Annotated in this window: 100 protein-coding genes and 1 pseudogene (2 of these 101 cut by a window edge); 56 read left to right on the top strand and 45 right to left on the bottom strand. The window is 72.0% G+C overall.

Annotated elements, in window-relative coordinates; translation table 11 throughout:
• On the bottom strand, positions 1-74 hold the start of the coding sequence (locus ACFY93_RS01105) for an aldehyde dehydrogenase family protein (RefSeq protein ID WP_391352454.1). The gene continues 1,363 nt to the left of window position 1, outside the view; only the first 74 of its 1,437 coding nucleotides appear in the window; the start codon lies at positions 72-74; its stop codon lies beyond the left edge, outside the window.
• 5 nt (positions 75-79) lie between these two features.
• Positions 80-1,063: a deoxyribose-phosphate aldolase gene (deoC, locus tag ACFY93_RS01100; RefSeq protein WP_391352951.1), complete on the bottom strand. Its 984-nt coding sequence runs from the start codon at positions 1,061-1,063 to the stop codon at positions 80-82.
• Between the two features lie 251 nt (positions 1,064-1,314).
• Here deoC and ACFY93_RS01095 point away from each other — a divergent pair, with 251 nt between their 5' ends.
• Positions 1,315-1,950 (top strand): PH domain-containing protein, encoded by a 636-nt coding sequence (locus tag ACFY93_RS01095; protein WP_391352452.1) that lies wholly within the window; start codon positions 1,315-1,317, stop codon positions 1,948-1,950.
• Positions 1,951-2,033: 83 nt separating this feature from the next.
• On the opposite strand, the gene ACFY93_RS01090 is transcribed toward ACFY93_RS01095, so the two are convergent.
• The 3 genes from ACFY93_RS01090 to ACFY93_RS01080 all read right to left on the bottom strand — a co-directional run bounded on the left by ACFY93_RS01090 (position 2,034) and on the right by ACFY93_RS01080 (position 5,171).
• Positions 2,034-3,668, bottom strand: a complete 1,635-nt coding sequence (locus tag ACFY93_RS01090; RefSeq protein WP_391352451.1) for a phospho-sugar mutase — start codon at positions 3,666-3,668, stop codon at positions 2,034-2,036.
• 88 nt (positions 3,669-3,756) lie between these two features.
• Positions 3,757-4,581 (bottom strand): purine-nucleoside phosphorylase, encoded by an 825-nt coding sequence (locus ACFY93_RS01085; protein ID WP_391352449.1) that lies wholly within the window; start codon positions 4,579-4,581, stop codon positions 3,757-3,759.
• A gap of 152 nt (positions 4,582-4,733) precedes the next feature.
• Positions 4,734-5,171, bottom strand: a complete 438-nt coding sequence (locus ACFY93_RS01080) for a gamma-glutamylcyclotransferase (protein ID WP_391352447.1) — start codon at positions 5,169-5,171, stop codon at positions 4,734-4,736.
• Between the two features lie 141 nt (positions 5,172-5,312).
• Here ACFY93_RS01080 and ACFY93_RS01075 point away from each other — a divergent pair, with 141 nt between their 5' ends.
• Both ACFY93_RS01075 and ACFY93_RS01070 read left to right on the top strand, forming a co-directional pair.
• A complete protein-coding gene (locus ACFY93_RS01075) occupies positions 5,313-6,761 on the top strand; it encodes an NAD(P)H-quinone dehydrogenase (protein WP_391352445.1) in 1,449 nt (482 codons plus the stop codon).
• A gap of 166 nt (positions 6,762-6,927) precedes the next feature.
• Complete coding sequence (locus ACFY93_RS01070) at positions 6,928-7,896, top strand: DeoR family transcriptional regulator (RefSeq protein WP_391352444.1); 969 nt, start codon at positions 6,928-6,930, stop codon at positions 7,894-7,896.
• Positions 7,897-8,095: 199 nt separating this feature from the next.
• Here the strand turns inward: ACFY93_RS01070 and ACFY93_RS01065 are convergent, their stop codons facing one another.
• Positions 8,096-9,868 (bottom strand): biotin carboxylase N-terminal domain-containing protein, encoded by a 1,773-nt coding sequence (locus tag ACFY93_RS01065; RefSeq protein WP_391352443.1) that lies wholly within the window; start codon positions 9,866-9,868, stop codon positions 8,096-8,098.
• A 353-nt stretch (positions 9,869-10,221) separates the two neighbouring features.
• Between ACFY93_RS01065 and ACFY93_RS01060 the strand changes: the two genes are divergently transcribed.
• Positions 10,222-10,746: a hypothetical protein gene (locus ACFY93_RS01060; protein WP_391352442.1), complete on the top strand. Its 525-nt coding sequence runs from the start codon at positions 10,222-10,224 to the stop codon at positions 10,744-10,746.
• Positions 10,747-10,848: 102 nt separating this feature from the next.
• Here ACFY93_RS01060 and ACFY93_RS01055 read toward each other — a convergent pair whose 3' ends face one another.
• The 4 genes from ACFY93_RS01055 to ACFY93_RS01040 all read right to left on the bottom strand — a co-directional run bounded on the left by ACFY93_RS01055 (position 10,849) and on the right by ACFY93_RS01040 (position 13,640).
• Positions 10,849-11,469, bottom strand: coding sequence for a Maf family nucleotide pyrophosphatase (locus tag ACFY93_RS01055; protein ID WP_391352440.1), 621 nt, complete (start codon positions 11,467-11,469; stop codon positions 10,849-10,851).
• Positions 11,470-11,512: 43 nt separating this feature from the next.
• Positions 11,513-11,641, bottom strand: a complete 129-nt coding sequence (gene mmpB / locus ACFY93_RS01050) for a morphogenic membrane protein MmpB (protein ID WP_391352438.1) — start codon at positions 11,639-11,641, stop codon at positions 11,513-11,515.
• Positions 11,642-11,757: 116 nt separating this feature from the next.
• Positions 11,758-11,967 carry an acyl-CoA carboxylase epsilon subunit gene (locus ACFY93_RS01045; protein WP_391352437.1) on the bottom strand — a complete coding sequence of 70 codons (210 nt, stop codon included), beginning with the start codon at positions 11,965-11,967 and terminating at the stop codon, positions 11,758-11,760.
• A 65-nt stretch (positions 11,968-12,032) separates the two neighbouring features.
• Positions 12,033-13,640, bottom strand: coding sequence for a carboxyl transferase domain-containing protein (locus tag ACFY93_RS01040; protein ID WP_391352435.1), 1,608 nt, complete (start codon positions 13,638-13,640; stop codon positions 12,033-12,035).
• 169 nt (positions 13,641-13,809) lie between these two features.
• Between ACFY93_RS01040 and ACFY93_RS01035 the strand changes: the two genes are divergently transcribed.
• Positions 13,810-14,703: a biotin--[acetyl-CoA-carboxylase] ligase gene (locus ACFY93_RS01035; RefSeq protein WP_391352433.1), complete on the top strand. Its 894-nt coding sequence runs from the start codon at positions 13,810-13,812 to the stop codon at positions 14,701-14,703.
• Positions 14,704-15,329: 626 nt separating this feature from the next.
• Positions 15,330-16,412 (top strand): adenylate/guanylate cyclase domain-containing protein, encoded by a 1,083-nt coding sequence (locus ACFY93_RS01030; RefSeq protein ID WP_391352949.1) that lies wholly within the window; start codon positions 15,330-15,332, stop codon positions 16,410-16,412.
• A 22-nt stretch (positions 16,413-16,434) separates the two neighbouring features.
• On the opposite strand, the gene ACFY93_RS01025 is transcribed toward ACFY93_RS01030, so the two are convergent.
• The gene (locus ACFY93_RS01025) at positions 16,435-17,247 is read right to left on the bottom strand and encodes a hypothetical protein (protein WP_391352431.1); all 813 of its coding nucleotides are present in this window, start codon (positions 17,245-17,247) and stop codon (positions 16,435-16,437) included.
• Positions 17,248-17,450: 203 nt separating this feature from the next.
• On the opposite strand from ACFY93_RS01025, the gene ACFY93_RS01020 reads away from it, so the two are divergent.
• The 5 genes from ACFY93_RS01020 (at position 17,451) to ACFY93_RS01000 (ending at position 23,495) form a co-directional block, all read left to right on the top strand.
• Positions 17,451-18,281 (top strand): enoyl-CoA hydratase-related protein, encoded by an 831-nt coding sequence (locus tag ACFY93_RS01020; protein ID WP_391352429.1) that lies wholly within the window; start codon positions 17,451-17,453, stop codon positions 18,279-18,281.
• Positions 18,282-18,426: 145 nt separating this feature from the next.
• Entirely contained in the window at positions 18,427-19,578 is a 1,152-nt protein-coding gene (locus ACFY93_RS01015; protein ID WP_391352427.1) for a diguanylate cyclase domain-containing protein, read from the top strand.
• A 79-nt stretch (positions 19,579-19,657) separates the two neighbouring features.
• A complete protein-coding gene (gene hutH / locus ACFY93_RS01010) occupies positions 19,658-21,196 on the top strand; it encodes a histidine ammonia-lyase (RefSeq protein ID WP_391352947.1) in 1,539 nt (512 codons plus the stop codon).
• Between the two features lie 281 nt (positions 21,197-21,477).
• On the top strand, positions 21,478-21,681 hold the full coding sequence (locus ACFY93_RS01005; RefSeq protein ID WP_391352425.1) for a cold shock domain-containing protein: 204 nt from the start codon (positions 21,478-21,480) through the stop codon (positions 21,679-21,681).
• 113 nt (positions 21,682-21,794) lie between these two features.
• On the top strand, positions 21,795-23,495 hold the full coding sequence (locus ACFY93_RS01000; protein ID WP_391352423.1) for a DEAD/DEAH box helicase: 1,701 nt from the start codon (positions 21,795-21,797) through the stop codon (positions 23,493-23,495).
• Positions 23,496-23,582: 87 nt separating this feature from the next.
• Here the strand turns inward: ACFY93_RS01000 and ACFY93_RS00995 are convergent, their stop codons facing one another.
• Complete coding sequence (locus ACFY93_RS00995) at positions 23,583-24,311, bottom strand: DUF2625 family protein (protein WP_391352421.1); 729 nt, start codon at positions 24,309-24,311, stop codon at positions 23,583-23,585.
• Between the two features lie 49 nt (positions 24,312-24,360).
• Positions 24,361-24,762: a hypothetical protein gene (locus ACFY93_RS00990; protein WP_391352420.1), complete on the bottom strand. Its 402-nt coding sequence runs from the start codon at positions 24,760-24,762 to the stop codon at positions 24,361-24,363.
• Positions 24,763-24,872: 110 nt separating this feature from the next.
• Between ACFY93_RS00990 and ACFY93_RS00985 the strand changes: the two genes are divergently transcribed.
• Complete coding sequence (locus tag ACFY93_RS00985) at positions 24,873-25,217, top strand: hypothetical protein (RefSeq protein WP_391352418.1); 345 nt, start codon at positions 24,873-24,875, stop codon at positions 25,215-25,217.
• A 222-nt stretch (positions 25,218-25,439) separates the two neighbouring features.
• The gene (locus ACFY93_RS00980; protein WP_391352416.1) at positions 25,440-26,705 is read left to right on the top strand and encodes an Ig-like domain-containing protein; all 1,266 of its coding nucleotides are present in this window, start codon (positions 25,440-25,442) and stop codon (positions 26,703-26,705) included.
• A gap of 149 nt (positions 26,706-26,854) precedes the next feature.
• On the opposite strand, the gene ACFY93_RS00975 is transcribed toward ACFY93_RS00980, so the two are convergent.
• Positions 26,855-27,859, bottom strand: a complete 1,005-nt coding sequence (locus ACFY93_RS00975; RefSeq protein ID WP_391352414.1) for a helix-turn-helix domain-containing protein — start codon at positions 27,857-27,859, stop codon at positions 26,855-26,857.
• Between the two features lie 181 nt (positions 27,860-28,040).
• Here ACFY93_RS00975 and ACFY93_RS00970 point away from each other — a divergent pair, with 181 nt between their 5' ends.
• Positions 28,041-29,084, top strand: a complete 1,044-nt coding sequence (locus ACFY93_RS00970; RefSeq protein ID WP_391352412.1) for an alcohol dehydrogenase catalytic domain-containing protein — start codon at positions 28,041-28,043, stop codon at positions 29,082-29,084.
• A 62-nt stretch (positions 29,085-29,146) separates the two neighbouring features.
• Here the strand turns inward: ACFY93_RS00970 and msrA are convergent, their stop codons facing one another.
• Positions 29,147-29,830 carry a peptide-methionine (S)-S-oxide reductase MsrA gene (gene msrA / locus ACFY93_RS00965; protein ID WP_391352411.1) on the bottom strand — a complete coding sequence of 228 codons (684 nt, stop codon included), beginning with the start codon at positions 29,828-29,830 and terminating at the stop codon, positions 29,147-29,149.
• A gap of 228 nt (positions 29,831-30,058) precedes the next feature.
• A complete protein-coding gene (locus tag ACFY93_RS00960) occupies positions 30,059-31,177 on the bottom strand; it encodes a hypothetical protein (RefSeq protein ID WP_391352409.1) in 1,119 nt (372 codons plus the stop codon).
• Positions 31,178-31,333: 156 nt separating this feature from the next.
• Between ACFY93_RS00960 and ACFY93_RS00955 the strand changes: the two genes are divergently transcribed.
• Positions 31,334-32,488: a cystathionine gamma-synthase gene (locus ACFY93_RS00955; protein ID WP_391352407.1), complete on the top strand. Its 1,155-nt coding sequence runs from the start codon at positions 31,334-31,336 to the stop codon at positions 32,486-32,488.
• Positions 32,489-32,512: 24 nt separating this feature from the next.
• Here ACFY93_RS00955 and ACFY93_RS00950 read toward each other — a convergent pair whose 3' ends face one another.
• The 3 genes from ACFY93_RS00950 to ACFY93_RS00940 form a co-directional block, all read right to left on the bottom strand.
• Positions 32,513-32,761 (bottom strand): hypothetical protein, encoded by a 249-nt coding sequence (locus ACFY93_RS00950; RefSeq protein ID WP_391352405.1) that lies wholly within the window; start codon positions 32,759-32,761, stop codon positions 32,513-32,515.
• Positions 32,758-33,258 carry a sigma factor-like helix-turn-helix DNA-binding protein gene (locus ACFY93_RS00945; protein ID WP_391352404.1) on the bottom strand — a complete coding sequence of 167 codons (501 nt, stop codon included), beginning with the start codon at positions 33,256-33,258 and terminating at the stop codon, positions 32,758-32,760. Before ACFY93_RS00945 ends, ACFY93_RS00950 begins: the two co-directional genes overlap by 4 nt.
• A 130-nt stretch (positions 33,259-33,388) precedes the next feature.
• On the bottom strand, positions 33,389-33,895 hold the full coding sequence (locus tag ACFY93_RS00940) for a MarR family transcriptional regulator (RefSeq protein ID WP_391352402.1): 507 nt from the start codon (positions 33,893-33,895) through the stop codon (positions 33,389-33,391).
• 173 nt (positions 33,896-34,068) lie between these two features.
• On the opposite strand from ACFY93_RS00940, the gene ilvA reads away from it, so the two are divergent.
• From ilvA to ACFY93_RS00925, 3 genes and pseudogenes are all read left to right on the top strand, one after another.
• Entirely contained in the window at positions 34,069-35,298 is a 1,230-nt protein-coding gene (gene ilvA / locus ACFY93_RS00935; RefSeq protein WP_391352400.1) for a threonine ammonia-lyase, read from the top strand.
• 82 nt (positions 35,299-35,380) lie between these two features.
• Positions 35,381-36,409 (top strand): annotated as a pseudogene (locus ACFY93_RS00930) (ATP-binding cassette domain-containing protein); the annotation flags it as partial.
• A gap of 149 nt (positions 36,410-36,558) precedes the next feature.
• On the top strand, positions 36,559-37,416 hold the full coding sequence (locus ACFY93_RS00925; RefSeq protein WP_391352398.1) for an ABC transporter permease: 858 nt from the start codon (positions 36,559-36,561) through the stop codon (positions 37,414-37,416).
• 67 nt (positions 37,417-37,483) lie between these two features.
• Here ACFY93_RS00925 and greA read toward each other — a convergent pair whose 3' ends face one another.
• A complete protein-coding gene (gene greA / locus ACFY93_RS00920) occupies positions 37,484-37,981 on the bottom strand; it encodes a transcription elongation factor GreA (protein WP_391352396.1) in 498 nt (165 codons plus the stop codon).
• 142 nt (positions 37,982-38,123) lie between these two features.
• Complete coding sequence (locus ACFY93_RS00915) at positions 38,124-38,525, bottom strand: DUF4307 domain-containing protein (protein WP_391352394.1); 402 nt, start codon at positions 38,523-38,525, stop codon at positions 38,124-38,126.
• Between the two features lie 155 nt (positions 38,526-38,680).
• Here ACFY93_RS00915 and mca point away from each other — a divergent pair, with 155 nt between their 5' ends.
• A complete protein-coding gene (mca, locus tag ACFY93_RS00910; RefSeq protein WP_391352393.1) occupies positions 38,681-39,562 on the top strand; it encodes a mycothiol conjugate amidase Mca in 882 nt (293 codons plus the stop codon).
• A complete protein-coding gene (locus ACFY93_RS00905) occupies positions 39,555-39,791 on the top strand; it encodes a hypothetical protein (protein WP_391352391.1) in 237 nt (78 codons plus the stop codon). The genes mca and ACFY93_RS00905 overlap by 8 nt, the downstream gene beginning before the upstream one ends.
• A 117-nt stretch (positions 39,792-39,908) precedes the next feature.
• On the opposite strand, the gene ACFY93_RS00900 is transcribed toward ACFY93_RS00905, so the two are convergent.
• Positions 39,909-43,127: a tetratricopeptide repeat protein gene (locus ACFY93_RS00900; RefSeq protein WP_391352390.1), complete on the bottom strand. Its 3,219-nt coding sequence runs from the start codon at positions 43,125-43,127 to the stop codon at positions 39,909-39,911.
• Positions 43,128-43,256: 129 nt separating this feature from the next.
• Here ACFY93_RS00900 and ACFY93_RS00895 point away from each other — a divergent pair, with 129 nt between their 5' ends.
• From ACFY93_RS00895 to ACFY93_RS00875, 5 genes are all read left to right on the top strand, one after another.
• Positions 43,257-45,302, top strand: coding sequence for a DUF255 domain-containing protein (locus tag ACFY93_RS00895; RefSeq protein ID WP_391352388.1), 2,046 nt, complete (start codon positions 43,257-43,259; stop codon positions 45,300-45,302).
• A 380-nt stretch (positions 45,303-45,682) separates the two neighbouring features.
• Positions 45,683-46,975, top strand: coding sequence for a glycosyltransferase (locus ACFY93_RS00890; protein ID WP_391352387.1), 1,293 nt, complete (start codon positions 45,683-45,685; stop codon positions 46,973-46,975).
• Complete coding sequence (locus ACFY93_RS00885; protein WP_391352385.1) at positions 46,972-48,660, top strand: phospholipid carrier-dependent glycosyltransferase; 1,689 nt, start codon at positions 46,972-46,974, stop codon at positions 48,658-48,660. The genes ACFY93_RS00890 and ACFY93_RS00885 overlap by 4 nt, the downstream gene beginning before the upstream one ends.
• A complete protein-coding gene (locus ACFY93_RS00880; RefSeq protein WP_391352383.1) occupies positions 48,657-49,859 on the top strand; it encodes a glycosyltransferase in 1,203 nt (400 codons plus the stop codon). Before ACFY93_RS00885 ends, ACFY93_RS00880 begins: the two co-directional genes overlap by 4 nt.
• A gap of 59 nt (positions 49,860-49,918) precedes the next feature.
• Entirely contained in the window at positions 49,919-52,285 is a 2,367-nt protein-coding gene (locus ACFY93_RS00875) for a galactose oxidase-like domain-containing protein (protein ID WP_391352946.1), read from the top strand.
• Between the two features lie 19 nt (positions 52,286-52,304).
• Here the strand turns inward: ACFY93_RS00875 and ACFY93_RS00870 are convergent, their stop codons facing one another.
• Together ACFY93_RS00870 and ACFY93_RS00865 are read right to left on the bottom strand one after the other, a co-directional pair.
• On the bottom strand, positions 52,305-53,042 hold the full coding sequence (locus ACFY93_RS00870) for a Mut7-C RNAse domain-containing protein (protein WP_391352381.1): 738 nt from the start codon (positions 53,040-53,042) through the stop codon (positions 52,305-52,307).
• A gap of 52 nt (positions 53,043-53,094) precedes the next feature.
• Positions 53,095-53,808, bottom strand: coding sequence for a hemolysin III family protein (locus ACFY93_RS00865; protein ID WP_391352380.1), 714 nt, complete (start codon positions 53,806-53,808; stop codon positions 53,095-53,097).
• 294 nt (positions 53,809-54,102) lie between these two features.
• On the opposite strand from ACFY93_RS00865, the gene ACFY93_RS00860 reads away from it, so the two are divergent.
• Complete coding sequence (locus tag ACFY93_RS00860; RefSeq protein WP_391352379.1) at positions 54,103-56,010, top strand: phosphoenolpyruvate carboxykinase (GTP); 1,908 nt, start codon at positions 54,103-54,105, stop codon at positions 56,008-56,010.
• Between the two features lie 357 nt (positions 56,011-56,367).
• Positions 56,368-58,110, top strand: a complete 1,743-nt coding sequence (locus ACFY93_RS00855) for an Ig-like domain repeat protein (protein ID WP_391352378.1) — start codon at positions 56,368-56,370, stop codon at positions 58,108-58,110.
• Positions 58,111-58,261: 151 nt separating this feature from the next.
• On the opposite strand, the gene ACFY93_RS00850 is transcribed toward ACFY93_RS00855, so the two are convergent.
• Both ACFY93_RS00850 and ACFY93_RS00845 read right to left on the bottom strand, forming a co-directional pair.
• On the bottom strand, positions 58,262-58,678 hold the full coding sequence (locus ACFY93_RS00850) for a hypothetical protein (protein WP_391352377.1): 417 nt from the start codon (positions 58,676-58,678) through the stop codon (positions 58,262-58,264).
• Between the two features lie 92 nt (positions 58,679-58,770).
• A complete protein-coding gene (locus ACFY93_RS00845; protein ID WP_391352375.1) occupies positions 58,771-59,982 on the bottom strand; it encodes an aminotransferase class I/II-fold pyridoxal phosphate-dependent enzyme in 1,212 nt (403 codons plus the stop codon).
• Positions 59,983-60,107: 125 nt separating this feature from the next.
• Between ACFY93_RS00845 and ACFY93_RS00840 the strand changes: the two genes are divergently transcribed.
• Positions 60,108-60,758, top strand: coding sequence for a hypothetical protein (locus ACFY93_RS00840; RefSeq protein WP_391352374.1), 651 nt, complete (start codon positions 60,108-60,110; stop codon positions 60,756-60,758).
• A gap of 219 nt (positions 60,759-60,977) precedes the next feature.
• On the top strand, positions 60,978-61,826 hold the full coding sequence (locus ACFY93_RS00835; protein ID WP_391352372.1) for a trypsin-like peptidase domain-containing protein: 849 nt from the start codon (positions 60,978-60,980) through the stop codon (positions 61,824-61,826).
• 59 nt (positions 61,827-61,885) lie between these two features.
• Here ACFY93_RS00835 and ACFY93_RS00830 read toward each other — a convergent pair whose 3' ends face one another.
• Positions 61,886-63,493: an amidohydrolase family protein gene (locus ACFY93_RS00830; protein WP_391352371.1), complete on the bottom strand. Its 1,608-nt coding sequence runs from the start codon at positions 63,491-63,493 to the stop codon at positions 61,886-61,888.
• A gap of 43 nt (positions 63,494-63,536) precedes the next feature.
• A complete protein-coding gene (locus ACFY93_RS00825; RefSeq protein ID WP_391352369.1) occupies positions 63,537-64,934 on the bottom strand; it encodes an alanine racemase in 1,398 nt (465 codons plus the stop codon).
• A 344-nt stretch (positions 64,935-65,278) separates the two neighbouring features.
• Between ACFY93_RS00825 and ACFY93_RS00820 the strand changes: the two genes are divergently transcribed.
• From ACFY93_RS00820 to ACFY93_RS00795, 6 genes are all read left to right on the top strand, one after another.
• Positions 65,279-66,322, top strand: coding sequence for a PfkB family carbohydrate kinase (locus tag ACFY93_RS00820; RefSeq protein WP_391352945.1), 1,044 nt, complete (start codon positions 65,279-65,281; stop codon positions 66,320-66,322).
• Positions 66,319-67,080, top strand: a complete 762-nt coding sequence (locus ACFY93_RS00815) for an IclR family transcriptional regulator C-terminal domain-containing protein (protein WP_391352367.1) — start codon at positions 66,319-66,321, stop codon at positions 67,078-67,080. The genes ACFY93_RS00820 and ACFY93_RS00815 overlap by 4 nt, the downstream gene beginning before the upstream one ends.
• The gene (locus tag ACFY93_RS00810; protein ID WP_391352365.1) at positions 67,077-67,493 is read left to right on the top strand and encodes a Rid family hydrolase; all 417 of its coding nucleotides are present in this window, start codon (positions 67,077-67,079) and stop codon (positions 67,491-67,493) included. Before ACFY93_RS00815 ends, ACFY93_RS00810 begins: the two co-directional genes overlap by 4 nt.
• A gap of 178 nt (positions 67,494-67,671) precedes the next feature.
• Positions 67,672-69,165, top strand: a complete 1,494-nt coding sequence (locus tag ACFY93_RS00805) for a gluconate:H+ symporter (protein WP_391352363.1) — start codon at positions 67,672-67,674, stop codon at positions 69,163-69,165.
• Between the two features lie 100 nt (positions 69,166-69,265).
• Complete coding sequence (locus ACFY93_RS00800) at positions 69,266-69,883, top strand: hypothetical protein (RefSeq protein WP_391352361.1); 618 nt, start codon at positions 69,266-69,268, stop codon at positions 69,881-69,883.
• Between the two features lie 99 nt (positions 69,884-69,982).
• A complete protein-coding gene (locus tag ACFY93_RS00795; RefSeq protein WP_391352359.1) occupies positions 69,983-71,362 on the top strand; it encodes an Nramp family divalent metal transporter in 1,380 nt (459 codons plus the stop codon).
• 11 nt (positions 71,363-71,373) lie between these two features.
• On the opposite strand, the gene ACFY93_RS00790 is transcribed toward ACFY93_RS00795, so the two are convergent.
• Both ACFY93_RS00790 and ACFY93_RS00785 read right to left on the bottom strand, forming a co-directional pair.
• On the bottom strand, positions 71,374-71,565 hold the full coding sequence (locus tag ACFY93_RS00790; RefSeq protein WP_391352358.1) for a hypothetical protein: 192 nt from the start codon (positions 71,563-71,565) through the stop codon (positions 71,374-71,376).
• Positions 71,566-71,575: 10 nt separating this feature from the next.
• Positions 71,576-72,427, bottom strand: a complete 852-nt coding sequence (locus tag ACFY93_RS00785) for a Scr1 family TA system antitoxin-like transcriptional regulator (RefSeq protein ID WP_391352357.1) — start codon at positions 72,425-72,427, stop codon at positions 71,576-71,578.
• A 262-nt stretch (positions 72,428-72,689) separates the two neighbouring features.
• On the opposite strand from ACFY93_RS00785, the gene ACFY93_RS00780 reads away from it, so the two are divergent.
• Positions 72,690-73,151, top strand: a complete 462-nt coding sequence (locus ACFY93_RS00780) for an ATP-binding protein (protein ID WP_391352356.1) — start codon at positions 72,690-72,692, stop codon at positions 73,149-73,151.
• 110 nt (positions 73,152-73,261) lie between these two features.
• Here ACFY93_RS00780 and ACFY93_RS00775 read toward each other — a convergent pair whose 3' ends face one another.
• From ACFY93_RS00775 to ACFY93_RS00755, 5 genes are all read right to left on the bottom strand, one after another.
• Positions 73,262-74,419, bottom strand: a complete 1,158-nt coding sequence (locus ACFY93_RS00775) for a DUF1266 domain-containing protein (protein ID WP_391352353.1) — start codon at positions 74,417-74,419, stop codon at positions 73,262-73,264.
• A 552-nt stretch (positions 74,420-74,971) separates the two neighbouring features.
• A complete protein-coding gene (locus ACFY93_RS00770) occupies positions 74,972-79,450 on the bottom strand; it encodes a DUF6531 domain-containing protein (protein ID WP_391352352.1) in 4,479 nt (1,492 codons plus the stop codon).
• A gap of 12 nt (positions 79,451-79,462) precedes the next feature.
• Entirely contained in the window at positions 79,463-79,954 is a 492-nt protein-coding gene (locus ACFY93_RS00765; RefSeq protein WP_391352351.1) for a hypothetical protein, read from the bottom strand.
• On the bottom strand, positions 79,951-80,445 hold the full coding sequence (locus tag ACFY93_RS00760; protein WP_391352349.1) for an SseB family protein: 495 nt from the start codon (positions 80,443-80,445) through the stop codon (positions 79,951-79,953). Before ACFY93_RS00760 ends, ACFY93_RS00765 begins: the two co-directional genes overlap by 4 nt.
• A gap of 103 nt (positions 80,446-80,548) precedes the next feature.
• Complete coding sequence (locus ACFY93_RS00755; RefSeq protein ID WP_391352348.1) at positions 80,549-82,306, bottom strand: glycosyl hydrolase family 18 protein; 1,758 nt, start codon at positions 82,304-82,306, stop codon at positions 80,549-80,551.
• 500 nt (positions 82,307-82,806) lie between these two features.
• On the opposite strand from ACFY93_RS00755, the gene ACFY93_RS00750 reads away from it, so the two are divergent.
• From ACFY93_RS00750 to ACFY93_RS00685, 14 genes are all read left to right on the top strand, one after another.
• Positions 82,807-83,700, top strand: coding sequence for a hypothetical protein (locus ACFY93_RS00750; protein ID WP_391352347.1), 894 nt, complete (start codon positions 82,807-82,809; stop codon positions 83,698-83,700).
• Between the two features lie 131 nt (positions 83,701-83,831).
• Positions 83,832-84,548 carry a Flp pilus assembly protein CpaB gene (gene cpaB / locus ACFY93_RS00745; RefSeq protein ID WP_391352346.1) on the top strand — a complete coding sequence of 239 codons (717 nt, stop codon included), beginning with the start codon at positions 83,832-83,834 and terminating at the stop codon, positions 84,546-84,548.
• A gap of 160 nt (positions 84,549-84,708) precedes the next feature.
• On the top strand, positions 84,709-86,331 hold the full coding sequence (locus ACFY93_RS00740; RefSeq protein WP_391352344.1) for an AAA family ATPase: 1,623 nt from the start codon (positions 84,709-84,711) through the stop codon (positions 86,329-86,331).
• Between the two features lie 191 nt (positions 86,332-86,522).
• On the top strand, positions 86,523-86,894 hold the full coding sequence (locus tag ACFY93_RS00735) for a TadE/TadG family type IV pilus assembly protein (RefSeq protein WP_391352342.1): 372 nt from the start codon (positions 86,523-86,525) through the stop codon (positions 86,892-86,894).
• Between the two features lie 38 nt (positions 86,895-86,932).
• Positions 86,933-88,273 (top strand): ATPase, T2SS/T4P/T4SS family, encoded by a 1,341-nt coding sequence (locus ACFY93_RS00730; RefSeq protein WP_391352341.1) that lies wholly within the window; start codon positions 86,933-86,935, stop codon positions 88,271-88,273.
• Positions 88,274-88,301: 28 nt separating this feature from the next.
• A complete protein-coding gene (locus ACFY93_RS00725) occupies positions 88,302-89,252 on the top strand; it encodes a type II secretion system F family protein (RefSeq protein ID WP_391352340.1) in 951 nt (316 codons plus the stop codon).
• Positions 89,253-89,265: 13 nt separating this feature from the next.
• A complete protein-coding gene (locus ACFY93_RS00720; RefSeq protein WP_391352339.1) occupies positions 89,266-90,171 on the top strand; it encodes a DUF5936 domain-containing protein in 906 nt (301 codons plus the stop codon).
• Between the two features lie 22 nt (positions 90,172-90,193).
• On the top strand, positions 90,194-91,666 hold the full coding sequence (locus ACFY93_RS00715; RefSeq protein WP_391352338.1) for a histidine kinase: 1,473 nt from the start codon (positions 90,194-90,196) through the stop codon (positions 91,664-91,666).
• Positions 91,659-92,420, top strand: a complete 762-nt coding sequence (locus ACFY93_RS00710) for a LuxR C-terminal-related transcriptional regulator (protein ID WP_391352337.1) — start codon at positions 91,659-91,661, stop codon at positions 92,418-92,420. Before ACFY93_RS00715 ends, ACFY93_RS00710 begins: the two co-directional genes overlap by 8 nt.
• A gap of 162 nt (positions 92,421-92,582) precedes the next feature.
• A complete protein-coding gene (locus ACFY93_RS00705) occupies positions 92,583-92,753 on the top strand; it encodes a hypothetical protein (protein ID WP_391352978.1) in 171 nt (56 codons plus the stop codon).
• A complete protein-coding gene (locus tag ACFY93_RS00700; RefSeq protein ID WP_391352943.1) occupies positions 92,750-93,355 on the top strand; it encodes a pilus assembly protein TadG-related protein in 606 nt (201 codons plus the stop codon). The genes ACFY93_RS00705 and ACFY93_RS00700 overlap by 4 nt, the downstream gene beginning before the upstream one ends.
• Before the next feature lie 15 nt (positions 93,356-93,370).
• Entirely contained in the window at positions 93,371-93,964 is a 594-nt protein-coding gene (locus tag ACFY93_RS00695) for a hypothetical protein (protein WP_391352336.1), read from the top strand.
• A gap of 2 nt (positions 93,965-93,966) precedes the next feature.
• Entirely contained in the window at positions 93,967-94,602 is a 636-nt protein-coding gene (locus ACFY93_RS00690; RefSeq protein WP_391352335.1) for an OmpA family protein, read from the top strand.
• 132 nt (positions 94,603-94,734) lie between these two features.
• The gene (locus ACFY93_RS00685; RefSeq protein WP_391352333.1) at positions 94,735-95,526 is read left to right on the top strand and encodes a methyltransferase domain-containing protein; all 792 of its coding nucleotides are present in this window, start codon (positions 94,735-94,737) and stop codon (positions 95,524-95,526) included.
• Between the two features lie 210 nt (positions 95,527-95,736).
• Here ACFY93_RS00685 and ACFY93_RS00680 read toward each other — a convergent pair whose 3' ends face one another.
• Positions 95,737-96,072 carry a DUF192 domain-containing protein gene (locus ACFY93_RS00680; RefSeq protein ID WP_391352331.1) on the bottom strand — a complete coding sequence of 112 codons (336 nt, stop codon included), beginning with the start codon at positions 96,070-96,072 and terminating at the stop codon, positions 95,737-95,739.
• Between the two features lie 570 nt (positions 96,073-96,642).
• Here ACFY93_RS00680 and ACFY93_RS00675 point away from each other — a divergent pair.
• The 4 genes from ACFY93_RS00675 (at position 96,643) to ACFY93_RS00660 (ending at position 101,885) form a co-directional block, all read left to right on the top strand.
• Positions 96,643-97,404, top strand: a complete 762-nt coding sequence (locus ACFY93_RS00675; protein ID WP_391352329.1) for an isoprenyl transferase — start codon at positions 96,643-96,645, stop codon at positions 97,402-97,404.
• Between the two features lie 380 nt (positions 97,405-97,784).
• Entirely contained in the window at positions 97,785-99,110 is a 1,326-nt protein-coding gene (locus ACFY93_RS00670; RefSeq protein ID WP_391352327.1) for a PhoH family protein, read from the top strand.
• A 451-nt stretch (positions 99,111-99,561) separates the two neighbouring features.
• Complete coding sequence (locus ACFY93_RS00665) at positions 99,562-100,278, top strand: transglycosylase SLT domain-containing protein (protein WP_391352326.1); 717 nt, start codon at positions 99,562-99,564, stop codon at positions 100,276-100,278.
• 137 nt (positions 100,279-100,415) lie between these two features.
• Positions 100,416-101,885 (top strand): AI-2E family transporter, encoded by a 1,470-nt coding sequence (locus tag ACFY93_RS00660; protein WP_391352324.1) that lies wholly within the window; start codon positions 100,416-100,418, stop codon positions 101,883-101,885.
• Between the two features lie 188 nt (positions 101,886-102,073).
• Here ACFY93_RS00660 and ACFY93_RS00655 read toward each other — a convergent pair whose 3' ends face one another.
• Both ACFY93_RS00655 and ACFY93_RS00650 read right to left on the bottom strand, forming a co-directional pair.
• The gene (locus ACFY93_RS00655; protein WP_391352323.1) at positions 102,074-102,610 is read right to left on the bottom strand and encodes a carboxymuconolactone decarboxylase family protein; all 537 of its coding nucleotides are present in this window, start codon (positions 102,608-102,610) and stop codon (positions 102,074-102,076) included.
• A 3-nt stretch (positions 102,611-102,613) separates the two neighbouring features.
• Complete coding sequence (locus ACFY93_RS00650; RefSeq protein WP_391352321.1) at positions 102,614-103,168, bottom strand: redoxin domain-containing protein; 555 nt, start codon at positions 103,166-103,168, stop codon at positions 102,614-102,616.
• A gap of 210 nt (positions 103,169-103,378) precedes the next feature.
• On the opposite strand from ACFY93_RS00650, the gene ACFY93_RS00645 reads away from it, so the two are divergent.
• Positions 103,379-104,350, top strand: coding sequence for a LysR substrate-binding domain-containing protein (locus ACFY93_RS00645; RefSeq protein ID WP_391352319.1), 972 nt, complete (start codon positions 103,379-103,381; stop codon positions 104,348-104,350).
• Positions 104,351-104,399: 49 nt separating this feature from the next.
• Here the strand turns inward: ACFY93_RS00645 and ACFY93_RS00640 are convergent, their stop codons facing one another.
• From ACFY93_RS00640 to ACFY93_RS00620, 5 genes are all read right to left on the bottom strand, one after another.
• A complete protein-coding gene (locus tag ACFY93_RS00640) occupies positions 104,400-106,727 on the bottom strand; it encodes an FtsX-like permease family protein (protein ID WP_391352317.1) in 2,328 nt (775 codons plus the stop codon).
• A complete protein-coding gene (locus ACFY93_RS00635; protein ID WP_391352316.1) occupies positions 106,724-107,413 on the bottom strand; it encodes an ATP-binding cassette domain-containing protein in 690 nt (229 codons plus the stop codon). Before ACFY93_RS00635 ends, ACFY93_RS00640 begins: the two co-directional genes overlap by 4 nt.
• A complete protein-coding gene (locus ACFY93_RS00630) occupies positions 107,410-107,934 on the bottom strand; it encodes a helix-turn-helix transcriptional regulator (protein ID WP_391352314.1) in 525 nt (174 codons plus the stop codon). Before ACFY93_RS00630 ends, ACFY93_RS00635 begins: the two co-directional genes overlap by 4 nt.
• 78 nt (positions 107,935-108,012) lie before the next feature.
• Positions 108,013-108,258, bottom strand: coding sequence for a hypothetical protein (locus ACFY93_RS00625; RefSeq protein WP_391352312.1), 246 nt, complete (start codon positions 108,256-108,258; stop codon positions 108,013-108,015).
• Positions 108,255-109,148, bottom strand: a complete 894-nt coding sequence (locus ACFY93_RS00620; protein WP_391352941.1) for an SPFH domain-containing protein — start codon at positions 109,146-109,148, stop codon at positions 108,255-108,257. The genes ACFY93_RS00625 and ACFY93_RS00620 overlap by 4 nt, the downstream gene beginning before the upstream one ends.
• Positions 109,149-109,556: 408 nt before the next feature.
• On the opposite strand from ACFY93_RS00620, the gene ACFY93_RS00615 reads away from it, so the two are divergent.
• Positions 109,557-111,956, top strand: coding sequence for a transglycosylase domain-containing protein (locus ACFY93_RS00615; protein WP_391352311.1), 2,400 nt, complete (start codon positions 109,557-109,559; stop codon positions 111,954-111,956).
• A gap of 125 nt (positions 111,957-112,081) precedes the next feature.
• Here ACFY93_RS00615 and ACFY93_RS00610 read toward each other — a convergent pair whose 3' ends face one another.
• Both ACFY93_RS00610 and ACFY93_RS00605 read right to left on the bottom strand, forming a co-directional pair.
• Positions 112,082-114,244, bottom strand: coding sequence for a SpoIIE family protein phosphatase (locus ACFY93_RS00610; RefSeq protein ID WP_391352309.1), 2,163 nt, complete (start codon positions 114,242-114,244; stop codon positions 112,082-112,084).
• A 474-nt stretch (positions 114,245-114,718) separates the two neighbouring features.
• On the bottom strand, positions 114,719-114,800 hold the final stretch of the coding sequence (locus ACFY93_RS00605) for a DUF402 domain-containing protein (protein ID WP_391352307.1). The gene runs 611 nt beyond the window's last position; only the last 82 of its 693 coding nucleotides appear in the window; the start codon falls outside the window, past its right edge; its stop codon occupies positions 114,719-114,721.

Genomic DNA, 114,800 nt, shown 5'->3' with positions numbered 1-114,800 from the left:
AGGCCGTACGAGGGCGCGATGTCGACGACGGAGCGGGACTCGGGCGCCGGAGCGTACTCGAAGGGGTTGGGCATGGTGATCAGTCCACCGTCACGTAGTCGGGGCCGGAGTAGCGGCCGGTGGCCAGCTTCTGCCGCTGCATCAGCAGGTCGTTCAGGAGGGAGGACGCGCCGAAGCGGAACCAGTGGTTGTCCAGCCAGTCCTCGCCCGCGGTCTCGTTGACCAGCACGAGGAACTTGATCGCGTCCTTGCTGGTGCGGATGCCGCCCGCCGGCTTCACCCCGACCTGTACCCCGGTCTGCGCGCGGAAGTCGCGGACCGCCTCCAGCATGAGCAGGGTGTTCGCGGGCGTCGCGTTGACGGCGACCTTGCCGGTGGACGTCTTGATGAAGTCGGCCCCGGCCAGCATCCCGAGCCAGGAGGCCCGCCGGATGTTGTCGTACGTCGACAGCTCACCGGTCTCGAAGATCACCTTCAGGCGCGCGGCGCCCGAGGCCTCCCGCACGGCGACGATCTCGTCGTACACCTTCATGTACCGGCCCGAGAGGAACGCCCCGCGGTCGATGACCATGTCGATCTCGTCGGCGCCGGCGGCGACCGCGTCCCGGACGTCGGCCAGCTTCACGTCGAGCGCGGCACGCCCGGCCGGGAAGGCGGTCGCGACGGAGGCGACCTTCACACCGGAACCGGCGACGGCCTCCTTCGCGGTGGCCACCATGTCCGGGTAGACGCAGACGGCCGCGGTGGACGGCGCGGTGCGGTCGGTCGGGTCGGGGCGGACGGCCTTCGCGCCGAGCGCCCGGACCTTGCCCGGGGTGTCCGCGCCTTCCAGCGTCGTCAGGTCGACCATCGAGATGGCGAGGTCGATGGCGTACGCCTTCGCGGTCGTCTTGATGGAACGCGTGCCGAGCGCGGAGGCCCGCGCCTCCAGGCCGACCGCGTCGACGCCGGGCAGCCCGTGCAGGAAGCGGCGCAGCGTGCTGTCGGACGCGGTCACGTCCCCGAGTGCGTGTGTACGGCTGCCCGCGCCGTCGGCGCCGGGCGTGGGTGCGGTAGTGGGCATGCTCACGAGACGAGCATATCTACGCGCGTAGCGGCTGTACAGCCCACGCCGCCGCCCCGATGCGCCGGGGTGACGGGCGTCTCCGCGCGGGGGACACGGGCGGCGGGGCAGAGGCGGCCACCGCCGCACAGTCGAGCCGAGGGCGGACACGGCCGCCGCCGCGTGCTCCCGTCGGGCCGGTGCGTCACGGGCCGGGCACGAGACGCCGGGGCCCGTCGGGGGCGCCGCGGAGGTCGGGCACAATCGGGGGCATGACGTCCCCCGACCACCAGTCGCCCGCGCCCGAGCCCGCGGAACCCGTGACCCGGGACCGGGTCTACCGGTCGCCCTCCGGCATCGCCGCCGGTGTCCTGCTGCTCTTCATCACGGGCTGGCTCGGCATCGACGCGCTGGTCGCCGGCACCGGCCGCACCCCCTGGCTGGCGCTCGCCACCCTCCTGCTCGTCGTCCCGCTCGTGGGCGCCTTCACGCTGCGCCCCGCCGTCTTCGCGAACGACGACCGGCTGCGCGTGCGCAACCCGCTGCGGGTGATCGTGCTGCCCTGGGCCTCGGTCGCCTCGCTGCGCTCCGGCTACTCGAACGAGGTCGTCGACACCTCGGGCACCAAGTACCAGCTGTGGGCCGTGCCCGTCTCCCTGCGGGCCCGCAAGAAGGCCGCCAAGCGGCAGACCCGCGGCAGCGCCCGCGGCGGCGACACCTCCACCGTGCTGACCGAGCCGGAGCGCGCCCAGACCGACCAGATCATGGGCGATCTGCGCGAGCTGGCCGAGACCCGCGGTCCGGCGGCACGCTCGCAGGGCGAGCCGAGCGTGCGCTGGGCGTACGAGATCCTGGCGCCGGCGCTCGCGGGAGCGGTGCTGCTGGGCATCCTGCTCGGCGTGGGCTGACACCGTCGCGTGCGGGACGGCCCGCCGGGACCGTCCCGCACGCGACGGTCGGTGGCCCCCCGTCCCGCACGTCCTGAGGGTGCTCAGATGCCGGCCGCCCGCGACAGGTCCGCCTTCATCCGGGCCAGCAGGTCCGCCGCCGTCGCGTGGGCCGCGGGGAGGCCGGCGTGGGAGGCGACCGGGACGACGACCTCCAGGTAGCACTTCAGCTTGGGTTCCGTGCCGCTGGGGCGGACGATGACGCGCGCGCCGTCCAGCGTGTAGCGCAGGCCGTCCGTCGGCGGCAGCCGGTCCGTGCCCCGCGTCAGGTCCTCCGCCGCCGTGATCGCCATGCCCGCCAGCGACGTGGGCGGCCGCTCACGCAGCCGGGTCATCGCGTCGGCGATCAGCGAGAGGTCCTCCACGCGGACCGACAGCTGGTCGGTGGCGTGCAGGCCGTGCTCCACGGCGAGGTCGTCGAGCAGGTCGGGCAGCGTGCGCCCCCGCTCCTTCAGCTCGGAGGCCAGCTCCGTGACCAGGAGCGCCGCGGTGATGCCGTCCTTGTCGCGCACGCCCTCGGGGTCGACGCAGTAACCGAGGGCCTCCTCGTACCCGTACCGCAGGCCCTCGACCCGGGCGATCCACTTGAAGCCGGTCAGCGTCTCCTCGTACGGCAGCCCCGCCTTCCCGGCGATCCGGCCGAGGAGGGAGGAGGAGACGATGGACTCGGCGAACGTGCCCACCGCGCCGCGCCCGACCAGGTGGGCGGCGAGCAGCGCGCCGACCTCGTCGCCGCGCAGCATGCGCCACCGCCCGCCGTCCTTCACGGCGACGGCGCAGCGGTCCGCGTCGGGGTCGTTCGCGATGATCAGGTCCGGGTCGTGCGCGCGGGCCGTGGCGAACGCGAGGTCCATCGCGCCCGGCTCCTCCGGGTTGGGGAACGCGACCGTCGGGAAGTCCGGGTCCGGGTCCGCCTGCTCGGCGACCAGCACGGGCTCCGGGAACCCGGCGCGGGCGAACGCCGCGAGCAGCGTCTCGGTGCCGACGCCGTGCATGGCCGTGTAGACCGTCCGGGCGGTGCGCGGGGAGCCGGGGGCGAGGACGGCGTCCGTACGGGCCAGGTAGGCGTCCAGGACGCTGTCGTCGAGGACGTCCCAGCCGTGGTCCGGGCGGGGTACGTCGTCGAGGCGCGCGACGGCGGCGATCTCGGCGGCGATCTCCGCGTCGGCGGGGGGCACGATCTGGGAGCCCTCGCCGAGGTACACCTTGTAGCCGTTGTCCCGGGGCGGGTTGTGGCTGGCGGTGACCTCGACGCCGGCCACCGCGCCGAGGTGCCTTATGGCGAACGCGAGGACGGGTGTGGGCAGCGGGCGCGGCAGCACGGCGGCGCGCAGGCCCGCGCCGGTCATGACGGCCGCGGTGTCCCGGGCGAAGTCCTCCGACTTGTGACGGGCGTCGTAGCCGATGACGACGGGGCCGTCGGTCGTGCCCTTCGCCTTCAGGTATGCGGCGAGGCCCGCGGCGGCGCGGATGACCACGGCGCGGTTCATCCGCATCGGGCCGGCGCCGAGCTCGCCGCGCAGGCCCGCGGTGCCGAACTGGAGGGTGCCGCCGAAGCGTGCGGCGAGCCCGGTCACGTCACCGGCGCCGATCATCCCGGCGAGTTCCTCGCGGGTCTCGGCGTCGGGGTCCTCGGCCAGCCACGCCTCGGCCCGTGCGATGAGTCCGTCGTCCTGCACGTCGGGTGCACCTCTCTTCGTTCGTACGCTGCTCTGTAACCCGGACACGCCCCGTGCCCCCTTTCCCTTCCCCGGGAGGAAGGGGTGCCTACAGGCGGTCCAGCACCTGGGCGAGCAGGGAGCCCATCCGGGTGGCGGAGTCGCGGCCGGCCTGGAGGACCTCCTCGTGGTTGAGGGGCTCGCCCGTCATGCCGGCGGCCAGGTTGGTCACCAGGGAGATGCCGAGGACCTCCGCACCGGCCTCACGGGCGGCGATGGCCTCGAGGACGGTCGACATGCCGACCAGGTCCGCGCCGAGCGTGCGGGCCATGCGGACCTCGGCGGGCGTCTCGTAGTGCGGGCCGGGGAACTGCGCGTACACGCCCTCCTCCAGCGTCGCGTCGACCTCCTTGCACAGCGCCCGCAGCCGGGGCGAGTACAGGTCGGTGAGGTCGACGAAGTTCGCGCCGAGGATCGGCGAGGTCGCCGTCAGGTTGATGTGGTCGCTGATCAGCACCGGCTGACCGGGGCGCATGCCCTCGCGCAGGCCGCCGCAGCCGTTGGTGAGCACGACGGTCTTGCAGCCGGCGGCGACGGCCGTACGGACGCCGTGCGCGACGGCGGCGACGCCCCGGCCCTCGTAGAAGTGGGTGCGGCCCAGGAACACCAGGGCGCGCTTGTCGCCGATCCGGTACGAGCGGATCTTGCCTCCGTGGCCCTCGACCGCCGGCGGGGGGAACCCGGGCAGCTCGGTGACCAGGAGCTCGGCCTCGGGGGCGCCCAGCGCGTCCACGGCCGGCGCCCAGCCGGAGCCCATCACGAGGGCGACGTCGTGGGTCTCGGCGCCCGTGAGCTCGCGCAGGCGCGAGGCGGCGGCGTCGGCGGCGGCGTGGGGATCGCCCTGGATGTCGTCCGGAAGAAGAGATGCGTTCACGCGCATGAGGGTAGCCGGTATCGGCCTACGCGCGTAGATGACAGAGCTCACGGTCCCGCGATCGTTGTCGTGTCGTTTCCAACGAATCTCAGAACGTGGTCACTCCGCGGTCGCTCCGTGGTCGCTCCGCGGCCCGTCCGGGCGGGCCACGGTCAGCAGGGGCGCTTGCGCAGCTCCATCACGTAGTCGTGCGGGGCGCCCGCCGATTCCGCCGCGTCCGCCAGTTCGCCCAGGTAGCGGGCGGAGGGCAGTCCCCCCTCGTACCCGTTCAGGACGTACACCCACGCGGGTTCCTCGCCGTCGAGCGTGTGCACCCGTACCCGCATGCGCCGGTATATGTCGAGCCCGACGCCCTCCCAGCGGTCCAGGGAGTCCTCGTCCAGCGACGCGATGTCGTACAGGGCGACGAACACCTGGGAGCGGGGGGCCTCGACGATCGTCGCGAGCGCGCCCTCCCAGCCCATGTGCTCACCGCCGAAGGTGAGCCGCCAGCCGGTCAGCCAGCCGGTGGCGCGCAGCGGCGAATACGGGGCGCGGCGCGTCATGAGCCGCGGGTCGAGATTGCCGGCGTACGCGGCGTAGAGCGACATGGGGTCGAGAGTACGGCAGCGACGACGCGCGTCACGGGTGCCACAGACGTCGCTTCCGCACCCGTCGTACGACAGTCCCTCGCACGACTGTCGCGCTCCTGGCCGCCCCCGGGGAGGAAGCACCCCGAGCCGTGCGGGACAATGGAGTACGTGACTCGGATCGTGATCATCGGTGGCGGACCCGGCGGATACGAGGCGGCCCTGGTGGCCGCCCAGCTCGGCGCGGAGGTGACCGTCGTCGACTGCGACGGACTGGGCGGGGCGTCGGTGCTGACCGACTGCGTCCCGTCCAAGACCCTCATCGCCACGGCCGAGGTGATGACGACCTTCGACTCCTCCTACGAGGAGCTGGGGATCATCGTCGCCGACGACACCCCTCCCGTCGACGCGCCCGCGCGCGTGGTCGGTGTCGACCTCGGCAAGGTCAACCGCCGTGTGAAGCGGCTCGCGCTCGCGCAGTCCCACGACATCACCGCGTCCGTGACCCGGGCCGGGGCGCGCGTGCTGCGCGGCCGGGGCCGGCTCGACGGGCAGCAGGCGATGGACGGCTCGCGGAAGGTGGTCGTGCGCGCGGCGGACGGTACCGAGGAGACCCTGGTCGCCGACGCCGTGCTGATCGCCACCGGAGGGCACCCGCGCGAGGTCCCCGACGCGCTGCCCGACGGCGAGCGCATCCTGAACTGGACCCAGGTCTACGACCTCGACGAGCTCCCCGAGGAGCTGATCGTGGTCGGTTCCGGTGTGACCGGTGCCGAGTTCGCCGGCGCCTACCAGGCGCTGGGCTCGCGGGTCACCCTCGTCTCCAGCCGGGACCGCGTGCTACCGGGCGAGGACCCGGACGCGGCGGCCGTGCTGGAGGACGTGTTCCGGCGCCGCGGGATGAACGTGATGGCACGCTCCCGCGCCGAGTCCGCCAAGCGGGTGGGCGACCGCGTCGAGGTCACCCTCTCCGACGGCCGGGTCATCAGCGGCTCGCACTGCCTGATGGCCGTCGGCGCCATCCCGAACACCAGGGGCATGGGCCTGGAGGAGGCCGGGGTCCAGGTCAAGGACTCCGGGCACATCCGGACCGACAAGGTCTCGCGCACCTCCGCCCCGGGCGTGTACGCGGCCGGTGACGTCACCGGTGTGTTCGCGCTCGCCTCGGTGGCCGCGATGCAGGGCCGCATCGCCATGTACCACTTCCTCGGGGACGCGGTGGCCCCGCTGAACCTGAAGACCGTCTCGTCGAACGTCTTCACCGACCCCGAGATCGCCACCGTCGGTTACTCGCAGGCCGACGTGGACGGCGGCAAGATCGACGCCCGTGTCGTGAAGCTGCCCCTGCTGCGCAACCCGCGCGCGAAGATGCAGGGCATCCGGGACGGCTTCGTGAAGATCTTCTGCCGTCCGGGGACCGGGATCGTCGTCGGCGGTGTGGTCGTCGCGCCGCGCGCCTCCGAGCTGATCCACCCCATCTCGATCGCGGTCGACAACAACCTGACCGTCGAACAGATCGCGAACGCCTTCACCGTCTACCCGTCCCTGTCGGGCTCGATCGCCGAGGTCGCGCGGCAGCTGCACAACCGCAAGACGGCGGACGGGGGCTGATCCCGGCCCGGCTCCCCGCTGGTCACGGGGGATCGCGGGGTCGCGCGCACGGCTCGGACGGGGCAGGTGGACATGTATACCACTTCACGTCCGGCCGTGCGAACAACTTCTGTTATTCGGCGCAAACTGCTGAAAGCAGACGGTCGTTGGGGTTACTGTCAGTTTCGTGTTCGCTGCAGAACGTCGCCAATTGATCCTCGAAATGGTGCGAGCGAACGGGGCCGTGTCGCTCCGTGAGCTCGCCCGCGTCGTCCAGACCTCCGAAGTGACCGTACGGCGGGACGTGCGCGCGCTGGAGGCAGAAGGACTCCTCGACCGCCGGCACGGCGGTGCGGTATTGCCGGGCGGTTTCACGCGGGAGTCCGGCTTTCCGCAGAAGTCTCATCTCGCGACCGCCGAGAAGACGGCCATCGCCGATCTCGCCGCGGGTCTCGTCGAAGAGGGCGAGGCCATCGTGGTGGGAGCGGGCACCACGACGCAGGAGCTGGCCCGCCGGCTCGCCCGGGTGCCCGGCCTTACCGTGGTCACCAACTCCCTGCTGGTGGCCCAGGCGCTCGCCCACGCCAACCGCGTGGAGGTCGTGATGACGGGCGGCACCCTGCGCGGCTCGAACTACGCCCTCGTCGGCAGCGGGGCCGAGCAGTCCCTCCACGGGCTGCGGGTCACCCGGGCCTTCCTCTCGGGCAGCGGGCTGACCGCCGAGCGCGGCCTGTCCACCTCCAACATGCTGTCGGCCAGCGTCGACCGGGCACTGGTGCAGGCGGCCGCGGAGGTGGTGGTGCTCGCCGACCACACCAAGCTCGGCACCGACACGATGTTCCAGACGGTGCCGACGGACGTGATCACGCGCCTGGTCACCGACGAGCCGCCCGCGCACGACGACCGCGCCCTGACCGAACTCCAGGCGCTCGCCGACCAGGGCGTGCAGATCGCGGTGGCCGGTGCGGCGGGCGGCGCGGGGAGCGCCGGCGCGGACGCGGTCCCGACGGGCCGTCAGTCCCGGCGGGACCTGCCGCTTCCGGGACCGAGACGCGGCCAGGTGCCCGGCGGGACACCGCAGTTGCGCAGCGCCACGGCGCTGGGGGAGCAGCCCACGGGCGAGCGCGCCCGGGTCGCCGACCTGCGGCGCCGGTAGACGCGGCACGCGGAGCCAGTGGCGTCCCCGGCGCCCGTGGCGTCCGTACGGAGGCACGCACCCGTACGGAGGCCGCAGCCGTCCGGACGTGGCAGTCCCCGGGGGCGCGCAAGCCCCCGCGAACGGCGAAGCGCCCGGTGGGCCGGATGTGCCGGTCCGCCGGGCGCCGTGTCTCGCACCGGGGGTGTTCAGCCCCGGGTCAGTCCTTGATCTCGCAGATCGCGGCGCCCGAGGTGATGGAAGCGCCCACCTCCGCGCTCAGCCCCTTGACGGTGCCGGAGCGGTGGGCGTTGAGCGGCTGCTCCATCTTCATGGCCTCCAGGACGACGACGAGGTCGCCCTCCTTGACCTCCTGGCCCTCCTCGACGGCGACCTTGACGATGGTGCCCTGCATCGGCGAGGCGAGCGTGTCGCCGGACGCGGCGGGACCGGACTTCTTCGCGGCCCGGCGCTTCGGCTTGGCGCCCGCCGCGAGCCCCGTACGGGCCAGCGACATGCCCAGCGACACCGGCAGCGAGACCTCCAGGCGCTTGCCGCCGACCTCGACGACGACCGTCTCGCGGCCCGGCTCGTCCTCGGCCTCCGTGTCCGCGGGCGCGGCGAACGGCTTGATCTCGTTGACGAACTCCGTCTCGATCCAGCGGGTGTGGACCGTGAACGGCTCGGCGGAGCCGGTCAGCTCGGGCCCGAACGCCGGGTCCTTGACGACCTCGCGGTGGAACGGGATCGCGGTCGCCATGCCCTCGACGGTGAACTCCTCCAGCGCGCGGGAGGCACGCTGCAGCGCCTGCTCACGCGTGGCGCCCGTGACGATCAGCTTGGCCAGCAGCGAGTCCCACGCCGGGCCGATGACCGAGCCGGACTCCACGCCCGCGTCCAGGCGCACGCCCGGACCGGACGGCGGGGCGAACGTGGTGACCGTGCCGGGCGCCGGCAGGAAGCCGCGGCCCGGGTCCTCGCCGTTGATGCGGAACTCGAACGAGTGACCGCGCAGCGGCGGGTCGTCGTAGCCGAGCTCCTCGCCGTCGGCGATGCGGAACATCTCGCGCACCAGGTCGATGCCGGAGACCTCCTCGGTCACCGGGTGCTCCACCTGGAGCCGGGTGTTGACCTCCAGGAAGGAGATCGTGCCGTCCGCGCCGACCAGGAACTCCACGGTGCCCGCGCCGACGTAACCGGCTTCCTTCAGGATCGCCTTCGACGAGGCGTACAGCTCGGCGACCTGAGCGTCCGACAGGAACGGCGCCGGGGCCTCCTCCACCAGCTTCTGGTGGCGGCGCTGCAGCGAGCAGTCACGGGTGGAGACGACCACCACGTTGCCGTGCGAGTCGGCCAGGCACTGGGTCTCCACGTGCCGGGGCTTGTCCAGGTAACGCTCGACGAAGCACTCGCCGCGGCCGAACGCGGCCACCGCCTCGCGCACCGCCGAGTCGTACAGCTCGGGCACCTCTTCGAGGGTGCGGGCGACCTTCAGGCCGCGGCCGCCACCGCCGAAGGCGGCCTTGATGGCGATCGGCAGGCCGTGCTCGCGGGCGAACGCGACGACCTCGTCGGCGCCGGACACCGGGTCGGGCGTACCGGCGACCAGCGGAGCGCCGGCGCGCTGCGCGATGTGCCGGGCGGCGACCTTGTCACCCAGATCGCGGATGGCCTGCGGCGGCGGGCCGATCCAGATCAGGTCCGCGTCCAGCACGGCCTGGGCGAACTCGGCGTTCTCGGAAAGGAATCCGTAGCCGGGGTGGATGGCGTCCGCACCGGAGTCCCTGGCGGCCTGCAGCACCTTGGCGATGTCCAGATAACTGGTGGCCGGGGTGTCACCGCCCAACGCGAACGCCTCGTCCGCCGCACGGACATGCAGAGCGTCCCGGTCCGGTTCCGCGTAAACGGCAACGCTCGCGATCCCGGCATCCCGGCACGCCCGGGCCACGCGGACAGCGATTTCGCCACGGTTGGCGATGAGCACCTTGCGCACGATGGCTCCCTCCTTGAAACAAGCCGAGTTTAGGGACAGCCGACACGACCTTTCGACCCATCCCCAATGGTGAGCTTGCCCACACGGAGCGTGAACCGAGGCTCGCTCGACCGCGAAATCCCTTGTCGCGCCATGGCACGCGGGCTTCCTCCCGAGAACCCTAGCCCCCGGATGTGGTCAAGGTCTCTGTGAGGCCACGCTGCGGCCGAACGGGTTTCTTTGTGGAGTCCCTACGAATGGCCCAACGATTCTTTGCCCTGGCCGAAACCCTTGTCCGAAGGTATACCCGTTAGTAGCGTTCGGCTGTCTCGAACATACTTGGGGTAACAGCAGCCGAAAGTGGGTGGGGACCGGTGGTGCGCAGACCGGTGGCATGGGTGACCGCGATCGTGCTCTTCATGGAGGCGGTCGGCATCGCGCTGGTCAACTGGTTCCTCGGCGTCGTCGTGGACCGGCAGGACATGTCCCTGGCCGGGCTCGACTCGGACATGATGGCCCTGTCCTCGAAGATCGGCGGACTGGTCTTCGGCCTCTACTTCCTGCTGTGCGGCGTCGCCGCCCTGCTGGTGGGCATCCGCGACCGGGCGCCGGGGCTGCCCGGCAGGGTCCTGCTGATCAGCGCCGCCGTGGTGCACGCGCTGCTGGGCGCCTTCGCGGTGGGCCTGGTGGGCTGGCCCGCGTTCGCGTTCATGATGGTGGTCCTGGGCCTGATCGTGCTGATGCTCGTGGCGTACGACCGCAAGGAGGGCCCGTCCGGCGCGGTGCCGACGTCCGGCACGGGCGGTGCTCCGGGCGACACGGCGGCCGCCCCGGACCGCGAGGGCGCCGGGAACACCGGCACCGCGCCGTTCACGGGACCGGAGCCGACCACACCCTGACGGGCCATCGCCCGGCCGGCGACCGCCCGGTCGCCTGCCACGCGGCAGCGGATCACGCGACCGGCGGGCCGGGTGGGCGTCGGACCCGCCGGACGCCGTCCGTCACCGTTCCCGGGGTGCCCACAACTCCGTGATGCCGACCCCCAGCCGGGCCAGCAGGCGGCGCACGGTCGGCAGCGAGATGCCGATGACGTTGCCGTGGTCGCCGTCGATGCCGTCGATGAAGGGCGCCGAACGGCCGTCCAGGGTGAAGGCGCCCGCCACGTGGAGCGGTTCGCCCGAGGCGACGTACGCGGCGATCTCGTCGTCGCTGGGCTCGCCGAAGCGGACCACCGTGGACGCGGTCGCCGACGCGTACCGCCCGGCCGCCGTGTCGTACACGCAGTGACCGGTCTGCAGGGTCCCCGCGCGGCCGCGCATGGCCTTCCAGCGGGCCGTGGCCTCCTCCGCGTCGGCGGGCTTGCCGAGCGGCTCTCCGTCGAGGTCGAGGACCGAGTCGCAGCCGATCACCAGGGCGCCCATGGCCTCGGGCCGCGCCGCCACGACGGAGGCCTTGGCCTCGGCGAGCGCGAGCGCGAGCTCGGCGGGGGTCGGTGCGGTGACGGCGTCCTCGTCGAACCCGCTCACGATCACCTCGGGTGCCAGCCCGGCCTGCCGCAGCAGACCGAGCCGGGCGGGGGACTGGGAGGCGAGCACGAGTCTGCGGCGCGGCTGATCAGTCATGCGCCCAGCGTATCGGCGCCTTGCGGCCCGCCGCCGTACGCGCTCACCTGACGCCGAGGACGATCATGGCGAGCACCATGGCGAGAGCCATGAGGACGCCCAGGCGCCGCAACATGTTCTGCATGTCGCGGAGTTCCTCGGGCGGCTCGTTCTCAGGGTCTGACCACAGCATGCCTTCGATCCTGCGCCGCACAGGCCCCGCGCACCTGAGTACGCGTACTCAACTTGCCCGCACACCGCCGGCCGGCCGGCACCGGCCGCCGGCCGGCGGTGAGCGGCGGTGACCCGTCAGTGGGGCCAGTACGTGCGCCCCCAGGCCCGCGGGCCCGGGGCCGGCAGCCGGCGGAGGGCCAGCCGGGCCGGGTCGGCCCACGCCTCGGGTGCGCGCGGCGCGCCGGACGGCGCGGCCCCGGCCGCCGCGGCGCGCGCCCTGACCACCGCCAGGGCGGCGGCCAGCTCCTCCGGGGTCGGATTGCCCCGTACGACCTTGATCGTCATCTCTCCTCCGTCACTTGCCGTCGTCCGACATGCCCTGGGGCCCGCTCGGCCCGGAACCGCGAGGCCTACAGGGGGATGTTGCCGTGCTTCTTCGGAGGCAGTGATTCCCGCTTCGTACGGAGCTGACGCAGCCCCCGTACGACGTGGGCGCGGGTGTCGGACGGCATGATGACGGCGTCGATGTAGCCGCGCTCGGCCGCCGTGTAGGGGTTCAGCAGCGTGTCCTCGTACTGCTGGATGAGCTTGTCGCGGACCGCGGCCCGCTCCACCTCGGGCGCCGCGGCGATGGTGCGCCGGTGCAGGATGTTCACCGCGCCCTGGGCGCCCATCACGGCGATCTGCGCGGTCGGCCAGGCCAGGTTGAGGTCGGCGCCCAGGTGCTTGGAGCCCATGACGTCGTAGGCGCCGCCGAAGGCCTTGCGGGTGATGACGGTGATCAGCGGGACGGTCGCCTCGGCGTACGCGAAGATCAGCTTGGCGCCGCGCCGGATGATGCCCGTGTGCTCCTGGTCCACGCCCGGCAGGAAGCCCGGCACGTCGACGAAGGTGAGGACCGGCACGTTGAAGGCGTCGCAGGTGCGCACGAACCGCGCGGCCTTCTCGCTCGCGTCGATGTCCAGGCAGCCGGCGAACTGCATCGGCTGGTTGGCGACGATGCCCACCGGGTGGCCCTCCACCCGGCCGAAGCCGGTGAGGATGTTCGGCGCGAACAGCGGCTGCGTCTCGAAGAACTCGGCGTCGTCCAGGACGTGTTCGATCACCGTGTGCATGTCGTACGGCTGGTTCGCGCTGTCCGGCACCAGCGTGTCGAGCTCGCGGTCCTCGTCCGTCGGGGCCAGGTCGGCCTCCTCGGGGAAGGCCGGCGGCTCGCTGAGGTTGTTCGACGGCAGGTACGACAGCAGCTGCTTGACGTACTCGATGGCGTCCTTCTCGTCGCCCGCCATGTGATGGGCCACGCCCGAGGTCGCGTTGTGGGTGCGGGCGCCGCCCAGCTCCTCGAAGCCGACGTCCTCACCGGTCACCGTCTTGATGACGTCCGGGCCGGTGATGAACATGTGCGACGTCTGGTCCACCATGACCGTGAAGTCGGTGATCGCGGGGGAGTACACCGCGCCGCCCGCACACGGCCCGACGACCAGGCTGATCTGCGGGATCACACCGGAGGCGTGGGTGTTGCGGCGGAAGATCTCGCCGTACATGCCGAGGGCGCTCACACCCTCCTGGATGCGGGCGCCGCCGGAGTCGTTGATGCCGATGACCGGGCAGCCGGTCTTCAGCGCGAAGTCCATCACCTTCATGATCTTCTGGCCGAACACCTCGCCCAGGGCGCCGCCGAACACGGTGAAGTCCTGCGAGAACACGGCGACCGGGCGGCCGTCGACCATGCCGTACCCCGTGACGACCCCGTCCCCGTACGGGCGGTTCTGCTCCATGCCGAAGTCCGTGGAGCGGTGCTGCGCGAACTCGTCCAGCTCGACGAACGACCCCTCGTCCATCAGCAGCGCGATCCGCTCACGTGCCGTCAACTTGCCCTTGGAGTGCTGCTTCTCGACGGCGCGCTGGGAGCCGGCGTGCGTCGCCTCCTCGATGCGGCGCTGCAGGTCCGCGAGCTTGCCCGCGGTCGTGTGGATGTCGATCTCTTCGATCGCCTGGCGCTCTTGCGGCTCGGACATCGGGATGCGGCTCCCTGCCTGCTCAAAGGGGACGTGAGGGTGACGTGGTGCGTGTGACCGCTGCGCGGCCTGTGGACGACGTGCTCCGGGGGCTTTGCTACTGACTCGTAGGGTAGTGGCGCCGATACGGTTCGGCAGTGCGGCGTTTACCACACCTAGGGTGGGTTGCATGACGCCGCGAGATGCCTCAGACGCGAACGACAGCCGCTGGTCCGACCTGGACCGCCCCCCTCTCAACGCCGCCGCCCTGCGCCGCGCGCTGGTGCGGGAAGGGGGACTGTGGCGCGAGATCGAGGTGGTCGCCCGGACCGGCTCCACCAACACCGACCTCGTCGCCCGCGCCGCCGACGGCACGGCGGACGAGGGCGCGGTGCTCGTCGCCGAGGAACAGCGGGCGGGCCGGGGGCGGCTGGACCGGCAGTGGACGGCACCGGCCCGCTCCGGCCTCTTCTTCTCCGTGCTGCTGCGGCCCGCCGAGGTCCCCGTCGCCCGCTGGGGCTGGCTGCCGCTGCTCACCGGCGTCGCGGTGGCGACCGGCCTGGCGCGCGCCGCGGGCGTGGACACGGCCCTCAAATGGCCCAACGACCTGCTGGTCACCGTCCCCGGTCCGGCCGGGGCTGCGGGCGCGGAACGCAAGGCCGGCGGCATCCTCGCCGAGCGCGCCGGAGCGGACGGCGTCGTCATCGGCATCGGCATCAACGTCACCCTCCGCGAGGACGAACTGCCCGTGCCCGCCGCCGGGTCGCTCGCCCTCGCCGGGGCCGCGACCACGGACCGCGACACCCTTCTGCGTGCCGTCCTGCGCTCCCTGGAGGAGTGGTACGGGAGGTGGCGGCGGGCCGGCGGCGACCCGGTCGCCAGCGGTCTCCAGGAGACGTACGCCGCCGGGTGCGCCACGCTGGGACGAGTGGTCCGGGCCGAACTGCCCGGCGACCGGTCGGTCACCGGTGAGGCGGTCGCCGTCGACGGCGACGGGCGGCTGATCCTGGCCACGGCCGACGGGGTGCGCGAACCGGTGGGCGCGGGCGACATCGTCCATCTGCGGCCGGCGGGAGAGGAGTGAGCGCGACGCCGGACGGTGCCCGGCGGGCGAGGTGAGACAACGGTCTGACCGGTACGTATGTACGGGCGTGGTCCGGGATCTCGGACCGTCCGGGGTGCCGCGGACCGGGTCCGGGCCGGGAGAGCGCCGGACGCGGGACAACAGGAGTGAGCCACAGCACACCTGCCGTAGAGTTGAGCGCGGTCGATACCTGACCGCGGCAGATCGGAAAGGCAGCAGGCGTGACCGTCGACGACACGGGCTCCGGCACGGGTGCACATCCCGCACCCGACGGTGAACCGGAGCGCACCGCCGGGCCTGCCGTCGACGCGACGCCCACCGGGGCCGGGACGCACGAGAGCGCGGGCGCCGGCGACGGCGCGAGCGGCGCCGCGCACACGGACGGCCGGGGACCGGACGGGGCAGCGGGCCCCGGGGACCGCGAGCACCCCGACGCTCACGCGGACGGCGACGCCCCGCGCGTCCGTGAGGACGGCGGAGGCCTGAACCCCCGCGACGCCGCAGCGGCCCGAGAGGGCCACGAGGAGACCGAAGGCCGCGTGGAGCCGGGTGCCCAGGACGGGCAGGCGGCGGCCCGCGGCGGTGCGCGGGAGGACGGCCGGGACGGGCAGGAGGGCGCGCAGACCCTGCTCGACGCGCAGGCCGCCGAGACCGGCGAGGACCCCCTCGCCCTCCGCCTCGAACAGCTGATCCTCGGCGCCGAGCGCCGCTACACGCCCTTCCAGGCCGCCCGCAGCGCCGGTGTCTCCATGGAGCTGGCGTCCCGTTTCTGGCGGGCCATGGGCTTCGCCGACATCGGGCAGGCCAGGGCGCTCACCGAGGCGGACGTACTGGCCCTGCGCCGCCTGGCCGGTCTCGTCGAGGCCGGGCTGCTGAGCGAGGCCATGGCGGTCCAGGTCGCCCGCTCCACCGGCCAGACCACGGCCCGCCTCGCCGAATGGCAGATCGACTCCTTCCTGGAGGGCCTCACCGAGCCCCCCGAGCCGGGGATGACCCGCACCGAGGTCACCTACCCCCTGGTGGAGCTGCTCCTCCCGGAGCTGGAGGAGTTCATCGTCTACGTGTGGCGGCGCCAGCTCGCCGCCGCGACCGGCCGGGTCGTGCAGGCCGCCGACGACGAGGAGATGGTCGACCGCCGTCTCGCCGTCGGCTTCGCCGACCTGGTCGGCTTCACCCGGCTGACGCGCCGCATGGAGGAGGAGGAACTCGGCGAACTCGTCGAGGCCTTCGAGACGACGGCGGCGGACCTGGTCGCCGCGCACGGGGGCCGCCTCATCAAGACACTGGGCGACGAGGTCCTGTACTCGGCGGACGACGCGGGAGTCGCCGCCGAGATCGCGCTGCGCCTCATCGAGACCATGGCGAACGACGAGACCATGCCCGAGCTGCGCGTCGGCATCGCCTTCGGCACGGTGACGACCCGGATGGGCGACGTGTTCGGCACCACGGTGAACCTGGCGAGCCGGCTGACCTCGATAGCCCCGCGCGACGCCGTCCTCGTCGACGGTGCCTTCGCGGAGGAGCTGACCCGCACCAAGGAGGCGCCCGCCTCCGAGGCGGAGGCCGCGGAGGCCGCCGCGGCGGCGGAGAAGGAGGGCGGGGCCCCGCCCGCCTACCGCTTCGCGCTCCAGCCGATGTGGCAGCGCCCGGTCCGCGGCCTGGGCGTCATCGAGCCCTGGCTGCTCGCCCGGCGCGACAGCGCGTCGTAGGCCCCGGCCCCGCGCGCCGCGGCTATCCCTGACGGCGGTCCGACGGGCCGGTGAGCCCGTCCACGCACAGGCCGATGACCGGTATGCACAGTCCCGGCGGACCGGGTTCCGGGTCCGGGGCGTGCGTGGTGGTCTCCGGGCCGGGCCGGGACGGGGTGCGCGGCGTCGGTGGAGAGGACGGGATGCCGGTCGCGCCCGCCTCGCCGGTGCTGCCGCCGGTGTCCGCGTCCGCCTCCCGGCTCCCGTCCGCGCGCCCGCTCCGCGGGGAGTCCGGCTCGGAGGGCGTCGCGGTCGCGGCCGCCGTCGGCGTCCGGGCCTCCTCGGGCGCCGGTCGCCCGCCTGCCGCGTCCGGGTCGTCCGTTCCGCCCGCCGCCGTGCCCGGCGCCCGGCCGCCCGTGCGTGACGGTGTCACGGTGGCCACCGCGACGCTCGCCGCGTCGGAGGCGCCCGCCCCCCTCCCGCCGGTGCCGGGCGCGCCGCCCGCGCTCAGCGACTCGGGCGCCAGCCGCGCCAGGCTCAGCGCCCCGGCCGCCAGGGCGAGTCCCCCGGCGGCGAGGAGCACCCGGCGCGGACGGGGCTTGCGGTGCCGCCCCCTGACCGGCGGCGCCCAGGTGTCCGCCGCCGGCCGCGGTGGCCGGGGCGCCTCGGGCGCTTCCGGCACCTCGGGCGCCTCGCGCGTCCCAAGCTTTTCAGAAGCCTCTGGCGCCTCCCGTGCCTCGCGAGTCCCGTGGGTTTCCGACGCCTCCTGTGCCTCGCGTGTCCCGGGCGCGTCCGACGCCTCGGGTGCCTCGGTCCGTATCCGCTCCGTCGTGGCCTTGGGCCGCGTGTTGGTCATGGCCGTCCCTCCCTGCCGGCGCCCCTCCCCGAAGGCGCCGTGGCGGAGCGCAGGCTATGCGCGGCCCGGGGGAGAGGGGCGGGAGTCGGGCGGGTTGTCACCCGAACGGGGAACCGTTTCCGCGGGGGTGGCTTTCGCCGGGCGCCCCGGAATGGGATGATCGGGGGGATCGGAAGTTAACCATCGTTAACCGGGAGGATGTCATGGCGGAACAGGGGCCGGAGCGAGAGGCGGCGCACGACGGCGAGCGGCGCTTCGGGGAGTACGTCGTCGTGCGGCGTCACGGCCACGTGGCGGAGCTCGCCCTGGACCGGCCGAAGGCCATGAACGCGGTCTCCACCGACATGGCCCGCTCCGTCGCCGCCGCCTGCGAGGCGCTCGCCGCCGACCGCGACGCGCGGGTGGTCGTCGTGACCTCCACCCATGAGCGCGCCTTCTGCGTCGGCGCCGACCTGAAGGAGCGCAACTCCTTCACGGACGCCGACCTGCTGCGCCAGCGCCCCGTCGCCCGCGCCGCGTACACCGGCGTACTGGAGCTGCCCATGCCCACCGTCGCCGCGGTGCACGGCTTCGCGCTGGGCGGCGGCTTCGAGCTGGCCCTCTCCTGCGACCTGATCGTCGCCGACCGTACGGCGGTCGTCGGGCTGCCCGAGGTGTCGGTCGGCGTCATCCCCGGCGGCGGCGGTACGCAGCTGCTGCCCCGCCGGGTGGGAGCCGCCCGCGCCGCCGAGCTGATCTTCTCCGCACGGCGCCTGGACGCGGCCGAGGCGCGGGAGCTGGGACTGGTCGACGAGCTGGTGGCCGAGGGCCGCGACCGCGAGGAGGCCCTCGCCCTGGCCGCCCGGATCGCGGGCAACTCGCCCGTGGGGCTGCGCGCCGCCAAGCGGGCCCTGCGGCTGGGCCACGGGCTCGACCTGCGCGCGGGTCTGGAGGTCGAGGACGCGGCCTGGCGCTCCGTCGCCTTCTCCGGCGACCGCGCGGAGGGCGTCGCCGCCTTCAACGAGAAGCGCCGTCCCGACTGGCCGGGCGAGTGACAGCCCGCTGCGCGGGGACGCCGGGACCGCCGGTGTCCCCGGCGCGCCCCTGAAGGGTCCGCCGTCCGCCCGTGCCCGGCCCGGTCGTCCCCCTGTTCGCCTCACCAATGTCCCTGATTGCCGGAAATTTACCTAGCCTGGAGTGATGGGTGAGGACGGACGGCTGAGGGCCGTGGTGGCGTTGGCGCAGGGCATGGCGGCGGCGCGTACCCCGCGGGAGTCGTGGCGCGCGGCGGCGCTCGGCGCCCGCGACGCGCTCGACGGGAGCTTCGCCGCGCTCTCCGTGTGGGAGCGGGAGCAGGGCCGGCTGCGCGTCCTCGCCAACGTGGGGGAGCGCGCGCCCGACGAGGAGGAGTTCCCCGAGGGCGAGGCGTACCCCGTGCACCAGTTCCCGGAGATCACCGAGTTCCTGCACGAACGCTGGGCCGGCGGCGGCGAGCCGAACGCCTGGGTGGAGACGGCGGAGGGGCCCGCCCAGGGTCCGGCCGAGTACTGCCACCAGCGCGTCGCCGCCCTGCGCAGACGCGGCCGGGGCTGCTGCGTCGTCGCCCCCGTCGTGCTGCACGGCAGGGCCTGGGGCGAGCTGTACGTGGCCCGCCGCATCGGGGCCCCGGTCTTCGGCCGCGGCGACGCCGACTTCGCCACCGTCCTGGCCTCCGTCGTCGCCGCCGGTATCGCCCAGACCGAGCGCCTGGAGGAGGCCCGCCGCCTCGCCTTCACGGACGCGCTGACCGGCCTCGCCAACCGCCGCGCCGTCGACATGCGCCTGGACGAGGCGATCGAGCGGCACCAGCGGGACGGCGAGGTGGTCAGCCTCGTCGTCTGCGACCTGAACGGGCTCAAGAAGGTCAACGACACCCGGGGGCACGCCGTCGGCGACCGTCTGCTGGAACGATTCGGCTCCGTGCTCTCGCTGTGCGGCGCCATGCTCCCCGGCGCTCTCGCCGCCCGCCTCGGCGGTGACGAGTTCTGCCTGCTCGCGGTGGGCCCCGCCGCCGACGAGGTCGTCCGCGCCGCCGACGAGCTCTGCCGCCGCGCGGCCGAGCTGGAGCTCGGCGAGGGGGTGGCCTGCGGGGTCGCCTCGACCGGGGACGACATCGGCCCGGTCCGCTCGGGGCGCCGGCTGTTCAGGCTGGCCGACGCGGCGCAGTACCGGGCCAAGGCGGAACGCGCCAGGAAGCCCGTGGTCGCCGGGCGTGAGGGCCCGGACGACCCGGTCGTCCGGCTGGCGGACGCGCCTCCCCCGGCGGCCGGGGAGCGCCGCCGCTTCCGCGGGCGGCACGACCCCCGGCGGTAAGGGGTCAACCGGTGACGCACTGGTGACACGACCGCTAGTGACATCCCGGATTTCAGTGCGTACGCTCCTGAATATGGATATGCACACTGTGGTGGTGGGGACGTCCGGGGTCACCGCGTCCGACGTCCTCGCCGTGGCGCGCGCCGGCGCCCGGATCGAGCTCTCCGGCGAGGCGGTGGCGGCCCTGGCCGCGGCCCGCGAGATCGTGGACGCCCTCGCCGCCGAGCCGGACCCCGTCTACGGCGTCTCCACCGGCTTCGGCGCCCTCGCGACCCGGCACATCAGCCCGGAACTCCGCGCCCAGTTGCAGCGCAACATCGTCCGCTCGCACGCCGCCGGCATGGGCCCGCGCGTCGAGCGCGAGGTCGTGCGCGCGCTGATGTTCCTGCGGCTGAAGACCGTCTGCTCGGGGCACACCGGCGTACGCCCCGAGGTCGCGCAGACCATGGCGGACATCCTGAACGCGGGCATCACCCCCGTCGTCCACGAGTACGGCTCGCTCGGCTGCTCCGGTGACCTCGCCCCGCTCTCCCACTGCGCGCTCACGCTGATGGGCGAAGGGGACGCGGAGGGTCCCGACGGCGTCGTACGGCCCGCCGGTGAACTCCTCGCCGCGCACGGCATCACGCCCGTCGAGCTGCGCGAGAAGGAGGGCCTGGCCCTGCTCAACGGCACCGACGGCATGCTCGGGATGCTGGTCATGGCCCTCGCCGACCTCGACACCCTCTACAAGTCGGCGGACGTCACGGCGGCCCTGTCCATGGAGGCGCTGCTCGGCACGGACAAGGTCCTCGCTCCCGAGCTGCACGCCATCCGCCCGCACCCCGGCCAGGCCGCCTCCGCCGCCAACATGCTCGCGGTCCTGAAGGGCTCCGGCCTCATCGGGCACCACCAGGACGACGCGCCGCGTGTCCAGGACGCGTACTCCGTGCGGTGCGCGCCGCAGGTGGCCGGCGCGGGCCGGGACACCCTCGCCCACGCCCGCACCGTCGCCGAGCGCGAACTCGCCGCCGCCGTGGACAACCCGGTCGTGCTGCCCGGGGGCCGGGTGGAGTCCAACGGCAACTTCCACGGTGCCCCGGTCGCGTACGTGCTCGACTTCCTCGCCATCGCGGCGGCCGACCTCGGCTCCATCGCCGAGCGCCGCACGGACCGGCTGCTCGACAAGAACCGCTCGCACGGCCTGCCGCCGTTCCTCGCCGACGACGCCGGAGTCGACTCCGGGCTGATGATCGCCCAGTACACCCAGGCCGCCCTGGTCAGCGAGATGAAGCGGCTCGCCGTCCCGGCGTCGGCCGACTCGATCCCGTCCTCCGCCATGCAGGAGGACCACGTCTCCATGGGCTGGTCGGCGGCGCGCAAGCTCCGTACGGCCGTCGACAACCTCACCCGGATCGTCGCGATCGAGCTCTACGCCGCCACCCGCGCGATCGAGCTGCGCGAGGGCCTCGTGCCCGCGCCGGCCTCCCGCGCCGTCATCGAGGCGGCCCGCGCGGCGGGTGTCCAGGGCCCCGGCCCCGACCGCTTCCTCGCCCCCGACCTCGCCGCGGCGGACGCCTTCGTGCGCGCCGGCGGTGTCGTCGAGGCGGTGGAAGGGGTCACGGGCCCGCTGGCCTGACCCGGAAGCACGCGTTCCCCGGCCGGGGCATCTGTTCCAGGTGTCCCGGCCGGGGTCCGGCGGGACGTCCGGCGGGGGTCGGCGGACCGGATCCGGCGGGGCCGTCCGGCTCGACGCTCGTGGGCCGGACACATGTGGTACTGTTCAATCGATACGTTTTTGGTACCCATTTACTTTGTGCGCCTGATCGGAATCCTCCCTCAGGCGCGTTTTGTTTTTCCGGCATCTCCGGTTCTCCGGTCATCGGCGGATGGGGCCACCCGCATTGCAGGAGAAAAGACATGGCAACCGGCACCGTTAAGTGGTTCAACTCGGAAAAGGGCTTCGGCTTCATCGAGCAGGACGGCGGCGGCCCCGACGTCTTCGCCCACTACTCGAACATCGCCTCCTCGGGCTTCCGTGAGCTCCAGGAAGGCCAGAAGGTCTCCTTCGACGTCGTGCAGGGCCAGAAGGGCCCGCAGGCGGAGAACATCGTCCCGGCCTGATCCGGAACAGCGCTCCGAGCCGGGGCCCGCACCTTCGGGTGCGGGCCCCGGCTCGCGCCGTCCGTGCGGCAGAGGGCCGTCCGTGAGGCCGAGGAAGGAAAAACAGATCCAGCATGACTCGATCCGAACGCCCCGCCCGTGAGCGGGCGGCTCACTCCCGTGGCAGGACCCAGCCGAAGGCCTCCACGAACGGCACGAGCCGCGAGAACGGCGGCCGCGACGACGCGGGCCGCACCACCGGCGGACGCGACGGAGCGGCCCGCGCGAACGGCGGCCGCACCACCGGCGGCCGTGCCAGGACCGCCGCCGGCTCCGGCCGGAACGCGGGCCGCGGCGCCGGCAAGGCTCCCGCCCGCAAGGTCACGCCCCCGCAGGAGTTCACCCTCCCCGAGACCGTCACGCCCGCGCTGCCCTCCGTCGAGTCCTTCGACGCGCTGGACATGCCCGCGGCGCTGACGAAGACCCTCGCCGCCCAGGGCGTCACCGAGCCCTTCCCGATCCAGGGCGCGACCCTTCCCAACTCCCTCGCCGGGCGCGACATCCTCGGCCGCGGACGCACCGGCTCCGGCAAGACGCTCGCCTTCGGCCTCGCGCTGCTCGCCCGCACCGCGGGCCGCCGCGCCGAGCCCCGGGCCCCGCTCGCGCTGGTCCTCGTGCCCACCCGCGAGCTCGCCCAGCAGGTCACCGACGCCCTCACGCCGTACGCCACCGCCGTGAACCTGCGGCTCGCCACGGTCGTCGGCGGGCTCTCGATCACCAAGCAGGCCGGCTCACTGCGCCGGGGCTCCGAGGTCGTCGTGGCGACGCCGGGCCGCCTCAAGGACCTCATAGACCGGGGCGACTGCGTCCTCGGCCAGGTGTCCATCACCGTCCTCGACGAGGCCGACCAGATGGCCGACATGGGGTTCATGCCGCAGGTCACCGCGCTGCTGAAGCAGGTCGAGCCGGACGGGCAGCGGATGCTGTTCTCGGCCACCCTGGACAAGAACATCGACCGGCTCGTCCGGATGTTCCTGACCGACCCCGTGGTGCACTCCGTCGACCCGTCCGCGGGCGCGGTGACCACCATGGAGCACCACCTGCTGCACGTCGCGGACGAGACCGACAAGAAGGCCGTCGCCCTGCGCATCGCCGCGCGCGACGGCCGCGTGATCCTCTTCGTGGACACCAAGCGGGGTGCCGACCGGTTCACCAAGCGGCTGCTGGCCAACGGCGTGCGGGCCTCCGCGCTGCACGGCGGCCGCAGCCAGCCGCAGCGCACCCGCACCCTGGACCAGTTCAAGACCGGCCAGGTCACCGCGCTGGTCGCGACCAACGTCGCGGCCCGCGGCATCCACGTCGACGACCTCGACCTCGTGGTGAACGTGGACCTGCCGACCGACCACAAGGACTATCTGCACCGCGGCGGGCGCACGGCGCGCGCGGGCGAGTCCGGCAGCGTCGTGACCCTCGTGCTGCCCGAGCAGAAGCGGGAGATGTCCCGGCTGATGTCGGACGCGGGCATCTCCCCGCGGATCACCAGCGTCCGCTCCAGCGACCCGGAGCTGACCCGCCTCACCGGTGCGCGGGAGCCGTCCGGCGTCCCCGTGGTCATCGAGGTCCCGCAGCCCGTCGAACAGCCCAAGCAGCGCGGCACCCGCTCCCGGCGCGGCGGCGGCACCCGCCGCACGGGCACGGGCACGGGCACGGGCGCGGCCACGGGTGCGCGTACCGGCTCGGGCGCGGGCTCGGGTGCGCGTACCGGCTCGGGTTCGCGGGCCGGCCGATCCGGCGGGCGGGGCAGGCAGGGCGGCACCGGGCGCAAGGCGGCCTGACCGCCCGACGACGGCCTGACCGCCCGACGACGACGTGACCGCCCGGCCCGGCGGGCGGGACCGACCCCGCCCGCCGGGCCGGGCGTCTCAGTGCTTGAGGTCGCCCAGGAAGCCGGGGTCGACGGAGTCCAGCCGGTGCGCGTAGTCCCGGTGCAGGTCCAGGATCTCGCTCAGCGGGGCGGCGCGCCGGCTCGTCGCGTTGAGGTCGCGGCGGGCGTCGGCCGACCACAGGAACGGCGTGATCGAGAGCCCCTGGGTGCCGGTGAGCGCCCCGGACTCGCCCCGCCACCCGGGCCAGCGCAGATTGTCGTAGAACTGCTCCGTGCCGGTGCTCAGCAGCCAGCCGAGCCAGGCGTCGTGTCCCGCCCCGAGCGCCTCCCAGCGCAGCGAGTCCGGCGCGAAGTAGACGACCTCGCCCGGCTCCCCGGGCCGCCCCGCCGCCTTCGCGTCGGGGCCGTTCAGTACGAAGGCGCCGCCCAGGACGTCATGGCCGACGACCAGGCCGGCTCCCGGGCGCCACAGCGGGTCGAACCGCGCGGGCAGCGCGTTGACCTGGGCCAGCGACGGCATGCCCGACCCCGGCTCCGGGCTCCCGTAGATGCGCAGCCAGCCGCTGTCCAGGATCAGCCCGCCGGAGTTCAGCACGAAGGCGCCGAGCCAGGAGCGCGCGGTGATCTGTAACTGCAGCAGCGTGTCCCGGCTCACCGAGGGATCCGCGGGCAGCGTGTCCATCGACACCCGGCTCTCGGAGATCTCCGCGGCAAGGAGCGGCCACGCGGGCTTGTCGACGTCGGTGAGCTCGGTCAGATCTCGCATGGGTGTCCATCCGGAGCGTGGCTGGTTCGGTGCGGCCGGCGCGGGCGGTTCAGCAGGCCGTCGTACGTTCACGGCGCACGGAGTACGCGACGAACCCGGCGCCGAGGCCGAGGAAGAGGGTGCCCCCGATGACGTAGGGAGTCGTGTCGACGCTTCCCGTGTCGGCCAGCCGGGGGCCGTCGCCGGTCGCGTCGGTCACGTCGGCGGCGGATCCGGTCGTGTCCCCGGAGTCCGCCGGGCCGGCCGACTCCGTCAGGTCGCCGGTGCTCGTGCCGTCGACGGCGCCGGTCCGGTAGGTCTGCGCCGTCAGGGAGGTTCTGGTTCCCGTGGAGTTCGAGGTGTGCTGGACGGGTACGTCCTGGGTGGCGTTGGCGGACGGGACGAACCACAGGGCCCCCAGGAGGGCGCCCGCTGCGGTGGCGGTCAGCAACGATCGACGTGCGGTCGACACGGAATATCGATCCCCTTGTGGCGCTGGCGAATTGGCCGTGTGGGGCGATGCTAATGAAAGGCGCGGGTCGCGGGAAAGTCGTACGGGCCGGTGGCCGTACGCTCCGTCTCATGAATACACCTGAGACATCACGTTTTGTCCGCCTTCGAGCCGAGCTCGTACTGGAAATCGATGACGTCGGCGCCGTCACCAAGGCCGCGTTGCGGCAGATCGCCGCCGACACCGGGATGCCTGCCGACGAGCGGACCCACGCCGAGAACGCCGTGACGGAGGACACCGCCGAGGCCATCGCGTATCTCGTCGATCCGTTCGACCTCATCGGCGAGGTCCCGGGCGTCGAGCTGGCGCAGGCCTCGTGGAGCACCGAGCGGGTCGACTACGACCCCGATTCGCCTGAATGGGACCTCGACGAGGATGATGACGGCGAGAGCGACGGAGAAGTCCGGCTCGGCTGAGGCGGCTTGGGAAAATAGTGACCCCGGGCGGCAACCGCGGCCCGGGGTTCACTCGTCTCATGAGGCGCACCGACCACAGGCGCGCCCCGTCCGACCTGCCGGTCCGACGTGGCGTGCCTAACACTTCCCAGCCCTGTGGAATGGGACGAACCGGTCGTAGCGTAGAAGGCTGTGTGGGGGATTTCCGGGCGAGCCCCGGGAGTTTCGGGGAAATCGGCGACGATGGAGAAGCGTGTGATGACGGACAGTAGGCGGCGCCGGGGTCTGGCGACCGCCTCCGTACTGCTCGGTGGAGTGCTGGTGCTCTCCGCGTGCGGTTCGGACGGCGACAAGGCCAGCGCCTCGGACGGAGGCGGCTCGTCTCAGTCCAAGGTCGATGAGGCGGCCGCCAAGAAATCGTCCGAGGCGCAGATCAGGATCACGCCGAAGGACGGCTCCGACAACGCCTCCATCAACAACGCCGCCGAGGTCACCGTGAGCAAGGGATCGCTCACGGAGGTCACGATGAAGAAGGCCGACGGCACCGCCGTCGCCGGCCGGATATCGCCCGACAAGAAGAGCTGGAAGCCCGACGGCCAGCTCGAGCGCGCCACCACGTACAAGATCGCGGCGGTCGCCGAGGACTCCGAGGGGCGCTCGGCCCACGAGAACGCGTCGTTCACCACGGTCTCCCCCGCCAACAGCTTCATCGGCAACTTCACGCCGGAGGACGGCTCCACCGTCGGCGTCGGCATGCCGGTCTCGATCACCTTCGACAAGGCGATCACCGACAAGGCCGCCGTGCAGAAGGGGATCAGCGTCTCCTCCAGCAGCGGCCAGGAGGTCGTCGGTCACTGGTTCAACGCCAACCGCATCGACTTCCGCCCCGAGGACTACTGGACGGGCGGCTCCACCGTCACGCTCAAGCTGAACCTCGACGGCGTCGAGGGCGCCGACGGCGTCTACGGCGTGCAGCAGAAGACGGTCACGTTCAAGGTCGGCCGCAACCAGGTCTCCATCGTCGACGCCCAGACCAAGACCATGAAGGTCACGCGGGACGGCAAGACGGTCAAGACCATCCCGATCTCTGCGGGCTCCCCGGAGAACAAGACGTACCAGGGCCAGATGGTGATCTCCGAGAAGTTCAAGGAGACCCGGATGAACGGCGCCACCGTCGGCTTCAAGGACGGCGACGGCAAGGGCGAGTACGACATCAAGGACGTGCCGCACGCCATGCGCCTGTCGAACTCGGGCACGTTCATCCACGGCAACTACTGGGGTGCCAAGTCCATCTTCGGCAGCGCCAACACCAGCCACGGCTGCGTGGGCCTGTCCGACACCAAGGGCGCCAACGACCCGAACACCCCGGCGGCGTGGTTCTACAACAACTCGCTGATCGGTGACGTCGTGGTCGTCAAGAACACCGGTGACAAGACGGTCTCCCCGGACAACGGCCTCAACGGCTGGAACATGGACTGGGCGGCCTGGAAGGCCGGCTCCGCCGCCTGACGGACCCCTCCACCGCCGACTGCCCGATGGCCCGCACCCCGACCGACCGGGGTGCGGGCCGTCGGGCGTGTACGGGCGGGCCCACGCGTGTACGTCGCTTGTACCGGCGTGCGTACGCCGGTACCGCGCACGGCTCGCGTACGGCCCGCCTACGGCCTCCCGGGCGCCGAGGGGCCCGCCCGGTGGCCGGCGTCCCGCGAGGGGTCCTCGGCCGGGCCCGGCGCGGTGGCCGTCCCGGCCCGGGTCGCGTCCGTCCCCCAGCTCGCGAGGAGCCGCAGCGCCTCGGCCGACGGCGAGCCCGGCTCCGCGTGGTACGTGACCACGGACTGCTCGCCGTCGTCCGCCGGCCTGAACGTCTCGAAGGACAGCGACAGCGCGCCCACCAGCGGATGCTGCATCCGCTTCACGCCGTGACTCTTCTCCTTGACGTCGTGGGTGGCCCACAGCCGCCTGAACTCCTCGCTTTTCACGGAGAGTTCGCCGACCAGCGTCGCCAGACGCGGGTCGTCGGGATGGCAGCCGGCGTCCATCCGCAGATAGCTCACGATGTCCGACGCCTTCTGCTCCCAGTCCACGAACAGCTCGCGGTACTCGGGCCTCATGAACACCAGCCGCGCCCAGTTCCGCTCCTGCTGCGGCAGCAGGGCCCAGTCGCCGAAGAGCGCGGCGGCCATCCGGTTCCACACCAGGATGTCCGAGCGCCGCCCCACGACGTACGCGGGGACCCCGTCCATGGCGTCGAGGAGGTGCCGCAGCTCGCCCCGCACCTGCTGGGGCCGCGCCGACCGCTTCTTCTTGTGCTGCCGGGGCTTGGCGAGGTGCGTGAGGTGCGCGTGCTCGGCGTCGCTCAGGCGCAGGGCGCGGGCGATCGCGTCGAGCACCTCGGCGGACACGTTCTGCCCGTTCCCCTGCTCCAGGCGCGTGTAGTACGCCACCGACACCCCGGCCAGCTGTGCCAGCTCCTCCCGGCGCAGTCCCGGCACCCGGCGTCGGCGCCCGAAGTCCGCCAGCCCCACGTCCCCGGGCTTCAGCCGGGCCCGGCGGGTCCGCAGGAACTCGCTGAGCTCGGCACGCCTGTCCAGCGCGGGACCGGTGCCGTCGGGGCCGGGGGTGCCCGGCGACGGCCGCCGCGGGAAAGCGGGGTGTTCCTCCATACGGCTCAGTATCGCCGACCCGCCGCTGAGCGTACGCAGCCGAGCCTGACCCTCCCAGTGGTAGGACCGGCGAACGTACGCAAAGCCGTGACCTGGGTGGATGTTCCGGCTCGGGGCACGCTGTAGACGTGCCCGGCGGAGGAAGCCGGGTACGCGACCCCCTCTGAGGAGCATCCTCCGCATGACCACCACTGTTGCCGCGTACGCCGCTCCCGCCGCCAAGGCCCCGCTGGAGCGCACCACGATCGAGCGCCGCGCGGTCGGCGAGTTCGACGTGCTGATCGACATCAAGTTCGCCGGCATCTGCCACTCGGACATCCATCAGGCCCGCGACGGCTGGGCCGAGGGCATCTTCCCGATGGTGCCGGGTCACGAGATCGCCGGCGTCGTCGCCGAGGTCGGCTCCGGCGTCACCAGGTTCGCCGTGGGCGACCGGGTGGGCGTCGGCTGCATGGTCGACTCCTGCCGCGAGTGCGAGAACTGCCGGGCCGGCCTGGAGCAGTACTGCCTCAAGGGCAACATCGGCACGTACAACGCCCTCGACAAGAACGGCGAGCCCACCTACGGCGGATACTCGACCCACGTCGTCGTCGACGAGAACTACACGCTGCGCATCCCCGACGGCCTCGCCCTCGACGTGGCCGCGCCGCTGCTCTGCGCGGGTATCACGACGTACTCCCCGCTCAAGCACTGGAACGCGGGCCCCGGCAAGAAGGTCGCCGTCCTCGGCATGGGCGGCCTCGGCCACATGGGCGTCAAGATCGCGCACGCGCTCGGGGCGGAGGTGACCGTCCTGTCGCAGTCCCTGCGCAAGAAGGACGACGGCCTCAAGCTGGGCGCCGACCACTACTACGCGACCAGCGACCCGGAGACCTTCGAGAAGCTGCGCGGCACCTTCGACATCATCCTGTCCACGGTGTCGGCGCCGCTGGACTTCGGCGCGTTCCTGTCCCTCCTGAAGACGGACGGCGCCCTGGTCAACGTCGGTGCCCCCGAGGAGCCCGTCTCCCTCAACCTCTTCTCCCTGCTCTCCGGCCGCAAGTCCCTGTCGGGCTCCGGCATCGGCGGCATCCGGGAGACCCAGGAGATGCTGGACTTCTGCGCCGCCCACGGCCTCGGTGCCGAGATAGAACTGATCAGCGCGTCCGAGATCAACGACGCCTACGAGCGCGTCCTCGGCAGCGACGTCCGCTACCGCTTCGTGATCGACACGGCGACGATCTGACCCGGTCCGTGCCTGCCCCGGGGGCGTTCGGCGGGCCGCCGAACGCCCCGGGGTTCACGCGGTCACCGGTCGGTGGTCTCCAGCGCCGGGACGACGCCGGCCGGGCAGGTGATGCCCGTCCCGCCGATTCCGCAGTAGCCCGAGGGGTTCTTGTCCAGGTACTGCTGGTGGTCGGGCTCGGCGGGGTGGAAGGGCCGGTCCTGAGCCGGGAGGATCTCCGTGGTGATCGGGGCGCGGTGGCCGGCGGCGGTGAGCGCCTTCTGGTAGGCGTCCCGGGATGCGGCAGCGGCGGCCGACTGGGCCGGGGTGTGGGTGTAGAGCGCCGAGCGGTACTGGGTGCCGACGTCGTTGCCCTGGCGGAAGCCCTGGGTCGGGTCGTGGGACTCCCAGAAGAGCCGGAGCAGGGTCTCGTAGGGGACGAGCGCGGGGTCGTACACGACGCGGACCGTCTCCGCGTGCCCGGTCAGGCCCGAACAGACCTCGTCGTACGTGGGGTTGGCGGTGAAGCCGCCCTGGTAGCCGGCGAGCGTGGTCCACACGCCCGGCTGGAGCCGCCAGAACGCGCGCTCGGCGCCCCAGAAGCAGCCGAGGGCGAAGTCCGCGGTCTCCAGGCCCTCGGGGTAGGGGCCGAGGAGCGGGGTGCCGAGGACCGTGTGACGCTCGGGAACCGTGTGGGCCGGCTCCGGGCGCCCCCGCAGAGCCTGCTCGGGGGACGGCAGCTGAGGCGTACGGCTGTGCAGGAACATGCGGTCTCCACAGGGTGCGGTGTCCGTGGGCGGGGCCGTGGGGAGTGGGGGAGTGCGAGGGGTCCACCCGCTCCAACGTATGAGCCCCGCGCAGGATTCCACTTCCCTGCAATTGCACGAACACGCTCCGGGACCGTGATCCCGGAGCCGAAGTCCCGGGCTCCGGCCGGCCCCGGCCCCGTGCCCGCGGCCCGCGCCCGGAACCCCGAAGCCCGCCGGCCGCCCCGCTCAGCGCGGCAGCGTCGCCGGGCTGCCCCCGTTCGCCTCGTACCCCGCGACCGCCACCGCGCGGAACACCGCGTAGTCCGCCGCCGGGTCGGAGGTGAGGGACCACGGGAGGGCGCCCACGTGACCGTCGACGTGCGTCAGCTGGTCCATCGCCTCGGACCAGCGCTCGCCCCGGACCAGGAAGAGGACCAGGAGGTGGCGGACGTGGGCCGCCATCGGGTCGTCCGGGTCGGCGGAGTGCACCGCGTGCAGGGCGCCGTGGACCGCCTTCGTCACGACCTCGCTGCGGTAGAAGCTGCGCACCAGCGACACCTCGGGAAGGTGCTCGAAGACCGCGAAGAGCGGCAGAGCGGGAAGCAGCGACCCCTGCGGCGCACGCGCGGCGGCCGCCTCGGCGAACGAGTACGCCAGCTCACGCGAACCGTGCCACTTCTCGCACCAGTAGTGCAGCGCCGCCAGATGCGCCCCCATGTGCACGGGGTCCCGGTCCAGGATCTTCAGCCACAGCTTCTCGAACTCCGGCTGCGGGTAGGCGAGTCCACGCGCGATGGACAGCTCGACGATGTGCGGCACCGGGTCGGCCGGGGCCAGCAGCGCCGCCTCGTCGCACGCCGTCCGCGCCTCCTCCATGATGATCCGGAACTCCTCGGTCCCCGGCCGCGCCGTCCGCCACGCCTGCTGCACCAGGAACTCCGCGTACACCGCCGCGAGGCCCGGGTCCTTCGGGGCCTCCGCCCGCCACACCCGCAGCCACTGGCCGCCGGGCGTCTCGCTCACCCCGCCGGGGTGCTCCCGCAGCTCCAGCGACGCCGCGCCCGCGAAGGCCTGCACCCGCTGCCAGCGCCGCTCGCCCTCCGTCTCCGTGCCGGCGAGGAGCTGGGCGGCGGCGCGGTAGTCCTGCGTGCGCTGCACCACGTCCAGCACGTCCAGCAGGTCCTTGTCGGGGCCCGGCATCCGGACGTCCAGTGCCTCCTGCCGCACGAACCCGTACGCCGCCGGGTCCGCGGCGTCGGGGTCGCCGGGCGCGACCTGCCGGGCGCCGGCACGCCTGCGGAAGACGGCCGGCAGCAGGACCATGGCGAACATGGCCAGCGCGACGAGGACCCAGAGAATCTCCATGGCTCAAGCGAACCAGACGGGTCCGGCACTTGGCCAACCCGGGCGCCCGGATCCCCGGCGCACGGCCGTCCGCCGCGCCCCGCGGGGAGCGGCGGACGGGGCGGCGGGCTCCCTCCTGCCGTCACCTGCCCCGTGGGCGCACTACCCTCGGTCCTCATGAGCGACAGGCACATCAGTCAGCACTTCGAGACCCTGGCGATCCACGCGGGCAACACCGCCGATCCCCTCACCGGCGCGGTCGTCCCGCCGATCTACCAGGTCTCGACCTACAAGCAGGACGGCGTCGGCGGGCTGCGCGGCGGCTACGAGTACAGCCGCAGCGCCAATCCGACCAGGACCGCCCTGGAAGAGAACCTCGCCGCCCTGGAGGGCGGCCGCCGCGGCCTCGCGTTCGCGTCCGGACTGGCGGCCGAGGACTGCCTGTTGCGTACGCTGCTGGCCCCCGGTGATCACGTGGTCATCCCGAACGACGCGTACGGCGGCACGTTCCGCCTGTTCGCCAAGGTCGTCTCCCGCTGGGGCGTGGAGTGGTCGGTCGCGGACACCAGCGACCCGGCGGCGGTGCGCGCCGCGCTCACCCCGAAGACCAAGGTCATCTGGGTCGAGACGCCCTCCAACCCGCTGCTCGGCATCACCGACATCGCCGCGGTCGCGCAGGTCGCGCGGGACGCGGGCGTGCGGCTCGTCGTCGACAACACCTTCGCCACGCCGTACCTCCAGCAGCCGCTCGCGCTCGGCGCGGACGTCGTCGTGCACTCGCTGACCAAGTACATGGGCGGCCACTCGGACGTCGTCGGCGGCGCCCTGATCACCGGCGACGACCAGCTGGGCGAGGAACTGGCCTACCACCAGAACGCGATGGGCGCGGTCGCCGGGCCCTTCGACTCCTGGCTGGTGCTGCGCGGCACCAAGACGCTCTCCGTCCGGATGGACCGGCACAGCGAGAACGCCACCAAGGTCGCCGACATGCTCAGCAGGCACGCGCGCGTGACGAGCGTCCTGTACCCGGGGCTGCCCGAGCACCCAGGCCACGAGGTCGCCGCCAAGCAGATGCGGTCCTTCGGCGGCATGGTGTCGTTCCGCGTAGAGGGCGGCGAGGAGGCGGCCGTCGAGGTCTGCAACCGGGCCGAGGTGTTCACCCTCGGCGAGTCCCTGGGCGGCGTCGAGTCGCTGATCGAGCACCCAGGACGGATGACGCACGCGTCCACCGCCGGCTCGCTGCTCGAGGTGCCCGCCGACCTCGTACGCCTCTCCGTGGGCATCGAGAACGCCGACGACCTGCTCCAGGACCTGCAGCAGGCCCTGGGCTAGTTCGCCCGGACGGGCGGGGCCCTTTCACCAGCCCGTGAGCGGTGGAGTCGTCTCCGACGGCGGCTCCACCCACGGCCGGGCCAGCGACGCCCAGACGACGAAGGCGACGGCGGCGGCGATCAGGACGCACCACAGCAGCCGCCGCGCCGCGGTCCGGCGGCGCTGCATCCGGCCGCCCCGGCGCACCGCCTCCGCGTACAGGCCGGGCGGCACCACGGGCGGCGTGCGCTCCAGCATCCGCCGTACCGCCGCCTCCCGCTCGGGCTGGTTCACGACACCACCGCCTTCGCGACGGCGGGCGCCGGTCCCCGCGGCGGGTGCAGCAGCGTGGCCGTCGCGCGGGCGCAGATGGCGCGCACGCGCTCCACCGGGATGCCGAGCAGGGCCGCCGTCTGCTCCTCGGCGACTCCCTCGTACAGCCTCAGGACGAGGATCAGCCGCTCCTGGGGGGAGAGGCGCGCCAGGACGCTGGTGGACGCGGGCCGGAAGCGGCCGCCGACTCCCCCGTACTGGTGCCAGGCCCCGTGGGCGAAGCGGGCGGCCAGGTACTCGCGGGCCGTGTCGTACGGGTCGTCGCCGCGCAGCCGGTCCCACGACGCGTACGTGTGCGCGAGGGCCAGGGTCAGCAGGCGCCGCGCGCGCGGGTTGGCGTCCGGCGGTTCCGCCGTGAGCAGCGTGGCGGCGTGCAGCAGCCGCCCGGCCGCGCCCGCGACGAACGCCTCGAACTCCCGGGCCCGGCGGGCGTCCTGGGACGCATGCCGTTGTCGCACCGCGCCTCCCGCCTGAGGGCGACCCCGATGGGCTGCTTCACCTCATATGAGGCCAGGCGCGGCCCTCAGGTCAAGAGTCCGGAGCGGACCCCGGGAACACGGCACGCGCGCGGGGCGGAGCGCCGCGCGGCTACGACGCCGGCTGCGCGTCCGTCACCGGCAGTCCCTGGGACGACTGCCGGGCCGAGAGCGCGTCGTTGAAGCGGGTCAGGAGCGAGCAGAACGACTCGCGCTCCTCCGGTGCCCAGTCGTGGGTCAGCTCGGCCATCAGCTGACGGCGCGAGGAGCGCACCTCGTCCAGGCGTGCCTGCCCGCGCGGCGACAGCTGCAGGACCACGGCCCGGCCGTCCTCCGGGTGCGAGGTGCGCTTGACGAGCCCGGTGTCGACGAGCGGAGCCACCTGCCGGGTGACCGTGGAGGAGTCGATGCCCATGCTCGACGCGAGCGCCTTGACTCCCATCGGCCCCTCTTTGTCCAGGCGGTTGAGCAGCAGGTACGCGGCCCGGTCCATGGAGTTGCGCACCTGGCCGACCCCGCCGAGCCGCGTCTGTTCGGCACGACGGGCGAAGAGCGCCACCTCGTGCTGCAGCGTGTCGAGAAGACCGGTGTCACCGAGAGTCGTCATGTCCATCGACATTTCTGGTGTTGTGGGCATGGCCGGGGGCTCGATTCATGCGTGGGAGCTGGGTTGGGGGACAGGGTACGCGGCCGGGGCGCGGCCCGTACCGGGGCTGCCGAAACCGGTCCGGGGCCGGTCTCGCACCATGGTCACGCCGTCCCCGCCGGGCGGGAAACTGCGAGACTGTGGCCATGAGGCACAGCACGGTCGACTCCTTGCCCACGGTGACCCTCGACGACGTGCGCGGAGCACAGAAGATGCTCAGCGGCGTGGCGCGGACGACCGCGATGGAGGGCAGCCGGCACCTGTCCCAGCTCGTGGGTTCCCCGGTGCACCTGAAGTGCGAGAACCTCCAGCGGACGGGTTCGTTCAAGCTGCGCGGCGCCTACGTCCGTATCGCCGGGCTGCTGCCCGAGGAGCGTGCGGCGGGGGTCGTCGCGGCGAGCGCGGGCAACCACGCGCAGGGTGTCGCGCTGGCCTCGTCCCTGCTCGGCGTGCGCTCCACCGTCTTCATGCCGACCGGGGCCCCGCTGCCGAAGATCGCGGCGACCCGTGAGTACGGCGCGGAGGTGCGCCTGCACGGGACGGTGGTCGACGAGACGCTGGCCGCCGCGCAGGAGTACGCGGCCGGGACGGGCGCGGTGTTCATCCACCCCTTCGACCACCCCGACATCATCGCGGGGCAGGGGACGCTCGGCCTGGAGATCCTGGAGCAGTGCCCGGAGGTGCGCACGATCGTCGTCGGGATCGGCGGCGGGGGGCTGGCCGCGGGCATCGCGGTCGCCGTCAAGGCGATCCGGCCGGACGTGCGGATCGTCGGGGTGCAGGCGGCGGGCGCGGCCGCGTACCCGCCCTCGCTCGCGGCGGGGCGTCCGGTGTCGGTGGACAACCCGGCGACGATGGCCGACGGCATCAAGGTCGGGCGGCCCGGAGACGTGACGTTCGGGCTCATCGAGCGCCTGGTCGACGAGGTCCGCACGGTCTCGGAGGACAATCTCTCCCGCGCGCTGCTGCTGTGCCTCGAGCGGGCCAAGCAGGTCGTCGAACCGGCCGGCGCGAGCCCCGTCGCCGCGCTGCTGCGGGAGCCGGGCGCCTTCGAGGGGCCGGTGGTGGCGGTGCTGTCCGGGGGCAACGTCGACCCGCTGCTGATGCAGCGCATCCTGCGCCACGGCCTATCCGCCGCCGGGCGCTATCTGGCGGTCACGCTGCGGCTGACGGACCGCCCCGGCGCCCTGGCCACGCTGCTCGGGGTGCTGTCGGTGGCCGACGCCAATGTCCTCGACGTGAGCCACGTACGCACCGATCCGCGGCTGGGGCTCACGGAGGTGGAGGTCGAGCTGCACCTGGAGACGAAGGGGCCGGCGCACTGCGCCGAGGTGAACCGGGCGCTGCGCGAGGCGGGTTACAAGGTCATCGACTGAGGCGCCGCAGGTCGGGGACCCCGCCGTCTCTTTCGGTGCCCGGGATGGCGAAAACCCGTTGTGAAACGCGATACATCGCGTTATGGTGTGTGTCTCGTCACAGGCTCGCCCGTGGCCGAGGTGGCGCGCCCAGGACCGCACCGGTCGGCCGGAGGGCACGGGCGGCACCTCACCGCCGGGCGAGTCGGATGTGGCAAAAATAAGCTCTTCCCACAGGAAAACCCCAACCATTTTGGGAGACCTCATGCCGGGCGCCATCTACGCCGAAGGCCTGGTGAAGACCTTCGGCGACGTAAGGGCTCTGGACGGCGTCGATCTCGATGTCCCCGAGGGCACCGTGCTGGGCCTGCTCGGGCCGAACGGCGCGGGCAAGACCACCGCCGTCCGCTGTCTGACGACGCTGTTGCGGCCCGACAGCGGCAAGGCCGTCGTGGCCGGTGTCGACGTCCTCAAGGACCCCGACGAGGTCCGGCGCCGGGTCGGCCTCTCCGGCCAGTTCGCCGCCGTCGACGAGTACCTGACCGGCCGCGAGAACCTCCAGATGGTCGGCCAGCTCTATCAGATGCGGGCCAGGGCGGCGAAGGCGCGGGCCGGCGAGCTGCTGGAGCAGTTCAACCTCGCGGACGCCGCCGACCGCCCCGCCAAGACCTACTCGGGCGGCATGCGCCGACGGCTCGACCTCGCCGCGGCGCTCGTCGTCTCACCGCCGGTGATGTTCATGGACGAGCCGACGACCGGCCTCGACCCACGCAACCGCCAGCAGCTGTGGGAGGTCATCGAGCAGCTGGTCTCCGGAGGCACGACACTGCTGCTGACCACGCAGTACCTGGAGGAGGCCGACCACCTGGCGCACGACATCTGCGTCGTCGACCACGGCCGCGTCATCGCCCGCGGCACCTCCGACCAGCTCAAGGCGCAGACCGGAGGGGAGCGGGTCGAGGTCGTGGTGCACGACCGCGAGCACATCGCCACCGCCTCCGAGGTGCTGCGCGGCTTCGGCAAGGGCGAGACCACCGTCCAGGACCACACCCGCAAGCTCACCGTCCCCGTGACCGGCGGCGCCAAGCTGCTCGCCGAGGTCATCCGCGAGCTGGACGGCCGCGGTATCGAGATCGACGACATCGGGCTGCGCCGCCCCACGCTCGACGACGTCTTCCTGTCCCTGACCGGCCACCTCGCCGAGGCCAAGGACGAGAACGGCGGCGACGGCGCGGCGGACGACAGCAAGGGATCCAGGAACAGGAAGAAGGAGGCCGCCAAGTGAGTACCGCCACCGACGCCGTGCGGAGCACGGCGCCCGCAGGCCCCCTCGGCCAGTCCGTCCGCGACTCCCTCGTCGTCGCGAAGCGCAATCTGATCAGGATGTCCCGGATCCCCGAGATGGTGATCTTCGGACTGATCCAGCCGATCATGTTCGTGGTGCTGTTCAGCTACGTCTTCGGCGGCTCCATGCAGATCGGCGGCAGCACCAGCTCCACCGACTACCGCAACTTCCTGATGGCGGGCATCTTCGCGCAGACCGTCACCTTCGCCACCGCGGGAGCCGGCGCGGGCATCGCCGACGACATGCACAAGGGGCTCATCGACCGCTTCCGCTCGCTGCCCATGGCGCGCGGCGCGGTGCTGACCGGCCGCACCCTCGCCGACCTCGTGCAGACCGCGCTGACCCTGCTCGTGCTGGCCGTCGTGGCCCTGCTGGTCGGCTGGCGCGTCGGCTCCGACGGGGACACCAACATCGGCAAGGTGCTCGGCGCCTTCGGTCTGCTGCTCCTGCTCGGATACGCGTTCACCTGGATCGGCGCCCTGATCGGCCTCTCCGTACGGACGCCCGAGGCGGCCACGTCCGGCGGGCTGATCTGGCTGTTCCCGGTGACGTTCATCTCGAACGCCTTCGTGGACTCCAGCAACATGACGCCCTGGCTGCGGCACATCGCCGAGTGGAACCCGTTCAGCGCCACGGTGCAGGCCTGCCGCAAGCTGTTCGGCAACCCCGGGGTGTCGCCGTCGGACGCCTGGCCGATGGCCCACCCGGTGTGGGCGTCGCTGATCTACTCGGTCCTGATCGTCCTCGTCTTCAGGACCCTCGCGGTGCGCAAGTACCGCTCGGCGACCGTCTGAGGCGGCCGCACGGCACGAACGAGGCCCCCGGCCAGGAGCCGGGGGCCTCGCTCGTGTGCCGTGAGGCTCAGCCCTGGTAGGGCACGGCCTTGAGGATCTTCACCGAGGCGAGCTTGCCGTTCGGCAGTTCGTACCGGGCGTCCTCGCCGACCTTCTTGCCGTTCACACCCGAGCCGAGCGGCGACTGCGGAGAGTACGTCTCGATGTCCGCGCTCGCGTACTCGCGGGAGGCGAGCAGGAAGTCGAGCGTGTCGTCCTCGTCGCCGTCGAAGGCGATGGTGACGACCATGCCGGGCGCCACCACACCGTCCGCCGCCGGGGCCTCGCCGACCTTCGCGTTCTCCAGGAGCTGGGTCAGCTGGCGCACACGGAGCTCCTGCTTGCCCTGCTCCTCCTTGGCCGCGTGGTACCCGCCGTTCTCGCGCAGGTCGCCCTCCTCGCGCGCGGCCGCGATCTTGGCGGCGATCTCCGTGCGCGCAGGACCAGACAGGTACTCAAGCTCGTCCCTGAGCTTGTTGTACGCCTCCTGGGTCAGCCAGGTGACGTTCTCGCTGGTCTGGGTCACAGGTGCTCCTCGTAGGTACTGGGAATACAAAGCATCGCCCTACCCAGAAGAATGTTCCTTCTCGGGTGGGCGAAACCACGAGCCTAACAATTCAGGGGCTCAAGGGGGAGGACATATGGCATCAGAATTACGTCGCCGCAGGTCAGCCGTCGGCGTGACAGCCGAGCAGCTCCGCCGTGCTGCCCCTCGACGTCGTACGGAGGGTCACGACCTTGTCGACGCGTGAGGCGTCCTGGTCGAACCGGAAGTCCGCGCGCCCCACCTCGGTGCCGTCGGCGCTCTGCGAGCGGACCGTGCAGTACCCGTGGACGTCCGCGTCCTTGTGCACCTCCAGATGCACCCTGACCGCGTCGTCCGAGGCGCTGAAGGTGATCACCTGGCCGCTGATCCCGCTGCCGGCCACGTAGTGGTAGCCGAACCAGCCGACCAGGGCGAGCAGGACGGCGCCCAGCACCGCCCCGACGATCCTGAGCTTGCGGTCGGCGCGCTCGTCCGCGGAGCGGCCGTACCGGCCCTCGGGCAGCTGCGTGCTCGCCGTACTCATGATCGTCCTCTCGGAAGCGGCCCGGGACGGAGTCCCGGAAGGGGTTCCGGGACGGGGCCCGGAATTATTCGCCCCCCGATTCGGTCACTATAGAAGCCGCCCAGAACGCCGATTCACGCCGGGCGCCCACGTGACGACTTACTGAGGATCGAGTCTTGACTGACCAGCTGCGACTGATGGCAGTGCACGCCCACCCCGACGACGAGTCGAGCAAGGGCGCGGCCACCATGGCGAAGTACGTGTCCGAGGGGGTGGACGTGCTGGTGGTGACCTGCACGGGCGGGGAGCGCGGCTCCATCCTCAACCCCAAGCTGCAGGGCGACGCGTACATCGAGGAGAACATCCACGAGGTCCGCAAGAAGGAGATGGACGAGGCCCGCGCGGTTCTCGGGGTCGAGCAGGAGTGGCTCGGCTTCGTGGACTCCGGACTCCCCGAGGGCGACCCGCTGCCCCCGCTGCCCGAGGGCTGCTTCGCCCTGGAGGACGTGGACAAGGCGGCCGGCCGCCTGGTGCGCTCCGTCCGCTCCTTCCGCCCGCAGGTGATCACCACCTACGACGAGAACGGCGGCTACCCGCACCCCGACCACATCATGACCCACAAGATCTCCATGGTGGCGTTCGATGGCGCGGCGGACACGGAGAAGTACCCGGAGTCCGAGTTCGGCCCGGCGTTCCAGCCGCAGAAGCTCTACTACAACCAGGGCTTCAACCGGCCGCGCACCGAAGCGCTGCACCACGCCCTGCTGGACCGGGGCATGGAGTCGCCGTACGGGGACTGGCTGAAGCGCTGGGACGAGTTCGAGCGCGTCGAGCGGACGCTGACGACACACGTCCCGTGCGCCGACTTCTACGAGACCCGGGACCGGGCGCTGATCGCGCACGCCACACAGATCGACCCCGAGGGCGGCTGGTTCAAGGTCCCCATGGAGATCCAGAAGGAGGTCTGGCCGACCGAGGAGTACGAGCTCGCCAAGTCCCTCGTCGACACCTCCCTCCCCGAGGACGACCTCTTCGCGGGCATCCGCGACAATGGCTGACATGAGCGCGAGCGCAAGCCTGGCAACGACGTACCTCGTCCCCCTCGCCAAGGAGGTCGACGAGAACAAGGTCACCCCCGGCGTCCTCGGCTTCATCGTCTTCGCGGTGATGGCCCTGGCGGTGTGGGGGCTGATGAAGTCCATGAGCAAGCAGATGCGGAAGGTGGACTTCGAGGAGGCCCCGGACGACAGGGCGGACACCCCCGCGAAGCCGGCCGCCAGGCCCTAGATGTGCTGTCCCGGGACGTTGGTGCGCGTGCCGGGTGCTTGAACAGGTGAGGGCCCTCCGGGTCCGGTGCGGAGGGCGACGTCCGCACCGACCGGAGAGGCCACGCCGCCCGTGGCCTCAGCGGGCCGCCGGTACCGGCACCCCCATGACCTCCCGGGCGTACCGGCCCGGGACCATGCCCAGACGCCAGGCCTGCCAGCCGGCGTCCAGGTCGACGCCGCGCTCCAGAAGGAGCTGGTAGGCGTCCATGCAGTCCTCGAGCTTGGGGTCGCGGGCCGGGTGGCCGGCGCGGGAGAGCAGGCGCAGTTCCTCCTGGGCGACCGCCGTGCCGATCTCGAAGCCGCCCGCCGCCGCGTACGGCAGCAGCGTGCACCGCAGGAAACGCGCCCAGTCCTCGCCCCGCCGGTCCCCGTACGAGGTGAACAGACCGACCGCCTCGTCGCACAGGGCGAGCGCCTGCTGCCCGCGCGCGTTGCCCGCGTCCACCACCGCGAGCTCCAGGCACGTCCACGCCTCGCCGTGAGCGACGCCGATGCGCTGGAAGTCGGCGCGGGCGTCCATCAGGAGCTGACGGGCGAACCCCGAGTTGCGCAGCGACCCGGTCCGCGCCGCCCGCTGGTCCCGGGTCGCGCGCGCCGAGTGGTGCCGCGCGCACGCCAGCCCGTACACGTCCCGGATCCGCGAGAACATCGTCCGCGACCGCTCCAGCTCGCGCACCGCCTGGTCCAGGGCGCCGGTCTCCTCCAGCGCCTGGCCGAGGTAGTACACCGTCCACGCCTCTCCCCGCGCGTCCTCGTTGTCACGGTGCCGGGAGACCGCCTGCCGCAGCGCGTCCACCGCCGCGGACGCGGCGCCGTCGACCAGCCGGGCGCGGGCCAGCTGCGTCAGCGCCCACGCCTCGCCGCGCGCGTCGCGGGTCCGGCCGTACAGGTCGAGGGCCTGCCGCAGCTCCGACTCCGCCCGCGGTACGTCGCCCATCCTGAGGTTCAGCTGACCGAGCTGGAAGTGCGCCCACGCCTCCCCGTGCACCGACTCGCCCTCCCGGTGCAGCACCAGCGCCTCGGTCAGCAGGTCCAGGGCCCTCGCCAGCCGGGCCCGGTCGCGCTCCACCGCCGCCAGCGCGTGCATCGTCCAGGCACGGTCCGCCGCCAGCGCGGGCGAGGACTGCAGGTCCATGGCCTCCTGCAGCCTGTCCGCCGCCTCCGTGAGCCGGCCCTGGTGGTGCAGGGTGATCCCGAGCGAGCACAGCGCCCGCGCGGCGCCCGCGTCGTGGTGCGCCTCGAAGTACAGGCCGACCACCGACGACAGCGTCGTGCGCGCCGTGTCCAGCTCGCCCAGCTGACGGGCCGCGATGCCCGTACGCCACTGCACCGAGCGCATCAGCAGCCCCTGGCCGACCGCCTGCGTCAGCTCGCTGATCTCACCGAGCCGGTACAGGTCGCCGCGGAGCAGGCAGTAGTCGCACAGCGCGCCCAGCAGGTTCAGCACCGCCGCCCGGTCGATGCCCTCCGCGTGCCGCAGCGCCGCCGTGATGAAACTCGACTCGTCGTCCAGCCAGCGCAGCGCCGCGTCCAGCGACGTGAAACCGTGCGGGCCGACCGCGCTCGACTGGAACGACGTGTCCGCCCGCGTCGACGTCCTGCCGTCCACCAGCCGGATCACCGAGTCCGCCAGCTCCGCGTAGTTCACGATCAGACGCTCCTGCGCCGCCGTGCGCTCGGCCGGCTCCTCCTCGTCCAGCAGCCGCGCCTGCGCGAACACCCGCACGAGGTCGTGCAGCCGGTAGCGGCTGCCGCGGACATGGTCGACGAGCCCCGCCCGCGCCAGCGCGGTCAGATACCGGCGGGCCTCCTGCTCGTCCGTCGCCAGCAGCGACGCGGCCGCCGCCGCGCCCAGCGACGCCCGCCCGGCCAGCGCCAGCCTGCGCAGCAGCCGCCGCGCCGCCTCCGACTGGTCGCTGTAGCGCAGCCACAGCGCCCGCTCGACCGGCTCCACCGGACCGTACGCCGCGAGGTCCGACGCCAGCCGGTGCGGGGTGCGCGGGCCCAGCGCGGAACCCGCGATCCGCAGGGCCAGCGGCAGCCCGCCGCACAGCTCCCGTGTCCGCTCGGACGACTCCGCGTCGTAGGGGCCCGACGGATCCTCGGCCGAGGCGTTCAGCAGCTCCTCGGCGCCCGCCGCGTCCAGCGGTTCCACGGGCAGCTGATGCACCCACGCCGGAAAGTCCGCCGGGAGGCCGAGGGGCTCGCGCGCGGTCACCAGCACCAGGCTCTCCGACCGCTCCGGGACCAGCTCGCGCACCTGCTCCGCGTCGGAGGCGTCGTCGAGCACGACCGTGACCGGCAGCCCCGTCAGATGCTGGTGGTACAGCTCGCTCAACCGCCCGGCCTGCTGGTCCTGCGAGGAACGCTCACGGAACAGCAGCTGCTCACGCGGCGCGCCGAGCCGGTTCAGCAGGTGCAGCAGCGCGTCACGGGTGGACAGCGGCGGCTCCTGGGCGCTGTCCCCGCGCAGGTCCACCACGCAGGCCCCCCGGAACTGGTCACGCAGCCCGTGCGCCGCCCGCACCGCCAGCGACGTGCGCCCCGAACCGGGCGCCCCGTGCAGCACCACCACCACCGGCTTCGTCCCGGTGCTCGCCCGCGCCGCCTGCACCCACCGCGCGATCCGCCCCAGCTCCGTCCGCCGCCCCACGAACGGGCCGTCGGCCGCCGGGAGTTGCCCGAACGACTGCTCCAGGACGCTGCGCCGGCGTGCCGCCGCGCTCTTGTCGGTGCGGCGCAGCTGCGCCGAGCCCTTCTTCGCACCGGTCGTCGCGGACAGCACCCGCTGCTGGTCGAGGAAGGGACGGATGCCCCGCACGTCGAGGGCCGTCAGCCACTGCAGCCGCAGCTGCTCGGGACCGCCCGGCTGGTTCAAAGCACCGGCCCGGCGGCTCGCCGCCGGTACGTGCGAGGCGGTCACCCTCGCCACGGTCGCCGCCGCACCCGCCACGCCGGCCGCCGCGCCCGCGCCGAGCGCCGTGCCCGGCCCGGTGCCGAGCGCCAGGTCCGCCACGCACGCCGCGACCGCGGCGACCGACGCCACCAGCAGGGACGTGCCGCCGCCCGCCCGCGCGTACCGCCGGCCGAACGTCGGCTGCCCGGCCGCCGCCTCGTCCAGCGCCCGCGTGTACGCCGCGTACTCCTCCTCGGCCGCGCGGGCCATCCCGTCGAGCGCGCCGCGCGCCCGCGACAGCAGCACACTCCCGTCGGCGCGGCCGCCCGAACGCCGCACCTCCTCCTCGACGGCCCGGGCCAACAGGCGCTCGGCCTCCGCCCGGTGGCTCTCCCGCATGTCCCGTCCCCCTCCGGTACGACACGTGAGCTACGAGTGTCCTGCGTACGGGCCGTCCGCGCGAGGGCGCCGGACGGATCATCACGGTGCCTTCGCGGTCGACGGGGTGCCGTGCGTCAGGATGGGGCCATGCCGAACCGACTGGCCCATGAGACGTCCCCATACCTCCTCCAGCACGCCGACAACCCCGTCGACTGGTGGCCCTGGTCGGCCGAGGCCTTCGAGGAGGCCCGCAGGCGCGGCGTGCCCGTCCTGCTGAGCGTCGGCTATTCCAGCTGCCACTGGTGCCACGTCATGGCCCACGAGTCCTTCGAGGACGAGGCGACGGCCGGCTACCTCAACGAGCACTTCGTGAGCGTCAAGGTCGACCGCGAGGAGCGGCCCGACGTCGACGCCGTGTACATGGAAGCGGTGCAGGCGGCCACCGGGCAGGGCGGCTGGCCCATGACGGTGTTCCTCACCCCGGACGCCGAGCCGTTCTACTTCGGCACCTACTTCCCGCCCGAGGCCCGCCACGGGATGCCGTCCTTCCGGCAGGTCCTCGAAGGTGTGGGCGCCGCCTGGACCGGCCGGCGCGACGAGGTCGCCGAGGTCGCGGGGAAGATCGTGCGGGACCTCGCGGGCCGTGAACTCGTCTACGGCGACACCCGGGTCCCCGGCGAGGAGGATCTCGCCCAGGCACTCCTCGGACTCACCCGCGACTACGACGACCGGCGCGGCGGATTCGGCGGCGCGCCCAAGTTCCCGCCGTCCATGGTGCTCGAGTTCCTGCTGCGCCACCACGCCCGCACGGGTTCCGAGGGCGCCCTCCAGATGGCCGCGGACACCTGCGAACGGATGGCGCGCGGCGGCATCTACGACCAGCTCGGCGGCGGCTTCGCGCGCTACTCGGTGGACCGCGACTGGGTCGTGCCCCACTTCGAGAAGATGCTGTACGACAACGCCCTCCTGTGCAGGGTGTACGCGCACCTGTGGCGTGCCACCGGTTCGGACCTGGCGCGCCGGGTGGCTCTGGAGACCGCCGATTTCATGGTCCGCGAACTGCGCACGGAGCAGGGAGGTTTCGCCTCCGCGCTGGACGCCGACAGCGACGACGGCACGGGCCGCCACGTCGAGGGCGCGTACTACGTGTGGACGCCCGCCCGGCTGCGCGAGGTCCTCGGGGACGAGGACGCCCGACTGGCCGCCCAGCACTTCGGGGTGACCGAGGAGGGCACCTTCGAGGAGGGCTTCTCCGTGCTGCAGCGGCCGCGGGACGAGGGCGTGGCGGACGCGGAGCGGATCGCCGGGATCCGCGAGCGGCTGCTGGCGAGCCGGGCCACGCGGCCGGCCCCCGGGCGGGACGACAAGGTGGTCGCCGCCTGGAACGGCCTGGCGGTCGCCGCGCTCGCCGAGACCGGCGCCTACTTCGGGCGCCCCGACCTGGTGGACGCCGCGATCGCCGCCGCCGACCTCCTCGTACGCGTCCACCTGGACGACCGCGCCCGGCTCACCCGTACCAGCAAGGACGGCCGCGCCGGGGCGAACGCCGGTGTGCTGGAGGACTACGCGGACGTCGCCGAGGGCTTCCTCGCGCTCACCTCGGTCACCGGGGAGGGCGTCTGGCTGGAGTTCGCCGGGTTCCTGCTCGACCATGTCCTCGGCCAGTTCACCGACGCGGAGTCGGGGGCCCTCTACGACACCGCGGCCGACGCCGAGCGGCTCATCCGGCGCCCTCAGGACCCCACCGACAACGCCACGCCCTCCGGCTGGAGCGCGGCCGCCGGCGCCCTGCTCGGCTATGCCGCGCAGACCGCTTCCGAGCCCCACCGGACCGCCGCGGAGCGGGCGTCGGGCGTGGTGAAGGCGCTCGGCCCGCGCGCCCCCCGCTTCACCGGCTGGGGGCTCGCTGTCGCCGAGGCGCTCCTGGACGGGCCCCGCGAGGTCGCCGTCGTCGGCCCGGAGGGCGACCCCGCGACCGAGGCCCTGCACCGCACGGCGCTGCTGGGCACGGCGCCGGGTGCCGTCGTCGCCGCGGGCACCCCCGACAGCGGGGAACTGCCGCTGCTCGCGGGCCGCCCGCTGGTCGACGGCCGCCCCGCCGCGTACGTGTGCCGGGGCTTCACCTGCGACGCCCCGACGACCGACCGGGAGCACCTGCGGACGGCCCTCGGCGGCGGCCCGCACGGCGTCTGAGGGGCCCGCGCCGCCGCCCCGGAAGGCGTGCGGCGTCCCCGTGGACGGGCGCGCGACGCGATGGAGGGGAGACCTCCGGCTGTGCGCGCCCCCAGGGCCCCCCGTGCGCGGGGCCTGTGCTCCTTCACCCGGCCCCGGGCGCCCGTGCGCGGCCGTCCGGGGCCGCGGACGGCGCTGAGCAGGCAGGACGGTCTGCCGCCCGGTGGCGATACATGGCATCTGTGCCCATTGTTCAGTGAGTCGGCGGCAAGCGAGGAAACACGCTTGTTATCCGAAGACTCCCCGTCTTCACCGTTCCCCCCTACTGTCTGCACGGTGACGCGGCGACGGTTCAACTACTTCGCCGCGACCGGGGGTTCGGGGATCTGGGGGGATCTTTCTTGCTGACGTCTGTCTTCGTCGTCGCCGTCTCATTGGCGCTCTTCTGGGTGGCCGCCTTCACTCTGTGGTGGCAGATGCACGCGTGGCGCACGCCCGAGGTGCTGGCCTCCACCCGCTTCAGCAGACCGGACGGTGACGGAGGGCTGTCCTTCTCGCTGCTGCTGCCCGCACGGCACGAACAGGCCGTGCTCGACCACACGATCCGGCGGCTGCTGGAGTCCGGCCACACCGACTTCGAGATCATCGTCATCGTGGGGCACGACGACCCGGAGACCACCGAGGTGGCCCGGCGGGCCGAGGCCCGCGACCCGCGCGTACGCGTCGTCGTCGACACCCACGAGAAGAAGAACAAGCCCAAGGCCATGAACACCGCGCTGCCGCACTGCCGCGGTGACGTCGTCGGGGTCTTCGACGCCGAGGACCAGGTCCACCCGGAACTCCTCGCGCACGTCGACCACGCGTTCAGGGCCACCGGTGCGGACGTGGTGCAGGGGGGCGTGCAGCTCATCAACTTCCACTCCAGCTGGTACAGCCTGCGCAACTGCCTGGAGTACTTCTTCTGGTTCCGCTCCCGGCTCCACCTGCACGCGCAGAAGGGGTTCATCCCGCTCGGCGGCAACACCGTCTTCGTCCGCACGGACGTGCTGCGCGACGCCGGCGGCTGGGACCCCGACTGCCTCGCCGAGGACTGCGACCTCGGCGTCCGCCTCTCCAGCCGGGGCAGGAAGGTCGTCGTCGCCTACGACTCCGACATGGTGACCCGCGAGGAGACACCCGGCAGCCTGATGTCGCTGCTCAAGCAGCGGACCCGGTGGAACCAGGGCTTCCTCCAGGTCTACCGGAAGAAGGACTGGAAGCAGCTGCCGGGACTCGGCCGGCGGCTGCTCGCCCGCTACACGCTGATGACGCCGTTCCTCCAGGCGGTCTCCGGTGTCGTCATCCCGCTCAACGTGGCCATCGCGCTCTTCGTCGACGTGCCCGTCTCGATCGCCTTCGTCACCTTCCTGCCGGCGGTCACCGCGCTCGTGACGTTCGTCTTCGAGATCGTCGGTCTGCACGACTTCGGCAGGCAGTACGGACTCCGTGTCCGCCTCGGCCACTATCTGAAGCTCGTCGTCGGCGGCCCCTTCTACCAGGTGCTCCTCGCGGGGGCCGCCGTCCGTGCGGTCTGGCGCGAGCAGCGCGGCCGCAACGACTGGGAGCTGACCAGCCACGTCGGCGCGCACCTCGCCGGTGGCGACACCGGCACCGCACGCGTCGCCGCACAGGCCCGAGAGGACATTCCCGCGTGACCTCAACCCTTCCCGCGGCGACCGCGCCCACGGTCCCCGCGCAGCGGAGTCGTGCACCCGAGAACGCCTCGGCCGCCTCCGGTGAGCCGCTGCGGCTGCGCCGCTCCCACCCCGACCTGATCCTGTGCGGGGTGCTCCTCGTGGCGATCCTCGTCGTCCAGGGCTGGAACATCACCGACTATCCGACGCTCAGCGACGACGAGGGCACCTACCTCGCCCAGGCCTGGGCCGTGCAGCAGGGCAAGGGCCTCGCCCACTACACCTACTGGTACGACCACCCGCCGCTCGGCTGGATCCAGATCGCCGCGCTGACCTGGGTCCCCGCCCGCCTCGACCCGTCCCTGATGGCCGTCGGCTCCATGCGGATCGCGATGCTGCCGGTCGGCGCCGTCAGCGCGGTCCTCGTGTACGTCCTGGCGCGCCGGCTGTCGCTGCCGCGCTGGGCCGCCGGACTGGCCATGGCCCTCTTCGGCCTCTCCCCGCTGTCGGTCGTCCTGCAGCGCGAGATCTTCCTGGACAACCTCGCCGTGATGTGGACGCTGCTGGCGTTCTGCCTGGCCGCGTCCCCGAGCCGTCACCTCTGGCACCACTTCGGCGCGGGCGTCGCGGCCGCCGCGGGCGTCCTCACCAAGGAGACGATGCTGGTCGTCCTGCCCGCGCTCGTCGTCACCATGTGGCGCCACGGCCACCGCGACACCCGGAAGTTCGCGCTCACCGGGGCCGTGACCGCCTGCGCGCTGATCGGCCTCTGCTACCCGCTGTTCGCCCTGCTCAAGGGCGAACTGTTCCCCGGCCCGGGGCACGTCTCCCTCTGGGACGGCGTCGTCTACCAGATGAGCCGCCCCGGCTCCGGATTCATCCTCGACCCGGGCACCGGTTCGCACGGCGTGCTGCGGTCCTGGCTGTACTACGACCGCGTCCTGCCCCTCGGCGGCCTCGCGGGCGCCCTGCTGCTCCTCGGCACCCGGCGCTGGTCGGTGACCGCCCGCGCGCTGGCCGGCCCCGCGCTCACCGTGGCGCTGCTCGCCCTGGTGGCCATGCGCCCCGGCGGCTACCTCCCGGCGATGTACGTCATCCAGGCGCTGCCCTTCCTCGCCCTGGTCCTCGCCGGCGGCACCGCGAGCGTCGCGCACGGCGTGCTGCGGCGGCGGCGCGGCGGCGAGAACCGGTACGTCACCGCGGCGCGGTGGGCCGTGGCGGCCGCGCTCGTCGCGGCCTCGGCCGGGTACGTCCTGCCCCGCTGGTACGACGGGAACCGCACCGCCGTGACCGCGGACGCCAACGCCCCCTACCGGGCCGCATCGGCCTGGCTCGGCAGGGAGGTGGAGGACCCGGCGCACACCCGGGTCCTGGTCGACGACGCCCTCTGGCTCGACCTGGTCCACGAGGGCTACCGCCCCGGGCTCGGCGTCATCTGGTTCTACAAGGCGGACCTGGACCCGGCGGTGACGAGGACGATGCCGCGCGGCTGGCGCGACCTGGACTACGTCGTCGCCTCCCCGACGGTACGGCGCGACGCGGCCGACCTGCCCGACGTCCGCGCGGCCATGAGGCATTCGACGCCGGTCGCCACCTTCGGCTCCGGCGAGGACCGCATCGAGATCCGCAGGGTCGAGGACCCCGCGGACGACCACGGCAGCGGGGCGGCAGGCGTGAGCGACGAGAACAGCGGAGGCGCCCGATGAGCGGCTACGAGAGCACGGTCCCCGACGAGCTGGGCGGCCCCGGCGAACTCGGCGACCCGGTGTCCCGCGCGGCCGAGGTCCCCGAGCCCGGCGCCGTGACCATCGTCGTCCCGACCTTCAACGAGTCGGCGAACATCAGGGAACTGCTGCGCCGCGTCACCGAGTCGGTGCCCGCCCGGCTGCCCTGCGAGGTCGTCTTCGTGGACGACTCCACGGACGACACCCCCGAGGTGATCGCCGAGGCCGCGCAGGACTGCCCGTTCCCCGTGACCGTGCTGCACCGGGACACCCCGGACGGCGGGCTCGGCGGCGCGGTCGTCGAGGGACTGCGGGCGGCGGCCTCCGACTGGGTCGTCGTCATGGACGGCGACCTCCAGCACCCGCCGTCCCTCGTGCCGGAGCTGGTGGCCGCCGGGGAGCGCGCCCCGGCCGAACTCGTCGTCGCCAGCCGGTACATCGAGGGCGGCAGCCGCGCCGGTCTCGCGGGCGGCTACCGCGTCGCCGTCTCCCGCGCGGCGACCTGGCTGGCCAAGGCGCTGTTCCCGCGCCGGCTCAGCGGCATCAGCGACCCGATGAGCGGCTTCTTCGCGATCCGCCGCAGCGCGGTGACCGCGGACGCCCTCCAGCCGCTCGGCTACAAGATCCTCCTCGAACTCGCCGTCCGCGACCGCCCCCGCGAGGTCACCGAGGTGCCCTTCGTCTTCCAGGACCGGTACGCGGGCGAGTCCAAGTCGACCGCCCGGGAGGGGCTGCGCTTCCTGCGCCACCTCGCCGGGCTGCGCACCGCCTCGCCGCTCGCCCGCATGGTGGCCTTCGGACTGATCGGCGCCACCGGCTTCGTACCGAACCTGCTCGGCCTGTACGCGCTCACCACCGCCGGGATGCACTATCTGCCCGCCGAGATCCTCGCCAACCAGTTCGGGGTCGTCTGGAACCTGCTGCTCATCGAGCATCTGCTCTTCCGCGAGCGGCGCAGGCACCGGCGCTGGTGGGACCGCGCGGGCCGGTTCGCGCTGCTCGCCAACGCCGACCTGGTGCTGCGCATCCCGCTGATCGCGCTGCTGGTCGGGTCGCTGGGGATGGGCGCGCTGTCCGCCACCGCGCTGGCCCTCGTGACGACCTTCGTCCTGCGCTTCGCCGGAACCGAGGCGCTCGTCTACCTCCCCCGCAAGTGCCGTACCGGAAGGAGAACGCCGTGAACACCGCGCGCGTAAGACACGACGCGGCCGCCCGCCGCAGGAGAACGGCCCTGCTGGGCGTGGGCGCGCTGACGGCCGGCCTGCTGCTGACCGCGCCGCAGCCCGCGTCCGCCGCCAATCTCGTCAAGAACCCGGGCTTCGAGACGGACGGCACGGACGGGATGCCGTACTGCTGGGAGAAGTCCGGCTGGGGCGACAACGACTTCACCTTCTCCACGGTCGCGGACGCCCACTCCGGGTCCCGGGCCATGAAGGTCGAGCTGACCCGTCGCGTCGACGGCGACCGCAAGGCGCTGGTCACCGAGTCCGCGGACTGCGCGCCGGTGGTCACCGAGGGCAAGCAGTACGACCTCGGGCTCTGGTACAGGACGACCACGCCCGACGCGGCGGTCACCGTCTTCCGGCACGACGCCACGACGGGCTGGCAGTACTGGACCGACCTCAAGACGCTGCAGACGAGCGCGGACTGGGCCGAGGCGAGCGTCCGCACACCCGAGGTCCCGGCGGGCACCGACCGCATCGCCTGGGGTGTGTCCGTGTACGGCACGGGGTCGGCGACCACCGACGACTACACGATGGAGCAGGTCGCCGATCCGGTGCCGGACCCGGTGTGCACCGGGACGGCCCAGGAGTGCGCCGACGGCCGCTGGGACGTGCTGCCGGTCCAGAATCCGGTCCGCTCCATGCACTCGGTCGTGCTCGACAACGGCAAGGTGCTGCTCATCGCGGGCTCCGGGAACAGCGAGGAGATGTTCGAGGCGGGCACGTTCACCTCGGCGGTCTACGACCCTGAGAACGGTACGTACCATCAGATCCCCACGCCCAAGGACATGTTCTGCGCGGGCCACGTCCAGCTCTCCGACGGGCGCGTGCTCGTGATGAGCGGCAACCAGGCGTACCCGGTCGCCGGAGGGCACGGGTACGAGGGGTTCAAGGAGTCGTACGTCTTCGACCCGGCCACCGAGACGTACAGCAGGACCAACGACCTGAACGACGGCCACTGGTACCCGTCGGCCACGGAACTCGGCAACGGTGACGTGATCAGCTTCGGCGGGCTGCGCGAGGACTCGACGGGCTCGGTGACCGCCGAGCGCTTCTCGGCCGCCGAGCAGAAGTGGCTGCCGCTGTGGCAGGTCAACCAGACCTGGTCGTACTGGGGGCTGTACCCGTCGATGATCCTGATGCAGGACGGCCGGCTGTTCTACTCCGGCAGCCATGTCTTCGGCAACGGCACCCCGGGCACCGGCTCGGCGGTCTACGACTACGACGCGGGCACCGTCACGGCGATCCCGGGACTGCGGAACAAGGACGAACGCGACCAGTCCGCGAGCGTGCTGCTGCCCCCGGCCCAGGACCAGCGGGTCCTCACCCTCGGCGGCGGCAACATCGACTCCAACCCGGACGCGAACCGGCTCACGGACATCATCGACCTGAAGGCCGCCGACCCCGCGTACACCGCCGGGCCTCCGCTGCCGCAGGGCACCGTCGACCTCGGCGTCGGACAGGTCCCCGAGACCGGCGGCCAGGGCAAGATGTACGTCTCCGCGGTGCTGCTGCCCGACGGCAAGGTGCTGGAGACGGGCGGGGCGCTGCACAACCGCGCGAACCCCGTCTTCGAGTCGTCCCTCTTCGACCCGGCGACCTCGGTGTTCGACCCCGTGGCCGCCGACCCGGAGGCGCGCGGCTACCACTCGTCCGCGTTCCTGCTGCCCGACGGCCGGGTGATGGCGACCGGCGACAATCCGGGCAACGGCACCTGGAACCACGACGTCTCCATTTACACCCCGCCCTACCTCCTCAAGGGCCCCCGGCCGAGGATCACCTCGGTGATCGACAAGGAGTGGGTGTACGGCGACACGCAGCGGATCACCGTCGACCGGCCCGTCGCCAAGGCGGAGCTGATCCGCCCGGCCGCGGTGACGCACTCCTCCGACCCCAACCAGCGGTTCGTCGACCTGCCGCTGTCCGTCGACGGGAACAACGTCGACCTGAACGTGACGAGCAACCCGGACCTCGCGCCGCCCGGGTGGTACATGCTCTTCGCGGTCGACGCGAACGGTGTGCCGTCCGTCGCCGAGTGGGTGCACCTCCAGGGCCACTCCGCCCTGGCCCGGGACACCGCGTCCGCGCACGTCCACTCCTTCGCCGACGCTCCCGGGGGTGCCGTGGCGAAGCCCGGCAAGCGGCGGACCTCCCAGAAGGTCAGCCCGACGGTCTCCGGCTGCGACCGGCACTACGGCTCGGCCAACGTGTGCGTGCCCACGGTCTTCCCTCGGGGCGTGAAGAAGTCGGCCGCGGCCCGCTGCGCCTGGCTCGACGCCCACGACTACGGCCGTCTGGAGGTCAACGGCGGCGACGACCCGCTGCGCCTGGACCCCGACGGCGACGGCAGGGCCTGCGGGAAGGGGGACGTCGGGCGCCGCTGACCACGTGTTCCCGCTGTTCTCAGGGCGCGGGGTTCGTGCCGGAGGCGTTCAGCGCCCGCGCCACGATCGCCTCCAGGTGGTCGTGGTGCGCTCCGCGCCAGTAGGCGCGGCCGCAGTCGGCGCACCGGGCGAACACGTCGTACGAGCGCTGGGTGCCGCCGGCGAGCTGGTCGGCCACCTCGTCCTTCGTGGCCTGCCTGAGCAGGCCGTTGCAGGCGGTGCAGCGGGTCCAGGGCCGCAGCTCGGGCGCGAACCTGCTCAGTACGTCCTGGAGCTGCTCCTCGGGCCGGGTGCTGTAGACGAACGCTCCGGCCCACAGTTCCCGGCGGCGCAGCAGACCGCGGTCGCGGCTGAGCAGGACCCGCCGCTCGGCGGCCGAGCGGGTGGCGAGGGCCGGATCGCCGATGTCGGTGGACTCGTACGCCGTGTCGACGCCCAGCAGGCGCAGCCGGCGGGCGAGGGTGCCGAGGTGGACGTCGAGGAGGAAGCGCAGCGGCGCCCCGGGCACCGACTGCGGACGCCGGACGGGCAGCACACGGACGGATTCGCCCGCCGCCGGGATGTGGGAGACGGCCACCTCCCGTCCGTCCACGAGGAGCGCGCCGACCTCGGTCAGCGGCACGCCCAGGGACTCGACGGCGTGGCCGAGCGTGGAGGAGCCGTCGGTGACGACCCCGCCGGCCGCGCCCAGCCGTCCCTGGGGGACGAACACCCCCAGCTCGGGGGCGAACTCGACATGGATCTCCGGTCCGTTCACCCGGCCAGGATGTCATGCCGGGCCGGGCCGGGGCCGTGTCCGGGGGCGGCTGTCAGGCGTGCTGGTAGGCGACCAGGGAGATGCCGACGTAGTGCGCGACGAAGGCGGCGAGGGTCAGGGAGTGGAAGACCTCGTGGAAGCCGAACCACGCGGGGGAGGGGTTCGGTCGCTTGATCCCGTAGATCACACCGCCCGCGCTGTAGAGCAGTCCGCCGACGATCACCAGGACCAGGACGGCGATGCCGCCTGCTCGCATGAAGTCGGGCAGGAAGAACACGGCGGCCCAGCCCATCGCGATGTAGCAGGGCGTGTAGAGCCAGCGGGGCGCCCCGACCCAGAACACCCGGAAGGCGATGCCCGCGCCCGCGGCGGCCCATACGCCCCACAGGAGCATCCGCCCCTTGGAGTCGGGGAGCAGCAGCATGGTCAGAGGCGTGTAGGTGCCCGCGATGATCAGGAAGATGTTCGCGTGGTCGAGCCTGCGCAGCACTCCGTCGGCGCGGGGGCCCCAGGTGCCGCGGTGGTACAGCGCGCTCACGCCGAACAGGAGGCAGGCGGTGAGCGCGTAGATCCCGCAGGCGACGCGGGCCCGGGAGGAGTCCGCGAGGGCGGTGAGGACCAGCCCGGCGATGACCACCGCGGGGAACATTCCCGCGTGCAGCCAGCCGCGGAGCTTGGGCTTGACCGGGTGCGGCAGGGAGAGCGCGACGGGGCCGTCGCCGGTGGTCGGCGGATCCATGGGCGCGTCGGGGACGGGCGCAGTCATGCCGGCCATCGTACCTACGGAACCGTAAGTTACGTATCAGTACGTGCCCGGAAAAGGCCGATGAGTGGCCATCGTCTCACGGGGGACTCGGACGGGACCGCGCCGGGCGGGACGGGGGAGTGGCGATGCTCACTCCGCTCAGGTGTGAGGCCCTCTGGACAGATGGGCGAGCGAGTCGGATGATCAAATGAGTGCGGTCGGCACCGGATGAGCGCCATAGCGGTCGACAAGTGAAGCATCCGGGTCGCAGCCCCCAAGGGGCCCCAACAAAAAACCCCTCATTTAGGAGCAATCGTGGCGCGCGACATCGCGGCTCCCAGCGCCGTCCTCCCGACCAACCACCAGGAACTGATCTCGTGGGTGAACGAGATCGCGGAACTGACCCAGCCGGACAGCGTGGTCTGGTGCGACGGGTCGGAGGCCGAGTACGAGCGACTGAGCGAGGAGCTCGTCCGCAAGGGCACCTTCAGGAAACTCGACCCGATCAAGCGCCCCAACTCCTACTACGCCGCCTCCGACCCCTCCGACGTCGCGCGGGTCGAGGACCGGACGTTCATCTGCTCCGAGAAGGAGCAGGACGCGGGCCCGACCAACCACTGGAAGGACCCCGCCGAGATGCGGGAGATCTTCCAGGGCACCGACGGCAAGGGCGGCGTCTTCCGCGGCTCGATGCGCGGCCGGACCATGTACGTCGTCCCGTTCTGCATGGGCCCGCTCGGCTCGGACCTCTCCGCGATCGGCGTCGAGATCACCGACTCCGCCTACGTCGCGGTCTCCATGCGCACCATGACGCGCATGGGGCAGCCGGTCCTGGAGGAGCTCGGCGACGACGGCTTCTTCGTGCGTGCCGTGCACACGCTCGGAGCGCCGCTGGCCGAGGGCGAGCAGGACGTCCCGTGGCCCTGCAACTCCACGAAGTACATCTCGCACTTCCCGGAGAGCCGCGAGATCTGGTCGTACGGCTCCGGCTACGGCGGCAACGCGCTGCTCGGCAAGAAGTGCTACGCCCTGCGCATCGCCTCCGTCATGGCGCGCGACGAGGGCTGGCTGGCCGAGCACATGCTGGTGCTCAAGCTGACGCCGCCTATGGATGATCCCGCGGACCGAAGGGCATCGTTCGAGGGTGGTGGCGGGCGACGGGGGGGCGAGTCCAAGTACGTCGCCGCGGCCTTCCCGAGCGCCTGCGGCAAGACGAACCTCGCCATGCTGGAGCCCACGATCTCCGGCTGGACCGTCGAGACGATCGGCGACGACATCGCCTGGATGCGGTTCGGTGAGGACGGCCGCCTCTACGCGATCAACCCGGAGGCCGGCTTCTTCGGTGTCGCCCCCGGCACCGGCGAGCACACCAACGCCAACGCGATGAAGACCCTGTGGGGCAACTCCGTCTTCACCAACGTCGCGCTCACCGACGACAACGACGTCTGGTGGGAGGGCATGACGGAGGAGACCCCGGCCCACCTCACCGACTGGAAGGGCAACGACTGGACCCCCGAGTCCGCCCGCGAAGCAGATGGATACCGTCCGGCCGCCCACCCGAACGCCCGCTTCACCACCCCCGCAGCGCAGTGCCCGATCATCGCGCCCGAGTGGGAGGACCCCAAGGGCGTGCCGATCTCCGCCATCCTCTTCGGCGGCCGCCGCGCCAGTGCCGTACCGCTGGTCACCGAGTCCTTCGACTGGAACCACGGCGTCTTCCTCGGCGCGAACGTCGCCTCCGAGAAGACCGCCGCCGCCGAGGGCAAGGTCGGCGAGCTGCGCCGCGACCCCTTCGCCATGCTGCCGTTCTGCGGCTACAACATGGGCGACTACATGGGTCACTGGGTGGACGTCGCCAAGGGCAGGGACCAGGCGAAGCTCCCGAAGATCTACTACGTCAACTGGTTCCGCAAGAACGACGAGGGCAAGTTCGTCTGGCCCGGCTTCGGCGAGAACAGCCGCGTCCTGAAGTGGATCGTGGAGCGCCTCGACGGCAAGGCCGAGGGCGTCGAGACCCCCATCGGCATCCTGCCGGCCAAGGCGGCCCTGGACACCGACGGCCTCGACCTGTCCGAGTCCGACCTGGACTTCCTGCTCACCGTCGACAAGGACGTGTGGCGCGAGGAGGCCTCGCTCGTCCCCGAGCACCTCAACACCTTCGGTGAGCACACGCCGACCGAGCTGTGGGACCAGTACCGCGCCCTGGTGCAGCGCCTGGGCTGACGCCCGCACGACGCCGCGGCCGGCCGGGACGGGGATGCCCTGACCAGCGAACGTACGGCCGGCCGCGGAGCACACCGGCGAGGCCCGCACAACGGCGTGCGGGCTATGGGCCCGCCGTCGCCCCTCCCGCCCGCCCCGGCGGCCGGGGCGACGGCGGGCTCTCGCCCATGCCGCCTTGCCGCCCCCCGTCCGGTCCCGGCCGGACCGTCCCCGCGCCACGCCGCCGGAATGCCTCCGCGCCGCGCGGTGGGCCGGGATACGCTCCCGATCTTGCGTGACCCGAACGGCTGTTCCCAGTTCCGTTGGGTGGGGGCGGCCGGTCCGTACGGGTCACCGGACAGCCTGTGGGGGGCACACGTGAATACAGTCCGACGTACCCGACGTACCCGACGTCTCGCGGCCACGCTGGCCGCCGCCGCGTTGACGGTGGGCGGCCTGACCGTCGCGGCCGCACCCGCCGCGCGGGCGGCGGACGGCGAGGTGGTGGCCAAGCTGCCGATCTCCTCGTTCTCGGCGATCACGGTCGACTCCGCGCACCAGCGCGTGTATCTCGCCGACAGCAATCTCGGCTACTACGGCAACAGCGGCCTGATCGCCGTCTACGACTTCTCCGGTGAGCGGGTCACCACCATCAGCGTCCCGCGCCACATCTCCGGACTCGCCCTGAGCGACGACGCCAGCATGCTCTACGTCGGCGGCCGCGAGGGCATCCTGCGCTACGACACCGCCACCCTCCAGTCGCAGGGCGGACTGTCCGTGGCCACGGACACCTGCGGGCGGAGCCTGGCCTTCGCCGGTGGCCGGGTGTACTACACCACCCCGTACTCGGTCTACATGTCGGAGTGCGACACGGCGCTCACCTACCTGGACGAGTACCACGTCGACAACACCGCCGAGCGCACCAACTGGCAGGACTACGGCAGGCTCCAGCTGGAGGCGGGCGCCGGCGGCCGGCTGATGATGGGCCAGCCGCCGAACGCCAAGGCCACCGACCCGTTCCTCGCCGTGTACGACGTGAACGGGACGACGCCGGTGCGCACCGCTGGGCGCCGCTTCGCCGACGGGGAGGGCAAGGGCGCCCTGAGCCTCAAGGACATGGCGTTCTCCGCCGACGGCAGCAAGATCGCCGTCGCCGACGACGCAGCCGGCACCCGGCTGCTCGACAGCGGGGACCTGTCCGACGCCCCGGTCGGCTACCCGGCGCTGCCGTCCGGTGCCTCCGCCTCCGCCGTCGCCTTCAGCGGTGACGGCAAGTACCTCGCGCGCGGCGCCGCGGCCTCCGGCGCGACCCCCGACCTGCTGCTGTCGCCCGCCGACCCGGGCGACACGACCGCCCCGCTGGAGTTCGCCTTCGAGGGCAGCCTCGACGGCAACCGGGTCGCGCCGCGCGGCCTCGAATGGTCCGCCGACGGCTCCCGGCTGTTCGCGGTCACCACGAACGACTCCGGCGGCCAGTACTGGCTCCACGTCGTCCGGCCGCCCGCCGTCCAGTACGACACCCGCTTCACGGGCGGGCTGACGCACAGCCCCTCCCAGGCGGTCGCGGGCGAGGCGGTGGCGGTACGGGGCAGGCTCGAGTCCGACGGCCCGGCACCCGCCGAGCCGCTCAAGGTCACGGCGACCCGCACCGACGCGGACGGCACGCACGAACTCGGCACCGCGACCGTCAAGGCGGACGGCACCTTCACCGTGCTCGACGAGCCGGACCTGGTCGGCGACGCCACGTACACCGTGTCGTACCTCGGTGACCTCACCCACCGGCCGGCCACCGGCATCACCCACACCGTGTCCGTCGGCAGGGCGGGCAGCTCGATCGCGCTCACCGCGCCGGAGGAGGCGTCGAAGAGCACCGGCGTCCACATCACCGGGACGTTCGCGGCGCAGGGCAAGGCACTGGCCGAGCGGGCCACGCTCAAGGTGGAGCGCACCGACCGGCTCGGCACCGGCACGCTGTCGTCGGTGACGGTCGCCGCCGACGGCACCTTCACCGTCGACGACCTGCCGCGCGCCCGCCGGGACACGACCTACACGGTCAGCTGGCCCGGTGACGACCTGCACGAGGCGGCCACCGCCTCGGCGACGGTCCGCGTCACCCGCTGACCGGAGAGGACACCGCGGGGCGCGGAACAGGGCGCCCGGTCCGCGCGTCGCTGCGGGTGCGCGCGGACCGGGGCCGCTAGGGGGTGTCTGTCACATGCGCGCCGCGACGCCGCGCGCATGTGACAGACACCGGCTGGGGGAGCCGGGAGGCTCAGTTGTGGGCGAGCTCGCGCGGGTCGGCGGCCTCCGCGTGCGCGTCCATCCGCTCGGCGGCGAGGATCGCGGCCGCGGTGTCCGCGCGGGACGCCGCGACGACCAGGGCGCGCCCGGCGAGGGCGTGCGCCCGCAGATGCAGGGTCACGGGGTCCGCCCCGGCGAAGGCGGCGGGCGCCGACGACCGGACCGGCGGCCGTCCACGCAGCCGGGCCACCTGCCCGGACAGCCGCTCGGCGGCGGTGTCCAGGTCGGCGGAGGGGGCGAGGGCGCGCAGCTCGTCGGTGACGGCGAGCAGCGCGGCCAGATGGCCGGCGAGCTGGATGTCCAGCTCCTCCTCGCGCGACCGGTGGGGGAAGTCCGAGGGGGTGCCGGCCGTCGTGTGGACCGACTTGGTGCGGATCGGTTCGTACATGGGACGGCCTCCTGTGCGCTGACAGGAAACCATCCTAGCTTAGAATTCGTCTAAAGTTGAGTCGGATCCCGAAAGTGGGCTCCGGCGGTGCCCTACGTCTGGCTGTAGCCGTCGAGGAAGTGCCCGATGCGCGTCACCGCGTCGGTCAGGTCGCCGACCGTCGGCAGCGTGACCACCCGGAAGTGGTCCGGCTCAGGCCAGTTGAAGCCCGTCCCCTGCACGACCATGATCTTCTCGCGCCGCAGCAGGTCGAGGACCATGCGCCGGTCGTCCTTGACCTTGAACACCTTCGGGTCCAGCCGGGGGAACAGATACAGCGCCCCCTTCGGCTTCACGCAGGTCACTCCCGGGATCTGCGTCAGCAGCTCGTGGGCGACGTCCCGCTGCTCCTTCAGCCGCCCGCCCGGCAGCACCAGGTCGTCGATCGTCTGGCGCCCGCTGAGCGCGGCGACCACCCCGTGCTGGCCGGGCATGTTCGCGCACAGCCGCATGTTGGCCAGGATCGTCAGGCCCTCGATGTACGAGTCCGCGTGCGCGCGCGGTCCCGAGATCGCCATCCACCCCACCCGGTAGCCCGCCACGCGGTACGCCTTCGACATGCCGTTGAAGGTCAGCGTCAGCAGGTCGGGGGCGACGGAGGCGGTCGGCGTGTGTGTGGCGCCGTCGTAGAGGATCTTGTCGTAGATCTCGTCCGAGCAGACGAGGAGGTTGTGGCGGCGGGCGATGTCCGTCAGGCCCCGCAGCACCGCCTCGTCGTACACCGCGCCCGTCGGGTTGTTCGGGTTGATGATGACGATCGCCTTGGTGCGGTCGGTGACCTTCCGCTCCACGTCCGCGAGGTCCGGCATCCAGTCCGACTGCTCGTCGCAGCGGTAGTGCACGGCGGTCCCGCCGGACAGCGACACGGCCGCCGTCCACAGCGGGTAGTCGGGCGCCGGTACGAGGACCTCGTCCCCGTCGTCGAGCAGGCCCTGCATGGCCATCACGATCAGCTCGGACACGCCGTTGCCGATGAAGACGTGCTCGACGTCCGTCTCGATGCCGAGCGTCTGGTTGTGCATGACGACGGCACGGCGCGCCGCGAGCAGCCCCTTCGCGTCCCCGTACCCGTGCGCGGTGGAGACGTTGCGGAGGACGTCCTCGAGGATCTCGGGCGGGCACTCGAAGCCGAACGCCGCCGGATTGCCGGTGTTCAGCTTGAGGATGCGGTGCCCCGCTGCTTCCAGCCGCATCGCCTCCTCGAGCACCGGACCCCGGATCTCGTAACAGACGTTCGCGAGCTTCGTGGACTGGATCACCTGCATATCCGTGAGCTTACGGCCGCGTAACGGTCATCGGGGCGTGTTTTCCACCACGTGGGACATGGTGTTTTGCTCACCTTTTTCCCCCGGCTGTGCGGAAAGCCGTTCGCGTCCTACAATTCGCGCCCATGGTCCGGCAGAACGACGAGCCCTCGGTGGCCGCGCCGAGTGTGTACCGCCCGCACGGCGACGCGACGCACTCCTACGAGGAGTACACGGACCCGGCCGCCGCTCACGGCTGGCAGGAGTCGGACGCCGCCGGTGACGCCCACCGCGACGGCGGGACGGACGCTGACGGGGCGGCCGTCGCGGGCCGGCGGGCCGCCCGTTCGGGTGGCAGCCGCCGGCGTCCCCGGCCGCTGCGCCGGGCGGCGATCGCCGCGGGCGCGGTCTGCGCCGTCGCGCTCGCCGTGACGGTCGCCGGACTGGCCGGCTCCGGGGCGTCGCCCGACCCGCGGCCACGGGACAAGGAGGCAGGCAGGGCCGACGCGTCCGGTGACGCGTCCTCCCCGGCCGCGTCCCCGGCGTCCCCGGGCGCCACCCGGACGGCCTCGGCGACTCCCCTGCGGGCGACGGCCGGTGCCTCGGCGAGCCCGGACGGCGACGGATCGCCGTCGGCGTCCCGCTCCCCGGCGGCGGCCCGCACCACGGAGACCGCCTCGGCGCCCGCCGCCACCGGCGCCCCGAGCGCCACCGGCACTGCCCCGGCGCCCACCTCGGCATGGGGCGACGGCGGCCGTCCCGGCCGGGGGCACGGAGGCGGCTGGGGTCACCGGTAGGGAAACCGGCGCGTGTTTCCGCTGTTTCCCCCCGGCCGCACGTGGCCGCACGTGGCCGCACGGGGCCGGCCGGGGCCGGCCGGCTGAAAACCGCCCCCTGCGGGCCGGAAAGCGCTCCTTGTCCGCGCGAACCCCTCCCCTGAGAATGCGCATGTCAAAAGTGGACTGGACGTGACCGGAAGATCTCCGGTCACCCATGTCGCAAGAGGGGACCCCCACATGAAGAAGCCTCTCGTCGCCGCGCTGTTCGCCCTGGTCATCGCCGGGGCAGGCGCGACACCCGCGGTCGCGTCACCCGAACCCGCGCCCGCCTCACAACCCGCCCCCGCCGTCCGGGCAGTGAACTTCGCCGGGACCGTCGCGCTCAGCAACTGCTCCGGCTCCGTCGTCCGGATGCCCGGCTCCGAGGACGACGACCCCGCGCTCGTGCTCTCCAACGGCCACTGCCTGGAGACCGGCTTCCCGGAGCCCGGTGAGGTGATCGTCGACCAGCCCTCCAGCCGCTCCTTCAGCCTGCTCAACTCCGCCGGTTCGCGCGTCGCGACCCTGCGGGCGAGCAAGATCGCGTACGCCACGATGACCGACACGGACATCTCGGTCTACCAGCTCACCCGCACGTACGCGCAGATCAAGAGCTCGTACGGGATCAGCGCGCTGACGCTCGACGCCGCGCACCCGGCCGCCGGGACCGCGATCAAGGTGGTCTCCGGCTACTGGAAGCGGATCTACAGCTGCAACGTGGACGGCTTCGCCTACCGTCTCAAGGAGGGCGGCTGGACCTGGAAGGACTCGGTCCGCTACACCTCCGCCTGCGACACCATCGGCGGCACGTCGGGCTCGCCCGTCGTGGACAACGCCACCGGCAAGGTCGTCGCCGTCAACAACACCGGCAACGAGGACGGCGGCCGCTGCACCGACAACAACCCCTGCGAGGTCGACGCCAACGGCAACGTCACGGTGCGCGAGGGCATCAACTACGCCCAGGAGACGTACCTGATCGTCCCGTGCGTCGGGCTCGACAACAAGTTCGACCTCAGTCGGCCGGGGTGCGCACTCCCCAAGCCGTAGCCCGTGCGTGACCGGGTGACCGGGTGACCGGGTGACCGGGTGACCGGAGGGGCGGGTGGTCAGGCCGTGCGGCGGACCGCCCGCCCCGCCAGTACGTCCGTCCGCCGCCCGTCCTCGACGACGAACCGCCCGTCGATCAGCACGTGCGGGATGCCGGCCGGAAGCGTGCGCGGCGCCTCGTAGGTCGAGCCCGCCGCGACGGTCGCCGGGTCGAACAGGACCAGGTCGGCCCGGTACCCCTCGCGGACCAGGCCCCGGTCCGGCAGCCGCAGCCGGGCCGCGGGACGCCCGGTGAGGTGGGCGACGCACTCCTCCAGGGAGAGCACGCCCAACTCCCGTACGTAGTGGCCGAGGTAGTGCGGGAAGGTCCCGTAGGCGCGCGGGTGCGGTTTGTCGCCGCGCAGGATGCCGTCGGAGCCGCCCGTGTGCACCCGGTGGCGCATGATCGCGCGGACGTTCTCCTCGTGCCCGACGTGCTGGAGGATGGTCGGGCCGAGCCGGTCGTCGAGGAGCAGCCGCCGTGCGGTGGTCCACGGCGTCTCACCGCGCTCGTCCCCGGCCTCCCGCACGGTCCGGCCGACGTACGCCGCGAGCGCCGGGTCGCCGACGCCCGAGATCTCGATGGTGTCCCACTCGATCGGCACCCCGTGGCAGCCGTCCGAGCCGGTCACCTCCAGATGGTGACGGATCCGCTCGGCCGTCGCCTCGTCGCCCAGCCGGGCCATGACCGCCTCGGGGCCGCCCTCGCCCGCCCAGCTCGGCAGCATCGCCACCAGCGTCGTGCAGCCGGGCGTGTAGGGGTACGTGTCGAGGCTGATGTCGGCGCCCGCGTCGAGCGCGTCGTCGAGCAGGGCGAGCAGTTCGGCCGCGCGGCCCTTGTTCACGCCGAAGTTCATGGTGGCGTGGGCGAGATGGAGCGGGCAGCCCGCCTCGCGGGTGAGGGCCACCATCTCCTCGTACGCCTCCAGCGCGCCCGCCCCGTACGAGCGGTGGTGGGGGCAGTAGTAGCCGCCGTGCGCGGCCACCACCCGGCACAGCTCGGTGAGTTCGGCGTCCTTCGCGTACATGCCCGGCGTGTAGGTGAGCCCGGAGGACATGCCGACCGCGCCCTGCGCCATGCCGTCCGCGACGAGGTGCCGCATCCGGTCCAGCTCCGACGGCGTCGCCTCGCGGTCGTCCCAGCCGACGGCGAGCATCCGGACGGTGCCCTGCGGGATCAGATAGGCCGCGTTGACCGCGATGCCCTCGCCGCCGAAGCCGTGGTCGAGCCGGTCCAGGTACGCGCCGACCGACCGCCAGGTGAAGTCGATGTCCTCGCCGTACCCGTTCCAGCCGGTGATCGCCCGGCGGACCTCGGCGAGCGTGCGGTCGTCGACCGGCGCGTACGACAGCCCGTCCTGGCCGATCACCTCCAGCGTCACCCCCTGCGCGGCCTTGGCACTGTGGTCCGGGTCGCGGAGCAGCGCGAGGTCGCTGTGGGCGTGCATGTCGATGAAGCCGGGCGCGAGGGCGAGCCCGCCGGCGTCCAGCACGCGGCGCGCGCCGGGCCGCGGCTCGCCCTCGCGGCGGATGGCGGCGATGCGGCCGCCGTCGACGGCGACGTCGGCGCGGTACGCGGGCGCGCCGGTCCCGTCGACCACCCGCACGTCACGGATGACGAGGTTCATGGGCAATCCTCTCCAGAAGGACGGGGCAAGGGCGGGGACGGCCTCAGAAGTAGGTGCGGACGTACTCGACGACCGTGCCGTCCGCCTCCACCACCGGGATGAGCTGCCACTTGTCGAACGACGTGCACGGGTGGGACAGACCCATGCCGAGCCAGTCGCCGACCTCCAGCCGCGCCCCGGGGCCCGTGCGCAGCCAGCCGTGCTGGTCGGACAGGCCCGTCGCCTCGATGTCCTCGGCCTCGCGGGTCTCACCGGTCCCGCCGCCGTCCCGGACCACCTGGGCGAACGGCAGGTCCAGGTCGTAGGCCGCGTCCCGCTTGCCCGCGTTGACGAACGCCTGCTCGGGAGACGGGCGGGAGACGACCTGCGCCCACAGCCGGAAGGCGGGCAGCAGGGCGCCCTCCTCGGGGACGCGGGTGAAGGGCGTCAGCTTGCGGTAGTGCCCGTCGTCGTGCGAGACGTACGCCCCCGAGCGCAGCAGCTTCAGTACGGGCAGCGACAGTTCGGGGATCCCGGCGAAGACGTCCGCCACCGCGTCGAACCAGGCGCTGCCGCCCGCGCTCACCACGATCTCCTCGACGCCCCGCCCCGCGAAACGGCCCGCGCGGTCGAAGTCGGCGGCCAGCGCGGTCAGCCGGCGCAGCCAGGCGTGCACCCGCTCGGGGTCGGCGTCGGGGACCTCGCCCTCGTACCCGGCGACGCCGACCAGCCGCAGCGTCGGCGCGGCGGCCACGGCGTCCGCGACCTGCGCGCACTCCGCCTCCGTACGGACGCCGGTGCGGGCGCCCTCACCGGCGGCGAGTTCCACGACGACGTCCACGGGGCGGGTGGCGCCGGCGGCGTCGAGGGCCGCGTGCATCAGCTCGGCGCCGCGCACCGAGTCGACGTAGCAGACGAAGCGGAAGTCCGGGTCGGCCGTGAGCTCGGAGGCGATCCAGCCGAGCGCCGCAGCGTCGACCAGCTCGTTGGCGAGGAAGATCCGCCGCACGCCGAACTCCCGTGCCACGCGCACCTGGTGGGGAACGGCGAGCGTGATGCCCCAGGCGCCGTGCCGGATCTGCCGGTGGAAGAGGCCGGGCGCCATCGAGGTCTTGCCGTGCGGGGCGAAGACCAGGCCGTGGCGGGCCGCGTACGTCTCCATCAGTTCGAGGTTGTGCTGGAGGCGCTCGGCGGAGAGGGCGAGCACGGGGGTGGTGAAGCCGCCCGTGAAGAGGTTGCGGCGCTGGGCGGCCAGCTCGCCGACGGTCAGGCCCTCGGCGTCCGGCGGGAGGCCCTTGAAGCGGTGGTCGACGCGTTCGGCGGCGAGCCGGGCGGCGGTGGCGGTGGCCGCGGCGGCGAGGTGGGCGGCCTCGGACGCGGCGGGGGTGCCCGGCTCCGTGCCCGTGGCGCCGGGTCCCTCGGCGTCCGGTTCCGTGGCCTCGGTGGGGGTGTCGGCGGCCATCCAGCCTCCTCTTCCTGGACCGTTGCACGATGTGCAACAGTCGTTGCGTATGTCGCTCACTGCTGTCTAACATCCCAGCCAACACCGGGTCAACGGATGCCGCCGCCCCCGACGCCGACCACGACCCCGACGCCGGGCCGGTCCGCCCGGGCCGGCGGCCCGGACGACCCCGAGCATGACGAGGAGCCTGAACCATCGTGACCACCACGGGACCGTCCACCGCCGCGCACCACGACGACGTCGTGGCCGCCGCTCCGCGCTCCGTCGCGGTGGACGCCGAGGCGCACGACGACACGGCCGACGGCCCGGGTGCCCCCGTGGACGCCGTCACCCTCGGGGAGTCCATGGTCACGTTCCTGCCCTCCCGCCCCGGGCGCCTCGCCGACGTACCCTCCTTCGATCGCGGGATCGGCGGCGCCGAGTCCAACGTGGCCTGCGTGCTCGCCGCCGCCGGGCACTCCGCCCGGTGGATCAGCCGCGTCGGCGACGACGGGTTCGGCGACCACCTGATCGACGCGATCACCGCGTACGGCGTCGACACCTCCGCCGTCGGACGCGACCCGCACCGCCCCACCGGCATCTACTTCCGCACCGCCGGCGACCGCGCGGGCGACGACCACGAGGTCGTCTACTACCGTGCCGGATCCGCCGCCTCCGCCATGTCCCCGGCGAACACGCCCCGCGCACGCGCCGACGCCTGCCGCGTCCTGCACCTCTCCGGCATCACCGCCGCCCTCTCCGCCGACTGCCTCGCCCTGCTGAGCGACCTCACCGCGCCCCGGCCCGGCCGCCCCCTCGTCTCCTTCGACGTCAACCACCGCGTGAGCCTCTGGCGCGACTCCACGGGACCCTCCGCACCCTCCGACCCCTCCACCCCCTCCGGCCGGTCCGCCGCCGGGGCCACCCTCCTGCGCCTGGCCCGCGGCAGCGACCTCGTCTTCGTCGGCGCCGACGAGGCGGAGGCCGCCTGGGGCGTCACCGGCGGCCCCGCCGCCGTCCGCGCGGCCCTGCCCGAGCCTGCCGCGCTGGTCGTCAAGGAGGGCGCGAACGGCGCCACGCTCTACGAACGGGGCCCGGCGGGCGACACCGTCACCCACGCCCCCGCCCTGCACGTCGACGTCGTCGCCCCCGTCGGCGCGGGCGACGCCTTCGCCGCCGGTTTCCTCTCCGCGACCCTGCGCGGCCTGCCCGCACGCGACCGGCTGCGCCACGGCCACCTCATGGCCGCCGCCGCGCTCACCGTCCCCGGCGACCTCGCCGTACCCCCCGCCCGCGAGCACGCCGACCGGCTGGCCGCCCTCGGCGACGACGCGTGGGGGACACTTCGACTCGGCCCCGGCTGGACCGAAGCCGCTCAGCGGGCCGACGAGGAGGTACGTACCCCATGAGCCAGACCGTCGACCGCGCCCTGAGCATCCTGCCGCTGCTCGCCGAGGGCCCCGCAGACCTCGGACAGGTCGCGGACCGCCTGGACGTCCACAAGTCCACGGCGCTGCGGCTCCTGCGCACCCTCCACGAGCACGGCCTGGTGTACCGCCAGTCCGACCAGCGCTACCGCCTCGGCGCCCGCCTCTTCGCCCTCGCCCAGGAAGCCGTCGAGAACCTGGACGTCCGCGAGATCGCCCACCCCTACCTCGTGGAACTCAACGAGAAGTGCGGGCACACCGTCCACCTCGCGGTCTACGAGGAGCAGGAGGTCCTCTACATCGACAAGGTGGACAGCCGCTACCCGGTCCGCATGTACTCCCGCATCGGCAAGCCCGTCGCGATCACCGTCGCCGCCGTCGCCAAACTGCTCCTGTCCGACCTCCCCGAAGCCGAGCGCCGCGCCCTCGCGGAGAAGCTCGACTACCCCCTGTACACAGCCCGTTCGACCCCCAACGCGCCCGCCTTCCTCAAGGAACTGGCGGCCGTGCGCGAACAGGGCTGGGCCACCGACCTCGGTGGCCACGAGGAGTCCATCAACTGCGTCGGCGCCCCGATCCGCGGCGCCGACGGACGCGTCGTCGCCGCGATGTCGGTCTCCGCGCCGAACGTCGTCGTCACCGCCGACGAACTCCTCACGCTGCTCCCGCTGGTACGCCGCACCGCCGACGCCATCAGCCGCGAGTACTCCGGCACCGCACCGACCAAGGACCGCCCATGACAGTCACCGAGAAGACCGCGCTCACCCCGAAGACCCACACGAACCCGCCCGCCAGGTTCTCCCACGGCGTCCGCAAGGGGAACATCCTCCAGGTCGCCGGCCAGGTCGGCTTCCTCCCCGCCGAGGACGGCAAGCCGCCCACGCCCGCCGGACCGGCCCTGCGCGAGCAGACCCTCCAGACCCTCGCCAACGTCAAGGCGATCCTGGAGGAGGGCGGCGCCGGCTGGGACGACGCCATGATGATCCGCGTCTACCTCACGGACGTCGACCACTTCGCCGAGATGAACCAGATCTACAACCAGTACTTCGAGGACCAGAACCTCACCGCGCCCCCGGCCGCCCGCACCACGGTCTACGTCGGCCTCCCCGCGGGCCTCCTCATCGAGATCGACGCGCTGGCCGTACTGGGCTGAGCGCGGGGCGGGGACTGACCGGCGGGGACGGGCCGACCGCCCGGCGCCGGCCCCCTGCTCCTCACCCTCCGCATTCCTCATTTCTGTACGCCGTCACGGCGCGGCGCCCGTCATCCCGGGGCGTCGTGCCGCGATACCCCCTGCCCGAAAGCACCATGCACTTACGAAGAGGACCTCCATGCCATCCCTGTCCCCATCCCTGCTCGCGGCGGGAACACCCGCGCCCGAGGCCCCCGTTCACACCGGCGGCATCCTCCCCCTCATCGGGGGAACCGGCGGACTGCTGACGGTCGCGGCGCTCGGCATCCTGCTGCTCCTGTGGCTGATCATCAAGGTCAGACTCCAGCCGTTCGTCGCCCTGCTCACCGTCTCCATAGCCGTCGGCCTCGCGGCCGGGCTCTCGGTCACCGAACTCTTCGGCACCGTCCAGAAGTCCGCCGCCGTCTCCGTCATCGAGTCCGGCATGGGCGGCATCCTCGGCCACGTCGCCATCATCATCGGCCTCGGCACCATGCTCGGCGCGATCCTGGAGGTCTCGGGCGGCGCCGAAGTCCTCGCCTCGCGCCTGCTGAACCTCTTCGGCGAGAAGCGCGCCCCGCTCGCCATGGGCCTCACCGGCCTCATCTTCGGCATCCCGGTCTTCTTCGACGTCGGCATCTTCGTCCTCGCGCCGATCGTCTACGCGGCCGCCAAGAGGTCCGGCAAGTCGATCCTGCTCTACTGCATGCCGCTGCTCGCCGGCCTCTCGATGACCCACGCGTTCCTGCCCCCGCACCCCGGCCCCGTGGCCGCCGCCGGACTCCTCCACGTCGACCTCGGCTGGATCATCCTGATGGGCGTCGTCGTCGGCATCCCGGCCGTCCTCGCCGCCTGGGGCTACGCCGCCTGGATCGGAAAGCGCATCTTCGTCGCCGTACCGCAGGACATGGTCGAGGCCGCGGAGGAGGCCAAGGCGGCCGTCCTCGCCGAACAGCGCGAGGCGGGAGTGGCCCCGCAGGAGAAGCCGGTACCGCTCGGCACGGTCCTCGCCATCATCGGTACGCCCCTGGTGCTGATCCTCGCCGCCACCTTCTCCTCGATCGCCCTCGACCCCTCGACGGGCCGCTCGGTCATCGAGTTCTTCGGCAGCCCCTTCGTCGCCCTCACCATCGCCCTGCTCCTCGCCTACTACCTTCTCGGCATCCGGCGCGGCTGGTCCCGCAAGTCCCTCGAGCGGGTCTCCACCTCGTCCCTGAAGCCGGTCGGCAACATTCTTCTCGTCGTCGGCGCGGGCGGCATCTTCGGCGCCGTCCTCAAGGCGAGCGGCGTCGCCCAGGCCCTCTCCGACACCTTCAACGACGTCGGCCTGCCGGTGATCGTGCTGTCCTACCTGATCTCCGTCGTCCTGCGCGTCGCCCAGGGCTCGGCCACGGTCGCCATCGTCACCACCGCCGGCATCGTCGCCCCGCTGCTGGCCGAGGGCGACCACTCGCAGGCGTTCACCGCGCTGGTCATCATGGCGATCTCGGCGGGCTCGATCTTCGCCTCGCACGTCAACGACGGGGGTTTCTGGATGGTCGCCAAGTACTTCGGCATCTCGGAGCGCGACACCCTGAAGTCCTGGACGGTGCTGGAATCGGTCCTGTCGGTGGCCGGCTTCGCGGTCGCGGCGGCGGTGAGCCTCGTCGTGTAGGCCACGCGGCGGTGCCGGCGGTGCCGCGTCGTGTAACCGCCGTATTCCGAAACGGGGGCTGGCTGTTCCCGGCACAGGATCTTCGACCATACTGCCCGCTGTGGAGCAGCGCATAGGTTCGAAAAGCCAGCCCCTGGACGCCGCCGCGGTCGACCCGGCGTACATCCCCGGCCTCACGGCCCCGGCGCCCGCGGCGGCGCCGGGCGACGGCGAGCCGACCTCGAAGGAGGAGGAGCCGCCCCCGGCCGCGGACGCGGGAACCGGCGCGGAGGCCTCCGACCCGGCCCCCGAGTCCGACGCGGCCCCCGAATCCGCCTCGTCCGCCGAGTCCGATGCCGAGCCCGACGGCCCCCTCTTCGAGGCGTCGGACCGCCGGGCCTCGATACGGGCCGACCACAGCGGCGTACGCCTCCGCCTGGACGACCAGGAGGCGGAGTTCCGCTGGGACGAGATCGGCGCGGTCGAGACGGAGACGCCGCGCTTCGGACGCCGGTTCACCGTGACCGTGCACACGCCGGAGCGCCGCTGGTACCCGATCGAGATCGAGGCGACGTCCCGGAGCCGCTTCAAGGAGTGGGAGGCCCAGCTCGACGCGGTCCTGGACGCGTACTTCGAGGACGGCACGGACGACGAGGAGACGCCCGGCCCCGAGACCGAGGCCGCAGAGGCCGGCGAAACCGGCGAGGCCGAATCCGAGAAGGAGCCCGAGGAGGCCTGACCGGCGCTTCCGCGCGCTTCCCCGCAGCCCCTTCATTCCTTCATCCCTTCACGGTATGCCCTCTTGTGCCGGGGCGGCCGTTGCGCTTCCTTGATTCACATGGCCGAGACCACTGGGAAGTCCGGGGAGTTCGGGAACCCGACGCAGGAGGGGCCGCCGCCCACGGCGACGGGGGAGGGGGCTGCCCCTCCCCGCAGGTCGAGCTGGAAGTACATCGGGCCGGGGATCGTCGTCGCGGCGACGGGGGTCGGCGCGGGCGACCTGGTGGCGACGCTCATCGCGGGCAGCAACTTCGGCTACACGCTCCTGTGGGCCGCCGTACTCGGCTGTCTGGTCAAGATCTCCCTGGCGGAGGCGTGCGGCCGCTGGCACCTCTCGACCGGGCGCACGCTCTTCGACGGCTGGGCGAGCCTGGGCCGCTGGACGACGTACTTCTTCGTGGTCTACGTCGTCATCTGGGGCTTCGTCTACGGCGCGGCGGCGATGTCGTCGAGCGCGCTGCCGCTGCAGGCCCTGTTCCCCGACGTGTTCCCGTCGGACTGGTCGATCAAGCCGTGGGCGATCATCTGCGGGCTGGTCGGCCTGGTCTTCGTCTGGTTCAACAAGTACGCGGTGTTCGAGAAGGTCATGACGGTCCTGGTCGGCGTGATGTTCGTCGTCACGGTCTACCTGGCCGTCCGGGTCACGCCGAACCTGGGCGACGCCTTCGCGGGCCTGCTCCCGGTCCTCCCCGACGAGAAGGACTCGGTCCTCAACACCCTGGGCCTGATCGGCGGCGTCGGCGGCACGATCACGCTGGCGGCGTACGGATACTGGGTCAACGCGAAGGGGTGGACCGACACCGGCTGGATGAAGGTGATGCGGCTGGACAACCGCGTCGCGTACATCACCACGGGCATCTTCGTCGTCGCGATGCTCTTCGTCGGCGCGGAGCTTCTGCACTCCGCGAACGTGGCACTGGCGAGCGGCGACAAGGGTCTCCTCCAGCTCAGCGGCATCCTGTCGGACAAGTACGGCACGGCGACGGCCAAGTTCTTCCTGATCGGCTTCTTCGCCACGTCGTTCACGTCACTGATCGGGGTGTGGCACGGCGTGAGCCTGATGTTCACGGACTTCGTGGAGCGGTACCGGTTGGAGCGTGCGGGGGCCGGCGCCTCGGTCACCGGGGACGACGTGGCCACCGGCCGCAGGGAGAAGAGCTGGGCGTTCCGCGCGTACCTGCTCTGGCTGACGTTCCCGCCGATCGTCCTGCTCTTCCAGGGCCAGCCGTTCCGCCTGATCATCCTGTACGGGGTCCTGGGCGCGGCGTTCATGCCGTTCCTCGCCCTGACCCTGATCTGGCTCCTCAACTCCCGGCGCACGCCCACCGAATGGCGCAACGGCCCCCTGAGCAACGCGATGCTGACCGTAGCGGGCCTGCTCTTCCTGGTCCTCTGCGTCAAGCAGATCTGGGACCAGCCCTGGTCGGACTTCCTCTGACCGCACCCACCTCAAAGCAGGTGATCGGCCTTGCCGTCCTTGATGTCCCGGATGAGCGTCCGCAGCGCGTCGCGGGTATCGGTGAGGTAGGTGTCCTCGGCCCCGGCTATGGCGATGTAGCCGTTGCCGTCCTGGTCGGTGCCGAGGCGGAAGCAGCTGGCGCCTTCGCCACAGAAGGGGTCTTCCCACGTGATGTCGTCCATTGTGCTCTCCTCAAAGGTCGTTGGCGATATCCCGGATGAAGTCACGTGATGACTCGGGTGACAGTGCAATGCGCTCCATCCAGTCCAAGTGGGCACGGTACTTGGCCAACTGTGCCTGCTCACTCAGGAAATCTGGGCCGTGCGAGCTATCGACCTGGGCAGTGTCCAGCTGGGGGACGGGGCCTTGGAGGTAGTTGACTGTCTGCCCGGCTCCGGGGAACGTGCCCGCGCTGAACGGGATGACCAGCAAACGCACCGTCGGTCGTTCGCAGACGTCGAGTAGGTGATCGAGCTGAGCACGCGCGATCTTCCGGCCGCCGAACTGCATGCGCAGCGCGGCCTCGTGAACGACACCCACGTATGCAGGCGGGGTGTCTCTCTTCAGTACCTGCTGCCGCTCCGCCCGGAAGGCGAGGCGTAGGGCGACCTCGTGCTCCGGTAGCGGCGGCAGAACGGCCCTGAAGAGCTCGAGTGCGTGGTCGCTCGTCTGGAACAGCCCTGGGATGTGCGCGGTATGGGCTGTACGCATACGAACCGCATATGACTCTACTTCGGCGATGTCCAGCAGTCCCGGGGACAAGGACCCCCGGTAGCGCTCCCACCAACCCCGCCCGGTGGGGTGGGCCAGATTCACCAGGGCATTGACGTAGGCCTGGTCCGAGCAGTCGCAGTTGCAGGCGAGGGTGCGCAGACGTTCCGGACTGATGCTTCGGATGCCAGTCTCGATGTTGGAGATCTTCGCCCGATCGAGCCCGAGCAGAGCGGCGGCCTGCTCGGCTGTTATCCCTGCGGCCGTACGCATCTTGCGTAGTTCGCTGCCCAGACGCCGCTGACGCTCTGTGGGTGCTGTCCTCGGTGGCATGGCCTTCCTTTCGGGAGGTTCGCCAGCAGTCTGCCGCGAGCGTGCCCCGTCCCGCCACGAACGGGTTAATTATCTGGGACAGGTGGCAATGTAACCATGTTTGAGCCTACGTTCAGTGACGCACGATCACGCATGACGCATCGGAAGCGCATCGCGCGAGGCTGCCCGCGTTCTCCTCCCCTGGGAGGGGCGGCCCCGTGTCAGGGAGACAGGCCACCCGTCGTGCGGCCCACAACCACCGCCCTCACCCCGGGAGTTCGCCATGCCGCCATCCTCGTACGCCTCCACCTGCCCCGTTCCACCCCCACCTCCAGCCCCTTCCTCCACCTGGGAGTGCCACCTCCACCTCACCAACGACCCGCGAGCGCCCCGCATCGCCCGCCGGACGGTCCGCTCGGCCCTCCTGGACTACGACTACGCACCCGCCGTGGCCGACACGGCGGAGCTGCTGACCTCGGAGCTCGTCTCGAACGCGGTGAAGCACTCCGACGGCCCCGTGACCGTCCGTCTCCGCACCCGCCCCGGAGTCGTCCGGATCGGCGTGATGGACAACCACCCGGAACTCCCCGACCCGCTCCCGTGCACCCCGGACCAGACCTTCGGCCGAGGCTTGTTCCTCCTCGAAGCCCTCTCCGACACCTGGGGCCGCTATCCCCTGGCCGACCGCTCGCGGAAGGTGGGCTGGAAGGTGGTCTGGTTCGAACTGTCCACCGCAAAAAAGTGAGCGCAGCCAGAGACCGGCAGATGTGGGCCAGCCCTCACCCCCGCGACCACGCGTTCACGGCCCGGCCCGTGGCCCACATCTGCCGATCAGGGCACCAGCCCAGGCGGGGACTACTGGAACGGCAGGTTGAGCCAAGGACTGCCGGGGTCGGACATCAGGATCCGGTGAGCGGAAGCCATGGTCTCGTACCAGTCCCCGAACTCCTCGTCGTCGAAGTGAAGGCAACGGCCGAGGATGTACCCGGCGGAGAAGTCCTGCCACGATCGGTAGGAGAGGGAAGCGGTCCGGCCGGCCTGAACGACGGCGGCCTCCGCCTCCTGCATGGTGCCGAAGCGGGCGCCGAGACCCCACCGGGCCATCTTCGAGGCCCGCCCGAGGTCCCACGCGTCCACGGAGGTCACGTACCGGTTCTCGTCCAGGACACCGTCCGCGCGCATCCGCGCCTCGTACCGCGTGATCCGGCCGATGAGCCGCTGTACGCCTTCGATCTGCGCGTCGATCGCCGGGCCGGACCGTGGTTCCGTCTTCGACACGCCCTCGGGGGTGAGAACGACGCTGCCTTCCGGACGCCCACGGAGCACGTCGCCCACGGCTTGGCGCCAGTAGCCGACGTCGACGTGTCCCCCGAAGTCCCGGGCGATGGAGCGGCGCAGTCTCAAGGCGAACTCCCAGACAGGGCTGGACGCCTCGCAAGCGAGGAGACTGCGCAGATGGTGCTGCCACTGCTCGCGCGTGGTGATGCCCCACCACTCGCGAAGTCGTGTGCGCTCGCCCTGGTACCCCGAGCCGTGCCAGGCCAGAGTGTTCCAGAGCGAGCCGTTGTTGACGCACAGCAGGGCGCCGCAGGCCAGACCGTGGGCCACCGGCCCGTGCAGCACCCCGCCGATGGCGAGACCGCGCAGACGCATGCCGAAAGACTGATCGCCCAGGCGCTGAGCGATCTGCGACCACTCCGTCGAATGTGGTGGACCGTACGGCAGAACCGCTTCGGAGGGGCTTCCAGGGTTGATCACGAGAGTCGGCGGACGGTGGGCGTTCCAGTCGCCGCTCAACCAGAAGAGGCTGACCTGGGCGAAGACCAGGTCGGGCTGAGGGGCGGGCAGCATCCCGTCGGTGAAGACTACGCGCCAACGGGCGCCTGTGCGTGGGTCGTGTGCGTCGTGCGGGTAGTAGAAATCGGGATCGGCGTCGACCTTGTCACGATGGACCTGGAAATAGAGGCGGGTCTTTGCAAGAGTCGCGTAATAACCCGCCCAGTCGCCGCGCATCTTGGCCTGGTACAAATCCCGCTCAACTTCGGTCGGATGAGTCCATCCGGGCGGCGCGGGGAATTCGAAAGCTTTAGCTTTCTCCTTGGAGGGTTGCGTGTCCATTGCGGCGCCTCGGAATCTTCCTATCCCATATTCCGCTGGATAACCTTTAGACGTCACGTGACCTTTTGCTTCAGGTGGCGTCTCACTCGATTCCTCTCAACGGGCCGAACTGGGATGGGCTCCTGGTACCCCCTTCATCTTCATGCCATTTACAATGCGTCGCGCATAGGTATGACTCCCCTTCATTGAGAAGAAAGACCTTTCCGTGTGTTGAGTTCGGCGGAATGATTACGTCTTGGTGTCCCGCCTCTTCAGGCGATACCTCGGTGATGGTGAGGTGCCGCATATTCGGCACGAGATGCATCATCTCAACATTCGAAAACAGAACGTCGATGCGCGTGGCGGATCCCTTGACGTTCACACTGCGAAGAAGCAGTTGTGAGTAGCTAACAGTGTAGTGCCATACGCGAAATGGGCGTCGCCATTCTGCGATCTTCTGCAATTCTCTCATCCTCCGAGGTAGTCGGGCATAGGTAGTGGAATCTTCTTGCCATCGTGGTAGAAGTCTATGCTATCCCACGTTCGGTTCCCTCTTTTGACAGCGTCGCCAACGATTGCCATTTCGCGTTCTGTCGTGTACCAGTTATCGCCCTTTCCGCGCCTGTATGCGGCCTCGAACAGCTCTGCCACATCGTCGGTAAGCTGTCCCCCTAGACCCCGAAATCCGTCCGTTACAATGTGTAGTCGAACGTGGGGTCTTTCGTGGGCCACATCACGGACGTTGGCCAGAGCCCCGTCCCTATCGTCGTTAAGAAAATGAGTGAAACCTCTATCTTCGGCGAAGCGCCGAAGGTCGCCTTCGTCCCTAGTGCCCAGGGCTACGTTGTCCGGGCACGGCTCCGGAGCCAAAGCAGCGTGATCGCTCCATATGTGCGGATTGTGAACGTAAGTTGCGGGATTCGGTGCAGGGGCCAGGCCCAGCGGATCCGCCGATACATACCGTCCCGTCTCCGGGTCGTAGTGCCGGAAGTAGTTGTAGTGCAGGCCCGTTTCCGGGTCGTAGTACTGGCCGGGGAAGCGGAGGGGGGTGTAGGTGGTGCTGTTGGCGGACCAGGCTGTCGTGCCCCAGAGGGTGCTGCGGGTTCGCCAGGCGATGTCTCCCTGTTCGTCCAGCAGTTCCGTGGGCGTGCCGACCAGGTCGGTGACGATCGCGAAGAAGCGGGAGTCGATCTCGGACTGGGGGGCGTCGGCCGCCGTGATGCGTTCCGTCTGGGCGAGGGGGCGCAGGCCCTGGTGGTCCCAGGTGAGGGTGACCGGGTGGGGGAGGGCGTCCGAGGTCGTCGTCTGTTCGCAGAGGACCGTGCCGTCCCAGGTGAACAGCACCTGTTCGGCGACTGATCGGCCGTCCGGGGACAGGCGGGACTTGGAGGTGCGGCGGCCCAGGGGGTCGTACGTGTAGCGCCAGCGGGTGCCGTCCGGGGTGATCACCGACGTCAGGCGGTCTTCCGCGTCCCACTCGTAGCGCCAGGTGTCCGGGCGGCGGGAGAGGCGCGGCTTCTGGCGGAGGGTGACGCGGCCGAGCGCGTCGTGCTCGTAGCGGACCCGGCCCGCCCGGGTGATGCGGGTGCCCGTGTACGCGCGCGATCCGGTCGCCTCGGCGCCCGGGTGGTCCGCCGGCCACTCCGCCGCCGTCTGGTTGCCCGCCTGGTCGTAGGCGTACGTCTCCGTCCAGTTCGCGGCGTGCACCGCCGTGACACGGCCTGCCGCGTCCAGGTCGAAGCGGCGGGGCCCGGAGAGCCGGTCGTCGATGCCGGTCACGTTGCCGTCGGCCCGGTAGGTGTACGTCCGGTGCTGGACCGTGCGGGCGCCGGCGCCGGTCACCGATTGCGTCGTCAGGCGGCCCAGTGCGTCGAACGCGTGCTCAAGGGTGACCGTGTCGCCGATCCGGCGGGCCAGCTCCTGGCCCGCCGCGTCGTACGTGAAGTCGAGGGAACGGCCGGAGGCGACCATGCCCGTGCGCCGTCCCGCCGCGTCGTACGACCAGGTCGTCGTCGCCCCACCAGGGGTCGTGCGCGCACGCCTGCGGCCCTGGGCGTCGTACGCGTGGGTGAGCCGGCGGCCGTTCACCGTCTCCGCCCGCAGCCGGCCCGTCCCGTCCCGGTCCAGGACGAGTTCGGTGTCCGGATCCGTCGCCCGGCGCAACTGGTCCGTCGCGTCGTACTCGTACGTCGTGATCCGGCCCGCCGCGTCCTTGCGCACGACCTGGCCCAGCGCGTTCCGGGTGAACGTCACGGACTGGCCCAGCGTGTTCGTGCGGGACGTCAGGCGGCCCGCCGCATCGTGCGCGTACGTCAGGGCGCGGTCGTCGAAGTCCCGCTCGGCGACCAGTCTGCCCGCGGCGTCGTACTCGTAGGTCCAGGTCAGCCCCTGCGGGTTGGTGACCTGGGTCAGCCGGAGTTCCTTGTCGTGTGCGAACTCGTAGCGCACGCCGTTCGGGCCCGTGCGGGCGGTCATCAGGTCGAAGTGGGTGTACTCGAAGCGCGAGACCGCGCCCATCGGGTCGGTGTGGGTGGTGCAGTTGCCCTCGCCGTCGTAGGTCCAGGACTCGTACGTGCCGTCGGGGGCCGTACGCCGGGACAGGCGGCCCTCCACCGTCCACGCGAGGCGCGTCGTGGCGCCCAGAGGGTCCGTGATCGCCGTCGGTCTGCCGAAGGCGTCACGCTCGTAGAGGGTCACCGCGCCGAGAGGGTCCACGAGCCGGACCGGCAGGCCCCGCGCGTCGCACTCGACCCTCGTCACGTTCCCGAGTGCGTCCGTCACCGACACGGGACGCCCGGCCTCGTCGTACGCGAACGACGTCGTCGCGCCGGACGGGTCGGTGACCGACGTGCGGTTGCCGCGCTCGTCGTACGTCTGGTGCGTGACCGAACCGCTGGGGTCGACCACCCGGACGGGCAGCCCGAGGTCGTTGTACTCGGCGCTCGCCTCCCGTCCGTCCGGGCGGACGACCGACGTCAGGTTGCCGGCCTCGTCGTAGCGGAACGACGTGGTGTGGCCCAGCGGGTCCGTACGGGACAGGAGGCGGTTGTAGCGGTCACGCTCGAAGCGGGTGACCTCGCCCAGGGGGTCGGTCTCCGCGACGATCTGGCAGTGGTCGTCGTCCACCAGGTAGCCGTAGACGTGTCCGGCGTCCGTCGTCGCCGTGGTCGTCCGCAGTCCGGTGTCCGGGTCCCGGTCGCCGTATGCGAGGCGCAGCCGCATGTGGCCCTCGTCGCCGCCCTCGGCGACGCACCGGTCCCGCTCGTCGTACTCGTAGGAGTAGCCGCGGTCGTTCGTGTCCGTCCACGAGGTCACGCGGCCCGCGTCGTCGTACGTGAACCGCAGCGGGCGGCCCGAGGAGTTGACGACCTCCGTGAGGTCGCCCTCCTCCGAGTAGCCGTAGCGGAGCACCTCCTCCTGCGCACCGGCTCCGTCCAGGTGCAGCGCCGTGATCCGGGACGCCTCGGTGGTGATCCGGACGCGGTAGCCGCCGCTGTGCGCGATGCCGGTCGGGGTGCCCTCGGCGTCGTAGGCGAAGGTGATCCAGTTGCCGTTGCGGTCGTCGATCTGCTCAAGCAGCGCGTGGTCGGGGGCCTGTTCGGCGAAGCGCAGCACACGGCCCGTCTGCGGATCGGTGATGGTGTACTCGCCGTCGGGCAGGGCACGAAGGGGCCAGCGCGGTCCGTGGCTCGGGAGAACGGGCGCGTCCGCTCCTGGACGCGGGTAGGCGAGGATCAGCCCGTCCTCGCTGAGGAAGACGACGCGGTCGGGTTCGAACTCCAGACGCTGGTCCGCCGTGCTCGACCAGGACGGCCCGAACCAGCGGCCGGCCCGGTACCCGGACTGCACACGGCGGCGGAAGACCAGGGGCAGCGCGCCGGGGAGTTCCAGGTCCGTCTGCGGCAGGTACATCGTGCCCGTGGCGAGGTCGACGGGGTCGGTGGGGTTGGCCTTGGCGCGCTTGTCCCCCGGTTCGCTCTTGGCGGCCGGACCGTCCTTGTCGAGGTGCTCGCCGCCCGAGCCCAGCCCCTTCGTCCGCTTCCCGGCCTTGAGGGCGTCCAGCTCCTTGCCGATGACCGTCCTGCCCAGCTTCACGGCGCTGCCGAACCCGGCTGTCGCGCCGAGGTAGCCCAGCATCCGAACCGGGTCCTTCTGGAACTCGTCCCAGGTGCTCGCGGCGTTGTCGTAGACGCCTGCCGAGAACTCGACGGGATGGCGGACCGCGCCGATGCCGCTGTCCAGCATCATCGCGCCGTCGTGGAGGAAGGCTTCCGGTTCCATCAGGACGCGGACCGGGCTGAACGTCATGACCAGGTCGAGCATCTCGGTTCCGGCGTCCTTCGCGCCGGAACCGAGCCTCTTCCAACCGCTCGGTTTCTTCGGGGCCTTTTCGGCCGCGGTGCCGAGCCGGGTACTCGCGGCGCGCGCGGCGTCCTCGACGTCGCCCTGTGCTGTGATGATCAGCCCGCACAGTTCTTCCATCAGGGCCTTGCCCGGATCGGACGCGGGCGGCTTGGTAGTGGCGGAGGAGGTGTCGCCCGCCTTCAGGGCCGTGTCGTAGTCGGAGACGGCCTTCGCGTGGTCGCGGGCCAGCTCCCTGGCCCTGGGAGCGTCGTGTTCGAGGATGCCCGCCGTGAGGCGCTGTGCGGCATCGAGTACGTCCCGGTAGGCCAGGACGGCCGCCCCCGCCTCGACGAACGCGTCCACCGCCCCGTCGAGCTCCTTGGGTAGCCGCTTCACTGCGCTGCGGAACGCCTCGGCCGCCTCGCCCTGCCACGAGTCGGTCTTGAGCAGGCGCAGTTTCTCCGCGCCCTCGCCGAAGTGGGCGGCCGCGCCGGCGACCTTCTCGATCAGCAGCGTCAGCTCGGAGGGTTTGCCGGGCATCCAGTCCTGGACCGTGTCGTCCGCGCCGATCCACATCCTGCGGCGAAGCCGCTTCTCCGTCATCGCGCGGTCGCCCTAGTCCTGGTCGTCGTTCTGGCCGTGGTTCTGGTCCTGGCCCGAGTGGTCGACGCGGCGCATGATGCGCTGCTGTTCCCCTGTGATGCCCTGATCCTCGAGCCACGTCGTCACCGGGTGGTCGTCCTTGAACTGCTGGAGGCGCTCGTCCATGAGGATCTTGTAGGCGACCTCCGTACCGGTCGCGAGGAAGTCGTTGATCGTCGTCCGCAGGGCGCTGACGATCACGTCCGCGTCGTCGACGATGGTCCCCAGGCCGTGACACCACTTGTCGAGGAAGCCGTTCACCGCGTCGGTGACATCAGGAGCGCCCGACTTGTCCAAGGTGCCGTGGATCGTGAACTTGGCTTTTCCCCGCTCCTCGCAGATGTCCCGGGCCGCGGTCATCGACTCGTCCAGCGGTGTGGCGATCGACTTGAGGAGCGCCACCTGGTACTTGAACTCCCCGCCGTCCGCGCCCTTGGGTATCAGCCAGGACTGCCGGTCGCTCACGCGGCACCGCTCCGGTCTCGGTCCCGCGCACGGTCCCGGTCTCGGTACGAGATGTTCAGAACCGGGGAGAGCTCAACCGCCGACGACGCCAGCCGTACGGAATGGTCAGCGGCCGGGTCCAGCCAGATGTCCAGCCCCGGTGGGAGCAGGCCGAGTACGTCGGCGCCCGTCGTCGAGAAGTACGGGCCTTCACCCACGTACAGCCCGAACTGCTCCAGCGACGTGAACACCGGGAGCAGGCGGGTGGTGGGCGGCGGCTCCTCCGGCGCCGTGTTCCCGGCGTACTGGGAGAGGGCCGAACGGGGGTGGGCGCCGGGTGAGGGCGGGGCGTCCACCGTCAGGAAACCGGGCTGGGACGGGCGTTCGCAGTAGACGCGTGCCGTGAGGAACGCCGCGAACACGTCCTGCGGAGTCGCGAGGCCCCGCTGGGATCGTCGCACCGCGGCGACCAGGTCTGTGTCGCCGCCGTCGGCGCCCCCGTCCGTACTCATGTTCCCCAACATCACACAGAGGGGTGATGAGACGCAACGCGGCGTGACCGTAGCCCTGTTGGGCGGGCGGTCACGCCGCGTGCGGGTGGGGGGCCGGGGATGGTTACGGGAGGGCGTGGACGTGGGGGCCCACCGCATTGGACCAGGCGTTGCCCGCCGTCGCGTCCCAGTTGGTCGACCAGGTCATCGCGCCCCGCAGGCCCGGGTAGGTCTTCGAGGGCTTGAAGGAGCCGCAGGCCGTGCCCTTGGTGAGGCAGTCGAGGGCGTTGTTCACGATGCCCGGGGAGACGTAGCCGCTGCCGGCGCCGCGGGTGGAGGCCGGGAGGCCGAGGCCCACCTGGGACGGGGACAGGCCGCCCTCGAGCTGGATGCAGGCCAGCGCGGTGAGGAAGTCCACGGAGCCCTGGCTGTAGACCTTGCCGTCACAGCCCAGCATCGAACCACTGTTGTAGTACTGCATGTTGACGACGGTCAGGATGTCCTTGATGTTGAGCGCCGTCCTGAAGTACTCGTTCGACGTCGACTGCATGTCGATGGTCTGCGGGGCCATCGTGATGACCAGGGACGAGCCCGCCTTCGCGGAGAGGGACCGCAGCGCCTGCGACATGTACGTCGCGTTGAGCCCGTTCTCCAGGTCGATGTCGACGCCGTCGAAGCCGTACGTCCGCATCAGGGAGTAGACCGAGTCGGCGAAGTTCGCCGCGGAGGCGGCGCTGTTGACGGCCACCGTGCCGTTCTGGCCGCCGATGGAGATGATCACCTTCTTGCCGGCCGCCTGCTTGGCCTTGATGTCCGCCTTGAACTGGTCGGCCGTGTAGCCGCCGAGGCCCGCCGAGTCGAGGTTGAAGTCGACCGCGCCCGGGGTCGTCGTGGCGTCCGCGAAGGCCACCGCGATGATGTCGTACTGCGACTGGACGGCGGAGAGCTTCTGCACCGTCGCGCCGTTGTTGAAGTTCTGCCAGTAACCGGTCACCGCGTGCTTCGGCACCGTGCCGCCGCCCCCTGGGTCGGAGGAGCCCGGCTCCGTCGTCGCGGTGACGGTCGCCGACTTCGTCGACTCACCGGCCGCGTTGACCGCCGTGACCTGGAAGGAGTACGCGGTCGACGCCGACAGGCCGGTCACCGTCGCCGACGTCCCGGTGACGGACTGGACCTTGCCGCCGCCCTGGTAGACGTTGTAGCCGGTGGCACCCGAGACCGTGTTCCAGTTCAGGGAGACCGAGGAGGACGTCGTCGAGGCGACCCCCAGGCCGGCCGGGGCCGACGGGACCGTGGGCGCCGGGCCGTCGCCGCCCCCGCCGCCGTCCGGGCCGAACACCGACAGGTCGTCGGCGTAGTACGCGGCCTGCCCGTACCAGCCGTGCGTGTACACGGTCACCGAGGTCGTCGACGAGCCCGTGGTGAAGGTGGTCTTCAGCTGCTGCCAGGAGGAGGAGCCCGGCGTCCAGGTCGACACGTCCGTGGTGCCGGTGCCCGTCGCGCCCAGGTACACGTAGCTGCCCTGCACCCACGCGCTCAGCGTGTACGTCGAGTTGGGCTTGACCGCCACGGTCTGGGCGCACTTCGCGTTGTCCTGCCCCGCCGGCGTGGCCTTCAGCGCGGCCGAACCGCCGTGCACGGGGGAGGAGACGGTCGTGCCGCTGCCCGCCGAACAGGTCCAGTCGCCCAGCCCCGACTCGTAACCGGCGTTCTTGACGTTGTTGACGTCCGCCGCCTGGGCCTCGCCGGCCAGGCCGGTGAGCGAGAGGGCCGACGCCGCGAGCACGGTGGCGAGTCCGCCCGCCCACGCACGCCTGCGCCTGGGGGAGCCAACGGGTACGCCTGCCGGTCCGGACGCGGTCGCGCGTCCGGATGCGGACATGCCTGAAACGGGGTCCACTGGGGCCTCCGGTGAGGAAGTAATGGGGGGAGGGGAGGGAGGGGAGGGCTCCGTCCGGGGGCGGGGAGGCCTCCGGGCCGGAAAGCTCCGGGAAACGCACGCTGAAGCGGTGGCCACCGTTCGACCAACAAGGTGGTCCAGACCAATCAGGTTGTCAAGACCTGTGGCACTCCAACTCCCGCGCCGCACGGCGGAGTTGCGGGACGCGCGGCTCACTCTCCGTCGATCATGGTCGCACCTTCGGTGAGTTGATCTCGCGAAGTCGGTGTTGAGCGGCGCATCGCGTGGATATGGTGCAGATGCAGGAGGAGTCACAAGGCACCACGGGGCATCTCGGGACACGCTGTGTCCGGTTCGCGTGCCCTCGTGTCCGTCTGTGGCCACCTGCGGCCATCTGGGACGGCTCCGATGGTCATGGCGGAACAGGGGCGATCTGCGGCGGTGCTCGACCACACCCCGCGGTGAACGGGGTGGTGTGCAGCGTGCCGACCGCGATAGCCGTCACCAGTCCCGACCTGGTGCTCCCACCGCACGACCGGCAGACGCCACCCGCCGTCGTCCCGCCTCTCGACAGCCTCGAAGGCGCCCTCACCGCTCTGCACGCGCTCGTCGAGCAGCACGGCTACGTCATCGCGCTCTTACCCGCCGACACCGGCAGCCCCGTCGCCCAGCGGCTGCACACCGTGCGCTCGGTGCTGGAGAGCGACCGCATCGCGCTCGTCGAAGTCGACCTGCCCCCACTCGGACTCGCCCTGCTCTCGCAGCAGTTGCGCCAGCTCTCCGCCTGCGACTTCAGCCCCGGCGTCCTCGCCTCCTCCGCACGGCTGCTCGCCCACTACATCTACGCCGGCGCACTGCTCGGCTCCGTCGCCAAGCTCGACCGCGTACCCGTGTCCCTGAAGTCCCACGCCAAGTCGTGGGTGCCGGGCGCGCAGTTCGCCGTACTGGCCAATCCCCGCCCGCAGCTCGTCCGCGTCGGCCAGACGGCCGGCGCGGGGGAGCCGCTGCTCGCCGGACCGGAGTTCGGGACGCGGATGCTCGTCGCAGGGACGCAGCCGCCGTCCGACTGGGTCGCCACGACGCTCGCGCCCGCCTGGCAGGTCCAGGCCGTCGCGACCGTGCCGCTGCCCGCACAGTCCCCGCGCTGGTGGGGCACCCCCCGGCTCGCCGAGTTCGCGGCGGGTCTGTACGACGTGTCCGTGCTCTACCAGCTCGTGTCGTCCGTCCGCCGGGAGGAGTGCCACTGGTGCGGCCTCGAACTCATCGGTGACCGCTGTGGTTTCTGCGCCGCGCCACTCGCACCGCCGCCGGAGCTTCCAACCCCCGCCGTCCGGGCAGCCTCCTCAGTGCGCGCCCTGCCACGGGGCGCCACCTAGGGGGTGTCAGACACCTCCTGGCCCGCGGAGACGTCACACGCGACAGGCCCTCCCGCCAGCACCGCTGAACAGCGCCACCCGGCTCGACCGCCCCACCCCGCCGTCCCCCTTCCGATGAGGTTGTCCGCGCCATGAACTCACGCCAGCGTCGCGGTGTCGTCCTGCTGGTCCTCTCGGTCCTGTGCGCCCTCGGCGCCTTCGCCGGAGTGCTGTCGGTGATCCGCGACGTGAACTCGAAGGTCGGCCCCGAGGTCACCGCGTACCGCCTCAAGAGCGACATCGCCCCCTACAAGGCGCTGTCGGCCGACCAGTTCGAGAAGATCTCGATGCCCGAGCGCTGGCTGTCCTCGACGGCGGTCACCAGCCTCCGCCAGATACGCGGCAAGATCGCGGTCACCCGGCTGGAGAAGGGCTCCCTGCTCCAGACCGACATGATCGTGAACCGTCCGGCGCTGGAGGCCGGCCAGCAGGAGATCGCGATCATGATCGACGCGGCGACGGGCGTGGCCGGGAAGATCGACCCCGGCGCGCGCGTCAACATCTACGCCACCTTCAAGGCCGAGAACGACAAGGGCCGCGACCAGTCCAGGGTCATCGTCGAGAACGCCCGCGTCATCGACGTCGGCAAGCTGACCGCGCTCGAACCCGGCCAGTCCAGCGACGATCGCCGCCGCACCGCCACCGAGGCCGTGCCCATCACCTTCGCGCTCGGCACCGCGGACGCCCAGCGCGTCGCGTACGCGGAGTCGTTCGCGACCCACGTACGGCTCGCGCTGGTCGCGGGCGGTTCCTCCGGCGCGGGCGTCGACCCCGGCGACCGTACGTACACCCTCGACGAGGACAAGTAGGAGGCCGCGGCATGAGGTCGTCCCGACAGGACCGGCCGGCTTCCCGACCGGCCCGCCACCACCCGCGACGCGCCCGCGGCACCGCTCCGCGGCCCCTTCGCGATCCGGCCCCGCGCCCGCCCCGTGAACCGCTCACACCGCACTCCCCAGGGGGCCGAGGGTGACCATCCGTATCCTCCCGGCCGTCGGTGACATCGACTCCGCGCGCGCACTGACCACGCTGCTCAGCCAGCTCGCCGACGCCGAACCCGCCCCGCCCGTCGCCGACTCGACGGCCCTGGTCGACACCCTCGCCCGGCTCGCCGGGGAGTCGCTGGACGAGCTGCCCGAGGTCGTCCTCGTCCACGAGCGCATCGGCCCCGTCCCGGCCCTCGACGTCATCCGGGACGTGGTCATGCGCTTCCCGGCCGTCGGCGTCGTCCTGGTCACCGCGGACACCAGCGCCGGGGTGCTCACCGGCGCCATGGACTCCGGTGCCCGCGGCATCGTCGGCCTGCCCCTCGGCTACGAAGCCCTGGCCGAGCGCGTCCAGGCCGCCGCCGCCTGGTCCCTCGGCATGCGCAGGCACCTCGGCAGCGGCACGCCCGAGCTGTACACGGGCCCCGGTGGCACCGTCGTCACCGTGACCGGCGCGAAGGGCGGCGTCGGCGCGACCGTCACCGCCGTCCAGCTCGCCCTCGCCGCCCGCGCCTCCGGCCGCACGGTCGCCCTCGTCGACCTTGACCTCCAGTGCGGGGACGTCGCCTCCTACCTGGACGTGCAGTTCCGCCGCTCGGTGGCCGACCTCGCCGGGATCACCGACATCAACCCGCGCGTCCTCCAGGACGCCGTCTACACCCACGACAGCGGGCTCGGGCTGCTCCTCGCCCCCGCCGAGGGCGAGCGCGGCGAGGAGGTGACCGACCGGGCGGCGCGGCAGATCGTCGCCGCGCTCCGCTCCCGCAACGACGTCGTGGTCGTCGACTGCGGCTCCCAGATGAACTCCGCCACCGCCGCCGCCGTCGAGATGGCCGACCAGGCGCTGCTCATGGTCACCCCCGACGTCATCGCCGTCCGCGCCGCCAAGCGCATGGTCCGCATGTGGGACCGGCTCCAGATCCGCAAGGCGGAGGAGACCCTGACGGTCGTCAACCGTCACTCGCGGGCCACGGAGATCCAGCCGTCCCTCGTCGAACGCGTCACCGGGACCAGGGCGGCCCGCACCGCGGTGCCCGCCGCCTTCAAGGAACTCCAGTCCGTGGTGGACGCGGGCCGCCTACAGGACCTGGACGCCCGGTCCACGGTGAAGCAGGCCCTGTGGACGCTCGCGGGGGAACTGGGGCTGGTGGCCGCCGCCCAGGACGGCGGCGGTGGCGGCGGCAGGCGCCGGAAGGCGTCCTCGGACCGGGGCGCGATCGGCCTCCGCCGCAGGGGCGGCGACCGGGGAGCGGTGACCCTGGAGTTCGCCGGGATGTTTCCGCTGCTGCTGGTCGTGATGACGATCCTCTGGCAGTGCGTCCTCTACGGCTACACCTGGTCCCTCGCCGGGAACGCGGCGGACGAGGCGGCCCGCGCCGCCACCGCGGCGTACGCCTCCGGCGAGGACTACCAGGGGGCCTGCGCCGCGGCCGGGACCAAGCACCTCCCGGGCGCCTGGGACGGCGCGGACATCAGCTGCACCCCGTCCGGTTCCGTGATGAAGGCGGAGGTCACGGCCCAGGTCCCGCTGTTCTTCCCCGGCTTCGACGTGAACTGGCGGGTCGAGGGCAACGCGGGGGCGGCGATGGAGGAGGACGGGGGATGACCGGGCACCGGGGGACGGACGGGCACCGCTCCCGTACGGGCGGGAGCACGAGCGCCTGTTCGGGTTCGGGTGGGGGCACGAGTCTCCGCGCGCGGACGGGCGGGACGCGGCGCGGGGGTACGCGCGGGAGGGCGCGGCCGAGCACGCGCGGGCGGGCGCGGCCGGGTACGTGCGGAGGGCAGTGGCGGCGCATGTGGCGCGGCTCCCGGGCGCACCGGGGCGACCGGGGCGTCTCCATGCTGGAGTTCGCCGGGTTCCTGCCCATCCTGCTCGTCATCGGGATGGCCGCCATCCAGCTCGGTCTCGTCGGCTACGGCATCAACCAGGCCGGTTCCGGCGCGCGCGCCGCCGCCCGGGCCGCCTCACAGCATCCGGGCACCGGCGAGGGAGCCGGCCTCGCCGCGATGGACGGGCGCTTCCAGGCCCAGGTGAGCGTGGGCGACGGCGGCGACACGACCACCGCGACGGCCACCGTCCACGTCCCCTCCGTCGTCCCGTTCCTCTTCGGCGGCGGCTGGGACGTGCACCGCAGCGCCACCATGCCCAACGACCAGGACGACTGACCCCCGCACCCCGACCCACCCGGAGAGGAGCCGAAGACATGAGCCTGCGGTCCCGTATCGCCGCCCCCGACGAGGGGGGACCCGCCCGTGAGGACGGACACCTCGTCGCCGTCTACCGCGCCAAACTGCTGGAGGAGATCGACCTCGCCGAGATGTCGGGCCTCGCCGCGACCGAGCGCCGCGCCCGGCTCGAACGCGTACTCGGCCACATCATCAGCCGCGAGGGCCCCGTCCTCTCCTCCTCCGAACGGTCCCAGCTCATCCGCCGCGTCGTCGACGAGGCCCTCGGACTCGGCGTCCTCGAACCCCTGCTCGCGGACGCGTCGATCACCGAGATCATGGTCAACGGCCCCGACTCGATCTTCGTGGAGCGCTCCGGCCGCGTCGAACAGCTCCCCCTGCGCTTCGCCTCCGCCGAGCAGCTGATGCAGACCATCGAACGCATCGTCTCCACGGTCAACCGGCGCGTCGACGAGTCCAACCCGATGGTCGACGCCCGCCTGCCCACCGGCGAGCGCGTCAACGTGATCATCCCGCCGCTCGCGCTGACCGGACCGACGCTCACGATCCGCCGCTTCCCGCGCGCCTACACGCTCCCGGAGCTGATCGGCCTCGGCTCCCTCGACGAGCAGATGCTGATGCTGCTCGCCGCCTTCGTGCGCGCCCGGTTCAACGTCATCGTCAGCGGCGGCACCGGCAGCGGCAAGACCACCCTGCTGAACGCCCTCTCCGGGCTGATCCCCTCCCGGGAACGCATCATCACCATCGAGGACTCCGCCGAACTCCAGCTCCAGCAGGAGCACGTGATCCGCCTGGAGTCCCGCCCGCCGAACGTCGAGGGCAAGGGCCAGATCACCATCCGCGACCTGGTCCGCAACTCCCTGCGCATGCGCCCCGACCGCATCATCGTCGGTGAGGTCCGCGGCGGAGAGACCCTCGACATGCTCCAGGCCATGTCCACCGGCCACGACGGCTCCCTCGCCACCGTGCACGCCAACTCCGCCGAGGACGCCCTGATGCGGCTGCAGACCCTGGGCTCCATGTCCGAGGTGCACATCCCCTTCGAGGCGCTGAAGGACCAGATCAACTCGGCGGTCGACGTCGTCGTCCAGCTCACCCGGCACGCCGACGGCTCCCGCAAGGTCACGGAGATCGCCCTGGTCGTCTCGCACGGCCGCGAGCAGTTCCGGATCGCCCCGGTGACTCGGTTCGTCGCCCGCCCGCCCGGCGCCGACCGGATCGTCCACGGCCACTTCGAGCACCTGCCGCTGCCCCGCTCCGTCGCCGAGAAGCTGTACGTGGCGGGCGAGCCGCTGCCGCAGGCCTTCGGTGTCGCCGACGCCATCGACGTACTCCACACGAGGCAGGCCATCGGATGAGAACCGTCACCACCGGGAGGTGCGCGCCGTGAACGACCCCGGTCTGCTCGCCCTCGGCGCGACCGTCCTGTGCGGCACACTCGCCGTCGCGGGCGTCCACACGTACGCCTCCGGGCGCGCCCAGCGCCAGGCCCTCGTCGACCGCCTCGCCGGAAGCGGAGGCCGCGATCCGCTCGGCGGTGCCGGAGGCCGCGCACGCCGCTTCACCGCCGTCGACCGGAGGCTGCGCCGCACCCGCCTCGGCCGGGGCATCCACCTGCGGCTGTCGGCGACGGGACTCGACATGACGGCGGGCGAGTTCGCCACGTACGTCGCCGCCCTGGTCGCCGCCCTGTGGCTGATCGCCGCGGCGGCGCTCGCCCCGTTCTTCGGCCCGATCGCCGGGCTGGTCGGCGTGTGGAGCGCCGCCATCTTCCTCAACTGGCAGCGGCAGAAGCGCATCGAGGCGTTCATCGGCCAGCTCCCCGACGTCGCCCGGCTGCTCGCCAACGCCACCGCCGCCGGACTGGCCCTGCGCACCGCCCTCGCGATGGCGGCGGAGGAGCTGGAAGCCCCGGCGGGCGAGGAACTGGCACACGTCTCACACCAGTTGACGCTGGGCAGAACCGTCGACGACGCCCTCGCGGAACTCTCCGAGCGGCTGCCGTCCCGCGAGCTGATCGTCCTCGTCACGACCCTCGTCCTCGCGAACAAGGCGGGCGGCTCCGTGGTGAGCTCACTGCGCAACCTCACCCAGACGCTGGAGGACCGCAAGGAGACCAGACGCGAGGTCCGCACGATGCTCTCCGAGGTCAACGCGACCGCGTTCACCGTCCCCCTCCTCGGCCTCGGCTCGCTGCTCCTGATCAACTCCTCGAACGAGGGCGCGCTCGCCCGCGTCACCGGCTCCCCGCTCGGCCAGGCCCTGATCCTGATCTCGCTCGGCCTCTACACGGTCGGCTTCTTAGTCATCCGCCGCCTCGGCAAGATCGAAGTCTGAGGGAGGAGCCACGATGACCTCGTCCACGACCCTCGGCCTGCTGCTCGCCGCGCTGACCGCGCTGGCCGTCGCGGGCGTCCTCCTCGGCATCCGCATGATCCGCGCCGACGTGAAGCTCCCCAGCGACCTGACCCTCGCCCTGGAGGTCGGCGCGACCCGCGTCTCCAAGGCGGACTCGGCCGTCGACCGGCTCGGCATGCGGTTCGCGCCCCTCGTCCTGCGCCTGATGGGCCCGCGCCGCGTCGACGCCAAGCGCCGCCGCATCGACATGGCCGGCAACCCCGGCGGCCTCACCCTCAGCCGCTACGCCGCCCGCCGCGCGGTCTACGGCGTCTTCGGCCTCGTCCTCGGCCTGGTCTTCCTCAGCAACGGGCGGCCCCTCTTCGCCGCCGGCACCCTCGCCTTCGGGCTGCTGGCCGCCGACGCCCTGATCTGGCAGGCCATCCGCGAACGCAAGGAGGTCATCGACCGCACCCTCCCCGACTTCCTGGACGTGCTGGCCGTCGTCGTCTCGGCCGGTCTCGGCTTCCGCCAGGCACTGGACCGGGTGGCGGAGAAGTACGAGGGTCCCTGGGCGGACGAACTACGCATCACCCTGCGCCAGATGGACATGGGCGTCAGCCGCCGCCAGGCCTTCGACGAGCTGCGCAGACGCAACTCCTCCGAGCAGGTCGCCCAGTTCGTCTCGGCGCTCCAGCAGGGCGAGGAGCTGGGCTCGCCGATCGCCGAGACCCTCATCCAGCTCGCCACGGACATGCGCCGCACGGACGCGCAGAACGCCCGCCGCAGGGCCGCCAAGACCATCCCCAAGGCGACGATGGTGACCCTGGTCTTCATGCTCCCGGCCACGATGATCCTCATCGCCACGGGCATGTTCCTCGGCTCCGGCACCAACTTCGGCTCGATTCTGGGGCGGTGAGGGGATGAGGGAGGTGAGAGCGATGAGGGAGACGAGGGAACGGAGGGCCGGGGTCCGGCTCGGCGCGGCGCGCGGGAAGCGGGGCCGCGCCGCCGGCTACCTCGCGGACGACGTCCCCGCCCCCGGCGGCGTGCGGCTCCAGCTCAACGCGCTCCAGGCGCTGTGCCGGCAGGCCTTCGCGGTCCGCCTGGCCACCATCGCCGTCGGCGCGCCCTTCGCCATGGCCAACGCAGCCGACGGCCTGCCCCGCCACGGTGTCCTGGTCGCGGCGGTCCTCGGCGTCATGGGCTCGTACGCCATGCTCCGGGACTGGGACCGGCTGGCACCCCGGCTGCTCGCCCACCCCTCCCTGCTGGCCGTCGACCTCACCTTCGGCGCGGTCCTGCTGCTCACCGCCTCCCCGGCCTCCCCGCTCGCCTACACGACCGTGTGCACGCCGCTGATCGCCGGTCTGCTGTACGGCTGGCGGGGCTCCGGCGTCTTCACCGGGCTGCAGCTCGTCGTGCTCGTCACCGTGTTCCGGGCGTGGGAACACCGCCCCGGAGCGGGCGCCAACACCCTCCTCGTCGCCGGATTCTGCGTCGCGGCCGGCATCATCGGCGTCACCCTGCGCAACCTGCTGTTCCGCTTCGGCGCGGCCGGCCAGGCGCTGGCCGAGGCGCACTCGCGGCTCGCCGTCGCGGAGGCCGTCGAGTCCGAACGGGCCCGGCTCGCCCGCGAGATGCACGACTCCGTCGCCAAGACCCTGCACGGACTCGCCCTCGCCGCCGACGCACTCGCCGCCTCGGCGGACTCCGCCGACCCGCGGACGCTCAAGCGCCAGGCGGCGCTGGTGTCCGGAGCGGCACGCCGGGCCGCGGCCGAGTCGCGGGACCTCCTGACGGACCTGCGCCGCCACACCGACCTGACCAGCCCGGACGTCCGGCTCCACGACGAACTCACGGCCCTCGCGGCGGACTTCGAGGCCCACAGCGGCGTACGCGTCCACGTCACGCACACGGACGGCTCCGCCGGTACCGGCACCGGCGCCTCGCCGACCCTCCCGCACACCACCGCCCACCAGGTCCTGGCCGTCGTCTCGGAGGCCCTGGAGAACGTGCACCGCCACGCGCGGGCGACCAGGGTGACGGTCGCACTGGACACCCCGGACCCTTCCCACGTACGGGTGCGCGTACGGGACGACGGCACGGGCCTGCCCGCCGGGCTGCTCGTACGGAGCGACGGATCGGGTGCGCCCACCGCCCGCCTACGGGGCGACAGCGCGGGCTGCGACACCACGGTTCTTCTGGGCGCAGCGGCGAGATCCGGCCACTTCGGACTGCTCGGCATGGCGGAACGCGCCGTGTCCCTCGGCGGGCGTCTCCACATCGGCGGTAACCCCCGGGGAGGCGGCACGGAGGTCTCCCTCACGGTCCCCCTACCCGGCCCGCAGTCCCTTCCCGCGTACGTTCCGCTCGACCCCGGCGCTCTCCAGGAGGAGGCCGCACATGCCTGACCGGACAGCTCCCGGTCCGCCCCTGCGCTTGCTGGTGGCGGACGACAACCCGGTGGTCCGCGCCGGACTGGCCGCGCTGCTGGGGCGCCACCCCGACATCGACGTCGTCGCCGAGGCGGCCGACGGGGCGGAGGCGGTGACGGTGGCGCGGCGACTGCGCCCGGACGTCGTCCTGCTCGACGTCCGGATGCCCGGCACCGACGGCCTCACCGCCCTTCCCGAGCTGTCGCGCTTCGCGCTCGTGATGATGCTGACGTACAGCTGCGAACCCGAGGTGGTGGCCGAGGCGGTACGCCGGGGGGCGGCCGGCTACCTGGTGCACGGCGAGTTCACGGCGGATGAACTGCTGACCGCCGTCATGGACTTGAGAGGGCCGGGTACGGGAGGCTGTGCCTGGACGGGGCCGGCGGGGACTGTCCGGGAATCACCCGGCGCTTCGTACGAACCGAACGAAAACTCTTCGCAAGTGCAATCGGTTGTGGCACAGTCGTCGAAGGCCCGACGCGCGTACGCGGCGGCTCTCCACCGGCACGGCCGCGACCGGTTGGCGCAGGACCTGAGTTCACGGGAGGTGGAGGTCATGGATCTCATCGCGTCGGGCATGAGCAACCAGCAGATCGCCGCCGCGTGCTTCATCAGCGAGAAGACGGTGAAGAACCACATCAACCGCATCTTCGCGAAGCTGCACACGTCCTCGCGCAGCGAAGCGATCGCCCACTGGCTGGGCACCGCCCCCAGGGGGTGGACAAGATGACGTCACAGCCCGGAAGTTGGGCCCCTGGGCCCACCCGGAGTAGGCGTGTTCTCACGTACGGTGCTCGGGTCGGTAGTGGCGTTCGGTGGGAGGGCAGGTGCCATGGTGGCGAAGACGTGGGCGAACAGGGTCGGACGCGGACTGAACACATGGACGCGGAACGTGGCCTCCCGCATGCGGGGCAGGGACGCGGACGCGGGGGCGGGGTTCGTGGAGTACGCGGGGCTGATGATCATCATCGCGGGGATCTTCACGTTGATCGACAGCCTTGGACTCGACGGCCTCATCTCGGGCGCGATCCTGAATGCGGTGAACGACGTCATCGGCGGCTGACCGCCGTACGACTGCTGGGCGACCGAGGGCAGACGCTCCCGATCTACATCTGGCTGACAGCGATCCTGCTCTTCGCCGCCTTCGCCCTCTTCGCCTTCGCCCAGGCGGCGTCCGCCCGTAACGGAGCCCAGTCCGCGGCGGACGCAGCGGCCCTGGCGGCAGCGCAGGACGCGAGGGACGAGCTGATGGACGGGCTCACGGCCGCCATCGGCGAGGACGACGCCTGGCTGGACTGGCTGGGGGACGAGCTGCCCACGGGCGCGGGGGCGCAGGGTGCGGCCGGTCAGCTGGCCGCCGAGAACGACTCGTCCGTGGTCGGCTTCCAGCAACTGACGAAGAACGGCAACCCGGGTTTCAGAGTCGAGATCGAGACCAATTACGCCGTCGGCGACTCGATCATTCCCGGCACCGAGGGCATGAAGGCGAAGGCCCATGCCGTCGCCGTGATCCAGCCGCGTTGTGATCTCGATCCGGACGCCGATCCCGAGAAGGCCGTGCAACTGGACTGCGACGGGCAGACGGTGGACATCGACCCCGAAGACTTCGATCCGGACGACCTCCCCGACGCGTCCGTGCTGTTCTCCGTGCATCTGGCCGAGTGAGAGGAAGCCCTACCGATGGACCTTCGGCACACCATGAGAAGCCGCAGGACGCTGAGCGCGGTCGCGGTCACAGCGGGATTGCTCCTCACGGTGTCCGGTTGCGGCGGGGGAGAGGGTGGGAAGTCGGACAAGGGAACGTCTTCCTCATCACCTTCCAAGAGCCGTAGCGACGCCGGTGAGAAGGATTCCGAAACAGCCGAACCGGACACGGTGCTCGCTGAGGTCAAGGGGGAGGACGGCTTGACGCTCGCGGTCACGTCAGCCAAGCGTGATCAGGGTGGCTACGTCACCGTGCAAGGGACGGTGACGAACAACACTGACAGCATCTGGGTCGCGGCCAGTTGGCGCGGTGACGAGCGTGAACTGTCGAAGAACGGCGCGTCGATCGCGGGCGCGAGCCTGATCGACCAGTCAGGCAAGAAGAAATACCTCATCCTCCGCGACACTTCGGGCCGGTGCTTGTGCACGCAGTTCAGCGGAGGCGTCCGGCAGGGCGCGACGGCGGACTGGTTCGCCCAGTTCCCCGCCCCGCCCGAAGGGACCAGCAAGGTCGACTTCCAGGTGGGCGGGATGCCCCCCGCATCCATCGAGATCTCCGAGGGTGAGTAGCCATGGCACGCACCCCCACCCCGAGGACGGCGGCGTCCACGCTGACGGCGCTGGCCGTGCTGGTCGCGCTCTCCCTGGCCGGCGGGGCTCCGGCCCACGCGGACGACGACGATCCGAGCGCGCCTCCGGGCAGCGTCACCACGTCACCGCCTCCCGAGGTGGACGCGAACAGCCCCGGGCTCAAGATCGCCGACGGGGCGACGCTCGCCCAGGCCAAGGTGCTGGACATCAAGTCCGTCGTGGAGGACCTCGGGGGTGAGGAGCGCCGGGAGGACACGAACGAGGACGTGACGTTCGCCCTGCAGGCCGAGGTGCTGTTCCCCAAGGACAGTTCGAAGCTGAACCCCGAGGCCGACTCCCGTATCAACGCGATCGCCAAGGAGATCTCCTCGCAGAAGGCCACCACCGTCCGGGTCTTCGGGTTCACCGACAACCTCGGTTCTTACGCGCACGGGCTGACCCTGTCCAAGAAGCGGGCCGAGGCGGTGCACGAGCAACTGGCGGCCGCCGTCGGCTCGCAGGACATCACCTTCGAGGTGCGGGGCTACAGCGAGGACTACCCCATCGCCGACAACACCTCGGAGCAGGGCCGCCGGAAGAACCGCCGTGTGGAGGTGTCCTTCCCCCGGGGGGAGTGACGCGCCCAGGGCCTGTCCTGCCCTTCCTGTCCTGTCCTGTCCTGCGGATCATGCCGCAGGCGCGGGGGCCGGGCCGGCCGCGCCGGGAAACTCGGTCGCGGCCCCGGCCCGCTGCCTGGAAGGATCCCGGGCATGACGACCTCCGACCGCCGCAGCTACGAGGACCTCGTCGCCGAGGCGGAGGCCGTGCCCGTCGAGGGCTGGGACTTCTCCTGGTTCGAGGGACGGGCCACCGAGGCCCGGCCGTCATGGGGATACGCCCGTGCGATGGCCGGGCGGCTGGCCGGGGCGTCCGCGGCGCTCGACATCCAGACCGGCGGCGGTGAAGTCCTCGCCTCGGCGCCGGAGTTCGCGCCGCTGACCGTCGCCACCGAGGGCTGGCCGCCGAACGTCGCCAGGGCGACGGCCCTGCTGCACCCCCGGGGCGCCGTCGTCGTCGCCTCCCAGGAGGACGCGCCCCTGCCGTTCGCCGACGGGGCCTTCGACCTGGTCACCAGCCGGCACCCGGTCCGCACCCACTGGGACGAGATCGCCCGCGTACTGGGGTCCGGCGGCACCTACTTCTCGCAGCAGGTGGGGCCCGCCAGCGCGGTCGAGCTCGTCGCGTACTTCCTGGGGCCGCAGCCGGACGACGTCAGGAACGCCCGGCATCCCGGCAAGGCCCGCGAGGCCGCCGTGGAGGCCGGGCTCGACGTCGTCGATCTGCGGGCCGAGCGGCTGCGCATGGAGTTCCGCGACATCGGTGCCGTCGTCCACTTCCTGCGCAAGGTGATCTGGATGGTGCCCGGCTTCACGGTCGACCGGTACGAGCGGCGGCTTCGCTCCCTGCACCGGCGCATCGAGACGGAGGGGCCGTTCGTGGCCCACAGCAGCCGCTTCCTGATCGAGGCCCGCAAGCCGACGTCCCGGACAGCGAGCAAATAATCCGAATCGTGCAAATGATCCGATATTGGATAAACTCTGACCGGTCCGTCATCCGAACCTCCGTCACCTGCACGGTTTTTCCACATCGTTACCGGAAGCGGCTCGCTTTGAGGTCCCCGCTTCCCGTAGGTTCAGGCCAAGGTAATTCGCGTGAGCAAAGCGGCGCGGGCGGTACCGTGCGGTGGAGGGGGCTGCGCGGTGCCGCGATCCTCACCGGTCCCGGACCGTGATCCGCACTCCGCGTCGTACGCCCCACCGGGCCATCGCCCCCGCCCGCGCCTCCAGGACGTGCCGTGCGCGCGGGCGCGGCAGTCCCACCCGGCCGGGGTTCATCGTGCGTACGGCCACGACCCGCAGTGTCCGGTCCAGGTAGGCGACGTCGATCGCGAACCGCATGCCCAGGGTGTGCACCGCGCTCGCGGGGCTCATCAGCAGGGCCCCCTCGATCCCGTCCCGTCCGAGCAGCCCGCGCCGGCGGGCCCGCGCCGACTCGGCCATCTCCAGCGGTACCGGCTCCGGTGTGCCGGGCGTGGTGAACGTGGCCATGGCTGCGAACCTAGCGGCACCGTCAAGGGGGCGTCGCTCGCCCGTCACCCGGCTGGAGCATTTCCGGGTGTGTCGCGGAGGGCTCTGCGACGGTGAGTGATCCCTTCTGATCCCCTGAAAAAGCGCAGGATTTCCTTCGAAACCATCGTGAATCGGCGGGGGTGACCCGCTGAATGGCGGATTCCGCCCCTGTCGAGGCGTCGCCGGGTGAATTCGGAGAGTAGTTGTGGCACGCCGATGCACACAGCAGCACTCACGAAGGGTTATGGTGGAAGCCCCCCCTCGGGCCGGTCCGTCTCCCCCCCCACGGACCGGCCCGTTTTTTGTGCCCGGACCCGGCCCGCGCGGTGTGCGCCCCCGTGCGCCCGGGACCGCCCGGCTCGTCGCGGCGCGGTGATCGCGGGGCGGTCGGATATGTGCTGTTCACGGATGCGGGCCCGGGTCAGCCCACTGCCGCCCGTGGCCGGGCTGGGCCGGGGCGGGGGTAGGCTTCGCCCCCGGGGACCACCATATGGACAGTGACCGCGCTCGCCCGCACCTGTCTCATCCGCACGGAGGGGCTGACAACACGTGAACCTGCGCGACCTGGTGTACGGACTCTACGCACGCCGGGTGGAAGGCCGCCTCGACCACGACCAGGTGCCCAAGCACATCGGCGTCATCATGGACGGCAACCGGCGCTGGGCGAAGGCAGCGGGCAGCACGGCCGCCCAGGGGCACCGGGCCGGCGCCGACAAGATCGAGGAGTTCCTCGGCTGGTGCTCCGAGACGGACGTCGAGGTCGTCACCCTCTGGCTGCTGTCGACGGACAACTTCGACCGTCCGCAGGAGGAGCTGGTCCCGCTCCTGGAGATCATCGAAGGCGTCGTGCGCACCCTCGCCGCCGACGGCCGCTGGCGCGTCCACCACGTCGGTACGCCGGACATCCTGCCCTCGCAGATGCAGACGGCGCTCAAGGAGGCCGCGGAGGCCACCGCCCACGTCGACGGAATACTCGTCAACGTCGCCATCGGCTACGGCGGCCGGCAGGAGATCGCCGACGCCGTCCGCTCGATGCTGCTCGACCACTCCGAGAAGGGCACCTCCCTGGAGGGCCTCGCCGACATCGTCGACGTCGACATGATCGGCAAGCACCTCTACACGAGCGACCAGCCCGACCCCGACCTGGTGATCCGCACCAGCGGCGAGCAGCGGCTGTCCGGTTTCATGCTCTGGCAGACCGCGCACTCCGAGTACTACTTCTGCGAGGTCTTCTGGCCGGCCTTCCGCAAGGTCGACTTCCTGCGCGCGCTGCGCGACTACGCGGCCCGCCACCGTCGCTTCGGCGGCTGACCCGCGCGCCGCCGGGACCGCCCGCGCGGCGTCGTGACGCGCCCGGACGTACCGGGCGGCGTACAGCGGGGACGCACTTCACCAGGAGTTAACGAATGTGCCGCCGTGCCCTCTGGCATGGCGGCGTTTGTTTGAGGGCATAAACCTTCCAGGTCGGCACCCGAACCACGGGTGCCGGATCTCAGCGGACGGCTCGGGGCCGTCCGCCCGGGAGGCCCTTTGCACCAGTGCGACCGTGCGGTCATCGGCACGGACGAGACGGAGGGCCGGTCCTCGGCCCGCGCATCGGCGCCCGAGACCGGTCGGGATCTCTCCCGCCCGCCCCGGCCCAGCATCTCCTTCGTCGCTCCCCGACCTCATCCGAGGGGGTACGTCCTTCCGTGGTGACCAGCACAAAGCGCCACAAGCCAGACCGGCGCACCTATGTTCTCGACACCAGCGTCCTGCTGGCCGATCCCAACGCCATGAACCGCTTCGACGAGCACGAAGTCGTGCTGCCGATCGTCGTGGTCACGGAGCTGGAGGCCAAGCGGCACCATCCGGAGCTCGGTTACTTCGCCCGGCAGGCCCTGCGCCTGCTCGACGAGTTCCGGGTGCGGCACGGCCGTCTTGATGCCCCCATCCCCATCGGGGAGCTCGGCGGGACCGTGCGGGTCGAGCTCAACCACTCGGACCCCAGCGTGCTGCCCAGCGGCTACCGCCTGGGGGACAACGACTCCCGCATCCTCGCGGTCGCCCGCAACCTGCAGGCCGAGGGGTACGACGTCACGGTCGTGTCGAAGGACCTGCCGCTGAGGATCAAGGCCTCGTCCGTCGGTCTCCTCGCCGAGGAGTACCGCGCGGAGCTGGCCATCACCGGCTCCTCCGGCTGGACCGGGATGTCCGAACTGACCCTCCCGGGGGAGCAGGTGGACATCCTCTTCGAGGAAGGTCACGTCTACGTCCCACAGGCCGCCGAGCTGCCGGTGCACACCGGGCTGACGATCCAGTCGGAGCGCGGCAAGGCCCTCGGCCGGGTCACGGCCGACGGCAACGTGCGCCTCGTGCGCGGCGACCGGGAGGCGTTCGGCATCAAGGGCCGCAGCGCCGAGCAGCGGATCGCGCTCGACCTGCTGCTCGACCCGGACATCGGGATCGTGTCGATGGGCGGCCGGGCCGGCACGGGCAAGTCCGCGCTCGCGCTCTGCGCGGGTCTGGAGGCCGTGCTGGAGCGGCGCCAGCACCAGAAGGTGATGGTCTTCCGGCCGTTGTACGCGGTCGGCGGGCAGGAGCTCGGATATCTGCCCGGCTCCGAGTCCGAGAAGATGAGCCCCTGGGCGCAGGCCGTCTTCGACACGCTCTCCGCCGTCACCAGCCGGGAGGTCATAGAAGAGGTCACCGCGCGGGGCATGCTGGAGGTCCTGCCGCTGACCCACATCCGCGGCCGCTCGCTCCACGACGCCTTCGTGATCGTGGACGAGGCCCAGTCCCTGGAGCGGAACGTCCTGCTGACCGTTCTGTCCCGGATCGGCGCGAACTCACGCGTGGTCCTCACCCACGACGTGGCTCAGCGGGACAACCTGCGCGTCGGCCGGTACGACGGTGTCGTCGCCGTCGTCGAGAAACTGAAGGGGCATCCGCTCTTCGCCCATGTGACCCTGACGCGGTCCGAGAGGTCCCAGATCGCCGCGCTTGTGACCGAAATGCTGGAGGACGGACACATCTGATCGGATCTGGCCCCACCTGATCGTATCTGGTCAAAGGGTGGTGGCTACACGGTAATTGGCGCCGTCCGGCAAAGGTGAAGAGCTTAGCCGGGCGGCGCCGTGCTGCGCGCTCATTTCCGCGAAACTCCTGGGCCAAACGGGGTGTGAGCTTTCACACGCAACGGAGAATTGCCTCCCGGCGCCGGGTTACGGCAGAGTCTCGTTCCTGTCAGGCCCCGCATACGACACAGCTGTACCCCTGGGGGTACCGCCCAGGCCCTTAGGGCTCTGGGGGAGGTAGAGAACAACAGGAACCTCAGAACTCCATAGAGCCGTCGTATGCCGCCCGCGCACCACGCGGCGCTCCCCGCAAGGGAGTTGCCCACCGGGCCCGTGCCTCCCGTGACCCCGCAGTTGGGAGGCCAGCGCCAAGGGGCACGATTGCGTCCGCGAGGGTCACCTACAGCGGGCGATGCTGGAAGGAAACCGTGTGAGCCGGATTTCGGTCCGGGGATTCGCAGTGGCCTCGGCCACCGCGGTCACCACCGTCGGAGCCGTCGTCGGCGTTGCCTCGGGCAGCACCGCTCAGCCGTCGAACGATGCCGAGGCGACGGCGAGCGACGCGACCCTCCTCGCGGACATACCGACGGGCCAGCAGGCTCAGGTGCAGACCGCGTCCCTGACGCAGCAGGCCGACGTCCAGGCCATCGCCGCGGACGCGAGTGCCAAGAAGGACGCGGAGGAGGCGGCCCGCAAGCAGGCGGCCGACGACGCGATCGCCAAGCAGAAGGCCGCGGCGAAGGCCGAGAAGGACGCCAAGGAGCGCAAGGACGCGGAGGCCAAGGCCAGCCGCAGCTCCACGCGCGACGCCACCAGCTTCTCCGTCCAGAGCTCGTACTCGGTCGCGCAGATCCAGGCGATGGCGCGCCAGATGGTGCCGGGCGGCCAGTTCCAGTGCTTCAGCAACATCGTGAACCACGAGTCCAGCTGGAACTACAAGGCCGTCAACGCGTCCTCCGGTGCCTACGGTCTCTTCCAGGCGCTGCCCGCGTCCAAGTACTCCTCCGCGGGCGCCGACTGGCAGTCGAACCCGGCCACGCAGATCAAGTGGGGCCTCAACTACATGAACGGCCGCTACGGCAGCCCGTGTGAGGCCTGGACCTTCTGGCAGGCCAACCACTGGTACTGAGCCCCGTGCCGGACACCCGGCCGCTCAACCTTCCGGAGCCCCTCACCGTCCTATGGTGAGGGGCTCCGGCCATGTACGGTCGGAGCCGGCGACTCCAGGGGGGAGTGGTGCGGAGCAACGGGGGAAAAGGACGGATCATGTCGAGAGTGCCAGGGTGGCTCGGTCGGCTCGGCGCCCGACTGACCGAGGCCGAGAAGCGTTTGAACGAGCGCCGGGCCGCGGTGGAGAGGGAGTCCCAGGACGGGACCCGGTCACCGTCGTCGGCGGCGCCCGGACCGCGGCGGGCGGGAACGTCGGACCAGCCGGACGCGTCCGGTCCGCCGGACACGCGTGCCGCGTCGGGTTCCGGGGACGCCGGCTCGTCCGCGTCGGAGTCCGGTGAACCGTCCGGGGCTTTGGAGGTCGTGCCCGCTCCGCCCGCCTACGCCCCGGCGATAGGGGCCAGGCCCGACCCCTCCGCGGCCGTGCCGTGGGGTGTCCGGGTCGCGGCCGAGGCCGGCTGGCGGCTGCTCGTCCTCGCCGGCACCGTCTGGGTGCTGATGCGGGTCATCAGCGCCGTCCAGCTCGTCGTCCTGGCGTTCGTGGCCGCGCTGCTCATCACCGCGCTGCTGCAGCCCACCGTGGCCCGGCTGACGCGGCACGGCGTGCCGCGGGGCCTGGCCACCGCGCTGACCGCGATCCTCGGGTTCGTGGTGATGGGCCTGATGGGCTGGTTCGTGACCTGGCAGGTCATGGAGAACCTCGACAACCTGTCCGACCAGGTCCAGGACGGCATCGACGAGCTGCGCAAGTGGCTCCTCAACAGCCCGTTCCATGTGACGGACAAGCAGATCAACGAGATCGCGAAGAACCTGCGTGAGGCGATCGGCGCCAACACCGACCAGATAACCTCGGCCGGCCTGGAGGGCGTCACGGTCATCGTCGAGGCGCTGACCGGCATCCTGCTGACGATGTTCTCGACGCTGTTCCTGCTCTACGACGGCAAGCGCATCTGGGAGTGGACGCTCAAGCTCGTCCCGGCCGCCGCGCGCCCCGGTGTCGCGGGCGCGGGCCCGCGGGCCTGGCGGACGCTGACGGCGTACGTGCGGGGCACGGTGCTGGTGGCCCTCATCGACGCCATCTTCATCGGTCTCGGCATCTACTTCCTGGATGTGCCGATGGCCGTGCCGCTGGCCGTCTTCATCTTCCTGTTCGCGTTCATCCCGCTGGTCGGCGCCGTCGTGTCCGGCGCGCTGGCCGTCGTCGTGGCCCTGGTCACGCAGGGTGTCTTCACCGCGGTGATGACGCTGGTGGTGGTCCTCGCCGTGCAGCAGATCGAGGGCCACATCCTGCAGCCGTTCATTCTGGGACGGGCGGTGCGGGTGCATCCGCTCGCGGTGGTGCTGTCCGTCGCGGCGGGCGGGATGATCGCGGGGATCGGGGGAGCCGTGGTGGCTGTTCCGCTGGTGGCCGTGACCAACACGGTGGTCGGGTATCTGCGCAAGTACGCGCAGGAGATGGCCGCGCGGAGCACGGTGCCCGCCGGGCCGGACGCGTCGGCTCCGCCGGCCTCGGAGGCGGGAGCCCCGGTAGGGGCAGCCCCGGAGGCGCCGCTTCCGTCGGTGTAGGCGCGGCCCGGGGCCGGTCGCGCCCGCTGCGGGCCCTCGCCTCTCGGCCCCTTCCCGTCCCGATGTCGGGGCTCCGCCCCCGGACCCCGCTCCGCGAACTCCCCCAAGCTCTCGGCTCCGCTCGACCAGGGGGGACCCCCGGAGGGGCTGAGATCTCCTCAGCCCCTCCGGCGTTCGGTGCGGAACCACTACTGGTCCGCGAGGACCGCTTCCGAGTCGAGGGTGACGCCCACGGCCTGGATGACGGAGGCGATCTTGAACGCCTCCTGGATCACCTCGCGGGAGACCCCGGCCTTGCGCAGTACCTGCTCGTGGGAGTCGAGGCACTGCCCGCAGCCGTTCACCGCGGAGACCGCGAGCGACCACAGCTCGAAGTCGACCTTCTCGACACCGGGGTTGCCGATGACGTTCATCCGCAGGCCCGCCCGCAGCGTCCCGTACTCCGGGTCGGAGAGCAGGTGCCGGGTGCGGTAGAAGACGTTGTTCATCGCCATGACGGCCGCCGCGGACTTCGCCGCGGTGTACGCCTCGGGCGACAGGTTCGCCTTCGCCTCCGGCTCCAGCTCACGCAGGACCCTCGGGGAACGCGAGGCGATCGCGCAGGCCAGCACCGTGCCCCACAGCTGCTGCTGCGGAAGGTCGGAGTTGCCGATGACCGAACCGAGGTTCAGCCGGAGGTCCTTGGCGTAGTCCGGGACGGCGGCCTTCAGCTCGTCGAGGGCCATGGGTCACTCACCGGCCAGCAGGGCGACCGGGTCGAGGGTGTTCTCGCCCTTGGTCCAGTTGCACGGGCACAGCTCGTCCGTCTGCAGCGCGTCGAGGACCCGCAGGACCTCCTTGGGGTTACGGCCGACGGAGCCGGCGGTCACCATGGAGAACTGGATCTCGTTGTTCTGGTCCACGATGAAGACGGCGCGCTTGGCGAAGCCGTCCTCGCCCTCGATGCCGAGGTCACGCATGAGCTCGTGCTTCGAGTCGGCCATCATCGGGAAGGGCAGGTCGCGCAGGTCCTCGTGGTCCTTGCGCCAGGCGTGGTGGACGAACTCGGAGTCGCCGGAGAAGCCGAGCACCTGGGCGTCACGGTCGGCGAACTCGGCGTTCAGCTTGCCGAAGGCGGCGATCTCGGTGGGGCACACGAAGGTGAAGTCCTTGGGCCACGCGAAGACGATCTTCCACTGGCCCTCGTAGGTCTTGTGGTTGATCTGCTCGAACTCCTCGCCCTTCTCCAGCGAGACACAGGCGGTCAGATCGAACTCGGGGAACTTGTCACCGACAGTGAGCACGGGCTCTCCTTGCAGCGAGGAAACGCCCCTTGTGAGGGCCTTTTCCCATGGGTTGGACGATCATGATGCTGACACGAAGGGCATTGATTAGTGAAATAGCTATACTTGGTCGAGTTGATCGTAAGTGGCTATCAGTGCCGGGATTGCCGGTGCCGAGCCGTGACGGCGGCAGCGACGGCCGCTGTCCGCAGGGAAGGACCCGGAAACCCCGTGACCACTCGCAAGGCAGCAGCCGCGCACAGCCGTGCGACCGTGCGCAAGCCGAGGCGTCCCAGCCTCTCCCAGCTGCGCGCCTTCGCCGCCGTCGCCGAGCATCTGCACTTCCGTGACGCGGCCGCGGCGATCGGCATGAGCCAGCCGGCTCTGTCCGGAGCCGTCTCGGCGCTGGAGGACACGCTCGGGGTGACCCTGCTGGAGCGTACGACGCGCAAGGTGCTGCTGTCGCCCGCCGGTGAGCGCCTCGCCGTCCGCGCGAAGGCGGTGCTCGACGAGGTCGGGGCGCTGCTGGAGGAGGCGGAGGCGGTGCGGGCGCCCTTCACCGGAGTCCTGCGGCTCGGGGTGATCCCCACGGTGGCGCCGTATCTGCTGCCGGCCGTGCTCAGGCTCGTCCACGACCGCTACCCGGACCTCGACCTCCAGGTCCACGAGGAGCAGACCGCCAGCCTGCTGGACGGGCTCGCGGTCGGCCGCCTCGACCTGTTGCTGCTCGCGGTGCCCCTCGGCATACCGGGGGTGGTGGAACTCCCGCTGTTCGACGAGGACTTCGTGCTCGTGACGCCGCTCGGCCACCCGCTCGGCGGCCGGGAGGGCATCCCCCGCGAGGTGCTGCGCGAGCTGAATCTGCTGCTGCTCGACGAAGGGCACTGCCTGCGCGACCAGGCCCTGGACATCTGCCGGGAGGCGGGGCGCGCCGACGCGCCGGTCACCACGACGGCGGCCGGGCTCGCCACCCTGGTCCAGCTGGTCGCCGGCGGGCTCGGCGTGACCCTGCTGCCGCGCACCGCCGTCAAGGTCGAGACGACCCGCAGCAACCAGCTGCTCACCGCGTCCTTCTCCGACCCGGCCCCCACCCGGCGCATCGCCTTCGCGATGCGCGCGGAGGCGGCCCGGGCCGCGGAGTACGAGGAACTGGCCGCGGCGCTCCGCGAGGCCCTGCGCCCGCTGCCCGTCAGAGTCCTCTGAGGGCAGCGGGCGCAGGGCGGGGGTTCCGGCTTCTTCCCGCCGCCGGCCGCTACTCCGTCCGCAGCCCGTCCGGGCGCATCAGGCGCAGCAGCGGGGGCAGGCTGAGGGCGGTCACCAGGAGGACGACGGCCGCGCCGATGCCGGTCATCGACACGACGCTCGGCCAGTCCACGCTCACCGGTGTCTCCGACATCTTCAGCAGGACCGTGCCCAGGGTGAGACCCACCACCGTGGCCAGCGCGAGGCCGAGCGCGATCGGCACCGCCGTCTGCCACAGCACCGACAGGCTCAGCGTGCGGCGCCGGGTACCGAACGCGACCAGCGCGGACAGCAGCTTCCTGCGCTCCCGCAACTGCTCCAGCTGCGAGACCAGCAGGCTCGCGCCGATGAGGAACAGGACGCAGGTCGCGCCCACGAACAGACCGGTGCGGATGGACTCGAAGCGCCGGGCGTCGTCGGTGGGCGCCCAGCCCATGGAGTCGGCCAGCGGGTCGATGCCGGCCGCGGCGTTGCGTACCAGCTCCCGCACGTCCGGCACCGAGTCGTCCACCTGGACGGTCACCTCCCCGCTCAGGGCCGGCGTGACCCGCCCGGGCAGCGCGCCCGGTGTCATCAGGATGCCGCCGTGGTCGTTGCCGTCGGGGTCGACGCGGGTGTCGACCTTCCTGATGCCCCCGGGCACGGTCCAGGGGGTCGGACGGGCGTGCTCCGAGCCGTAGCGCGGGTCGATCCACAGCTCCGTACCGGGCCGGCCCAGCTTCCTGGTGCTGTCGTCGTACCTGGCGTCCTGGACGGCGAACACGTCGCCGTCGCGGCAGGAGGTCACCTTCGCCAGGTCGCGCAGTGCCGCGCAGGTGCCCACGGTCAGCGTCACGGATTCGGCCGGCTCCGTGCGGCGGTCGCCCAGCGTCGTCGTCGAGACCGCCGTGACGTGCTGGACGCCGTGGATCTCCGCGGCCTGCCGTCCGATCTCGGTGACCGGGGTGCCGCGGGAGGGCCAGAGTTCCATCCGTGACTGCTCGTCGGCGGCCCTGGTCCCGGTGTAGTCGTCGGCGACGCCCGCGAACAGCATCTGCAGGGCGATGGCGCCGGCCACCGCCACCGCGATGCCGTTGACCATGCGGGCGGCGCTGCCGCTGCTCAGCTGCAGGCGCCGGACCGCGAGCTGCCAGGCGACCGGGCCCGAGCCGAGCCGGGCGACGACCGCCTCGACGATCCACGGGAGCAGCGCGGTGACACCCACGAGCAGCAGCAGGACACCGCCGACGACCATGTACTGGTTGAAGTCGCCGTTGTCGCGGCCCTGGCCGACCATCGGGTACAGCATCGCGAGTCCGGCGAGCGGCAGCAGCAGCCGCCACCACAGCCGGCGCCGGGCGGGCCTGGCCGTGCGCACCACGCCGAGCGGTTCGATGACGACACCGCGCAGCGCGAGCAGGGTCACCGCGACCGCGGCCGCCGGGACCGCGACGGCCACCAGCAGGGCGAGCGCCGGGGACGGGTTGAGGTAGCTGGGGAAGACGCTGATGTCGAAGACCTCGACGGAGCCGGCCAGTTCGCGTCCCACCATGAAGAACCCGGCGCCGAAGACCAGGCCGAGCACCGAGCCGGCGAGCGCCTCGCCCGCGGCGATCCGGCGGGTCATCCGGCTGTCGGAGCCGACCAGCCGCAGCGCCGCGAGCCTGCGGTCGCGCCGCTCCCCGCCGAACCGTACGGCCGCCGCGATGAAGACGCCGACGGGCATCAGCAGCACCACGAAGACGACCAGGATGAGCAGCAGCAGCACCGGGTCCGTCTTCTCGTCGGGCTGCTCGGGCGCCTTGAAGGCGTCGATACGGGCGACCCGGCTGCCGTCGACCTTCGGGGCGAGCCCGTCGGCGCCCGCGTAGTAGGCCAGTTCGGCCGAGCCGATCAGGCCCTGCTCGCCGATCGTGCCGACGGTCCGGTACGGCAGGCGCTCGCGCAGCAGCCGTCCGCCGTCGGAGCCGAGCAGCTCCTTCAGCGCGGGAGAGACCACCATCTCGCCGGGCGCGGGGAACTTCTTCAGGCCCGGCGGGAGCGGGGCCAGCAGTCCCTCGGGCTCCAGCTGGCGTCCCCGGACGTCCTTGTCGTGGTACTGCGTGTCGGCGTTCGCGACCAGCAGCGTGTCGTCGGCCTTCGGCTTGACGCCGCCGCTGTAGGTGATGTCCGTACGGGCTTCCTCGCGGTCCTGCCGTACGGCCAGCGCGTTGGGTATGGCGGTGGTGAGCAGGAGCAGCGCCACACCGAGCCCGACGCCGACGGCGGTGAGCAGCGCCCGCACCCAGCCCTCGCGGCCGCCGGCGAGGGCGAAGCGGACGCCCATCGCGAGGTCCCGGGACCACTGCCTCACGTTCATACGATCCGCTCCATGTCACGGGACCTGCCGTCGCGGACGACGATCTCGCGGTCGGAGTAGGCGGCCACCCGGGCCTCGTGCGTGACGAGGACGACGGCGGCGTTGGCGGAGCGCGCGGCGTCCGTGAGGAGTTCCATCACGCGTTCGCCGTTGAGCGAGTCGAGCGCGCCGGTCGGCTCGTCCGCGAACAGCACCCGCGGGTTGGTGACCAGCGAACGGGCGACGGCGACGCGCTGGCCCTGGCCGCCGGAGATCTCCCCGGGGCGCTTGCGGCCCAGGCCGTCGACCTCCAGCCGCTCCATCCAGGTCAGGGCGGCCCGCTCGGCCTCCTTGCGGCCGGTGCCGTTCAGCCGCAGCGGGAGCGCCACGTTCTCCACGCAGGTCAGCTCGGGCACCAGCTGCCCGAACTGGAAGACGAACCCGAAGTCGCTGCGCCGCAGGGCGCTGCGCTGGGCGTCGCTCATCCCGGCCATCTCGCGGCCGTTGTACGTGATGGAGCCCGAGTCGGGCGGCACGATCCCGGCGAGGCAGTGCAGCAGGGTCGACTTGCCGGAGCCGGAGGGGCCCATCACCGCGACGACCTCGCCGGGGTGGATGGAGAACTCGGCGCCGTCCAGGGCGGTGGTGGGGCCGTACGTCTTGCGCAGGTCGTGCGCGGCGAGCAGGGAGCCCGGGGGAGAGGTCATCGGGTCACCGCCTCGGAGAGCCGGTCCAGCCGGGCCGCGGTCAGTTCGAGCCAGCGCAGGTCGGCCTCCAGGTGGAACAGGGCGTGGTCGCAGATCAGCTGGTCGGCGAGGTCGCCCTTGCGCTTGCGGTCGGTGAGGATGCGCATCATGCGCAGGTGCTCCGAGCGCTGGGTGTCGAGGAGGTCGGCGGCGTCGCGGTGCGTCAGCAGCGCGAGGACGACCTTCGTGTACAGCACCGACTGCAGATACGGCTCGGGCTTCTCCGGCGTGGCGAGCCACTGCCGGACGTCGGTGATGCCGGCCTCGGTGATGGCGTACCGCTTGCGCTCGGGTCCGCCGCCGGCCTCGATGCCGTCGACCTCCACGAGGCCGTTCTTCAGCAGCCGGGACATCGTCGAGTAGACCTGGCCGTAGTGCAGAGGCCGGTCGTGACCGAACTTTTCGTCGAAGGCCCGCTTCAGGTCGTAACCGTGGCGAGGCCCGGACTCCAGGAGCCCGAGGAGAGTGTGACCGATGGACATGGCGAGCACTATACACACCACGTATACGCGCGGCGTATACGTGGTGTGTATAGGTACGTCGGCACGCAAAGTCCCCGGTCAGGACTCCGGGTCCTCCGGCTGGGGCGGGCGCCCTCGCCGGGGGATCGGCCCCGCCCCGCCGGGCAGCCGCCCCGCCTCTCCCAGCGCCCTGCGCAGCAGGAACTCGATCTGGGCGTTGGCGCTGCGCAGTTCGTCGCCCGCCCACCGCGCCAGCGCGTCGTAGACCAGCGGGTCCAGCCGCAGCAGCACCTGCTTGCGCTGCGGCCGCCGCCTGGGTTCGGGCCCCTCCGACGGAGAGGTCACTGGTAGAGCGTGCCCGTGTTCACGATGGGCTGCGCCGCGCGGTCCCCGCACAGCACCACCATCAGGTTCGACACCATCGCCGCCTTCCGGTCCTGGTCCAGCTCCACGATGCCCTGCTCGGAGATCCTGGCCAGCGCCGCCTCGACCATGCCGACGGCGCCGTCCACGATCTGCCGCCGCGCGGCCACGACCGCCCCGGCCTGCTGGCGCTGGAGCATCGCCGACGCGATCTCGGGAGCGTAGGCGAGGTGGGTGAAGCGCGACTCGATGATCTGCACGCCGGCCGCCTCCACGCGCGCGTGCAGTTCGACGGCGAGCTTCTCCGTGATCTCCTCCGCGTTGCCGCGCAGCGACAGGCCCCCCTCGTCGTGCGCGTCGTAGGGGTACTCGATGGCGATGTGCCGCACGGCCGCCTCGGTCTGCGTGGAGACGAACTCCAGGAAGTCGTCCACCTCGAAGCTGGCCTGCGCGGTGTCCTCGACCCGCCACACCACGACGGCGGCCAGCTCGATCGGGTTGCCGTAGGCGTCGTTGACCTTGAGGACCGCGGTCTCGTGGTTCCGCACCCGGGTCGAGATCTTGGTGCGGGACGTGAACGGGTTCACCCAGCGCAGGCCGTCCCGGCGGATCGTGCCCCGGTAGCGCCCGAAGAGCTGGACGACGCGGGCCTCGCCGGGCGCCACCGTGTTCAGCCCGCACATGGCGACGAAGGCCGCGAGGCCGGTCAGGATGCCGCCGGTGATCAGCCCGGCCCGGGCACCCGCCGAGCCGACCGCCGCGGCGGTCGCGATCAGGGCGGCGCCGAGGAGGAGGCCGAGGAGTCCGAGCAGCAGGGCGAGCCCGCCGCCGATGCTGTGCGCGGTGAACTCCCGCACCCGCGGGGCGGGCATCTCGGGTATGTCGGACGGCGGCGGAGCGTCCTGGGTGGACGCGGTGGACGTGACGGATGTGTCGGACGCGGTGGATGCGTCAGACGCGGACATGTCGTCTGCGGACATGCGGGAGCCCCCGTTCTCCGGCGCGGCCGTGGGCCGCTGCCTACTAGCGTTGGTCTAGCTAAGTGATATCACTTTATCGCACGCGGCAACCTTCTGGCCTCCTGAGTCGTCGGTTTTCATGGCCGGGTGCTGATTGTCACGTCCGGTAAGACCGGATCGGCCGCCCTTTGTCACGACGCGTGGTGTTAGTTTTCTGAGCTGACCTCGGCGACGAACCTGTGTGACGCACGAGAAGAAACGCGAGGAACGCCCGGGAGCGCGGGCGCGCGGACGAGAGCGGAACGGGAGCGGATCAGACCCATGGGACGAGCGGAAGAGAGACGAGCGCGGCAGCACGGTGGCCGCCGCGCGGCGCCCAGGCGCTCGTCCACGGGCAGCCCGAGCACCGCGGGCCAGGTAGGCGGCGCCGGGGCCGCCACCGGCGGCGGTGGCGCCGCCGGTGGTGCGAGCCGTGCCGGCGGCACGAACGACGGCAGGAGCCTCATACGCCGGATGTTCACCTGGAAGAAGGTCGTCGGCACGTTCTTCACCCTGTGTCTGCTCGGCATGGGCGCCTTCGTGGTGCTGTACCTGGTCGTCGACGTGCCGGAGGGCAACGCCGCGGCCGAGAAGCAGAGCAACGTCTACAAGTACAGCGACGGCTCGCCGCTCGCCCGCACCGGCACGGTCAACCGTGAGATCGTCGACCTCTCGGAGGTGCCCAAGAAGGTCCAGCTGACCTTCGTCGCCGCCGAGAACAAGTCCTTCTACAAGGACGCCGGCGTCGACTTCAAGGGCACGGCCCGCGGTCTGCTCAACACCGTCTCCGGCAAGGGCAAGCAGGGCGGTTCGACGATCACCCAGCAGTACGTCAAGAACTACTACCTGAGCCAGGACCAGACCGTCACGCGCAAGCTGAAGGAACTGGTCATCTCGCTGAAGGTGGACCGCCAGCAGTCCAAGGACGACATCCTCGCGGGCTACATCAACACCAGCTACTACGGCCGCGGCGCGTACGGCATCCAGGCCGCCGCCCAGGCCTACTACCAGCGGGACGCGAGCAAGCTCACCGTCCGGCAGGGCGCCTATCTCGCGGCGCTGCTCCAGGCCCCGAGCCAGTACGACTGGACGGCCGCCACCGACACCGGCAGGAAGCTGGTGAAGCAGCGCTGGAACTACGTGCTGGACAACATGGTCGAGGAGGGCTGGCTCGACTCGGGCGAGCGGGACGGCATGACGTTCCCCGTGCCCAAGGCGCCCAAGGGCGCGCCCGGCCTCGAGGGACAGACCGGCTACATGGTCGAGGCGGCCAACAAGGCGCTGGAGAAGCAGCTCGTCGCGCAGGGCACCGCCTCCGACATGGAGGACGCCGAGGCGCTGGTCGAGGCGGGCGGCTGGACCATCACGCTGAACATCGACAAGAAGAAGCAGAGGCTGCTGGAGAAGGCCGTCAAGGACAGGCTGACCAGCAAGCTGGACCCGAAGAAGCGCACGGTCGACGGCGACGTCGAGGCCGGTGCCGCCTCCGTCGACCCGAGGACGGGCAAGGTGCTGGCGCTCTACGGCGGCCAGGACTACGTCAAGCACTACACGAACAACGCGACCCGCCGCGACTACCAGCCCGCCTCCACCTTCAAGCCGCTCATCTTCGCGGCGGCCCTGGAGGAGGCGGCCGAGACGCAGGACGGCGAACCGATCAACGCCAGCACGGTGTACGACGGCACGAGCCGGCGTCCGGTCGTGGGCAGCGACATCGCCTTCGCGCCGCCGAACGAGGACGAGGCCGACTACGGCGACGTCACCGTGCAGACGGCGATGAACAAGTCCATCAACTCCGTCTTCGCGCAGATGGGCGTCGACGTCGGCATGAAGGACGTACTGGAGGTCGCGGGCGACCTCGGCATGGACACCGAGGGCCTCCCCGCCGTCCCCGCGCAGACCCTCGGTTCCATGGGCGCGAGCCCCCTGGAGATGGCCGGCGCCTACGCGACCCTCGACAACCACGGCAGGAAGGTCACCCCGGCCGTCGTGAAGTCGGCCGAGCACAAGGACCGTACGGCGGAGTTCCCGGAAGCGATCGGCGAGCAGGTCGTCCGCAAGGAGACCGCCGACGCGGTCACGTCGGTCCTGACCGGCGTGGTCGACGACGGTACGGCCCGGGTGTCGGTGCGCAACGCGCCGACCCGCGACGGCCAGCAGGTCGCGGGCAAGACCGGTACGTCCGACAACAACAAGTCGGCCTGGTTCACCGGCTACACGCCGAAGCTGGTCACCTCGGTCGGCCTCTTCGGCGAGGTCCCCAAGGACCGCAAGACCGACGGCGGCAAGGTTCTCAAGATCGGCACGCAGGTGTCCCTGAAGGGCACCGCGGGCGGCGGCCGGGTCAACGGCGGTGGCTTCCCGGCCGAGATATGGGCGGCGTACACGTTCAGTGCGATGGGCGAGGTCACCGAGTTCGACCTGGACACCACCCAGGGCGCGGCCGTGGCGCCCAGCGACGAGCCGAGCAGTTCGGACAGTCCGAGCGAGACGCCCTCGCAGACGCCGACCACCGAGGAGCCCTCGTCGAAGCCGCCGTCGAGTTCGCCGGAGAACACACCGTCGGACGACGAGACCCCCGACGATCCGGACACGCAGGAGCCGTCCGACCCGGCGACGAGCCCGTCGGGCGAGGGACTTCCCGAGAACCCTCTGCACCGGGACAGGGAGACCGGACAGTGAGCGGCCGGTAGCCGCCCAGGTCCGAGAACGGGGAAGGGCGCCCGGAGCGAGATGCTCCGGGCGCCCTTTCCGTGTCGGCGGCGTCCGCGGCAGCCGGGCCGTTGGCACCCCGGCGGGTGGCCCGCTCAGCCGCGGTTCAGCTCGAACCAGACCACCTTGCCCATGCTCAGCCGGGTGGCCCCCCACCGCCTGGCCAGCTTGTTCACCAGGTACAGCCCGCGGCCGCCCTCGTCCGTGGCCCGCGCCTGCCGCAGCCGGGGCAGCTGCGGCACGTCGTCGCCGACCTCGCAGCGCAGCACGTCCGTGCGCAGCAGCCGCAGGGACACCGGATTCGTCGTGTAGCGCACGGCGTTGGTGACGACCTCGCTGACGAGCAGCTCGACGGAGTCGCTCATGTCCTCCAGACCCCAGCGGGACAGCGCGCGCCGTGCCAGCCGCCTCGCCCGCCCGGGCGCCGCGTCCTCGGACTCCAGCACCCAGTACGCGACGTCGCTCGGCGCGATCCCGTCGAAGCGGGCGGCGAGCAGCGCGATGTCGTCGTCCCGGTCACCGGGGCCGAGCATGTCGAGGACCTCGTCGCAGAGGGCCTCCAGCGGCGGGGCGTGATCGGGGCCGGTCAGTTGGGCGGTCGCCGCCAGCCGCTCCCGCAGCTGCTCTATGCCGGTCCACACGTCCCGCATCCGGGACTCGACGAGACCGTCCGTGTAGAGCAGCAGGGTGGCGCCGGCGGGCGCGTCCAGCTCGACCGCCTCGAAGTCCACGCCGCCCACGCCGATGGGGGCGCCCGGTGGCACCCGCAGTACCTCGGCCCGGCCGCCCAGGTGCAGCAGGACGGGCGGGGGATGGCCCGCGTTGGCGATGGTGATGCGGTGCGCGACCGGGTCGTACACCGCGTACAGGCAGGTCGCCATGCGGTCGTGGCCGAGCCGCTGGGCCTGCTCGTCGAGGTGGTGCAGCACCTCCTGCGGCGGCAGGTCGAGCCCGGCGAGGGTCTGCGCGGTGGTGCGCAGCTGGCCCATGATGGCCGCCGACGTCATCGAGTGGCCCATGACGTCGCCGACGACCAGGGCGACGCGGCTGCCGGGCAGCGGGATGGCGTCGTACCAGTCGCCGCCGACCCTGGCGGTCTCGGCGGCCGGGAGGTAGCGGCTGGCGAGCCGGACGCCGGTGGGGCGGGGCAGCGTCTCGGGCAGCATCGTGCGCTGCAGCTCGTCGGCGATGTAGGCCTCGCGGCCGTACAGCACCGCTTTGTCGATGCCGAGCGCGCTGTGCGTGGCGAGCTGCGCGGCGACCAGCAGGTCGTCGGCCTCGAAGGCGAGGCGCTCGGGGCGGCGCAGGAAGAGCGCCGCGCCGATGACGCGCCTGCGGCCCCGCAGCGGGGCGAGGATGGCCCGCTGGCCGCCGGGCACGGACAGCTCCTCGCCGAGCAGTTCGGGCAGCGCGGCACGGGCGGCGGCCGCGTCGGCGAAGACGGGCCGCACCCCGCGCAGCACTTCGGCGAGGGCGCCGCCGGGCCGCACCTCGCACCGCTCGGCGGTGAGGGCGGAGAGGTCGGCGAGTTCGGCCGGTTCCTGCGGGGCGGGCGCGAAGCCGCCCTCGGTGTCCCGCTCCTCCGGGATGCGGTCGGTGCGGCGCAGCCGCAGGACGACGGGCCCGGTGGGCCGCTCGTCGCCGACCGGCAGCGGATCGCGGAGGTAGACGAGTATCGCGTCGGAGAAGGTCGGCACGGTCGCCCGGCACAGGCCCATCACGATCTCGTCGAGGTCGATGCCGCGGGCGATCCGCCGGGTCGCGGCCCCCACGAAACGCAGCCGGTCGCCGTCGCGCCGCATCGGCATCGGGCCGCCGGGCGGCCTTCCCTGCCCGGTTCGCCGGTCCTGGCCGCCAGGGGCGCCGGACGGCCGGTTCTCTTCGGTGCCCGGCATGGTCGGTGTGCTTTCGGGAGCGGGACGCGGACGGTGCGGGTCGGGTTCGGCGGCGGACGGCTGGGAGTGCTCGGCACCGGAAGCGGGTGCGCCGGAGGCGGCGGAGGGGCCGGAGGCGGCCGCCTGGGGGCACGGCGGTGCGCCGGGGCCCGCGGGGGCGTCCCCGGTGCGGCCCGGTGGCGGTAAGACCGCGGCCTCCTGGGCGTCCTCCCGGTCGGGCGGGGAGACGGCCGGGGGAGTCCGCGGCGGCTGCGGGGAACGCAGGAGCGCCCCGCGGGGGTCCGCGGGGGCAGGCGGCCTGCCGTCGCTCGGGCGGCGGCGCTCATGCGAGGTGGGGTGCTCCGTCACGCGTGTCGAATCCATCCGTCCGGGGCTGCGCGTTGTGCGCGCAGTTCGTCCCGCAGAAATCCCGATACCCGGAATACGTGGCCCGGGAACGGAATCTGCGCATGGTCAGGACCGGGCGCGGCCGTCACTGACGTGTACTCGGCCAACATCGAAGCGGAACCCGCCGCGACCGGGCGGAGGCCGGCCGCCGTGATGTCCGCGACCGTGGCCGCCGTGGCCGGGGCAGCCGCCCTGGCCGGCGGGATCGCCGCCGGCATTGTCGCGGACGGCCGTCCTCGGGCCGCACCGCCGTAACGCCCGTACCCCTCGCTCACGTCCTGCCGCCCCTCGGTGACATATAATCAAGCCCAGTGCACGCTCCGGGAGTTGCCGCTCTGTGCCCGCCCGTCGCCCGGTCACCGTCTCTCACCGGCCGTGTCGAGCACCAGCCCTGGCCGGGTGATGCGGAGGACGATCCTACGGTTGTACCACGGGGGCGCATCAAGGGTCTCATGTGGACACATGGGCGGGCGTACGGTCCCACTCGTCGGGCAACGGCGGCACGGGCCAGGCGGGATCCGGGCGCCAGTGC

Source organism: Streptomyces sp. NPDC008313, assembly GCF_042956125.1.
Classification (GTDB): Bacteria; Actinomycetota; Actinomycetes; order Streptomycetales; family Streptomycetaceae; genus Streptomyces.
This window is presented reverse-complemented; position numbering and strand designations above follow the sequence as displayed.

Coding starts and splice junctions, on each gene's coding strand:
- ACFY93_RS00795 (WP_391352359.1), top strand. CDS start 69,983: ATGGCCGAGACCACTGGGAAGTCCGGGGAGTTCGGGAACCCGACGCAG.
- ACFY93_RS00820 (WP_391352945.1), top strand. CDS start 65,279: ATGGTCACGTTCCTGCCCTCCCGCCCCGGGCGCCTCGCCGACGTACCC.
- ACFY93_RS00770 (WP_391352352.1), bottom strand. CDS start 79,450: ATGACGGAGAAGCGGCTTCGCCGCAGGATGTGGATCGGCGCGGACGAC.
- ACFY93_RS00915 (WP_391352394.1), bottom strand. CDS start 38,525: ATGAGTACGGCGAGCACGCAGCTGCCCGAGGGCCGGTACGGCCGCTCC.
- ACFY93_RS00695 (WP_391352336.1), top strand. CDS start 93,371: ATGGACCTTCGGCACACCATGAGAAGCCGCAGGACGCTGAGCGCGGTC.
- ACFY93_RS01000 (WP_391352423.1), top strand. CDS start 21,795: ATGACTCGATCCGAACGCCCCGCCCGTGAGCGGGCGGCTCACTCCCGT.
- ilvA (WP_391352400.1), top strand. CDS start 34,069: ATGAGGCACAGCACGGTCGACTCCTTGCCCACGGTGACCCTCGACGAC.
- ACFY93_RS00630 (WP_391352314.1), bottom strand. CDS start 107,934: ATGTCCATCGGTCACACTCTCCTCGGGCTCCTGGAGTCCGGGCCTCGC.
- ACFY93_RS01055 (WP_391352440.1), bottom strand. CDS start 11,469: ATGACTGATCAGCCGCGCCGCAGACTCGTGCTCGCCTCCCAGTCCCCC.
- ACFY93_RS00720 (WP_391352339.1), top strand. CDS start 89,266: ATGACCTCGTCCACGACCCTCGGCCTGCTGCTCGCCGCGCTGACCGCG.
- ACFY93_RS00655 (WP_391352323.1), bottom strand. CDS start 102,610: ATGGCCCTCGACGAGCTGAAGGCCGCCGTCCCGGACTACGCCAAGGAC.
- ACFY93_RS01025 (WP_391352431.1), bottom strand. CDS start 17,247: ATGACCAACACGCGGCCCAAGGCCACGACGGAGCGGATACGGACCGAG.
- ACFY93_RS00780 (WP_391352356.1), top strand. CDS start 72,690: ATGCCGCCATCCTCGTACGCCTCCACCTGCCCCGTTCCACCCCCACCT.
- ACFY93_RS00970 (WP_391352412.1), top strand. CDS start 28,041: ATGACCACCACTGTTGCCGCGTACGCCGCTCCCGCCGCCAAGGCCCCG.
- ACFY93_RS00845 (WP_391352375.1), bottom strand. CDS start 59,982: ATGCAGGTGATCCAGTCCACGAAGCTCGCGAACGTCTGTTACGAGATC.
- ACFY93_RS01020 (WP_391352429.1), top strand. CDS start 17,451: ATGGCGGAACAGGGGCCGGAGCGAGAGGCGGCGCACGACGGCGAGCGG.
- ACFY93_RS00615 (WP_391352311.1), top strand. CDS start 109,557: ATGGGACGAGCGGAAGAGAGACGAGCGCGGCAGCACGGTGGCCGCCGC.
- ACFY93_RS00665 (WP_391352326.1), top strand. CDS start 99,562: ATGCTGGAAGGAAACCGTGTGAGCCGGATTTCGGTCCGGGGATTCGCA.
- ACFY93_RS01005 (WP_391352425.1), top strand. CDS start 21,478: ATGGCAACCGGCACCGTTAAGTGGTTCAACTCGGAAAAGGGCTTCGGC.
- ACFY93_RS00660 (WP_391352324.1), top strand. CDS start 100,416: ATGTCGAGAGTGCCAGGGTGGCTCGGTCGGCTCGGCGCCCGACTGACC.
- ACFY93_RS00825 (WP_391352369.1), bottom strand. CDS start 64,934: ATGGCCGCCGACACCCCCACCGAGGCCACGGAACCGGACGCCGAGGGA.
- ACFY93_RS01015 (WP_391352427.1), top strand. CDS start 18,427: ATGGGTGAGGACGGACGGCTGAGGGCCGTGGTGGCGTTGGCGCAGGGC.
- mmpB (WP_391352438.1), bottom strand. CDS start 11,641: ATGCTGTGGTCAGACCCTGAGAACGAGCCGCCCGAGGAACTCCGCGAC.
- ACFY93_RS00760 (WP_391352349.1), bottom strand. CDS start 80,445: ATGAGTACGGACGGGGGCGCCGACGGCGGCGACACAGACCTGGTCGCC.
- ACFY93_RS00815 (WP_391352367.1), top strand. CDS start 66,319: ATGAGCCAGACCGTCGACCGCGCCCTGAGCATCCTGCCGCTGCTCGCC.
- ACFY93_RS00985 (WP_391352418.1), top strand. CDS start 24,873: ATGAATACACCTGAGACATCACGTTTTGTCCGCCTTCGAGCCGAGCTC.
- ACFY93_RS00790 (WP_391352358.1), bottom strand. CDS start 71,565: ATGGACGACATCACGTGGGAAGACCCCTTCTGTGGCGAAGGCGCCAGC.
- ACFY93_RS00730 (WP_391352341.1), top strand. CDS start 86,933: ATGAGCCTGCGGTCCCGTATCGCCGCCCCCGACGAGGGGGGACCCGCC.
- ACFY93_RS00960 (WP_391352409.1), bottom strand. CDS start 31,177: ATGGAGATTCTCTGGGTCCTCGTCGCGCTGGCCATGTTCGCCATGGTC.
- ACFY93_RS00840 (WP_391352374.1), top strand. CDS start 60,108: ATGGTCCGGCAGAACGACGAGCCCTCGGTGGCCGCGCCGAGTGTGTAC.
- ACFY93_RS00785 (WP_391352357.1), bottom strand. CDS start 72,427: ATGCCACCGAGGACAGCACCCACAGAGCGTCAGCGGCGTCTGGGCAGC.
- ACFY93_RS00690 (WP_391352335.1), top strand. CDS start 93,967: ATGGCACGCACCCCCACCCCGAGGACGGCGGCGTCCACGCTGACGGCG.
- ACFY93_RS00685 (WP_391352333.1), top strand. CDS start 94,735: ATGACGACCTCCGACCGCCGCAGCTACGAGGACCTCGTCGCCGAGGCG.
- ACFY93_RS00955 (WP_391352407.1), top strand. CDS start 31,334: ATGAGCGACAGGCACATCAGTCAGCACTTCGAGACCCTGGCGATCCAC.
- ACFY93_RS00895 (WP_391352388.1), top strand. CDS start 43,257: ATGCCGAACCGACTGGCCCATGAGACGTCCCCATACCTCCTCCAGCAC.
- msrA (WP_391352411.1), bottom strand. CDS start 29,830: ATGTTCCTGCACAGCCGTACGCCTCAGCTGCCGTCCCCCGAGCAGGCT.
- ACFY93_RS00850 (WP_391352377.1), bottom strand. CDS start 58,678: ATGTACGAACCGATCCGCACCAAGTCGGTCCACACGACGGCCGGCACC.
- ACFY93_RS00975 (WP_391352414.1), bottom strand. CDS start 27,859: ATGGAGGAACACCCCGCTTTCCCGCGGCGGCCGTCGCCGGGCACCCCC.
- ACFY93_RS00735 (WP_391352342.1), top strand. CDS start 86,523: ATGTGGCGCGGCTCCCGGGCGCACCGGGGCGACCGGGGCGTCTCCATG.
- ACFY93_RS00805 (WP_391352363.1), top strand. CDS start 67,672: ATGCCATCCCTGTCCCCATCCCTGCTCGCGGCGGGAACACCCGCGCCC.
- ACFY93_RS00835 (WP_391352372.1), top strand. CDS start 60,978: ATGAAGAAGCCTCTCGTCGCCGCGCTGTTCGCCCTGGTCATCGCCGGG.
- ACFY93_RS00635 (WP_391352316.1), bottom strand. CDS start 107,413: ATGACCTCTCCCCCGGGCTCCCTGCTCGCCGCGCACGACCTGCGCAAG.
- ACFY93_RS00715 (WP_391352338.1), top strand. CDS start 90,194: ATGAGGGAGACGAGGGAACGGAGGGCCGGGGTCCGGCTCGGCGCGGCG.
- ACFY93_RS00865 (WP_391352380.1), bottom strand. CDS start 53,808: ATGACTGCGCCCGTCCCCGACGCGCCCATGGATCCGCCGACCACCGGC.
- ACFY93_RS01080 (WP_391352447.1), bottom strand. CDS start 5,171: ATGTCGCTCTACGCCGCGTACGCCGGCAATCTCGACCCGCGGCTCATG.
- deoC (WP_391352951.1), bottom strand. CDS start 1,063: ATGCCCACTACCGCACCCACGCCCGGCGCCGACGGCGCGGGCAGCCGT.
- ACFY93_RS00830 (WP_391352371.1), bottom strand. CDS start 63,493: ATGAACCTCGTCATCCGTGACGTGCGGGTGGTCGACGGGACCGGCGCG.
- cpaB (WP_391352346.1), top strand. CDS start 83,832: ATGAACTCACGCCAGCGTCGCGGTGTCGTCCTGCTGGTCCTCTCGGTC.
- ACFY93_RS00810 (WP_391352365.1), top strand. CDS start 67,077: ATGACAGTCACCGAGAAGACCGCGCTCACCCCGAAGACCCACACGAAC.
- ACFY93_RS00755 (WP_391352348.1), bottom strand. CDS start 82,306: ATGTCCGCATCCGGACGCGCGACCGCGTCCGGACCGGCAGGCGTACCC.
- ACFY93_RS00905 (WP_391352391.1), top strand. CDS start 39,555: ATGGCTGACATGAGCGCGAGCGCAAGCCTGGCAACGACGTACCTCGTC.
- ACFY93_RS00980 (WP_391352416.1), top strand. CDS start 25,440: ATGGAGAAGCGTGTGATGACGGACAGTAGGCGGCGCCGGGGTCTGGCG.
- ACFY93_RS01075 (WP_391352445.1), top strand. CDS start 5,313: ATGGAGTACGTGACTCGGATCGTGATCATCGGTGGCGGACCCGGCGGA.
- ACFY93_RS00680 (WP_391352331.1), bottom strand. CDS start 96,072: ATGGCCACGTTCACCACGCCCGGCACACCGGAGCCGGTACCGCTGGAG.
- ACFY93_RS01035 (WP_391352433.1), top strand. CDS start 13,810: ATGACGCCGCGAGATGCCTCAGACGCGAACGACAGCCGCTGGTCCGAC.
- ACFY93_RS00940 (WP_391352402.1), bottom strand. CDS start 33,895: ATGTCGATGGACATGACGACTCTCGGTGACACCGGTCTTCTCGACACG.
- ACFY93_RS00880 (WP_391352383.1), top strand. CDS start 48,657: ATGAGCGGCTACGAGAGCACGGTCCCCGACGAGCTGGGCGGCCCCGGC.
- ACFY93_RS00640 (WP_391352317.1), bottom strand. CDS start 106,727: ATGAACGTGAGGCAGTGGTCCCGGGACCTCGCGATGGGCGTCCGCTTC.
- ACFY93_RS01040 (WP_391352435.1), bottom strand. CDS start 13,640: ATGTCCGAGCCGCAAGAGCGCCAGGCGATCGAAGAGATCGACATCCAC.
- ACFY93_RS00620 (WP_391352941.1), bottom strand. CDS start 109,148: ATGCCCGCCCCGCGGGTGCGGGAGTTCACCGCGCACAGCATCGGCGGC.
- ACFY93_RS00900 (WP_391352390.1), bottom strand. CDS start 43,127: ATGCGGGAGAGCCACCGGGCGGAGGCCGAGCGCCTGTTGGCCCGGGCC.
- hutH (WP_391352947.1), top strand. CDS start 19,658: ATGCACACTGTGGTGGTGGGGACGTCCGGGGTCACCGCGTCCGACGTC.
- ACFY93_RS01095 (WP_391352452.1), top strand. CDS start 1,315: ATGACGTCCCCCGACCACCAGTCGCCCGCGCCCGAGCCCGCGGAACCC.
- ACFY93_RS01045 (WP_391352437.1), bottom strand. CDS start 11,967: ATGACGATCAAGGTCGTACGGGGCAATCCGACCCCGGAGGAGCTGGCC.
- ACFY93_RS00710 (WP_391352337.1), top strand. CDS start 91,659: ATGCCTGACCGGACAGCTCCCGGTCCGCCCCTGCGCTTGCTGGTGGCG.
- ACFY93_RS00775 (WP_391352353.1), bottom strand. CDS start 74,419: ATGCGCGGCGACTGGGCGGGTTATTACGCGACTCTTGCAAAGACCCGC.
- ACFY93_RS00610 (WP_391352309.1), bottom strand. CDS start 114,244: ATGGATTCGACACGCGTGACGGAGCACCCCACCTCGCATGAGCGCCGC.
- ACFY93_RS00995 (WP_391352421.1), bottom strand. CDS start 24,311: ATGCGAGATCTGACCGAGCTCACCGACGTCGACAAGCCCGCGTGGCCG.